The 107,296-nt window shown below is 68.1% G+C and carries 126 protein-coding genes, 2 tRNA genes and 1 pseudogene (2 of these 129 cut by a window edge); 67 read left to right on the top strand and 62 right to left on the bottom strand.

Features of this window, described 5'->3' with window-relative positions:
• The 6 genes in view from LPA44_RS07910 to LPA44_RS07935 are tightly spaced (at most 52 nt apart) and all read right to left on the bottom strand, a layout consistent with a single transcriptional unit that may run on beyond the window.
• Positions 1–567: the 5' portion of a HemK2/MTQ2 family protein methyltransferase gene (locus LPA44_RS07910; protein ID WP_230889041.1), read on the bottom strand. The gene continues 15 nt to the left of window position 1, outside the view; only the first 567 of its 582 coding nucleotides appear in the window; it begins with the start codon at positions 565–567; its stop codon lies off the left edge, out of view.
• Positions 560–1,783 (bottom strand): mechanosensitive ion channel family protein, encoded by a 1,224-nt coding sequence (locus tag LPA44_RS07915; protein WP_230889042.1) that lies wholly within the window; start codon positions 1,781–1,783, stop codon positions 560–562. The genes LPA44_RS07910 and LPA44_RS07915 overlap by 8 nt, the downstream gene beginning before the upstream one ends.
• Positions 1,780–2,619: a 16S ribosomal RNA methyltransferase A gene (locus LPA44_RS07920; RefSeq protein WP_230889043.1), complete on the bottom strand. Its 840-nt coding sequence runs from the start codon at positions 2,617–2,619 to the stop codon at positions 1,780–1,782. The genes LPA44_RS07915 and LPA44_RS07920 overlap by 4 nt, the downstream gene beginning before the upstream one ends.
• 52 nt (positions 2,620–2,671) lie before the next feature.
• Positions 2,672–3,241: a DUF655 domain-containing protein gene (locus LPA44_RS07925; protein ID WP_230889044.1), complete on the bottom strand. Its 570-nt coding sequence runs from the start codon at positions 3,239–3,241 to the stop codon at positions 2,672–2,674.
• Between the two features lie 51 nt (positions 3,242–3,292).
• Complete coding sequence (locus LPA44_RS07930) at positions 3,293–3,652, bottom strand: RNA polymerase Rpb4 family protein (protein ID WP_230889045.1); 360 nt, start codon at positions 3,650–3,652, stop codon at positions 3,293–3,295.
• Position 3,653: 1 nt separating this feature from the next.
• A complete protein-coding gene (locus tag LPA44_RS07935) occupies positions 3,654–3,947 on the bottom strand; it encodes a 50S ribosomal protein L21e (RefSeq protein ID WP_230889046.1) in 294 nt (97 codons plus the stop codon).
• Between the two features lie 213 nt (positions 3,948–4,160).
• Here LPA44_RS07935 and LPA44_RS07940 point away from each other — a divergent pair, with 213 nt between their 5' ends.
• Positions 4,161–4,709, top strand: a complete 549-nt coding sequence (locus tag LPA44_RS07940) for a hypothetical protein (RefSeq protein WP_230889047.1) — start codon at positions 4,161–4,163, stop codon at positions 4,707–4,709.
• On the opposite strand, the gene LPA44_RS07945 is transcribed toward LPA44_RS07940, so the two are convergent.
• From LPA44_RS07945 to LPA44_RS07960, 4 genes are all read right to left on the bottom strand, one after another.
• Positions 4,706–4,858, bottom strand: a complete 153-nt coding sequence (locus LPA44_RS07945; RefSeq protein WP_230889048.1) for a hypothetical protein — start codon at positions 4,856–4,858, stop codon at positions 4,706–4,708. The two genes, LPA44_RS07940 and LPA44_RS07945, sit on opposite strands and share 4 nt — an antisense overlap.
• A gap of 64 nt (positions 4,859–4,922) precedes the next feature.
• Positions 4,923–5,156 (bottom strand): glycine zipper 2TM domain-containing protein, encoded by a 234-nt coding sequence (locus tag LPA44_RS07950; protein WP_230889049.1) that lies wholly within the window; start codon positions 5,154–5,156, stop codon positions 4,923–4,925.
• A 31-nt stretch (positions 5,157–5,187) separates the two neighbouring features.
• The gene (locus LPA44_RS07955; protein ID WP_230889050.1) at positions 5,188–6,159 is read right to left on the bottom strand and encodes a zinc-dependent metalloprotease; all 972 of its coding nucleotides are present in this window, start codon (positions 6,157–6,159) and stop codon (positions 5,188–5,190) included.
• A gap of 47 nt (positions 6,160–6,206) precedes the next feature.
• Positions 6,207–6,491 (bottom strand): hypothetical protein, encoded by a 285-nt coding sequence (locus LPA44_RS07960; RefSeq protein ID WP_230889051.1) that lies wholly within the window; start codon positions 6,489–6,491, stop codon positions 6,207–6,209.
• A gap of 92 nt (positions 6,492–6,583) precedes the next feature.
• Here LPA44_RS07960 and LPA44_RS07965 point away from each other — a divergent pair, with 92 nt between their 5' ends.
• The 5 genes from LPA44_RS07965 to LPA44_RS07985 all read left to right on the top strand — a co-directional run bounded on the left by LPA44_RS07965 (position 6,584) and on the right by LPA44_RS07985 (position 10,591).
• Positions 6,584–7,642, top strand: coding sequence for a M20/M25/M40 family metallo-hydrolase (locus LPA44_RS07965; RefSeq protein WP_230889052.1), 1,059 nt, complete (start codon positions 6,584–6,586; stop codon positions 7,640–7,642).
• Positions 7,643–7,728: 86 nt separating this feature from the next.
• Entirely contained in the window at positions 7,729–7,911 is a 183-nt protein-coding gene (locus LPA44_RS07970) for an LSM domain-containing protein (protein ID WP_058983693.1), read from the top strand.
• Positions 7,908–8,084 (top strand): 50S ribosomal protein L37e, encoded by a 177-nt coding sequence (locus LPA44_RS07975; RefSeq protein WP_058983694.1) that lies wholly within the window; start codon positions 7,908–7,910, stop codon positions 8,082–8,084. Before LPA44_RS07970 ends, LPA44_RS07975 begins: the two co-directional genes overlap by 4 nt.
• A 237-nt stretch (positions 8,085–8,321) precedes the next feature.
• Complete coding sequence (purF, locus tag LPA44_RS07980; protein ID WP_230889053.1) at positions 8,322–9,791, top strand: amidophosphoribosyltransferase; 1,470 nt, start codon at positions 8,322–8,324, stop codon at positions 9,789–9,791.
• A 41-nt stretch (positions 9,792–9,832) separates the two neighbouring features.
• Positions 9,833–10,591 (top strand): hypothetical protein, encoded by a 759-nt coding sequence (locus tag LPA44_RS07985; RefSeq protein WP_230889054.1) that lies wholly within the window; start codon positions 9,833–9,835, stop codon positions 10,589–10,591.
• Here LPA44_RS07985 and LPA44_RS07990 read toward each other — a convergent pair.
• On the bottom strand, positions 10,585–11,148 hold the full coding sequence (locus LPA44_RS07990; protein WP_230889055.1) for a DUF420 domain-containing protein: 564 nt from the start codon (positions 11,146–11,148) through the stop codon (positions 10,585–10,587). The genes LPA44_RS07985 and LPA44_RS07990 overlap by 7 nt on opposite strands.
• Positions 11,149–11,269: 121 nt before the next feature.
• Here LPA44_RS07990 and LPA44_RS07995 point away from each other — a divergent pair.
• A tRNA-Leu gene (locus tag LPA44_RS07995) sits at positions 11,270–11,354 on the top strand.
• Between the two features lie 184 nt (positions 11,355–11,538).
• On the opposite strand, the gene LPA44_RS08000 is transcribed toward LPA44_RS07995, so the two are convergent.
• The 6 genes from LPA44_RS08000 to LPA44_RS08025 all read right to left on the bottom strand — a co-directional run bounded on the left by LPA44_RS08000 (position 11,539) and on the right by LPA44_RS08025 (position 15,069).
• A complete protein-coding gene (locus LPA44_RS08000) occupies positions 11,539–11,745 on the bottom strand; it encodes a hypothetical protein (protein WP_230889056.1) in 207 nt (68 codons plus the stop codon).
• The gene (locus LPA44_RS08005; RefSeq protein ID WP_230889057.1) at positions 11,729–12,151 is read right to left on the bottom strand and encodes a winged helix-turn-helix domain-containing protein; all 423 of its coding nucleotides are present in this window, start codon (positions 12,149–12,151) and stop codon (positions 11,729–11,731) included. The genes LPA44_RS08000 and LPA44_RS08005 overlap by 17 nt, the downstream gene beginning before the upstream one ends.
• 103 nt (positions 12,152–12,254) lie before the next feature.
• The gene (locus LPA44_RS08010) at positions 12,255–12,902 is read right to left on the bottom strand and encodes a helix-turn-helix domain-containing protein (RefSeq protein WP_230889058.1); all 648 of its coding nucleotides are present in this window, start codon (positions 12,900–12,902) and stop codon (positions 12,255–12,257) included.
• Positions 12,903–12,984: 82 nt separating this feature from the next.
• Positions 12,985–13,440 carry a pyridoxamine 5'-phosphate oxidase family protein gene (locus tag LPA44_RS08015; protein WP_230889176.1) on the bottom strand — a complete coding sequence of 152 codons (456 nt, stop codon included), beginning with the start codon at positions 13,438–13,440 and terminating at the stop codon, positions 12,985–12,987.
• A gap of 122 nt (positions 13,441–13,562) precedes the next feature.
• The gene (locus tag LPA44_RS08020) at positions 13,563–13,721 is read right to left on the bottom strand and encodes a DUF7560 family zinc ribbon protein (protein ID WP_230889059.1); all 159 of its coding nucleotides are present in this window, start codon (positions 13,719–13,721) and stop codon (positions 13,563–13,565) included.
• Between the two features lie 85 nt (positions 13,722–13,806).
• Positions 13,807–15,069, bottom strand: coding sequence for a hypothetical protein (locus LPA44_RS08025; RefSeq protein ID WP_230889060.1), 1,263 nt, complete (start codon positions 15,067–15,069; stop codon positions 13,807–13,809).
• Between the two features lie 106 nt (positions 15,070–15,175).
• Here LPA44_RS08025 and LPA44_RS08030 point away from each other — a divergent pair, with 106 nt between their 5' ends.
• The 4 genes from LPA44_RS08030 to LPA44_RS08045 all read left to right on the top strand — a co-directional run bounded on the left by LPA44_RS08030 (position 15,176) and on the right by LPA44_RS08045 (position 17,756).
• Positions 15,176–15,670, top strand: a complete 495-nt coding sequence (locus LPA44_RS08030; RefSeq protein WP_230889061.1) for a helix-turn-helix domain-containing protein — start codon at positions 15,176–15,178, stop codon at positions 15,668–15,670.
• A gap of 73 nt (positions 15,671–15,743) precedes the next feature.
• On the top strand, positions 15,744–16,868 hold the full coding sequence (locus tag LPA44_RS08035) for an acyl-CoA dehydrogenase family protein (RefSeq protein WP_230889062.1): 1,125 nt from the start codon (positions 15,744–15,746) through the stop codon (positions 16,866–16,868).
• Between the two features lie 42 nt (positions 16,869–16,910).
• A complete protein-coding gene (locus LPA44_RS08040) occupies positions 16,911–17,195 on the top strand; it encodes a hypothetical protein (protein WP_230889063.1) in 285 nt (94 codons plus the stop codon).
• Positions 17,196–17,237: 42 nt separating this feature from the next.
• Positions 17,238–17,756, top strand: a complete 519-nt coding sequence (locus LPA44_RS08045; protein WP_230889064.1) for an HAD family hydrolase — start codon at positions 17,238–17,240, stop codon at positions 17,754–17,756.
• On the opposite strand, the gene LPA44_RS08050 is transcribed toward LPA44_RS08045, so the two are convergent.
• On the bottom strand, positions 17,757–17,993 hold the full coding sequence (locus tag LPA44_RS08050; protein ID WP_230889065.1) for a DUF5822 domain-containing protein: 237 nt from the start codon (positions 17,991–17,993) through the stop codon (positions 17,757–17,759). It lies immediately after the preceding gene.
• A gap of 90 nt (positions 17,994–18,083) precedes the next feature.
• Between LPA44_RS08050 and panB the strand changes: the two genes are divergently transcribed.
• Positions 18,084–18,896 (top strand): 3-methyl-2-oxobutanoate hydroxymethyltransferase, encoded by an 813-nt coding sequence (panB, locus tag LPA44_RS08055; RefSeq protein WP_230889066.1) that lies wholly within the window; start codon positions 18,084–18,086, stop codon positions 18,894–18,896.
• A 9-nt stretch (positions 18,897–18,905) separates the two neighbouring features.
• Here the strand turns inward: panB and LPA44_RS08060 are convergent, their stop codons facing one another.
• Both LPA44_RS08060 and LPA44_RS08065 read right to left on the bottom strand, forming a co-directional pair.
• Complete coding sequence (locus LPA44_RS08060; protein ID WP_230889067.1) at positions 18,906–19,394, bottom strand: hypothetical protein; 489 nt, start codon at positions 19,392–19,394, stop codon at positions 18,906–18,908.
• Positions 19,395–19,477: 83 nt separating this feature from the next.
• A complete protein-coding gene (locus LPA44_RS08065; RefSeq protein WP_230889068.1) occupies positions 19,478–20,266 on the bottom strand; it encodes an alpha/beta fold hydrolase in 789 nt (262 codons plus the stop codon).
• 139 nt (positions 20,267–20,405) lie between these two features.
• Between LPA44_RS08065 and LPA44_RS08070 the strand changes: the two genes are divergently transcribed.
• On the top strand, positions 20,406–20,657 hold the full coding sequence (locus tag LPA44_RS08070) for a DUF7127 family protein (protein ID WP_230889069.1): 252 nt from the start codon (positions 20,406–20,408) through the stop codon (positions 20,655–20,657).
• Complete coding sequence (locus tag LPA44_RS08075; RefSeq protein WP_230889070.1) at positions 20,654–22,927, top strand: CDC48 family AAA ATPase; 2,274 nt, start codon at positions 20,654–20,656, stop codon at positions 22,925–22,927. Before LPA44_RS08070 ends, LPA44_RS08075 begins: the two co-directional genes overlap by 4 nt.
• 213 nt (positions 22,928–23,140) lie before the next feature.
• Here LPA44_RS08075 and LPA44_RS08080 read toward each other — a convergent pair whose 3' ends face one another.
• The 3 genes from LPA44_RS08080 to LPA44_RS08090 all read right to left on the bottom strand — a co-directional run bounded on the left by LPA44_RS08080 (position 23,141) and on the right by LPA44_RS08090 (position 25,801).
• Positions 23,141–23,983, bottom strand: coding sequence for a DNA replication complex subunit Gins51 (locus LPA44_RS08080; protein ID WP_230889071.1), 843 nt, complete (start codon positions 23,981–23,983; stop codon positions 23,141–23,143).
• Positions 23,980–25,155: a DNA primase small subunit PriS gene (priS, locus tag LPA44_RS08085; RefSeq protein WP_230889072.1), complete on the bottom strand. Its 1,176-nt coding sequence runs from the start codon at positions 25,153–25,155 to the stop codon at positions 23,980–23,982. Before priS ends, LPA44_RS08080 begins: the two co-directional genes overlap by 4 nt.
• Positions 25,156–25,321: 166 nt before the next feature.
• On the bottom strand, positions 25,322–25,801 hold the full coding sequence (locus tag LPA44_RS08090; RefSeq protein WP_230889073.1) for a GNAT family N-acetyltransferase: 480 nt from the start codon (positions 25,799–25,801) through the stop codon (positions 25,322–25,324).
• Between the two features lie 87 nt (positions 25,802–25,888).
• On the opposite strand from LPA44_RS08090, the gene LPA44_RS08095 reads away from it, so the two are divergent.
• The 4 genes from LPA44_RS08095 to LPA44_RS08110 are packed head-to-tail and all read left to right on the top strand — an operon-like array spanning position 25,889 to position 29,677.
• The gene (locus tag LPA44_RS08095; protein WP_230889074.1) at positions 25,889–26,653 is read left to right on the top strand and encodes a DUF502 domain-containing protein; all 765 of its coding nucleotides are present in this window, start codon (positions 25,889–25,891) and stop codon (positions 26,651–26,653) included.
• Positions 26,650–27,066 carry an archease gene (locus tag LPA44_RS08100; RefSeq protein ID WP_230889075.1) on the top strand — a complete coding sequence of 139 codons (417 nt, stop codon included), beginning with the start codon at positions 26,650–26,652 and terminating at the stop codon, positions 27,064–27,066. The genes LPA44_RS08095 and LPA44_RS08100 overlap by 4 nt, the downstream gene beginning before the upstream one ends.
• Positions 27,067–27,112: 46 nt before the next feature.
• Complete coding sequence (locus LPA44_RS08105; RefSeq protein WP_230889076.1) at positions 27,113–28,132, top strand: DoxX family protein; 1,020 nt, start codon at positions 27,113–27,115, stop codon at positions 28,130–28,132.
• Positions 28,133–28,177: 45 nt separating this feature from the next.
• Complete coding sequence (locus LPA44_RS08110; RefSeq protein WP_230889077.1) at positions 28,178–29,677, top strand: RtcB family protein; 1,500 nt, start codon at positions 28,178–28,180, stop codon at positions 29,675–29,677.
• Here the strand turns inward: LPA44_RS08110 and LPA44_RS08115 are convergent, their stop codons facing one another.
• Complete coding sequence (locus LPA44_RS08115; protein ID WP_230889078.1) at positions 29,678–30,106, bottom strand: hypothetical protein; 429 nt, start codon at positions 30,104–30,106, stop codon at positions 29,678–29,680.
• A 200-nt stretch (positions 30,107–30,306) separates the two neighbouring features.
• Here LPA44_RS08115 and LPA44_RS08120 point away from each other — a divergent pair, with 200 nt between their 5' ends.
• Entirely contained in the window at positions 30,307–31,158 is an 852-nt protein-coding gene (locus LPA44_RS08120; RefSeq protein ID WP_230889079.1) for a translation initiation factor eIF-2B, read from the top strand.
• Between the two features lie 114 nt (positions 31,159–31,272).
• On the top strand, positions 31,273–31,758 hold the full coding sequence (locus LPA44_RS08125; protein ID WP_230889080.1) for a hypothetical protein: 486 nt from the start codon (positions 31,273–31,275) through the stop codon (positions 31,756–31,758).
• Positions 31,759–31,787: 29 nt separating this feature from the next.
• Here LPA44_RS08125 and LPA44_RS08130 read toward each other — a convergent pair whose 3' ends face one another.
• From LPA44_RS08130 to LPA44_RS08145, 4 genes are all read right to left on the bottom strand, one after another.
• Positions 31,788–31,985 carry a hypothetical protein gene (locus LPA44_RS08130; RefSeq protein WP_230889081.1) on the bottom strand — a complete coding sequence of 66 codons (198 nt, stop codon included), beginning with the start codon at positions 31,983–31,985 and terminating at the stop codon, positions 31,788–31,790.
• 60 nt (positions 31,986–32,045) lie between these two features.
• Complete coding sequence (gene trmB, locus LPA44_RS08135) at positions 32,046–33,104, bottom strand: HTH-type sugar sensing transcriptional regulator TrmB (protein ID WP_230889082.1); 1,059 nt, start codon at positions 33,102–33,104, stop codon at positions 32,046–32,048.
• An 80-nt stretch (positions 33,105–33,184) separates the two neighbouring features.
• Positions 33,185–33,946 (bottom strand): proteasome assembly chaperone family protein, encoded by a 762-nt coding sequence (locus LPA44_RS08140; protein ID WP_230889083.1) that lies wholly within the window; start codon positions 33,944–33,946, stop codon positions 33,185–33,187.
• 39 nt (positions 33,947–33,985) lie between these two features.
• Positions 33,986–35,332 (bottom strand): bifunctional metallophosphatase/5'-nucleotidase, encoded by a 1,347-nt coding sequence (locus LPA44_RS08145; RefSeq protein ID WP_230889084.1) that lies wholly within the window; start codon positions 35,330–35,332, stop codon positions 33,986–33,988.
• A 107-nt stretch (positions 35,333–35,439) separates the two neighbouring features.
• Here LPA44_RS08145 and LPA44_RS08150 point away from each other — a divergent pair, with 107 nt between their 5' ends.
• From LPA44_RS08150 to LPA44_RS08160, 3 genes are all read left to right on the top strand, one after another.
• Positions 35,440–35,676 carry a DUF5816 domain-containing protein gene (locus LPA44_RS08150; protein WP_230889177.1) on the top strand — a complete coding sequence of 79 codons (237 nt, stop codon included), beginning with the start codon at positions 35,440–35,442 and terminating at the stop codon, positions 35,674–35,676.
• Between the two features lie 43 nt (positions 35,677–35,719).
• Positions 35,720–37,096, top strand: a complete 1,377-nt coding sequence (locus LPA44_RS08155; protein WP_230889085.1) for a serine hydrolase — start codon at positions 35,720–35,722, stop codon at positions 37,094–37,096.
• An 80-nt stretch (positions 37,097–37,176) separates the two neighbouring features.
• Entirely contained in the window at positions 37,177–37,485 is a 309-nt protein-coding gene (locus LPA44_RS08160; protein ID WP_058983725.1) for a DUF7116 family protein, read from the top strand.
• A 16-nt stretch (positions 37,486–37,501) separates the two neighbouring features.
• Here the strand turns inward: LPA44_RS08160 and LPA44_RS08165 are convergent, their stop codons facing one another.
• Positions 37,502–38,686, bottom strand: a complete 1,185-nt coding sequence (locus LPA44_RS08165) for a pyridoxal-phosphate-dependent aminotransferase family protein (protein ID WP_230889086.1) — start codon at positions 38,684–38,686, stop codon at positions 37,502–37,504.
• Positions 38,687–38,786: 100 nt separating this feature from the next.
• On the opposite strand from LPA44_RS08165, the gene LPA44_RS08170 reads away from it, so the two are divergent.
• The 5 genes from LPA44_RS08170 to LPA44_RS08190 all read left to right on the top strand — a co-directional run bounded on the left by LPA44_RS08170 (position 38,787) and on the right by LPA44_RS08190 (position 41,937).
• Positions 38,787–39,332, top strand: coding sequence for a mechanosensitive ion channel domain-containing protein (locus LPA44_RS08170; protein ID WP_230889087.1), 546 nt, complete (start codon positions 38,787–38,789; stop codon positions 39,330–39,332).
• A 65-nt stretch (positions 39,333–39,397) separates the two neighbouring features.
• Positions 39,398–40,327 carry a metal-dependent hydrolase gene (locus LPA44_RS08175; RefSeq protein WP_230889088.1) on the top strand — a complete coding sequence of 310 codons (930 nt, stop codon included), beginning with the start codon at positions 39,398–39,400 and terminating at the stop codon, positions 40,325–40,327.
• 52 nt (positions 40,328–40,379) lie between these two features.
• A complete protein-coding gene (locus LPA44_RS08180; protein ID WP_230889089.1) occupies positions 40,380–41,024 on the top strand; it encodes a hypothetical protein in 645 nt (214 codons plus the stop codon).
• Positions 41,021–41,686 carry a hypothetical protein gene (locus LPA44_RS08185; protein ID WP_230889090.1) on the top strand — a complete coding sequence of 222 codons (666 nt, stop codon included), beginning with the start codon at positions 41,021–41,023 and terminating at the stop codon, positions 41,684–41,686. The genes LPA44_RS08180 and LPA44_RS08185 overlap by 4 nt, the downstream gene beginning before the upstream one ends.
• A gap of 50 nt (positions 41,687–41,736) precedes the next feature.
• The gene (locus LPA44_RS08190) at positions 41,737–41,937 is read left to right on the top strand and encodes a dodecin (protein ID WP_230889091.1); all 201 of its coding nucleotides are present in this window, start codon (positions 41,737–41,739) and stop codon (positions 41,935–41,937) included.
• On the opposite strand, the gene LPA44_RS08195 is transcribed toward LPA44_RS08190, so the two are convergent.
• The 5 genes from LPA44_RS08195 to LPA44_RS08215 form a co-directional block, all read right to left on the bottom strand.
• A complete protein-coding gene (locus tag LPA44_RS08195; RefSeq protein WP_230889092.1) occupies positions 41,934–42,299 on the bottom strand; it encodes a HesB/IscA family protein in 366 nt (121 codons plus the stop codon). The genes LPA44_RS08190 and LPA44_RS08195 overlap by 4 nt on opposite strands.
• A 64-nt stretch (positions 42,300–42,363) precedes the next feature.
• The gene (gene hisD, locus LPA44_RS08200; protein WP_230889093.1) at positions 42,364–43,644 is read right to left on the bottom strand and encodes a histidinol dehydrogenase; all 1,281 of its coding nucleotides are present in this window, start codon (positions 43,642–43,644) and stop codon (positions 42,364–42,366) included.
• Between the two features lie 348 nt (positions 43,645–43,992).
• Complete coding sequence (locus LPA44_RS08205) at positions 43,993–44,484, bottom strand: DUF3368 domain-containing protein (protein WP_230889094.1); 492 nt, start codon at positions 44,482–44,484, stop codon at positions 43,993–43,995.
• Positions 44,474–44,719, bottom strand: coding sequence for a UPF0175 family protein (locus LPA44_RS08210; protein ID WP_230889095.1), 246 nt, complete (start codon positions 44,717–44,719; stop codon positions 44,474–44,476). The genes LPA44_RS08205 and LPA44_RS08210 overlap by 11 nt, the downstream gene beginning before the upstream one ends.
• Positions 44,720–45,157: 438 nt before the next feature.
• Entirely contained in the window at positions 45,158–45,385 is a 228-nt protein-coding gene (locus LPA44_RS08215) for a hypothetical protein (RefSeq protein WP_230889096.1), read from the bottom strand.
• 101 nt (positions 45,386–45,486) lie between these two features.
• Between LPA44_RS08215 and LPA44_RS08220 the strand changes: the two genes are divergently transcribed.
• Positions 45,487–46,434: a D-2-hydroxyacid dehydrogenase gene (locus LPA44_RS08220; RefSeq protein WP_230889097.1), complete on the top strand. Its 948-nt coding sequence runs from the start codon at positions 45,487–45,489 to the stop codon at positions 46,432–46,434.
• On the opposite strand, the gene LPA44_RS08225 is transcribed toward LPA44_RS08220, so the two are convergent.
• From LPA44_RS08225 to LPA44_RS08270, 10 genes are all read right to left on the bottom strand, one after another.
• Entirely contained in the window at positions 46,431–47,255 is an 825-nt protein-coding gene (locus LPA44_RS08225) for a hypothetical protein (RefSeq protein WP_230889098.1), read from the bottom strand. The genes LPA44_RS08220 and LPA44_RS08225 overlap by 4 nt on opposite strands.
• 45 nt (positions 47,256–47,300) lie before the next feature.
• Positions 47,301–48,332, bottom strand: coding sequence for an aspartate-semialdehyde dehydrogenase (gene asd / locus LPA44_RS08230; RefSeq protein ID WP_230889099.1), 1,032 nt, complete (start codon positions 48,330–48,332; stop codon positions 47,301–47,303).
• An 82-nt stretch (positions 48,333–48,414) separates the two neighbouring features.
• A complete protein-coding gene (locus LPA44_RS08235; RefSeq protein WP_059057270.1) occupies positions 48,415–48,594 on the bottom strand; it encodes a 30S ribosomal protein S17e in 180 nt (59 codons plus the stop codon).
• A 365-nt stretch (positions 48,595–48,959) separates the two neighbouring features.
• The gene (locus tag LPA44_RS08240) at positions 48,960–49,943 is read right to left on the bottom strand and encodes a deoxyhypusine synthase (protein WP_230889100.1); all 984 of its coding nucleotides are present in this window, start codon (positions 49,941–49,943) and stop codon (positions 48,960–48,962) included.
• 51 nt (positions 49,944–49,994) lie between these two features.
• A complete protein-coding gene (locus LPA44_RS08245) occupies positions 49,995–50,861 on the bottom strand; it encodes a hypothetical protein (protein WP_230889101.1) in 867 nt (288 codons plus the stop codon).
• A gap of 60 nt (positions 50,862–50,921) precedes the next feature.
• Positions 50,922–51,551: a DUF447 domain-containing protein gene (locus LPA44_RS08250; RefSeq protein ID WP_230889102.1), complete on the bottom strand. Its 630-nt coding sequence runs from the start codon at positions 51,549–51,551 to the stop codon at positions 50,922–50,924.
• Positions 51,544–52,380 (bottom strand): triphosphoribosyl-dephospho-CoA synthase, encoded by an 837-nt coding sequence (locus tag LPA44_RS08255; RefSeq protein ID WP_230889103.1) that lies wholly within the window; start codon positions 52,378–52,380, stop codon positions 51,544–51,546. Before LPA44_RS08255 ends, LPA44_RS08250 begins: the two co-directional genes overlap by 8 nt.
• A complete protein-coding gene (locus tag LPA44_RS08260) occupies positions 52,377–53,108 on the bottom strand; it encodes a tRNA-dihydrouridine synthase (protein WP_230889104.1) in 732 nt (243 codons plus the stop codon). The genes LPA44_RS08255 and LPA44_RS08260 overlap by 4 nt, the downstream gene beginning before the upstream one ends.
• Positions 53,109–53,172: 64 nt before the next feature.
• Positions 53,173–54,180: a 2-phospho-L-lactate transferase gene (cofD, locus tag LPA44_RS08265; protein WP_230889105.1), complete on the bottom strand. Its 1,008-nt coding sequence runs from the start codon at positions 54,178–54,180 to the stop codon at positions 53,173–53,175.
• Between the two features lie 74 nt (positions 54,181–54,254).
• Positions 54,255–55,025, bottom strand: a complete 771-nt coding sequence (locus LPA44_RS08270; RefSeq protein ID WP_230889106.1) for a DUF7537 family lipoprotein — start codon at positions 55,023–55,025, stop codon at positions 54,255–54,257.
• A 123-nt stretch (positions 55,026–55,148) separates the two neighbouring features.
• On the opposite strand from LPA44_RS08270, the gene LPA44_RS08275 reads away from it, so the two are divergent.
• The 3 genes from LPA44_RS08275 (at position 55,149) to LPA44_RS08285 (ending at position 58,028) form a co-directional block, all read left to right on the top strand.
• Complete coding sequence (locus LPA44_RS08275) at positions 55,149–56,375, top strand: HD domain-containing protein (protein ID WP_230889107.1); 1,227 nt, start codon at positions 55,149–55,151, stop codon at positions 56,373–56,375.
• Positions 56,376–56,491: 116 nt separating this feature from the next.
• Entirely contained in the window at positions 56,492–57,523 is a 1,032-nt protein-coding gene (locus LPA44_RS08280) for an amidohydrolase family protein (RefSeq protein ID WP_230889108.1), read from the top strand.
• A 58-nt stretch (positions 57,524–57,581) separates the two neighbouring features.
• Positions 57,582–58,028 carry a universal stress protein gene (locus LPA44_RS08285; RefSeq protein WP_230889109.1) on the top strand — a complete coding sequence of 149 codons (447 nt, stop codon included), beginning with the start codon at positions 57,582–57,584 and terminating at the stop codon, positions 58,026–58,028.
• Here LPA44_RS08285 and LPA44_RS08290 read toward each other — a convergent pair.
• Positions 58,025–58,975 carry a biotin--[acetyl-CoA-carboxylase] ligase gene (locus tag LPA44_RS08290; protein ID WP_230889110.1) on the bottom strand — a complete coding sequence of 317 codons (951 nt, stop codon included), beginning with the start codon at positions 58,973–58,975 and terminating at the stop codon, positions 58,025–58,027. The two genes, LPA44_RS08285 and LPA44_RS08290, sit on opposite strands and share 4 nt — an antisense overlap.
• Positions 58,976–59,174: 199 nt before the next feature.
• Between LPA44_RS08290 and LPA44_RS18065 the strand changes: the two genes are divergently transcribed.
• The gene (locus LPA44_RS18065) at positions 59,175–59,309 is read left to right on the top strand and encodes a DUF7503 family protein (RefSeq protein WP_269069879.1); all 135 of its coding nucleotides are present in this window, start codon (positions 59,175–59,177) and stop codon (positions 59,307–59,309) included.
• Here the strand turns inward: LPA44_RS18065 and LPA44_RS08295 are convergent.
• From LPA44_RS08295 to LPA44_RS08325, 7 genes are all read right to left on the bottom strand, one after another.
• Positions 59,306–61,387: a hypothetical protein gene (locus LPA44_RS08295; protein WP_230889111.1), complete on the bottom strand. Its 2,082-nt coding sequence runs from the start codon at positions 61,385–61,387 to the stop codon at positions 59,306–59,308. The genes LPA44_RS18065 and LPA44_RS08295 overlap by 4 nt on opposite strands.
• A gap of 344 nt (positions 61,388–61,731) precedes the next feature.
• On the bottom strand, positions 61,732–63,561 hold the full coding sequence (locus tag LPA44_RS08300) for an acetyl-CoA carboxylase biotin carboxylase subunit (protein ID WP_230889112.1): 1,830 nt from the start codon (positions 63,559–63,561) through the stop codon (positions 61,732–61,734).
• 112 nt (positions 63,562–63,673) lie between these two features.
• On the bottom strand, positions 63,674–63,931 hold the full coding sequence (locus LPA44_RS08305; protein WP_230889113.1) for an acc operon protein: 258 nt from the start codon (positions 63,929–63,931) through the stop codon (positions 63,674–63,676).
• A complete protein-coding gene (locus tag LPA44_RS08310) occupies positions 63,931–65,475 on the bottom strand; it encodes an acyl-CoA carboxylase subunit beta (RefSeq protein ID WP_442903374.1) in 1,545 nt (514 codons plus the stop codon). Before LPA44_RS08310 ends, LPA44_RS08305 begins: the two co-directional genes overlap by 1 nt.
• A gap of 81 nt (positions 65,476–65,556) precedes the next feature.
• On the bottom strand, positions 65,557–66,990 hold the full coding sequence (locus LPA44_RS08315) for a sodium-dependent transporter (RefSeq protein ID WP_230889115.1): 1,434 nt from the start codon (positions 66,988–66,990) through the stop codon (positions 65,557–65,559).
• Positions 66,991–67,130: 140 nt separating this feature from the next.
• Positions 67,131–68,474, bottom strand: a complete 1,344-nt coding sequence (locus LPA44_RS08320) for a sodium-dependent transporter (protein WP_230889116.1) — start codon at positions 68,472–68,474, stop codon at positions 67,131–67,133.
• Positions 68,475–68,558: 84 nt separating this feature from the next.
• Positions 68,559–68,936 carry a hypothetical protein gene (locus tag LPA44_RS08325; RefSeq protein WP_230889117.1) on the bottom strand — a complete coding sequence of 126 codons (378 nt, stop codon included), beginning with the start codon at positions 68,934–68,936 and terminating at the stop codon, positions 68,559–68,561.
• 115 nt (positions 68,937–69,051) lie between these two features.
• On the opposite strand from LPA44_RS08325, the gene LPA44_RS08330 reads away from it, so the two are divergent.
• The 5 genes from LPA44_RS08330 to LPA44_RS08350 all read left to right on the top strand — a co-directional run bounded on the left by LPA44_RS08330 (position 69,052) and on the right by LPA44_RS08350 (position 73,398).
• On the top strand, positions 69,052–69,690 hold the full coding sequence (locus LPA44_RS08330; protein ID WP_230889118.1) for an SdpI family protein: 639 nt from the start codon (positions 69,052–69,054) through the stop codon (positions 69,688–69,690).
• 128 nt (positions 69,691–69,818) lie between these two features.
• Positions 69,819–70,967 (top strand): ADP-forming succinate--CoA ligase subunit beta, encoded by a 1,149-nt coding sequence (sucC, locus tag LPA44_RS08335; RefSeq protein WP_230889119.1) that lies wholly within the window; start codon positions 69,819–69,821, stop codon positions 70,965–70,967.
• Complete coding sequence (gene sucD / locus LPA44_RS08340) at positions 70,964–71,833, top strand: succinate--CoA ligase subunit alpha (protein ID WP_230889120.1); 870 nt, start codon at positions 70,964–70,966, stop codon at positions 71,831–71,833. The genes sucC and sucD overlap by 4 nt, the downstream gene beginning before the upstream one ends.
• Before the next feature lie 297 nt (positions 71,834–72,130).
• Complete coding sequence (locus tag LPA44_RS08345) at positions 72,131–72,328, top strand: DUF7835 family putative zinc beta-ribbon protein (RefSeq protein WP_230889121.1); 198 nt, start codon at positions 72,131–72,133, stop codon at positions 72,326–72,328.
• A gap of 44 nt (positions 72,329–72,372) precedes the next feature.
• Positions 72,373–73,398, top strand: coding sequence for a DNA-methyltransferase (locus tag LPA44_RS08350; RefSeq protein WP_230889122.1), 1,026 nt, complete (start codon positions 72,373–72,375; stop codon positions 73,396–73,398).
• Between the two features lie 197 nt (positions 73,399–73,595).
• Here LPA44_RS08350 and LPA44_RS08355 read toward each other — a convergent pair.
• The 3 genes from LPA44_RS08355 to LPA44_RS08365 form a co-directional block, all read right to left on the bottom strand.
• A tRNA-Val gene (locus LPA44_RS08355) sits at positions 73,596–73,670 on the bottom strand.
• Positions 73,671–73,906: 236 nt separating this feature from the next.
• Complete coding sequence (locus tag LPA44_RS08360; RefSeq protein ID WP_230889123.1) at positions 73,907–74,443, bottom strand: cob(I)yrinic acid a,c-diamide adenosyltransferase; 537 nt, start codon at positions 74,441–74,443, stop codon at positions 73,907–73,909.
• Complete coding sequence (locus LPA44_RS08365) at positions 74,440–74,679, bottom strand: glutaredoxin family protein (RefSeq protein WP_230889124.1); 240 nt, start codon at positions 74,677–74,679, stop codon at positions 74,440–74,442. Before LPA44_RS08365 ends, LPA44_RS08360 begins: the two co-directional genes overlap by 4 nt.
• A gap of 74 nt (positions 74,680–74,753) precedes the next feature.
• On the opposite strand from LPA44_RS08365, the gene LPA44_RS08370 reads away from it, so the two are divergent.
• The gene (locus LPA44_RS08370; protein ID WP_230889125.1) at positions 74,754–75,077 is read left to right on the top strand and encodes a tRNA-binding protein; all 324 of its coding nucleotides are present in this window, start codon (positions 74,754–74,756) and stop codon (positions 75,075–75,077) included.
• Between the two features lie 3 nt (positions 75,078–75,080).
• On the opposite strand, the gene LPA44_RS08375 is transcribed toward LPA44_RS08370, so the two are convergent.
• Positions 75,081–75,890, bottom strand: a complete 810-nt coding sequence (locus LPA44_RS08375) for a DUF7839 domain-containing protein (RefSeq protein ID WP_230889126.1) — start codon at positions 75,888–75,890, stop codon at positions 75,081–75,083.
• A gap of 151 nt (positions 75,891–76,041) precedes the next feature.
• Here LPA44_RS08375 and cbiT point away from each other — a divergent pair, with 151 nt between their 5' ends.
• Genes cbiT through LPA44_RS08430 form a run of 11 tightly spaced genes read left to right on the top strand, consistent with a single transcriptional unit; the run spans position 76,042 to position 84,759 of the window.
• A complete protein-coding gene (gene cbiT / locus LPA44_RS08380; RefSeq protein ID WP_230889127.1) occupies positions 76,042–76,608 on the top strand; it encodes a precorrin-6Y C5,15-methyltransferase (decarboxylating) subunit CbiT in 567 nt (188 codons plus the stop codon).
• Positions 76,605–77,333: a cobalt-factor II C(20)-methyltransferase gene (locus LPA44_RS08385; RefSeq protein ID WP_230889128.1), complete on the top strand. Its 729-nt coding sequence runs from the start codon at positions 76,605–76,607 to the stop codon at positions 77,331–77,333. Before cbiT ends, LPA44_RS08385 begins: the two co-directional genes overlap by 4 nt.
• On the top strand, positions 77,311–78,201 hold the full coding sequence (locus LPA44_RS08390; protein ID WP_230889178.1) for a cobalt-precorrin-4/precorrin-4 C(11)-methyltransferase: 891 nt from the start codon (positions 77,311–77,313) through the stop codon (positions 78,199–78,201). The genes LPA44_RS08385 and LPA44_RS08390 overlap by 23 nt, the downstream gene beginning before the upstream one ends.
• A 2-nt stretch (positions 78,202–78,203) precedes the next feature.
• Positions 78,204–79,178: a cobalt-precorrin 5A hydrolase gene (gene cbiG, locus LPA44_RS08395; RefSeq protein WP_230889129.1), complete on the top strand. Its 975-nt coding sequence runs from the start codon at positions 78,204–78,206 to the stop codon at positions 79,176–79,178.
• Positions 79,175–80,035 carry a precorrin-3B C(17)-methyltransferase gene (locus tag LPA44_RS08400; protein WP_230889130.1) on the top strand — a complete coding sequence of 287 codons (861 nt, stop codon included), beginning with the start codon at positions 79,175–79,177 and terminating at the stop codon, positions 80,033–80,035. The genes cbiG and LPA44_RS08400 overlap by 4 nt, the downstream gene beginning before the upstream one ends.
• Positions 80,035–80,997: a precorrin-3B C(17)-methyltransferase gene (gene cobJ / locus LPA44_RS08405; protein ID WP_230889131.1), complete on the top strand. Its 963-nt coding sequence runs from the start codon at positions 80,035–80,037 to the stop codon at positions 80,995–80,997. Before LPA44_RS08400 ends, cobJ begins: the two co-directional genes overlap by 1 nt.
• The gene (locus LPA44_RS08410; RefSeq protein WP_230889132.1) at positions 80,997–81,272 is read left to right on the top strand and encodes a ferredoxin; all 276 of its coding nucleotides are present in this window, start codon (positions 80,997–80,999) and stop codon (positions 81,270–81,272) included. Before cobJ ends, LPA44_RS08410 begins: the two co-directional genes overlap by 1 nt.
• Positions 81,269–81,967 (top strand): cobalamin biosynthesis protein, encoded by a 699-nt coding sequence (locus tag LPA44_RS08415; RefSeq protein ID WP_230889133.1) that lies wholly within the window; start codon positions 81,269–81,271, stop codon positions 81,965–81,967. The genes LPA44_RS08410 and LPA44_RS08415 overlap by 4 nt, the downstream gene beginning before the upstream one ends.
• Complete coding sequence (locus LPA44_RS08420; RefSeq protein WP_230889134.1) at positions 81,964–83,187, top strand: CbiX/SirB N-terminal domain-containing protein; 1,224 nt, start codon at positions 81,964–81,966, stop codon at positions 83,185–83,187. Before LPA44_RS08415 ends, LPA44_RS08420 begins: the two co-directional genes overlap by 4 nt.
• Positions 83,184–83,555 (top strand): DUF3209 family protein, encoded by a 372-nt coding sequence (locus LPA44_RS08425; RefSeq protein ID WP_230889135.1) that lies wholly within the window; start codon positions 83,184–83,186, stop codon positions 83,553–83,555. The genes LPA44_RS08420 and LPA44_RS08425 overlap by 4 nt, the downstream gene beginning before the upstream one ends.
• Positions 83,533–84,759, top strand: a complete 1,227-nt coding sequence (locus tag LPA44_RS08430; RefSeq protein WP_230889136.1) for an outer membrane protein assembly factor BamB family protein — start codon at positions 83,533–83,535, stop codon at positions 84,757–84,759. Before LPA44_RS08425 ends, LPA44_RS08430 begins: the two co-directional genes overlap by 23 nt.
• An 8-nt stretch (positions 84,760–84,767) precedes the next feature.
• On the opposite strand, the gene LPA44_RS08435 is transcribed toward LPA44_RS08430, so the two are convergent.
• Both LPA44_RS08435 and LPA44_RS08440 read right to left on the bottom strand, forming a co-directional pair.
• Positions 84,768–85,484, bottom strand: coding sequence for a HoxN/HupN/NixA family nickel/cobalt transporter (locus LPA44_RS08435; RefSeq protein WP_230889137.1), 717 nt, complete (start codon positions 85,482–85,484; stop codon positions 84,768–84,770).
• 68 nt (positions 85,485–85,552) lie between these two features.
• Positions 85,553–86,992: pseudogene (locus LPA44_RS08440) on the bottom strand (ATP-binding protein); the annotation flags it as partial.
• A gap of 34 nt (positions 86,993–87,026) precedes the next feature.
• Here LPA44_RS08440 and cobN point away from each other — a divergent pair.
• From cobN to LPA44_RS08455, 3 genes are read left to right on the top strand one after another with little or no spacing between them, the layout of a single operon-like run.
• Positions 87,027–90,911, top strand: coding sequence for a cobaltochelatase subunit CobN (cobN, locus tag LPA44_RS08445; protein WP_230889139.1), 3,885 nt, complete (start codon positions 87,027–87,029; stop codon positions 90,909–90,911).
• Entirely contained in the window at positions 90,901–91,596 is a 696-nt protein-coding gene (locus LPA44_RS08450; protein WP_230889140.1) for a precorrin-8X methylmutase, read from the top strand. The genes cobN and LPA44_RS08450 overlap by 11 nt, the downstream gene beginning before the upstream one ends.
• A complete protein-coding gene (locus tag LPA44_RS08455; protein WP_230889141.1) occupies positions 91,593–92,342 on the top strand; it encodes a cobalt-precorrin-7 (C(5))-methyltransferase in 750 nt (249 codons plus the stop codon). Before LPA44_RS08450 ends, LPA44_RS08455 begins: the two co-directional genes overlap by 4 nt.
• Before the next feature lie 3 nt (positions 92,343–92,345).
• Here the strand turns inward: LPA44_RS08455 and LPA44_RS08460 are convergent, their stop codons facing one another.
• Together LPA44_RS08460 and LPA44_RS08465 are read right to left on the bottom strand one after the other, a co-directional pair.
• Complete coding sequence (locus tag LPA44_RS08460; protein ID WP_230889142.1) at positions 92,346–92,543, bottom strand: hypothetical protein; 198 nt, start codon at positions 92,541–92,543, stop codon at positions 92,346–92,348.
• Between the two features lie 89 nt (positions 92,544–92,632).
• Positions 92,633–93,406 (bottom strand): sirohydrochlorin chelatase, encoded by a 774-nt coding sequence (locus LPA44_RS08465; protein WP_230889143.1) that lies wholly within the window; start codon positions 93,404–93,406, stop codon positions 92,633–92,635.
• Between the two features lie 150 nt (positions 93,407–93,556).
• On the opposite strand from LPA44_RS08465, the gene LPA44_RS08470 reads away from it, so the two are divergent.
• From LPA44_RS08470 to LPA44_RS08535, 14 genes are all read left to right on the top strand, one after another.
• Positions 93,557–94,579: a nicotinate-nucleotide--dimethylbenzimidazole phosphoribosyltransferase gene (locus tag LPA44_RS08470; protein ID WP_230889144.1), complete on the top strand. Its 1,023-nt coding sequence runs from the start codon at positions 93,557–93,559 to the stop codon at positions 94,577–94,579.
• Positions 94,576–95,874: a cobyrinic acid a,c-diamide synthase gene (locus LPA44_RS08475; RefSeq protein WP_230889145.1), complete on the top strand. Its 1,299-nt coding sequence runs from the start codon at positions 94,576–94,578 to the stop codon at positions 95,872–95,874. Before LPA44_RS08470 ends, LPA44_RS08475 begins: the two co-directional genes overlap by 4 nt.
• Positions 95,871–96,566 (top strand): cob(I)yrinic acid a,c-diamide adenosyltransferase, encoded by a 696-nt coding sequence (locus LPA44_RS08480; protein ID WP_230889146.1) that lies wholly within the window; start codon positions 95,871–95,873, stop codon positions 96,564–96,566. The genes LPA44_RS08475 and LPA44_RS08480 overlap by 4 nt, the downstream gene beginning before the upstream one ends.
• Positions 96,566–98,068, top strand: a complete 1,503-nt coding sequence (locus LPA44_RS08485) for a cobyric acid synthase (RefSeq protein ID WP_230889147.1) — start codon at positions 96,566–96,568, stop codon at positions 98,066–98,068. Before LPA44_RS08480 ends, LPA44_RS08485 begins: the two co-directional genes overlap by 1 nt.
• Positions 98,069–98,112: 44 nt before the next feature.
• The gene (locus LPA44_RS08490; protein WP_230889148.1) at positions 98,113–98,733 is read left to right on the top strand and encodes an HAD family hydrolase; all 621 of its coding nucleotides are present in this window, start codon (positions 98,113–98,115) and stop codon (positions 98,731–98,733) included.
• Positions 98,724–99,629, top strand: coding sequence for an adenosylcobinamide-phosphate synthase CbiB (gene cbiB / locus LPA44_RS08495; RefSeq protein WP_230889149.1), 906 nt, complete (start codon positions 98,724–98,726; stop codon positions 99,627–99,629). Before LPA44_RS08490 ends, cbiB begins: the two co-directional genes overlap by 10 nt.
• Positions 99,620–100,372, top strand: coding sequence for an adenosylcobinamide-GDP ribazoletransferase (gene cobS / locus LPA44_RS08500; RefSeq protein WP_230889150.1), 753 nt, complete (start codon positions 99,620–99,622; stop codon positions 100,370–100,372). The genes cbiB and cobS overlap by 10 nt, the downstream gene beginning before the upstream one ends.
• A complete protein-coding gene (locus LPA44_RS08505; protein WP_230889179.1) occupies positions 100,372–100,950 on the top strand; it encodes an NTP transferase domain-containing protein in 579 nt (192 codons plus the stop codon). Before cobS ends, LPA44_RS08505 begins: the two co-directional genes overlap by 1 nt.
• On the top strand, positions 100,940–101,950 hold the full coding sequence (cobD, locus tag LPA44_RS08510; protein WP_230889151.1) for a threonine-phosphate decarboxylase CobD: 1,011 nt from the start codon (positions 100,940–100,942) through the stop codon (positions 101,948–101,950). Before LPA44_RS08505 ends, cobD begins: the two co-directional genes overlap by 11 nt.
• The gene (locus tag LPA44_RS08515; RefSeq protein ID WP_230889152.1) at positions 101,943–102,653 is read left to right on the top strand and encodes an adenosylcobinamide amidohydrolase; all 711 of its coding nucleotides are present in this window, start codon (positions 101,943–101,945) and stop codon (positions 102,651–102,653) included. Before cobD ends, LPA44_RS08515 begins: the two co-directional genes overlap by 8 nt.
• 95 nt (positions 102,654–102,748) lie before the next feature.
• Entirely contained in the window at positions 102,749–102,919 is a 171-nt protein-coding gene (locus LPA44_RS08520) for a DUF7838 family putative zinc beta-ribbon protein (protein WP_230889153.1), read from the top strand.
• A gap of 740 nt (positions 102,920–103,659) precedes the next feature.
• The gene (locus LPA44_RS08525) at positions 103,660–104,034 is read left to right on the top strand and encodes a DUF5805 domain-containing protein (protein WP_230889154.1); all 375 of its coding nucleotides are present in this window, start codon (positions 103,660–103,662) and stop codon (positions 104,032–104,034) included.
• 2 nt (positions 104,035–104,036) lie between these two features.
• On the top strand, positions 104,037–105,095 hold the full coding sequence (locus tag LPA44_RS08530) for a tyrosine-type recombinase/integrase (RefSeq protein ID WP_230889155.1): 1,059 nt from the start codon (positions 104,037–104,039) through the stop codon (positions 105,093–105,095).
• Between the two features lie 105 nt (positions 105,096–105,200).
• Positions 105,201–105,464 carry an ArsR family transcriptional regulator gene (locus LPA44_RS08535; protein ID WP_230889156.1) on the top strand — a complete coding sequence of 88 codons (264 nt, stop codon included), beginning with the start codon at positions 105,201–105,203 and terminating at the stop codon, positions 105,462–105,464.
• On the opposite strand, the gene LPA44_RS08540 is transcribed toward LPA44_RS08535, so the two are convergent.
• Both LPA44_RS08540 and gcvPB read right to left on the bottom strand, forming a co-directional pair.
• On the bottom strand, positions 105,461–105,886 hold the full coding sequence (locus LPA44_RS08540) for a CopG family ribbon-helix-helix protein (protein ID WP_230889157.1): 426 nt from the start codon (positions 105,884–105,886) through the stop codon (positions 105,461–105,463). The two genes, LPA44_RS08535 and LPA44_RS08540, sit on opposite strands and share 4 nt — an antisense overlap.
• A 64-nt stretch (positions 105,887–105,950) precedes the next feature.
• On the bottom strand, positions 105,951–107,296 hold the 3' portion of the coding sequence (gcvPB, locus tag LPA44_RS08545) for an aminomethyl-transferring glycine dehydrogenase subunit GcvPB (protein ID WP_230889158.1). It continues 76 nt past the right edge of the window; the window shows 1,346 of its 1,422 coding nt (coding positions 77–1,422); the start codon falls outside the window, past its right edge — the gene reads right to left on this strand; it ends in the stop codon at positions 105,951–105,953.

The raw sequence follows: 107,296 nt of genomic DNA on the forward strand, positions 1-107,296 counted from the left end.
TTTGAGGACGGTCAGCGTCTCGAAGGAGTGGGACTCCTCGCGGACCGCCGCCGCCGAGAATCCGCGGTCGCCAGCGTACTCCACGACCTCCTCGACGCCCGTCAGCGTGCTCACGAGCAACAGAACGAAGCCGTCCGGAGCGAGCACGCGGCCCACGTCGTCGAGGAACGGCTCCACGACCTCGCGGCCCGTCTCCCCGCCCGAGAGCGCAACCTCCATCCAGTCGTCGCGCGCGGCGTCCTCGTCCCGCGGCAGGTACGGCGGGTTGAACAACACCGCGTCGAAGACGTCATCGCGGAACGGAGAGACGAGGTCCGCTCGAACCACCGGCACGCCGCGGTCGTGGGCCTGCGCGCACGCGTACGGGTTCAAATCCGAACCGATCACATTCGCGCCAACCTCGTCCGCGACCGTCGCCGCCACGTACCCCGACCCAGTACCGACTTCAAGCACGCGAGCCCGTGAGTCGACCTCCTCCACGGCCGCCTTCGCGAGCAGCAGCGAGTCCTCCGCTGGCTGGTACACCGTCGTCTCGGTGCCGCGGCGGCTGGCGAGGTCGTCACCCATCCGTCTCTTCATCCTCGTCGGCGTCGCCGGCTTCGTCGAGTTCCTCGTCGGCATCGTCCGCGTCTGCTGCGTCGACGTTCTCGTCCTGCCGGACCGGTGACCCGGGCTGATCTGCTTCCTCGGGCTCGGCCGCTTCCACGGTCGGCTGCTCTTGCACCCGGAAGCCACCGGTCTCGGCGCGCCCGGAGACCTCCCGCTGCGGGAACGGAATCTTCACGCCCGCCTCGTCGAACGCCGACTTCACCGCGGAGATGACGGCGGTCTGTGCGCGCCACATCCGCCGCGCGCTCGGCTTGTCTATCCAGAACCGGAGGTCGAGGACGACTGCCGAGTCCCCGAACTCCTTCAACACGACCTGTGGCCGCGGCACCGTGAGGATGTCGTCGACGTCGTTCATCGCCTCCTTCGCGAGGTCCATCGCCTCGTCGACGTCTGCAGTGTAGTCGATGCCGACCTCCACGTGGATACGCAGCCGGCCCTTCCGCGACCGGTTCACGACCTCGTCTGACCCCACGAGGTCGTTGGGCAACATCACGTACTCGCCGTCGAACGTCTGCAGCCGCGTATTCACAATGGTGATATCGGTGACGATGCCGTCCTTGTCGCCGATTTTCACCCAGTCCCCGATTTCGAACGGCCGCGAGAACATCAACACGAGCCCCGCGATGACCGCGCCCAGCGTCTGCCGGGCGGCCATCCCGAGTACGATGCCGGCGAACCCCGCCCCGATGAGCAGGCCACCGAGCTTGATGCCCCAGAGGTTGAGGACGACGACCAGCGCGATGACGTACACCGAAATCTGGATGATGCGGTACGTGATTTCGGCCTGGTGCTCGCTGACGCCTTCCGTGCGCTTGACGAACCGGCTGACTGCGCGGTGAATGACGCCCGTGCCGGCGTACACGCCGATAAGGAACATCACCGTGAGGAACGCACGGACGAGCATCGTCGCCTGCACTTGGAAGCTCGCGATAGCAGTCCACGCAATCGTCTCCGCGTCCCACGCGACGACCACGACGACGGTCGCCGCGACAACCACGGCGAGCGCGCCGACAGCAGCGACGACCGTCGACAACCGGGACTCCCGGCGTGTGGACTCACGCCGCGAGAACAGAATGGCGGCGACGAGGACGGCCATCGAGACGACGGTCACCACCACACGCTGGGCGGTCGAGAGGTCGTTTATCGCGATATCCACGAAGTCCGGCGCAGTCACGACGGGCCGCCCTCCTGGATGCCGAGCGCGACGTTCGCCAGCGCCGCGAAGGTCTCCGGCGCGAGGTCGCCGGGGCGCTTCGAGAGCACGTCCTCCTCGACGGCGTCCACGACCGCGTCCGGGTCGTCCAGCCCCGAGATGTGGCCGGTGTTCCGGATGGCGTTGCGCACGGTCTTGCGGCGCTGCGTGAACAGCGCCTTCACGAAGTCGAAGAAGAACTGCTCGTCGGCGACCTCGTAGTCGGGCTCGCGGGGCGTCAACCGCACCACCGCGCTCTCAACGCGCGGCTGTGGCTCGAACGCTTCCGGGGGCACGGTCTCGACAACTTCGACGTGCGCGTAGTGCTGGGTAGCGACCGACAGCCGGCCGTAGTCGCTCGTGCCGGGTTCGGCGGCCATCCGCTCGGCGAACTCCAGTTGGTACATCAGGACCGCAGGCTCGTGCTCGGGCAGCAGCCGGAACGTGACCTCGCTAGAGACGCCGTAGGGGAGATTCGAGACGCAGCAGGTGTACTCGGGGAACTCCACGTCGAGGGCGTCGCCCTGCACGACGGTGAGGCGGTCGGCCGCGATTTCCTCGCTGAACTCCTCGCGGAGGAACTGCGCGTACCCGCGGTCGCGCTCGACGGTCGTGACGTGGTCGGCGTGCTCTAGCAGCCTGTCAGTAAGCGCGCCCGTCCCGGCACCGATTTCGAGGACGTGCGACCGGTCGAACGCCTCCGCGTACGTCGGAATCCGGTCGAGGACGCGGTCGTCGACGAGGAAGTGCTGGTCGCGCTCGGGGTCGGGCCGGCCGGCGCGCCGAATCAGCGCGTCCGGGTCCCGCGAATCACTCATTACCCGGAGTATCCCCCGCCGTTCCCTAAAGGCTACCTTCTGTACGTCCTCGTTAGGCCTGCACGAAGTTCTGGTACTTCAGGTCGTCCTCGCGCATCTCGTCGAGGATGCGCTCGACGATAATCTCCTCGGGGTTGTGGAGGCCGTCGACGCGCTCCTCGATGTCCTCGAAGCTCTCGAAGGGGCCGTTGCGCTTGCGCTCGTCGAGGATGTTGTCCCGGAGCTTGTCGCCGATGCCCGGCAGGAGGTTCAACTGGTGGAGGCGCAGGGAGATGGGCTGGGCGTCGTTGTAGAAGTCCACGAACCGCTGTTCGTTGGCTTCGACGACGTCCTCGACGACGTAGTCGAGTTCGGAGCGCGCGCCGTCCGAGAGGTCGTCGTAGTCCACGACGTGCCCGCGCTCGATGCCCTCCTCGAAGTCGGGACGGATACGTACGCGGTCCAGAATCGAGATGTCCGCGTCCGCTTCGAGACTCAGCTCGTAGAGGACGAACCGGTCAGTAGAGACGGCGTACGCGAGCGGGCCGTCGCCGTAGCCGCGGCCGCCGTTCGAACGGCCGTGCGCGAGGAAGTCAAGGACGACAGCGTACTCTTCGTCCTCGGTCGAAGACGAATCACTCATACGAACTGCTACGCCCAGCCGACACTTAAACGGTCGGCCACTCGACCCGAGTTAGGCGTACTTCGCGACGACGTCGAGAATGTCGTCGAGTTCGTCGCCGGAGAGCGCGTAGCGTTCCTGCGCGAACACCGCACGCAGTTCCGTACGGGTTCGCGGGAGCAGGTCGGCGATCTTGTACGCGACGGACTCGTCGCTGACGTGTTCGAGGGCGAGCAGGTCCTCGACGAGTTCGCGGGACTCCTCCGGTTCGAGGATTGCGAACCGGTTGACGTGCTCGACCGCACGAGCCAGCTCGAAGCGGAGTTCGCGGTCCTCCTCGGCGGCGCGCTCGGCTTCCACGTCGGTCAGCAGCTCCTTCGCCTCGGAGACGGTGAGGAACTCCTCGTCGAGCGTTTCCTTGAAGATGGTCATGCTAGTCCTGCTGTGCGCGGAGGTGGGCTGCCGCCGCGATGACGACCTTGTCCTTGCCGTTGTCGTTAATTTCGACCTTGAACGCGTCGCCCTGCTTCCCGATGACCTCGCCGGTGAGACCGTCGAACCGAGCGTGGAAGCGACCGTTCGCCGTGCTCGGGTCGGTCTTCAGGTGGACTTTCTGTCCTTCGTCGTATTCGGCGATGGCGCGCTGGGGCGGGGACGTGCCGCGGTCGCGGGGGTCGTTCGAGAGTTTCTCGCGAGTGCTGTTGAGGGGTCCGTTGGAGCTCGGCATAGTCGTACGCCCGATTACTCCCGTCGCGGTTATAAAACGCACGTTACGTGGTGGCCGAGCGAAGCGAGGCCACGTAAACACGAGCGTCGAACGGAGTGAGCCGCGATCAGCGTGGATGTCACTGTAAAACCGCGAAGCAACGCAAACAGCACGAAACGACGAGCGGGGCCGCTGCCGACGCACTCAAGTCAGCCTGCGCGTTAGTCGCAGGTGATGCGAGTACGGGATTGGGAGGACATCGTCTCGGACGTCGTGGAGTCGAACGCCGACCCCGAGGGGTGGCGCGCGCTCGCCGGCGACCGCGAGTCCGGCGTCGGCGAGGACTTCTACCTCGGCCATCCATCGCGGGGCGTCTACCACTTGAAGACGTACGCGAAGAACCCCTTCGAGGTGCGCGGGGTGGGGACGCGGGTCGCACGGAAAGTCGACGACGGACTGGCGGACTACCTCCCGGACGGGGACAGCGGCCGGTTCGCCGTCCAGCAGCCCGTCGAGGACGAGAACGAAGCCAAGGACCGCGCGAGCAAACTGGAGCAAGTGGTACAGGCGCACGCGGACGCGCCGACGACACCCGGGGATTTCTTCGACGACGTGATGGACGCCCTGGAGAGTCCGGCGTTCGGCCCGATGGAGTACGACCCGTACGGCCGGCCGGACGCGATGGACGACCTCAAGGAGGAGTTCGCGGACGCCGAGGAACTACTCGATTCGGAACTCGACGATCTCGTCGAGGAGGACGACGTCGGCCGCGGCTTCCACTAGTTCTCGAACAGCGGCGCGAGTTCGTCCTCGTAGCACGGCTGACAGACGTAGTAGTCGACGACGCCCGCGTCGGTCTTGGTGTGTATCGTCGCGTGGATGGCGTGCCCGAGTGGCACGTCCTCCTCACAGATGCCACAGGTGGCTGGCATGCCGTCTCCCTCAGCTAATAAATTAGGCTGCCGACACTTATAGCCGGGGGAGCGCAGGAAAGAGTTAGTTGTCGCTGGAGCGCGAGACGACTTCCGTGTCGGGTTTCCGGTCTTTGACGTCGTCGACTATCGTACCGACGTCGACGCGCTTCTCACCGACGATTGCGCCCGCGAGCGCACCGACGCCCGCCGCTGTACTCGCTGCGTTCCGGCTGACGATACCGCCGAGCGCACCGCCGACAGCGGCACCGATGGCTGCGTACTTCGCACGACTGAACACTCGCTTGAGTCGGCTCATAGGGGACAGTTAGCGACGAAGACTGATAAGTCTACTCGGCAGTCTCGTCCGGCGCCTCGGGGACGCGGGCGAGCCACGCGCGGGGCGCGTCGAGTTCCGCGTCCGTCGGGAGGTACTCTGGACTGTCCCAGACGCGGCTCGCACCGGCGAGCCCGCGCTCGGCGGCGACCGCTTCGAAGAACTCGCGGCCGCGCTCGTACTGCTCGCGCTTCAATCGGAGGCCGAGCGCGCGCTTGACGAGCTTCGTCAGCGGGCTGCCGCCACGGCGGCGCGCGTCGAGTTTTGCACGGAGGTCGGCGTACTCGCCGTCGAACGCCTCGTCCATCAATAGTTCCGCGTACCCCTCGACGGCGGTCATCGCGACGTGCAGTTCCTCGAAGGCCTCGCGTTCGACCTCGCCCTCGGCGAGCGCGGCGACCCCGGCTTCGAGGCGGTCTTCGAGGTGGTCGGTGAGCCACGGCGCGGCACCGAACTCCGCGGCGTGGGTGACCTCGTGGAACGCAATCCAGCGCCGGAACCGCGGGAACGCGACGTCGAGACTGTTGGCGGCCTTGACGACGTTCGGGTGGACGAAGTAGAGCGCGTGGTCAGACGTGTCGGCGAGCAGGAGCGGGTCGTACTGTCCGAGGACGTGCCGGGAGACGAACGCGAGCGCGCCCGCGGTGGTCGCCGTGTTCAGTGAGCGCGCGACGCCGGGGAGGTAGCTGGCGCGCTGGTTCAGCGGCTCGAACGCGCGCCGGAACGTCTCGACGTTGGCGTCGATCCAGTGGTGGCGGTTCTGAATCTCGACGGTCTCGGGGACGTCGAAGTCGAGCCCGGAGACCTCGCGGAGCTGCTGGCGGGCGTCCCGGACGTCGGCGGCGTACGCTTCGGCCTCGGACTCGGAGAGGTTGAGGTCACCGGGGTCAGTGGCGGCCTTCGCGGCCTCGGCGACGGCGTCCCAGTCGATAGCGCCGGTCCCGCTAGCGCCCGCGACGGTGCGCGCGCTCTCGAAAAGCGTCATAGGGGAAGTCGGCGACGAACGGCCAAAGCCCTTCTGCTGCTCGCGGCCTACGCTTCGAGTTCGACGTCTTCGTCGTCACTGCTGCGGTGCTTCCAGCCGACGAGCGCCGCGAGCACGACCAGTACGACGAGCGCGACGAGCGCACCCAGCCCAGCAGCGCTACTCGACTCCGCCTCCTCGTCTTTCCAGCCGACGCTCTCGACGTCCTCGTCGGCGGCCTCGTCGCTCTCTTCGACTTCACCGGCTTCGAGAGCCTTCTCGCTAGCGCCCGTGACCATCGACGGGGAGAAGTCGAACTCCGACTCGTGGAAGTGTAACTCGATGAGTCCCATACCAGTCAGTTCGCCGAGAGGCCATAAATCCGTTGTGGGGTTGCCCGCGTCGCTCCCGGAGGATTCTTGCCCGCGGCTTCGACAGCACACGTATGGACGAGACCCGAGACGCCTTCCTGCGCCGCCTGCTCGACGCGCCCAGCCCCTCCGGCTTCGAGACGGCGGGACAGCGTGTGTGGGTCGACTACGTCGAGGAGTTCGCCGACGACGTACGCACGGACGCGTACGGGAACGCGGTCGCCGTCTACGACGGTGGAGATACGGAGATCGCGTTCGCGGGCCACGCCGACGAACTCGGCTTCGTCGTGACCGCCATCACCGTCGATGGCTTCCTGCGCGTGCGGCCGCTGGGCGGCGTCGACCGTTCGGTCACGGAGGGCTCGCAGGTCGCGATTCACACCGACGAGGGTACCGTCAACGGCGTCGTCGGTCAGACCGCGGTTCACCTCCGGGAGGCCGGCGAGGACGAGCCTGCGGATGTCACCGAGCAGCACGTTGATGTCGGTGCCGAGGACGGCGAGCACGCCCGCGAACTCGTGGAGGTCGGCGACCCGGCGACGCTCGCGGCGGGCGTCCACGACCTCGCTGGGACGCGTATTGCGGGCCGCGGTCTCGACAACCGCACGGGGTCGTGGGTCGCCGCGGAAGCACTCCGGCGCGCCGCCGAGCAGGGCGCGGATTGCACGGTGTACGCGGTCAATACGGTCCAGGAGGAACTCGGGACGCGGGGCGCGAGCATGGTTGCGTTCGACCTTGACCCGGACGTCGCGCTCGTCGTGGACGTCACGCACGCCGCGGACAACCCGTCGTACCCGAGCGACCACGCCAGCGAGGTCGAACTAGGCGGCGGGCCGACCGTCACTCGTGGCGGGTCGAGTCACCCCGAAGTGGCGCGCGCAGTTCGAGAAGCGGGCGACGCGGAAGACATCGACGTGCAGGTCGAGGCGATGTCCACGACGACGGGGACGGACGCGGACACGTTCTTCCGGGCGCGCAGCGGCATTCCCACCGTCGCCGTCGGCATCCCGAACCGGTACATGCACACGCCCGCCGAAGTCGTGGATACCGAGGATGTCGAGGACGCCGCGGACCTGCTGGCGGCGTTCGCGGTCCGCGAGGCCGACCGGGAGTCGTTCGCAGTGGACGTCTGAGGACGCCAGCGGTGCCAGCGGGCGTCGAGACCGGGTCGCGGCCGCGGTCCGGTACGCTTATAGACGCGACACGCACCCGTTGGTGTATGAGCGGCCGACCACTCGACGTACTCGAGGAGTCACTAGAGGAGACCGTCACGGTCCGACTCAAGGACGGCGAAGAGTTCACCGGCGTCCTCACGGGCTACGACCAGCACATGAACATCGTGCTGGAGGGCGAAGACACAACGATTATCCGTGGCGACAACGTCGTTACCATCAAACCATGACGGGAGCTGGGACCCCGAGCCAAGGGAAGAAGAACACGACGACGCACACGAAGTGCCGCCGGTGCGGCGAGAAGTCCTACCACACGAAGAAGAAGGTCTGTTCGAGTTGTGGCTTCGGCAAGTCCGCGAAGCGCCGTGGCTACAACTGGCAGGGCAAGACCGGCGACAACTAACGACACCGTTTCTCCTGCGTTTCTCGCGACTCCGTAGCGACGCAGCCGTTCTCCGTTCCGAACATTCGTGACCCAGAGCCTGCGCTCTCGTAGCGGCTAAACAGTCTGGCTCGCCCCTTGGTCCACGATAGCACGCCAACCCACAGTTAGCACGTTCGTGTATACAACGACTGTGTGTCGCGGCGAGTTCGACACGGTTGCGGAAGTTTTACCCTGCCTGCCGGGGTAGGAGCGTCCATGTCACCCGGGCGCGAGGACGGCCCCGAGTTCGACCATCCCACAGAGAAGTGCGGCGTCGTCGGCGTCTCCCTCGCCGAGCGCGACGCCGCCTTCCCGACGTACTACGCGCTGTACGCGCTCCAACACCGCGGCCAGGAGTCCGCTGGCATCGTCACCCACGACGGCTTCCAGCAACACCAGCACGTCGGCATGGGCCTCGTCGGCGAGGCCTTCGACGAGTCCGACATCGAGGGCCTCGTCGGCAGCGCCGGTATCGGCCACGTGCGCTACCCGACCGCGGGCAGCGTCGACAAGTCCTGCGCGCAGCCGTTCTCCGTCTCGTTCAAGGGCGGCGCGCTCGGGCTCAGCCACAACGGTAACCTCGTCAACGCCGACGAAATCCGCGACGACCTCGCCAGCAGCGGGCACGCGTTCACCAGCGACGGCGACACCGAGGTCATCGCTCACGACCTCGCGCGCAACCTCCTCGACGACGACCTCGTCGCCGCCGTCGAGACGACGATGAACCGCGTCCACGGGTCATACTCGCTGACCATCATGCACGACGACACCGTCCTCGGCGTGCGCGACCCGCTCGGAAACCGCCCCCTCGTTCTCGGAGAACTCGACGACGGCTACGTGCTCGCCAGCGAGTCCGCTGCCATCGACACGCTCGGCGGCGAACTAGTTCGGGACGTCCGGCCCGGCGAATTGGTCGTCCTCCACGAGGACGGCGAGGGCTACGACTCCCACCAGCTGGTCGAAGCCGAGAACACCGCGAACTGCTTCTTCGAGTACGTCTACTTCGCGCGCCCGGACTCCGTCATCGACGACGAACTCGTCTACGAGGTGCGACGCGAACTCGGCCGCCAGCTCTGGGCTGAGAACGGCGTCGACACGGACGTCGTGATGCCCGTCCCGGACTCCGGGCGCGCGTTCGCCTCCGGGTACGCCGAAGCCGGACAGAACGACGGTGCGACCGTCGAATTCGCGGAGGGCCTGATGAAGAACCGCTACGTCGGCCGCACGTTCATCATGCCCACGCAGGAGGCCCGCGAGCAGGCCGTCCGCCTCAAACTCAACCCCATCAAATCCACCGTCGAGGGCCGCACGGTCACCGTCATCGACGACTCCATCGTCCGCGGCACCACGAGCAGCCAGCTCGTCGACCTCCTCCGGGAGGCCGGTGCCGAGGAAGTCCACGTACGCATCGGCGCGCCACCCATCAGCGCGCCCTGCTACATGGGCATCGACATGGCGACTCGTGACGAGCTCATCGCCGCCGACAAGACCGCCAGCGAAATCGCCGACCAGATCGGCGCGGACAGCCTCTCGTATCTCTCGCTGGACGCCGTCACGACCGCAATCGGCCGGTCGGAGGCGGACCTCTGCGCGGGCTGCGTGACCGGCGAGTACCCCTACGACATCCCCGGCGAGGCCACCGACCGCGAAATTGACCACCCTGTCGAAGCGCCTGCCGACGACTGAGCGCCACAGCACCTTTTACGCGAGGCGACGACCCGCCGAGTATGCGGTTCGCCCTCCAGGTCGCCGTCGTCCTCGTGTTACTTTTCGCTGGCTGTATCGGTCAGGGCCCGGCTCCCCTCCCCGACGATTCGACCGAAACGACGCCGTACCCGCCTGGCGTGACGGCGGACGGCGTCTCGAACGCGTCCGCGCTTGTCGACGCGCACCGCGACCACGTCACCACGTACGGCGCTGTCGTCACGTCGAACGGCACGACGACGGTGCGAATCGGCGGCGAACCACGGACAGTCGAGACGAACGCGACGGCTCGTTCGACGCCCAATCTGACTCGAATTCACGTTGTCTCGTGGGGCGTTCGCGTCAGTGGGAACGAGACCGCACCGGAGCGCTACGAGGTGTACGCCAACGAGACGACGGTGTTGGAGCGAATCGCGTACGAGAACGAGACCTCGGTCCGCGTTGAGCGCCGGGGCGACGCACCAATCGTCGTCGAGCGCGTGGTTCGCGCGCAGCCGCTCCGGGCTGCGCTCGAATCACTGGACTTCGAGGTCGTCGGGACCGAGCGACGGAACGGCCGGACCGTGACGACGCTGAGCGCTGACGAGACGACGCTAAGCGACGACGACCCCTCGCGGAACGCCGCGACGCTGGAGGTCGCAGCCAGCGGGCGCGTGCTCTCGCTGTCCACGGTTCGCGACCAGAACACGACGACGGCCGTCGGGCGGCGGACGCTCGACGTGACGTGGTCGAACGCGACGACTGTCGAGCCGCCCGCGTGGGTGCGAAACCGGAGTCAGTAGAGCACGTACAACAGGAGGTAGACGACGATGCCGAGCGCGAACGACACCAGCCACAGCGACGCCGCGACGCGACCGACCTTCGCGTGCTTCGTCGCCGGAATCTCGTTCACCGGGCGGTTGCCCGCGAGCAACAGCGCGTAGTAGACCAGCGGAATCGACACCATCGCCAGTCCCATGTGGACAATCAAAATCGGGAGGTAGACGTACGTGTAGATGACGTCCGGGCCCGCGAATCCCGTCGTCCCCTCGACGACGATACGGTAGAGGTAGAACGCGAGGAACAGCACGAACAGCAGCGTCGACGTCAACATCGCGGCCTTGTGGCGCTTCACGTCCCCGTTCTGAATCGCACGCCAGCCGACGGCGATGGTGACGATAGCGGCCGCACTGAGCGCGGCGTTCACGGTCGGGAGCGCGTGCAGAACCGCGTCCGGCGCGTGCGGCACCGCGGACGCGGGGACGAACCCGCGGACGGCGGCGATTACGAGCGCGAGCGACGCCACCGAGAGCACCGCGGTCAGCGAGCGAACGTGCCGCCGCGCGAACCCGTCTGTCATGGTCGGCGGTTCGGACGCGCGCCCCATAGCGGTTTCCGTGTCGGCGACTCGCAGGGGACGGCCAAATCGTAGGGGTTTTAATTGGTCGGCGGGTACGGTGGATTGCAAACGCACGTAGCGAGCGTGGGTAGCCAAGCTAGGCCAAAGGCGCAGCGTTGAGGGCGCTGTCCTGTAGAGGTTCGCCGGTTCAAATCCGGTCCCACGCATCGCTAGGGTGGACAAAGTCCACCGACGCCGAGACGGCTTCGTCGTCGAGGCAACGCGATGCACGGTGATATCCCCTCTGGGACATCACCCACGCAAAATTCTGCTGACCTAACACTCGACAGCAGCGCTGCTGTCGTTGGCGTATACGCGAGTTGGCCAGCGCCGCGGCCGGCAGGAAGAGAGTCAGTTGTCGGTCTCGGGGTCGTCGATGGCGTCGTCAAGGCCGCTCTGCTGGGTGGCGTCGGCGACGTAGTCTGCGACGTCGCGTTCGTCCGCGGCTTCGACGCGCCGGGAGTCGGCGTCGCGCTGGGATTGCGTAATCGTCTCCGTGCCGGTGAGGTCGACGAACAACGACGCGAACCGACTGTGTCGGTCAGTCGTCTGCGACATTCGTCTGGGTGGAGAGGGAGTTGGCGAACGTGGCGCTTGCGTCGGTGTCAACGTGGTCGACGGTGAGGGCGACGCCGCTCGCGTCGACGGAGAGCGTGACGTCCTCGACGCCGCAGTCGTACTCGCTGACGTGCTTGCCGGAGCGGCGCACGCGCAGCGACTCTTCGAGGAGGCCGGCGTCCGCGAGAATGTCGACCTTGCGGTAGGCTGTCGACTGGGGGAGGTCGCACTGTTCGGAGATTTCGCCGACGGTGAGCGTGGCGTCCCGGGTGGCTTCCAGAATCGTCCGGCAGTCGGCGTCGTCAAGCGCGTCGAGAACGTTCTGGACGTCCTCGGTGTCCGTGTGCGTGGTGGGACCGTCGTCGCAGTCGGTGCGGATGCCGGCGGGCAGCTGACTCTGACTCATATTTCGTAGAATGCACTCCGGGGGGAGGAGTGTACGACCCCGGTATCGAGGGGGGTTTAAGTAAGATGGGCGGAGCGGGCCGCTCGCAGCGTAACGAGGCCAGTCAGGAACCCTCTTCGAGCACGTCTGCGAAGAGCTTGCGCTGGGCGGCGGTGAGGTGCTCAGTGAGCGTCGACGGCGTGATGTCGAGTTCGTCGGCGACGTCCGTGGCGTTGGCTTCGCGGGGTTGGGCGAAGTAGCCCATGTCGTAGGCGGTCTGGAGGACTTCGAGTTGGCGTTCGGTGAGCTTTCCGCGGTCGACGAACACCGTATCGCGGGGCGCGCCGCCGGTGGGCGCGCGGACGAGGCGCTGGATGTCGACCTCGGGGTAGCGGTCGCGGAACTCGCCGACGATGGTCTGGAGCTGGTCGAAGCTCTCGGCGTGGAAGACGACTTCGAGGTCGCCCGAGTGCGCAAAAAAGCGGTCGACGGGCGTGTCGAACTCGCCCAAGCAGACGCAGGGGCAGTCGGCGTCGGTGTCGTGGGTGACGCGGTAGAGGTGGCGGTCGGCGTACTCGAAGACTGGGTCGTCGTAGTCCTCCGGGACGGCGTCGGCGTCGATGAGGAACTCCGTGACGCAGTCCGCGGAATCGGCGGCCGCGACGCTCGTGGAGACGTCGCTGATGGTGGTGCTGGCGCGCTCGGAGAGGTCGGCGATGGGGCAGACCGCCGGCGCGGGGAACTCGACGGTGACGCGAATCCCGCCAGACATTAGCAGCCCGTTGGCTGGCTCCGTACTTGAGCGTGCGGGTCTATCGCGGCGGGAAAGCGTGGGTCCAGGAGAAGCAGCGCGGTCAGTCGTGGCGCTCGGAGAGTTCGATGTGGCGGCCGCTGATGGTGTCGGCGCGGAGTTCGTACAGTTTGATGTCGAGGTCGGGCTTGGCTTCGCCCCAGATTTCGAACAGGGGGCGCTTCGCTTCGCCGTACTGTTCGACGTGCTCGACGGTCATCTCGTCGCGGGAAATCTCGGTGAGCGTGCCGGTGACGACGACGCTCTTGTAGGTGGGTTCGTCCTCCTCGTAGACGACGAGGCGGGCGTCGGGGTTCGAGGAAAGGAACTCGCGTTTCTCGCTCTCCGGCGTGGAGACCAAGCGGAGGTAGAACGTGCGGTCGTCGGCGTCGTACCCGTAGGAGATGGGGATCGCGTACGGGTCGTCGTCGCGGGCGAGCGAGAGCACGCCGGTTTCGTGGCGGCCGAGGAGCGCGTCGGTGTCCGACTGCGTCATCTCGGTCTGCTTCTCCAGGGCCATCGTAGACATGTCGTGCTTGTTCGGCAGTATCTTTATACTTGCCTATCTGGAGTGCGGAAAACCCGGACACGCGCCGCGGGCGCGCGTACTGCCAGCGAGGAGCGACCCGTCGAACGGAGTCGTTACTCGGGTGTGTCGACGGGGGAGAACGCCTCGGTGGTGACCGAAGCCCCGCAGACGACGCACCCGTTCTCGACGAGGGCGTCCCGCATCGCGGGGTTGACCTCCATGGACTCCCCGCAACTCGGGCAGACGAAGGTGAACTCCTCACTGGCGGTCATCGCTACCTGAGCGTATGCTCGCTCCGGGTAAATGAACCCCCCTGTTTCCAAACGTCTGAGAACAACTCCTTCGCGACCCAGTTCGTCAGCGGAATCGCCCAGTAAGTCCCGAGACACGGCGCTTCAGGCCGTCCAAGCGCTCTCCGAAGGAGGCTTCAGGACTCGACGGACCACCCCCGGACGCATCCGTCGAGCGCTCCGGGAGCACCGCGCGGACGTGGTGGCGGACGACGACCAGCGCTGCGCTGACGACGAGCACCGGGAAGCCCGCGAGTGCGACGGTCGAGAGGGGTTCGACCGAGGGCGACACCTGCACGCCGAGTCCGTACGCGACGTAGACGCAGCCGACGAGCACGGTGACGGTGGCGGCCGCGACGGCGAACCCGACCCGGCGCGTGCGGGCGGCAAGGTGCGTGCAGAACGCCTCGACTTTCCCCGCGACGTGTGTCGCGGCGTCCCCGTGGGATTCGCTGGTGCCCGCGCGCTGGACGGCCGCGGTCTGCTCGCGCGTGAACGCGGCGAGCCCGGGTCGTGGCGCGACGGCGGCGTGGACGGCCACGCCTGCCGCGATAGCCGTGCCGACGGCGACCGCAGCGACGCCGACGCTGACGGTGCCAGTGAGCACGATTCGGGAGCCGGTTGGCGGGCGGAAGACCGCGACGACCGCAAGCGTCGCGGCGAGCAGGAACGCCGTGAGGCCGAGCACGCGCCACGCGACGGCACGGACGCCGTCGAGTGCGTCGAGGTGGGCGTCGAGCAGCGTCTCGGTTCCGGTGACGGCCGACGTGCTCGCCTCGAACGGTTCGGGGTCGGGCCGGCGGTCCCCGGGCGTCCCGCCGGGCGGGACATCGAACGCAAGCGGGTCGGCGACCGCGTCCTCGACGAGGCGGGCGGGCGTCGTGTACTCCACGCGGAGGTCCGCGGCGACGGCCTCGGGCAGCCGGTAGAGTGAGTCGTCGCGGCGCGCGTCGTCCATCCCCAGCGAGAGCAACGACACGTGGTCGAGGGCGGGCTGGACGTTCGTGAGCGTGACGACGCCCCACTCGCCTGCGGGCTCCTCGATATCAGTATAGCGGGCGACCTCGCTGCTGTCTGCGGTTGTCGCCCACACCTGACCGACGCAGCGCAGGCCGAACTCGTGGTGAAAGAAGACGTAGTCGCCGCGGTCGAGGGCCGTGAGGACGTCCGTGTTGCGGGTCGCCCACGCGTGCGTGTCGGCGAGGCTGCGGAGGAGGTCCGAGACCGCGGGCGGCTCCGCGGCGGTCGCGTACCCCTTCCCGAAGGCGTCGGTGAGGTCCTCGCTGGTCAGCGAGGCGAGGTAGACGCTGTCAGCGAAGTCGGCGGGCATACGGGAGCGCTGACGCCGCGGGTACTTAACTGTCGCCCGCGAGATTTCTGGCGGTTACGGCCGGCAAGCGGGGTATTAAAATGTCGGCACCTCCATACGGCAGGGTATGCCGAAGTATTCGACCGGCGGTGCCAGCGGCGGCGGGGGCGGACAGACCTGCGAGCTCTGCGGGTCGTCCGCCGACTCCCTCCATACCGCGGACGTCGCGGGGGCGGAGCTCACGGTCTGCCCCGACTGCGCGAGCAGCCACGACGAGAGCCCCGACCGGACTCCGGACGAGGACCAGGAACGCAAGAAGCAGGCCGCACAGAACACGGCCCGCGCGCTCGACCAGGCGACCGGCGACTCCAGTCACTGGGAGGAGAACGGCACCGACTACGAGCGCGACCAGCTCCCGTACCTCGTCTCGGACTACGGCGAGCGCGTCGTCCGCGCGCGCCAGGAGGCCGGCCTCCAGCGCGAGGAACTCGCCGAGGAACTCGACATCGACGAGTCAGACCTGCTCGCGGTCGAGCAGGCACGCGCGACGCAGGCGAGCGTCGGCGGGTCGGTCGTCGCGGCGCTCGAAGCGCGCCTAGACGTGGAACTCAGCGACGAGTAAGCCGAACGCGGCCTGGTCGCGGCGGCGGCCGGGAATTAGTCATCTTTTTTCAGGCGAGACGCGTTGGTGGCGTATGGACCTCTCCGCCGAGCAGCGCCAGATTCGGGACGCCGTCCGGGACTTCGCGACCGAAGAGATTCGCCCGACGGCGGCCGACGCCGACCGCGAGCAAGAGTTCACCGAGGACGTCTGGGACGGCCTCGCCGAGATGGGGATGACCGCGATGACCGTTCCGGAGGCGTACGGCGGCCTGGACGTGGACAGCCTCACGTACAGCGTCGTCAACGAGGAGGTCGCGTACGGCGCACTGTCGGTGGCGACTGCGCTCTCCGTGCACTGCCTCGCGACGTCGTGCATCGCGGAGTTTGGCAGCGACGACCTCAAGTCGGAGTGGCTGCCGGAGATGGCCGACGGCCGGCCCGTCGGCGCGTTCGCGCTCTCGGAGCCCGACGCCGGCTCGAACCCCGCGCAGATGACCACCGAAGCCGTCCGCGACGGTGACGAGTACGTGCTGAACGGGAAGAAGCAGTGGATTACGAACGGCCAGCGCGCCGGCGTCGCCATCGTCTTCGCGAAGGTGGACGGCGACGACGACAAGATAACGCAGTTCCTCGTGCCCAAGGACACCGACGGCATCGAGGTCGGGAAGAAGGAGGACAAACTCGGCCTGCGCGCCAGCGACACCACCGCGTTGCTGTTCGACGACTGCCGGATTCCCGCCGAATACCGGCTCACCGAGGAAGGCAAGGGGATGTCCGCGGCGCTGCACATCCTGACTGGTGGCCGCATCGGCATCGCGTCGCAGGCCGTCGGGCTCGCGCAGGCCGGCCTCGACGCTGCGCTCTCGTACGCCGACCAGCGCGAGCAGTTCGACCAGAAGCTCTCGGCGATTCAGACGATTCGACACAAACTCGCGGATATGGAGACGCAGACGCAGGCCGCGCGGCTGCTCGCGCGTGACGCCGCCCGGCGAGCCGACGCGGGCGAGGACCACCGGGACGCCGCGGCGAAGGCGAAGTACTTCGCCAGCGAGGCCGCCGTCGACGTCACCAACGAGGCCATCCAGATTCACGGCGGCTACGGCTACACCACCGACTTCGACGTCGAGCGGTTCTACCGCGACTCCAAAATTACGACCATCTACGAGGGGACCTCCGAGATTCAGAAGGAGGTCATCGCGCGCGGCCTACTGGACTGAGCGGCCGCACCACCTTTGGGCGAGCGCGCCGACGCTCCGGACATGACCGACACCGAGGACTGGCAGCGCGACGTCGTCGAACCCGTGTTGCGGGTGCTCCACCAGGCGGGCGTCGCCATCACCGCGGACGTGGTCTCAACGAACCTCGACGCCGTACTCGACGACGCGCCGACCGCCGTCGAGGTAGACGCCGCACTCGCTGAACTGGACGAGGACAACTTCGTGCGGACGTTCGCTGACACCGACGACTACTACGTGATTACGGACCGCGGCAGCGGCCACGTCAGCAACGAACTCGAAGAAGAGGGGTTCGGCTTCGTCGACTGACCCACCGAAGTTGCTAACCATCGGGACAGCCTACGCGGAGTCGTGACTGACTACGAGGCAGTGGTCTACGACCTCGACGGAACGCTCGTCCGGCTCGCGGTCGACTGGGCGGTCGTCGAACGCGAGGTCGCCGCGCGGCTCCGCGAAGCGGGCGTCGACCCCAGCGCGTACGACATGTGGGAGATGCTGGACGCCGCCGAGGACGCGGGCATCGGGAGCGACGTCCACGACCTCATCGCGAGCCACGAGCGCGACGGCGCGACCCGCGCGGAGCGACTGCCGGGTGCGGACGAGCTCGCGGGCCTCGACGTGCCCGCGGCGGTCTGCTCGCTGAACGCAGAGGACGCGTGCCGCACCGCGCTGGAGCGCCACGACTTGCTGGACTCGTTCCGCGTGGTCGCGGGTCGCGACACGGTTCCCGCGCGAAAACCCGACCCGCGGGCGCTGACGTGGGTGCTGGACGAACTCGGCGTTGCGCCCGAGAACGCGCTGTTCGTCGGTGACTCGGCCTCGGACGAAGTGACTGCCGAGCGCGCAGGCACGTCGTTCCGCTGGGCGTAGCTACTCCTCGACGTTCCGGCGCGCGTACCAGTACGTCGCGAGCGCCGTCAACAGCCAGACGACCGCGCCGACGCGTACCGCGAACGACACTCGCGCGGCCCACGTCGGTAGCGTGTAGAACAGCGACAGGGCGACCACTGTGGGTGCGCCGACCACGATAGTGAGCACGAACGTCGTCTGCATCACCCAGCCGTAGTCGACGCCCTCCGGGTCGGTCTCTTCCTGTAGCTCCGGCACACGCGAGAGCACGGTGGCCCCCGGCATAACTTCCCCGTTGTGCGGCCCGGTTCGCGTACGTTTATCACGACGCCGGCGCGACCACGAAGTATGCCGACCGTCCGAGACGTCCGCCGGAACGCGGGCGACGAGCCGATAACGATGCTGACTGCGTACGACGCGCCGACCGCCAGCGTCGTCGACGACGCGCGCGTCGACGTGATTCTCGTCGGCGACAGTATGGGCAACGCGAAGCTCGGCTACGACACCACGGTGCCCGTGACCGTCGACGAAATCGCGAGCGCGACCGGCGCGGTGTCCCGCGTCACCGAGGACGCCGTGGTCGTCGCGGACATGCCGTTCCTGAGCTTCGGCGCGGACGAAGCCGACAGCATCGAGCACTGCGGCCGCATGCTGAAGGAGGCGAACGCCGACGCGGTGAAACTTGAATCCGGCCCGCACACGGTCGAACTCACGGACCGGCTGACGGACCTCGGGATTCCCGTGATGGCCCACCTCGGGCTGACTCCCCAGCACGTCAACCAACTCGGCGGCTACTTCCGGCAGGGAACCGACCAGAGCGCCGCCGAACGTATTCTCGATCTCGCGCGCGAGCACGAGGATGCGGGCGCGTTCTCGCTCGTGCTCGAACACGTCCCCGCGAACGTCGCCAGCGACGTCACGGACGCCCTCGACATCCCGACCATCGGCATCGGTGCCGGCCCAGGTACAGACGGCCAGGTGCTCGTCGTGGACGACGCAATTGGGCTCTCCGAGCGCAGTCCGCCGTTCGCCGAACGGTTCGGGGACGTCAAAACGGAGATGGAGAATGCCGTCGAGGGCTACGTCGACGCCGTCGAGTCGGGGGAGTTCCCCGCCGAGGAGCACAGTCACGTCGAGGAGGACGTCGACGACCTGTACTGACGCCCGCGGTCACGCTGCCTCGGACGTCCAGCACTGCCTGGAGAGGACGCGGCCGCCGGCGACGCCGCGGCGCTCGCGCACCAGCCGGTTCTCGTACACGAGGTACCTCGCGCGGTACTCTGTGGCGTCCGCGGGGGCCTCCGTCCCCCTCGTCGCCAACTCGATTTCGACGTCGAGCGCGACTTCGTAGCGGCCGTCCGCCTGCTGGACGTCGGACGTCCGCGCGATGGTGGCGTCCTCGTACTCCTCGTTCTCGGCGACAGCGTACGTAGTCTCGAACTGTTCGACGTACGATGCGACGCTGTCGGCGGTCAGCGACTCGGGCCTGGCGGGCAGGCCTTCGACGTCCGGGAGCGGCTGGCAGTCTGGCGGAACCGCGTCCGTCGTCGGCGAGCCCGTGGTCGTTTCGTTCGCGGGGGCCGAGTTTCCGCCGAGACAACCCGCTAACGCGCCCGATCCGAGGACCGCAGCCGTGGCGAGGACCATTCGCCGCTTCATGACGAGGAGTACCGCGACCAGCGTAAAGTGCCTTCAGGGGGACAGACGACACCAACCGCGCGCGGCCGCCGGGACGGCGCCAGTCAAAGCCCTCGCTCGTCGAGGAACGACGTGACTTCGTCGTTGAACGCTTCGGGCGCTTCCAGCATCGCGAGGTGGGCGGCGTCGTCGACGGTCGTCCACGCCCCGTCTTGCACGTGTTCTGCGACGTACTCGTGGTACTGTGGGGGCGTGAGGCGGTCGTACTCGCCCGTGAGCGCGAACACGGGCGTCTCGATTTCGTCGAGGCGGTCGCGGACGTCGAAGGTGTGACAGGACAGGAAGTCGCGTTCGACGACCTCGCGGCCGGCTTCGCGCATCGCGTCCTTCGAGAAGGCGACTTCGCGCTCGCTGGGGTCGTGGAAGAGCATGTCCTCCCGGTGGAGGAATTCGACGGCACGGTCGAAGCCGTCGCCCTCGCCGGCCAGCCAGTCCCGGAGTTCGTCGAGCACCGAGAGTTTCGCGCCGGAGCCCGCGAGCACGACGGCGTCGGCGTCGAACGCCGCGTCGAGGACGGCGGTGAGGGCGACAGCGCCGCCGAGGCTGTTCCCAACGAGCACGCCAGCGTCCACCTCGTCGGCAACCGCACGCACGTCCTCGACGTACGCGGCGAATGTCTCGGGGCCGGGCTCGGTGTCCACGTCGTCGCTCTCGCCGTGGCCGCTGAGGTCAAGGGCGGCGACTGGGCGCTCGCTCGACAGGCGTGCGAGTTGTGCCTTCCAGACTGCGTGCGTGCCGCCGCTGCCGTGGACGCAGAGTAGCGGCGTTCCGCTGCCCCCGCGGTCCTCGATACGGTAGGCGGTCGTACGGCCGTCATGGGTGACCGTCTGCATGATTCCGGCGAGGGCGACCAGCGCCAAAACACCTACGGAGGTGTGAACCGCAATTCTACCTGTAGTACCATCGCCGAACCGTCCCCCACCGATCGCCGGTAAGTTTATAAGTGTGCACGGGTAACTTTACGTTAGTTAGATGAACCCGAAATCCTTCACCGAGCAACTCGACGCGCCGGCACGACGGTTCGACTACGGCGACGAAACCGTCCTCGTCGCGGACCTCGGGGTCGCCGACGATGCGGTCTCGATCGACATCGTCGACGAAACGGTCATCCTCGTCGTCGAAACCGACGACGAGCCGCACCAACACGAATTCGACGTGCCCGCGGGCACGGTCGCGAAAGCGCTTATCAACAACGGCATCGTCACCGTCGAGGTGGAACGATGAAACTCACGGTCAAGCCGCTCAAGCAGAAGGACGCAGGCCGTGGACTGGCCGCCATCGACCGCGCGGCGATGGACGAACTCGACCTCGAGAACGGCGACTACGTCGTCCTCAGCAGCGACCAGGGTCGCGCCGTCGCTCGCGTCTGGCCGGGTTACCCCGAAGACGAAGGCGAGGGCATCGTCCGCATCGACGGTCGCCTCCGCCAGGAGGCCGACGTCGGCATCGACGACAACGTCGCCGTCGAACCCGCCGACATCAAGCCCGCGACCGCCGTCACGGTCGCGCTCCCGCAGAACCTCCGCGTGCGTGGTGACATCACGCCGATGGTGCGCGACCGCCTGAGCGGCCGCCCCGTCACCACCGGACAGACCATCCCCATCTCCTTCGGTTTCGGTGGGATGAGCACGGTCTCCGGGCAACAGATTCCCGTCAAAATCGCTGACACGGACCCCGACGGCACGGTCGTCGTGAGCAACGACACCGAGATTCAGGTCTCCGAGCAGCCCGCCGAGGAAATCGCCGCGGGCGCTCCGGCCGGCGAAGGCGGCGACAGCACCCCGAACGTCGCCTACGAGGACATCGGTGGCCTCGACCGCGAACTCGAACAGGTCCGCGAGATGATCGAACTACCGATGCGCCACCCCGAGCTGTTCCAGCAACTCGGCATCGAGCCGCCGAAAGGCGTGCTCCTCCACGGGCCGCCAGGTACCGGGAAGACGCTCATCGCGAAGGCCGTCGCCAACGAAATCGACGCGCACTTCCAGACCATCTCCGGCCCCGAAATCATGTCGAAGTACTACGGGGAGAGCGAGGAGAAGCTCCGCGAAGTCTTCGACGAGGCCGAGGAGAACGCCCCCGCTATCGTCTTCATCGACGAGATCGACTCCATCGCGCCCAAGCGCGGCGAGACGCAGGGTGACGTCGAGCGCCGCGTCGTCGCCCAGCTGCTGAGCCTCATGGACGGGCTCGAAGAGCGCGGCGACGTCACGGTCATCGCGGCGACCAACCGTGTCGACGCCATCGACCCCGCACTCCGCCGCGGCGGCCGCTTCGACCGCGAAATCGAAATTGGCGTCCCGGACAAGGAGGGCCGCAAGGAGATTCTCCAGGTCCACACGCGCGGCATGCCCCTCGCCGAGGAGATCGACATCGACGCGTTCGCCGAATCCACGCACGGCTTCGTCGGCGCGGACATCGAGAGCCTCGCGAAGGAAGCTGCGATGAACGCGCTCCGGCGCGTCCGTCCGGAAATCGACCTCGAAGCCGACGAAATCGACGCCGAACTCCTCGAATCCATCCAGGTCACCGAGGACGACTTCAAGGCCGCGCTGAAGGGCATCGAACCCTCCGCGCTCCGCGAAGTGTTCGTCGAAGTCCCGGACGTTACCTGGGACCAGGTCGGCGGCCTCGAAGACACCAAAGAACGCCTCCGCGAGACCATCCAGTGGCCGCTCGACTACCCCGAGGTCTTCGAGTCCATGGACCTCCAGTCCGCGAAGGGCGTCCTGCTGTACGGCCCGCCGGGCACCGGGAAGACGCTGCTCGCGAAGGCAGTCGCCAACGAGGCCAACTCGAACTTCATCTCCGTGAAGGGGCCCGAACTCCTCAACAAGTACGTCGGGGAGTCGGAGAAGGGCGTCCGCGAGGTCTTCGAGAAGGCACGCGCGAACGCCCCCACGGTGGTGTTCTTCGACGAGATCGACTCCATCGCCGGCGAACGTGGCTCCAACATGGGCGACTCCGGGGTCGGCGAACGCGTCGTCAGCCAGCTCCTCACGGAACTGGATGGCATCGAGGAACTGGAGGACGTGGTCGTCGTCGCGACGACGAACCGCCCCGACCTCATCGACAGCGCGCTGCTCCGTCCGGGCCGCCTGGACCGCCACGTCCACGTTCCCGTCCCGGACGAGGACGCACGCCGCGCCATCCTCGAAGTCCACACGCGGAACAAGCCGCTGGCCGACGACGTCGACCTCGACTACCTCGCCAGCGAGACCGGGAACTTCGTCGGCGCGGACATCGAAGCGCTCGTCCGCGAAGCCACGATGAACGCCACCCGGGAGTTCATCAACTCCGTCGACCCCGAGGAAGCCATCGAATCCGTCGGTAACGTCCGCATCACCGCCGAGCACTTCGAGGAAGCGCTCTCGGACATCACGCCGAGCGTCGACGAAGACGTCCGCGAGCAGTACGAAGAACTCGAAGGAAAATTCGAGAAGGCAGCCACCCCCGAGGAAGAAGAACCCACGACCCCCGGGGCGTTCCAATAGTACCTTTTTGCAGCGCTCGGCGCGCGAAGCGCGCCACCGCTTGCAAAAATCTACGCTAAAAAAGCCCGCTCGCCGTAGCGAGCGGTGAAACGCGCAGCTCTGCCGCGCGTATGCTGCTGACTTACCCACTCCTTTGCTGTTCACCCCGCTTGAGCAGCCGCGACGCTATTCTCGATAGAATACAGTTTCGGCGCTAAGCCCGGCGAGCCGCTGTTAGTCCAGTTTCTCGGCGGCGTCCTTCTCGACGAGTGGCTTCGCGTTCTCCTCGGGGAGCGTCACGATGTCCTCGGCTTCGAGCGTGTACGGGCGTTCGTCCACGCCGAAAATCTCGCCGACGTCGTCGGTCACGCGCACCTTCGTCCGGGTCACGTCCTCGTCGGACTCCGTGTCCTCGACTGCCTCCTCGTCGTCGGCGACGCGTTGGAGGTTTTCGGCGATGGCTTCGGGTGGCTCCGGTTCGGCAGGCACGCGGTCTGATTCGGGTAAGTCCTCGCCAGCGTCCGGCTCGGGGGCTGGCTCCGCGTCCGCGTCGTCGAGTCCCCCACCCATCGCGGCCGCCGCAGACGAATCCTCGGCGGATTCGGGCGTCCGGTCTGTCGGCGTCTGGTCGGCGGCGTCGCCGAGCGGTCCCGTTTCGGAGCTCTCCGACTCGGTGCTCGTCGGTTCGGCGTCACCGGAGATGACGTCGAGCACGTGATTCTTGTTGGACTCGATACGCTCGACGAGGTCGCCGTACAGGGCGCGCTCCTCGTCGGTAAGCCCTTCTGCGTCGTCGGGCATCCCCGCAGCCGCGAGGCTCGCCTGCTTGACGAGCTTGCCCATGCGGCGCTCGTAGATGGCTTCCGCGACCTGCTCGGCAGTCTCGACCTTGTCCGTGAGCTCCTGGACCTCGGGGTCGCCGAACGGGTCGTCGGCCGCGCTCGCGGCGGCCTCCCGGCGGTCCTTGAGCTCCGCGATGTACTCCGCGACGTCGGCGTAGAACGAGTCCCGAAGCTCCTGGAGGCCGTCGGTCGCGCGCTCCCGAGTCTGGGCCGCCCGTAAGTCTTCGAGGTTCATTGCTTGGCTTTCTCCGCGGTGCCGCGGGCCATCAGGAAGACGCCCGCGTACTCTGGGACCGAGACGACGCCCGGTCGCACCGTAAGCGTTTCCCCGAGCAGTTCCAGCGTGCGCTCCTCCTGGACGTCGACGGTGATATCGTGGCCGACGAACGTCTCCGGGACGGCGTCCACCAGCGGGTCGAAGTCGTCCAGTTGCTCCCGTGTGAGCCGCTGGACCTCCAGGCCGCTCCCACCGTGCAGCGTCCCGGGCAGCCGAATCAGGCGATTCGTGTCCGTCGTCACGGGCTCGTCGATGGGCGCGTTCTCCGCCTCGACGGTCTCCGCGACGTACTTTCGCGCAACCTTCAGGAATGCCGGATGCACGTCGACGTTTCCCGCGCGCACCGCCTCGGTGTTATTCGCGACGGCGTTGTAGATAGCGCGCGCGGACTTCTCGCCGACGCCCTCCATTCCGGAGAGGTACTCGACGGCGTCGTCCTCGCCGCGCTCCAGTAGGTCGTCGGCGAACTCGCCGAGGCGCTCGGTGACCCGACGCCCCCAACCGCCGTCAGCGGGGAGCACGCGCTTGTTCGTCGGATTCTTCAATCCGAGTCCTTCGACGGTCTCCTCGCGCACGAGCGAGTCGAGTTCGAGTTCGTTCCCGCGCACGTAGTCCACGATTTCCCGGCGCTGCTCGCGTTCAAGGTCGTGAACGCCCTCGTCACGAACGTGTACGTGGTATCCCCGGCCGCCGGAAAACGTCACCGTGAGGTCCTCGAAGCCGAAGTCGCGTTCGAGGAAATCCAACAGTCGGTAGAGCGCGTCCTTACACTTCGCGAGCATCTGCGCGTACGTGTCCTCGCCGAGCGTCACGCTCGGCAAGTGGTCGGCGTCCAGGTCGAAGACCAAATCGGACCCCAGCCAGTTCTTCTGCTCCATCGTCGACGCACCCGGCGTCTCGTAGAACCCCGCCGAGAAGTAGACGTGGCGGGGTCGCTCCCGTTCGAGGAACGCCGACGTGTTCCCCAAATCGAGCGTGGACTTGTGCCGAACCATCGTCGTGTCCGGCCCCGACGTCCACGGAATGTACCCCCACTCGCGGTCGTCGGCACGCGGCGGGAGCTGTACCTCCGAGCGGCGATAGAAGTCGCCGAAGCGCCCCCGGAGATACGCGCGGGTCCGTTCCTCCATAGCGGGAAACGCGTACGCCGACCGCGGGTAAATGCGTGTCGTCTCTCTCGTCTGTGTGATGATGCAGGACGTAGAGCGGACGTTATTTTCGACGCCCGAAAAGCCCCGACGTCGCTGTCGAAGCGGTAGCTACGCGAAAAGCGGGCTACACAGTCAGACGCGAGAACTACCGTCCACGCAGCAGTTCAGAAATCCGATCCCGGATGCGGGCGCGGTCGCCGAGGCGGAGGTAGTAGGCACCCTCGCCGTCCTCGTAGTAGTTCGAGATGTCGCGTTCGACGCTGAAGCCGAGGTGTTCGTAGAACGAGACCGCGCTCTCGTTGCTCTGCCGGGCGTGACACGAGGCTTTCCCGGCGTCCTCCGTGACGCGCGCGACGAGTCGTTCGCCGTAGCCTTCGCCGCGGTACTCGGGGGCGACCGCGAGAAACAAGATATAGCCGTCCGAGCGCGCCGCCGCGAAGCCAACCATGTCGTCGCCGTCGAGGAAACAGTAGACCGTCGAGCGACGGTAGGCGTTCGCGAAGAACCCGCGTCGCTGCTTGAGGAGGCCTTCGTCCTCCCGGATGCGCTCTTTGAGGTCCCACGCTTCGTCGAGGTGCTGGTCGCGCCCCGGTGGAACCACGCGCTTGTCGACTGTGACGCTCACTGAGAGGGGGTAGCAGGCCAGCGAATATAATTCCACCGTCGGCGGACGCCGAAACCCTTTCACGCGTCGTCGGCGTCTCCGCGAACGATGCTAGGCGGTAGCCGCCCCGACGGCGAGGCGATGCAGCGCGCCAGCGAGTCCGCGTACGACCGCGTCCGCGAGGCTGCGCTCACGGGCGTCACGGTGGTCGTACCGCTGCTCGTGACGCTGTACGTGCTCTCTATCGCCGTCGGCGTCGTCGACGACCTCCTCGAGCCGCTCGCACAGGTGCTGAACAGCACGAACGTCGCGCCGAACGCCTCCGAGATGATCGTCGACCTCGTCGGTGTGTTCGTGGTGGTCGCAATCACGGTTCTCGTCGGGTTCGCGGCGTCGTTCCGATCCGGAGAGCGCGTGCTCGCGTACTTCGACGCGGCGCTGGAACGCATCCCGGGCGTAGGTGCCGTCTACAAGAGCTTCCGGCAGATGGGCGACGTGATGGTCGACGGCGAAGCGGACAACTTCCAGTCCGTGAAACTCGTGGAGTTCCCCCATCAGGACGCGTACACGCTCGGATTCCTGACGACAGAGACGCCGAGCGCCATCGAGGACGCCGCCGGCCACGAGGAGATGCTGACGCTGTTCCTGCCGCTCGCGCCGAACCCCGTGATGGGCGGCCACCTCACGCACGTCCCGGCCGAGCGCGTGATGGACGTCGACATGAGCGTCGAGGAGGGGATGCGCGCGGTCGTGACGATGGGCGTCGCGGTGTCCTCCGAGGCAGGCGCGACCGAGGGGCTCTCACGGGAGCGCCTCGAACGGCTGACTGGCGAGGAAATCGCGCCGACGCAGACGCCGGAGGACGGCGAATGAGCTACGAGCTCAGAGAACACACCGCCGACGTCGCCGTCGAAGCGACCGCGGACAGCCTCGGTAACGTGTTCGCGGCGGTCGCCGAGGGCATGGCGGCGGCGATGACCGAGGAGACGCCGGACACGGGGAGCCGGTTCACGTTCGAGGAGCGCGCCGAGAACCGTGAGGCGCTGTTGTTCGACTACCTCGACCGCCTCATCTACGAGCGCGACGTGCGCAACGTCCTCCCGGTCGACCACGACGCCACGGTCAGCAAGGAAGGCGGTGAGTGGGTCGTGGAGGCGAGTGCACTCGGCGTCCCGCTGAACGAGGTCCACGCCCGCGACCTCAAAGCCGTCACGTACTCCGAGATGGACCTCTCCGAGCGCGAGGAAGCAGGCGGGTGGCACGCGTACGTCGTCTTCGACGTTTAATCCGGACTGGCCGACCTTTTTGCGTTCGCGACGCGTTGGCGACCGTATGTTCACAGGCACAGGTCTCGGTCACGTCGACTACGTCGTCGAGGGCGCGCCGACGGTTCGCGCGGTGGAGTTCCTCGTGGAGGTGCTCTCGAACCCGTTGAACGCCGTGCTCCTGCTCGGTGGCGCGCTCTCGGTCGTCGCCGGCATGGTCGCGTACATCAAGTACAAGCCGGCAGCGGCGGACGTGCGCGCGCTCCGCAGCACGCTCGAGGACTACCACGCGTTCCTGCCGTGGATGCTCCGACTCGCGGTCGGCCTGCCGCTGGTCGGCGCGGGGTTCGCGGGCTACTTCTTCTCACCGTCGGTCGAAGCGCCGACGCGCATCCTCCAGGTCCTCATCGGCTTCTTCCTCCTGTTCGGGCTGGCAACCCGCGCGGTCGCGCTCGTCGGCCTGCTGGCGTACCTCACGGGGCTCGTGCTCCGCCCCGAGCTCGTGCTCGCCAGCGAGTACATCGGCGGATTCCTCGGCGTGCTCCTGCTGGGCGCCGGCCGCCCCAGCGCCGACCACTTGCTCCAACAGGTCGCCGCCGCGAGAGGGACAATCTACGGTCGCTTCGACCCGCTGCATCCGCTCGTCGAGAAGTTTAACGATATTGTCGGTCCCTACGAGCAGTACGCGCCGACGGTCATCCGGCTCGGTGTCGGCTTCAACTTCGCGCTGCTAGGGTTCTGGGAGAAACTCGCGAACCCCGGGATGGCGCTGGCCGTCGTCGACAAGTACGATCTCACGGCGGTCGTCCCCGTCGACCCCGGTATGTGGGTCGTCGGCGCCGGCCTCACCGAACTCGCCGTCGGCATCTGCCTGTTCGTCGGGCTGTTCACGCGCGCGACTGCCGCGGTCGCGTTCGTCGTGTTGACGACGACGCTGTTCGGGCTGCCGGACGACCCCGTGCTCGCGCACATCACGCTGTTTGGGCTCTCCTCGGCCCTGTTCGTCACCGGCGGCGGCCCGCTCTCGCTGGACGAACGGCTCGCCGCGGTCTCGGAGTACTCGCCGCTGGCCACCTCGACGGAGTAGCGCCCAGACGAAACGTATTCCCGGGCTCCGCGCCCATCGCCGAGTATGAACACGTTCGACGCCGACGGCGTCACGCTCCGAGAAGTCGAGGACGACGTCTGGGAGCTCGAACGCGACGACGAGATGCGGGTACCCGCGCGCATCTTCGCCAACGAGACGCTGCTCGAAGACATCCAGAACGACAAAACCCTCGAGCAACTCCGGAACGTCGCCTGCATGCCTGGCGTGGTCGCGCCCGCGCTCTGCATGCCCGACGGCCACCAGGGTTACGGCTTCCCGGTCGGCGGCGTCGCGGCCTTCGACGCCGAAGACGGCTACATCTCGCCCGGAGCCGTGGGCTTCGACATCAACTGCGGCGTCCGGATGGTGAAGACGAACCTCACCTACGAGGACGTCCGCGGCCGCGAGGAGGAACTCGTGGACGCGCTGTTCGACGCCGTCCCCTGCGGGCTCGGCGGCGGTGGCGTCCACGACGGCACGCACACCGACCTCGAAGCCGCGCTCGAACGCGGCGTCGACTGGTGTCTCGAAGAGGGCTACGCGGTGCGCGAGGACCTCCTGCACTGCGAAGACGAAGGCCGCCGCCCGGACGCGGACCCTTCGGCCATCTCGAAGAAGGCCAAGGACCGCGGCGCGAGCCAGATGGGGTCGCTGGGCTCGGGCAACCATTTCCTTGAAATCCAGCGCGTCACCGACGTCTACGACGACGAGACCGCCGACGCGTTCGGTCTCGACGAGGATCAGGTCGTCGTCCTGATTCACTGTGGCTCGCGCGGGCTCGGCCACCAAGTTTGCTCGGACTACCTCCGGCGCATCGAACAGGAGTATCCGGACTTCACCGACAACCTCCCGGACAAGGACCTCGCGGCGGCACCCGCGGGCTCCGAGCTCGCCGACGACTACTACGGCGCGATGTGCGCCGCCATCAACTTCGCGTGGGTGAACCGCCAACTCATCACGCACGCCGTCCGCGAGACATTCGCGGACGTCTTCGACACCTCTTGGCAGGCCCTGGAGATGGACCTGCTGTACGACGTCGCGCACAACATCGCGAAGAAGGAGTCTCATGACGTGTACGTCACCGAGGACGGCTACAGCCTCAACGGCGACGGCGGCCGCGTCCAGCGCGACCTCTACGTCCACCGGAAGGGCGCGACGCGCGCGTTCCCCGCCGGCCACCCGGACGTGCCGAAGGCGTACCGCGACGTCGGCCAGCCCATCATCATCCCCGGCAGCATGGGCGCGGGCAGCTACATCCTGAAGGGCGGCGCGCAGTCGCTGTCGCGGTCGTTCGGCTCGACGGCACACGGCGCCGGCCGCCTGATGAGCCGGACGCAGGCCAAGCGCGAGTACGGCGGCGGCGAGGTGCAAGCGGACCTCCGCGAGCAGAACGAAATCTACGTGAAAGCCGCCTCCGGCGAGACCATCGCCGAGGAAGCCCCCGGCGTCTACAAGGACGTCGACGAGGTCGTCGGCGTCTCCGACGCCCTCGACATCGGCGACCTCGTCGTTCGCACGTTCCCTATCGCGAACATCAAGGGGTAGTTACCGCGAGAATCCCGGGCCGTTCGGTCCCTGTGGCCCGCTCGGTGCCATGCCTTCCGCCAACTGCACGTACTCGGATTCGGGTTGCCCGCTGACTTCCTCGCCATTCTCGTAGCGCACGAAGTTCAAGTAGAACGGCTCCCCGCAGCCCGGCTCGCCGTCCGCGTCTGACTCGGGTGGATGTGACCACGCCGCAGCGTCCGCCCCACAGACGAACTTCACGCCGTCAGCGTCATCGCTCTCGTACGCTCGCGGTTCGTCACCGCTCGCGGATTCCGCGAAACTACGTTCCGCGCCCTCGTCCGCGGGCGAGACGTACGTCCACCCCTCCAGCGGGAACGGCGTCACGGACTTGTCCGCGAGGTAGGGGTCGCGGTCCAGCTCGGCGACGGCGCCACAGCGAGGACAGTAGTACGACACGTCGACCATACCCTGAGTTGGGCGGCCAGCGGTTTGAGTGTCGCGCCGTCGTGCGACGAGTGCGTTCCGTGGAAATCCACGAATACCGGCCTGGTGGACTGTGAGGGCGACGACGCCGCGAGCGGCGCGCAGCGCCGTTCGCGGGGGAGGAGGGCTTACGAGTGGCTTACTCCGGAAGACATTAGGACGGACCCACGGATGCATCGGGTATGATAGACGAGACTGCCGAGGAGATTCGCGAGATGCGGACCCACTCCTCCTCGGTCGTCGCCGTGAAAGCCGCTCGCGCGCTCCGGGACCTCATCGACAACGACTACCCGACTGTCGAGGAGTACGTGCGGGCGCTGGAGCGAAACAGCAACGCGCTCCGGCGCGCAAACCCCTCGCACGCGTCGCTGGTGACGACCCAGCGAGACATCGTCGAGCGGGTGCGGGACGCGGAGCCGGCGTCGGTCGTGGAAGCGAAGGAACTCACGGCCGCGGCTATCGACGATGTCGTGGAGTCCGTCGAGCAGGCGAAACACGAGGCCGCGGCGACGCTGGCCGAGCGCGTCGAGGACGGCCAGACGCTGCTGACCCACGACTACTCCTCGACGGTGCTGGAGGCGCTGGAGACGGCCGCGCAGGACGGCAAGCACCTCGACGTGTACGTGACGGAGGCCCGACCCCGACACCTCGGCCGGAAGACCGCGCGGACGCTGGCGGCCATCGACCGCATCGAGCCGACGCTCATCGTGGACGGTGCGTCGGGCTACTACCTCCCGGAGTGCGACCGGGTGCTGCTCGGAATGGACTGCATCGTCGACGACACGTACTACAACCGCGTCGGCACGTACCCGCTGGCCGCAGCAGCTAACGATACGGGGACGCCCGTGACGGTCGCGGGGTCGAGCGCGAAGCTCGTCGACGAGGGGTTCCGCTTCGAGAACGACTTCCGGGACGCCAGCGAGGTCATCCGCGAGCCGCCGGAGGGCTTCGACGTGAAGAACCCGGCCTACGACGCGACGCCGACGCGGCTGCTCGACTCGGTCGTGACTGACGAAGGCGTCCGCGAGTTTTAATCGGAGTGGCTGGCCCGTTCCGCCACGCGACCCCGGCCGGGTGCGAGCGCACGAGCGGGCGCAGCGCGTGAGGCTTGCCGGAACGGCTAACGGCGTGGCAGCGAACGAATAGGTATGCGGCATCTCGACGCCGACCGGGTCTGGAACCACCTCGCCGGTGACCGTCACCCCCGGCGACTCGTCGTTCTCTCCGCTATCACCCTCGTCAGCGTCGCGTCCGTCGCGTTTCTGCTCGGACTGAACGTCAGGTTCTACGAGTTCTCGGGTTGGCTCGTCATCGTCCCCGGGATTGCCGTCGCCGGCGGGATTCTCGGTGCCGGTCTCGTGCCGACCATCGGATCGCTGTGGCTCGTCGGCGTCTGGGGGTACGTCTTCCCGCCGCTGATCGGATACGTCGCCGGCGAGTGGACGGGCGGCGGTCGATACACCTCCCCGAGAATGCTGGGGTTCGCGTACGGGTCCGCCCGCGCCGAACTCCTCGGCGGCGTCAAGACAAGCCTCAACTTCGGGCTGGTGCTCGCGGTCCTCCTCGGCGTCCTCGGCTACGCCACGGGCTCCGCCGTCAGTTGGCTGGCGACGCACGTCCGGTCGTCCCAATAATGGGCCTCGTATCGCGAGAAAGCGAGGATTCAGCGGCCGTACAGCGCGTACGAGAGCACGAGAAAGCAGACGACGGCACCGCCGACGAATCCCACGAGCGCGCCGTAGGGCACATCGGCGTTCCCGAGAACTGCTGCGAGAATCCCGCCGGCGAGCGCCGACGCCAGCAGGAAGGCGGCACCTGTCTGCCAGCGCTCAACGAACGAGACGGTGGTCTCGTCTGTCATAGACCAGAGTCTGGCTGACGTTCGCGTAAGTGTACCGACGAATCTACGCGAACGAGAACGCTACTCCCGCGGCGGATTGTCGCGGGCGAGCGTGATTTCGTGGGCTTCAACGTCCTCGTAGGCGGCGACGCGACCGCCGATCTCGACGCGGCCCGCGTCGGTGTCGAGGACGAGCGTTGCAACTTCCTCGGTCTCCTCGAACTTCGTCTCGGCGACGCGGCCGCGGTCCGTGCGCGCGTCGCCGCTGAGCACGTCGCGGCCGTGGACGGTCGCGTACACGTCGCCGTCGAGCGTCCGGATGTCCTTCACGCAGCGCCGGATGGAGGCGTACGTCCGCGGGAGTTCGATGTCGGCGGCGTTGCTCTCGTAGAGGGTGTCGTTGGCGGTCGACCAGATGACGGTGCCGAAGAAGCCCGAGACGAGGAAGCCCAGCGCCGAGCGGTTGAAGATGACGCCGTACTTCTCGGGGTCATCGCGGACCGCGCCCTGTGTCGCGTAGACGGAGTACTGGCCGTCGGCGACGGCGACGACGGGCGTGGTGACACCACGCCGGCCGCGCGCGGTGGTGGCGATCTCACCGTAGTCGAAGTCGTCGGGGTCGGGGGCGTTGCGGACCGGCGTGACGACGAGGTCGACGCTGACGCCGCGGTCGCGGGCGGCCGCGAGGTCGTCCGCGAAGCGGTCGAGCAGCCCCGGCGTCAGCGAGCAGACCAGTTCGAACTCCGCGCTGTCGATGACGTCGCCGAAGTAGCGCAGAATCGTCGACCGGGACTTCACCAGCGACACCGCCTCCGTCTCGCGGGCGGGCGTGGTGTACGCCTCCTCGAGGGAGGCGACCATCTGTGCGAAGTTCGTCTGGAGGTCCGCGAACGCCTCCTCGGGGTCGATGGCGACCACCTTCATCGGCCGGGACTCGCGGAGCTCGACGAGCCCGCGGTCGCCGAGGCTCCGCACCGTGTCGTACACGCGCGGCTGGGGAATTTCGGTGCGGTCGGCGATTTCGCTGGCGGTGAGTTCGCCGTGCTGTAGCACCGTGAGGTACGCCTCGATTTCGTACTCGCCGAGGTCGAACCCCGCGCCGACTCGTTCGACCGTCTCGCGGAGGTCCTCGTCGCTCATACCGCCACCCACGGTGACCCCGCTCTTTTACCCTGCGGTCGGCGGTCGGTGACGCGACACGTTCGACCGGCGGCCCGCGCCTACATGTACATCCGGTCGTCGGGTTGCTCGTCGTCGTCGGCGCGTTGGACGCGCTCGCTCAACTCTTCGTAGTGCTGGGCGACTTCCGCCGCGAACGCTTCGAGGGGGGCGGTGTCCACGTCGAGGTCGTAGACGTCGCTGACGGCGTCCACGAGTCGAATCGCGGCTTCGACGTCCGGCGCTTGCGCGTGGACCGGCGTCGTGTACACGCACGCCCGGCGGTCGCTGTCGATGCCGTGCGCGAGTAGTTCCGCGTTCACGCCGTCGAGGAAGCCGTTGCCCATCGGCGGCACGTCCGCGTCTTCGAGGCGGGCTTCCTGGTAGTCGTCGGTCGCGATGTAGAACGTGCGGTGGCCGTCGGGGCCGTGGGCGACCGGAACGCCCGACAGCACCGCGGTCTCTTGGACGTCGTTGTCGTCCAACCACGTCCCGAGCGCGCTGCTGAACGCGCCCGACACGGAGACTGGCACGAACAGTTCGCCGACGAGCACGGTGACGTCGACGTCGGGCTTCGAGAAGAAGCGCGTGTGGTGGCGCGGCGTCCCGTTCTCGAACGGCGTAATCGCGGGGAGGCCCTCGACGGCGACGTGGCCGGTCTGTTCGAGTTCGAGGTGGTCCACGAGGAAGTCCGCGGCCGTCAGGCCGGCGAGCCCGAATTCGGAGAACCCACAGAGGAGTGCGTCGCTGGGCTTGGTGTCGTGCGTGAACTCGAACTCGGGCTCGCTCCGGGTGGGGGCGGTCCCCGTAGCGTCGTCTGCCATACCGGGACGACGGCAACCAACCCCTTATCCGTTGCCCGGTCAGTCGTCGGCGTGCATCGTGACGCGCCCCTCGATTTCGGGGTCGATGCCGTGTTCGCGGGCGTACTCCGCAAGCACCTGGTGTTGGATGCCGAGGCGGTCGACGCGGTGGGCTTCGTCGAGCGCGGGGAACTCGTCGTCCGTGTAGAAGAGGTAGTCGGTGGTCGCCAACGTGTACGTCGCGCCGGGGTCGACGGGCTCGCCGGCGACCCGGACTTCCAGCAGTTCGTCGGTGGTCTCGTCCCACGTGAGTTCCGCGCCGGAGACGTGAGCGTGCCACCAGTCGGGTTCCGCGAAGCCCAGCGACCCGCCCTTCGCGCCGCGGAACACGTCCAGCAGTTCCGCGCCCGTGAGTTCGGCGACGGAGACCGACTCCTCAAAGGGGACGACGCTGACGAGGTCCGCGACGGTCACGTCGCCCGCGATGGCGGGGCCGTCGCGGACGCCGCCGGAGTTCTGGAGCGCGACGTCCGTGTCGGCGGCCCACCGGTAGGCGTCCGCGACGAAGTTCCCGATGCGGGACTCGCCGCGGAACAGCGTCGACTCGGTGCGCTCCATCGGCTCCGCGACGTGGCCGACGGTGTCGTTCAGGCCAGTCTCGGCCATGCGCTCGCGGAGGCGCTCGGCGAGTGGTTCGTAGACGGGCGCGTCGGCGACGACGTGGCGCGTGACTTCGCCGGCTTCGAGGTCGACTTCGAGAACGACCTCCCCGCCGGAGCCGGGGCGCGTGAGCAGGGTGTCGTCGAGGCGTTCGACGCGCTCGGCGGGGATGTGGCCGCCCAGCACCGCGTCCACGTCCGTCGTAGCGGCGAGTTCCTCGTCGCCGCGGCCGAGGTGCGAGAGAGCGACTACGTAGTCCGCGCCCGCCTCGCGGAGCTGTTCGCTGGCCTCCCGCGTCGCCTCGATTGGGTCGGTGACGGTGAGGTCGCTCGCCATCGGGTTCAGCGACGGCGTGGCGTCGTCGAGCACGCCGAGGAAGCCGACGCGTGCGCCGTCGACCTCGACGATGGTCCACGGGTCGACGCCAGCGACGCGGTCGCCGTCCCGGTAGACGTTCGCGGACACCCACGTTTGCGGGGAGTCGGCGACGATTTCGCCGGTGACGTCGGCGCCGTAGTCGAAGTCGTGGTTGCCGAACGTCTCCACGTCGGGCTCGACGGCGTCGTAGAGGTCCAGTGCCTGCCGGCCCTCGGTCACCAGCGAGAGCACGCCCGGGGCCGTGTTGTCGCCCGAGCCCGCCGCAATCGCACTGCCGCGGTCGCGCAGCACGGACGCGAGCTGGCCGGCCTTCGTGGGCGAGTCGTAGACGTTCTCCAAATCGGAGTAGTGGAAAATCCGGACCGCCATTATCGAATTGAAGGCCCGCAGCGGGGAAGAGCGCTTCGATGAGCGGCACTCCCGCCGCGAGCGCGGGGACGGACAGGGCTAAATGCGGGAGCCGGCTACTGGTGAATATGCTTACGGTGGCGAGCGACGACGACACCCTGTACGTCGCGGAAGACGAGGGGCAGCGCGGTCAGGACGGCCCGTTCTACGTGGTCTACCGGACAGAGGACCGCGAGGGCCGGTACGGCTTCTACTGCTCGAACTGCGAGTCAATCGACGTCGCAATGGACTCGATGCGCCGCATCAAGTGCAACGGCTGCGGGAACTTCACGAAGCCCGAGGAGTGGGACTCCGCCCACGAGTAGCCACAACCCGAGTTTTAACCACTGGGTCGGCGATTGCGCAGCCATGAGCCGTAGCTGCACGCTCGACCCCGAGACCCGGGACGCCGTGGAGTCGTTCGTCGGCGAGTGGCTGATCGACGAGACCGTGCCGAGCGCGGGCGTCGCGCTCGTGGACGGCGATGACGTGGTCTACGTGGACGGGTTCGGGGCGCGCGACCTGGAGTCGAACGCGCCCGCGACGCCGGACACGCTGTACGGGATCGCGTCCATCACGAAGTCCGTGGCGGCGACGAGCGTCCTCCAACTCGTCGACGACGGCCACCTCTCGCTATCGGACCCAGTGACCGAACACCTCCCCTACTTCGAGGAATTAGCGGAGTCGCCGACGGTCCACGAACTGCTCTCGCACACGTCCGGGATGCCCAGCGACGGCGCGAGCGTCACCCTCATCGCCCGGCTACTCGGCGAGGGGACCGAGACTGCGCCGTTGAGTTCGGACGCGGACTTCCGCCGCCACGTCCGGGAGTCGACGGACGAGCGCGCGGCCGGCGAGCGGTTCTTCTACTACAACACGGGCTACACGGTGCTCGGGAAACTCGTCGAAGCAATCGACGGGCGCTCGTTCCCCGAGTACGCCCGCGAGGAGGTGCTGGCACCGCTCGGGATGGACCGCTCGGTCGTGCGCGGGGACCCAGAGGACTACGACGACGCGATGACGCCGTACCGCATCGAAGACGGCGAAGTGACGTGCGCCGACTACCCCGTGAAGGGCGTGGGTGCAGCGGGCGGCATGCTCAGCACGGCACGTGACTTCGCGACGTACCTCCAGTTTGCGATGCACGGCGACGAGTCCGTACTCCCGGACGCGCAGCGCGAACTGGCGCAGGCGGCGCAGGCGACGCGCACGGAGCGCCTCGACGGTCCGGACGAGCGATACGGCTACGGTTGGATGCGGCGACCGTTCCTTGACGACGACCTCGTCGGCCACTCGGGGACGCTGACCGTGACCTCGGCCTACCTCGGCTTCCTCGAGGACCGCGAAGTCGGCGTCGCGGTCGCGTGCAACACGGCGCCGGACGTCCACCCGATGTACGTCGGGCCCGCGCTGCTCGCGCTCGTGGAGGGCGAGGACCCCGAGGACGTGGTGTCGTTCTACGCGCTCCGCGCGAAGTGCCGGCGTGTCGCGGGCACCTACAAGTCGTTCCGGAGCGCCGCGACCGCCGACGTCGAGCCGGCGGCTGGGAGCCTCGACGTGACGCTGTCGACGGCGCTCGGCGAGGAGACGCTGACCGCGTTCCCGGAGACGACCGCCCGCGACGACTACCAGTTCTACACCGTCTCGGCGGGCGGCGACCGCGTGCCACTGACGTTCGAACCGACCGATAACGGTGGGTTGGACTGCTACTACCAGCGGTGGCGGCTCCACGAAACTAGCGACTGAGACGCGCTGGCCTCGGCAATTCTGAACTGTTACCATGCGGCAGGAAAACTTATTACCTAGTCCCCCAACGGTACGAGTGCATGGGGACTGTTACCACCCCTCCCGACGAGCAGGCCCGGTCGATATTCGACGACCTCGGGTACAGCCTCGCTGGAGACGGCGCGGAGTTCTCCGCCACGCGCGACTGGAAAGAGATACGCGTGACAGCCGTCACAGACCGAGTCGAGGCCGACCACGACAGCGGTTATCGCTGTTTCGTGACGTGGGCCGAGAACACCGACGCGCTCGAACGACAGCTGCGTCGGCTCGACCCGCCCTACGAGTGGGCGGTGATGGGTGTCGAGGAGGACGGTGACTACGAAGTAGCGCGCGCCCCGCCGGTCAGTTAGGGGCGCGTCGGTTTTTCTATCGGAGCGCTTCCCGCGTAGCGGCGAGCCCGGCAGCCGCGTCCACGTCCGCGCCCAGCGCGTCGAAGGCGTCCGCGAGCGCGGCGACGACGAGTGTGACGTTCTCCGGGCGCGCGCCGTGGCCCATACAGCCGATGCGGAACACGTCGCCCTCCAAGGCGCCGAGGCCGGACGCGATTTCGAGGTCGTAGTGGTCGAGCACGTAGTCGATGACCTCGCCGTCGTCGACGCCCTCCGGGACGCGCACGGCGTTCAGGCTCGGCAGCCAGTAGTCGTCCTCGGGGTTGAGGCCGAGGCCCATGGCTTCGACGCCGGCCTTCAGCGCGCCCGCGATTCGCTCGTGGCGCGCCCAGCGCTGTTCGATGCCCTCCTCGGCGACCAGTCGCAGCGCCTCGCGGAGCGCGTACACGTTCGAGACGGGCGCCGTGTGGTGGTACGCGCGCTCGTCGCCCCAGTACCCTTCCAGCAGCGAGAGGTCCAGATACCACGACCGCGGGTCCGCCTCGCGGGAGAGCACCTTGTCCATGGCGTCGTCGTTCAGCGTCAGTGGGCTCGCGCCCGGCGGACAGGACAGGCACTTCTGCGGGCCGGAGTACGCCGCGTCGATGCCCCACTCGTCGACGCGGAGTTCGACGCCGCCGAGGCTCGTCACGGTGTCCGCAATAACGAGCGCGTCGTGCTCGTGAGCGATGTCCGTGAGTTCGGGGACGTTCGTCTGCTTCGCGCCGGTAGACGTCTCCGCGTGCACGAACCCGAAGACGTCTGGCTGGTGCTCGGCGAACGCGTCCGCGACGTCCGTGGGCTGGAGCGGCTCGCCCCACGGCGCGTCCACGCGCACGACCTCGCCGCCCGCGCGACGCGCCATTTCGGCCATGCGGTCGCCGAAGTAGCCGTTTGTCGGCGCGAGGAACGTGTCCCCGGGCTCGGTGAGGTTGCCGATGGCGGCTTCCATCGCGGCGGAACCGGTCCCCGAAACGGGAATCGTCCACTCGTTGTCCGTGCGGAACGTGTACCGCAGCAGTTCCTGGGTCTCGTCCATGATGTCCACGAACGACGGGTCGAGGTGGCCCACCAGCGGCGTACTCATCGCTTTCAGTACGCGCGGGTGGACCGGGCTCGGCCCCGGCCCCATCAGCGTTCGCTGCGGCGGCGACAACTCTCCGACGTCTGGCGCGTCAGTCATGTCCGAACCCCAGACGGGCGTTAGCAAGAAGGTTCGGGAATCGGCACCACGAGTCCCGTCCAGCGGCAGGAGTTACGTGCCCGGGCCGCGATGGGCCGGTATGCAGCCAGAGTCGCCGTCGTCGCTGACCGACCTCCTGAACAACACCGTCGACGAGTTCGTCGGCAACGTCGCTAGCGCGCTCCCGCGAGTTCTCACGGGGCTGGTCTTCCTCGTGCTCGCGGCGATTCTCATCCGCGTCATCGCGACCGCTGTGCGCGTCGTCCTGCGACAGGTCTACCCGGACCAGCCGATTTACGTCCAACTCGGCGGCACGCTCGCCTCGGTCGTGCTGTGGTTCGGCGCGCTGCTCGGGTTCCTGTCGGCGGTCGGCCTCCCCGAAATCGCCGCGGCACTCGGCACCGCCTCCGGCTTCCTCGCGCTCGGTGTCTCGTACGCGCTCTCGGGGATGCTCGCGGACGCTGTCGCCGGCATCTACCTCCTGCGCGACCCCGACTTCAACCCCGGCGACACGGTCGTCGCCGGCGACGTGACCGGCGTCGTCACCGCCATCGAACTGCGGAAGACCCGCTTCCGGGTCGACGACGACACGGTCGTGCGTGCGAACGCCGACGTCGAGAAGAAGTGGACGAAGAAGGCGGAGTGAGGCGCGAACGCGGCGTGCTAGCGGGGCACCCGCGAGTTTATCCCGCTTCGTAGAGTACTTCGGGTATGTTCGTAGGGCACGCGATGTTCGCGTTCGGCGTCGTCGCGCTCGCTGCCACCCGATTCGGGGCGTCCCGCGAGCGCGCGCTCGCCCTCGGCGTCGCCGCCGGCCTGTTCGCCGCCGTCCCCGATGTCGACATGGCCTACGCCCTCGTCGGCCTCGTCGCCGTCGACCCGACGAGCCCCATGGCCGTCGCGCAGTCGTTCTGGGGCGCGTCGACGGTCGTCCATCGCGCAGTCACGCACTCGCTAGTCGTCGCCGTGCCCGCGGCCGCAGCGTTCGCGCTCGCGCCAACCCACCGCCGGATTGCCGCGGCCGCCCTCGCCGCGCTCGTCGGCGTCGTCGCCGCGTTCTCCGGCCCGCTCCCCGCGGTCATCGTCGGCCTGTTCGCGGCCGGCGGCTGGCTCGTCACGCGCGCCGCCCACGCCTACCGCGTCCGCGGTACCAGTCTGTTCGCGGTCGCACTCGTTGGTCTCCTCAGCCACCCGTTCGGCGACCTGTTCACCGGGGAACCGCCGGAGCTGCTCTACCCGCTCGACGTCACCGTCTTCGACGGCCGCGTCGCGCTGTCCGCCGACCCGACAGTCCACCTGCTGGGTGCGTTCGGCGTCGAACTGTTCGCCATCTGGCTGGGCGTCGCCGCGGCGCTCTGGCTCACCGGCCACCGCTTCACCGATCACGTGAACTCGCGGGCGGCGTTCGGCGCCGCGTACGCCCTCGCTGTACTCGTGCTGCCACCGCCGACGATGGACACTTCCTACCACTTCGTGTTCAGCGTTGTCGCCGTGGGATTCGTCGGCGTCGTCCCCGCACCGAAACTCCGCCAGCGCTCGCTGACGCTGCCGTCGCTGCCCACCGCGATAGTGACCGGGCTGGCAGCGGTCACGCTCGCCGCGCTCGCGTATGGCGTCGCGTACACCACGGGCCTCGCGTAACTGTTCTCCAGCGGCCTCAGCACTTGTTAGGCGGGCGCCGAGATAGGTAATCGTGGCCCGCAACTCACGCCTCGCCGCGCTCGTCAGAGCCGAGCGCGCGAACGCCGCGCTCTCGTGGCTGCTCGTCACGGTCGTCGCCGCGTCAGTCGTCGCGAGCGTGCCCAACGACCCCGTCTGGGTCGTGTTCGCGCTCGTCACCGCCACGGTCGCCGTCCTCCCACCAATGGCGTTCGAGGACGCCCGCGCGATGCTCCCGTGGGAAGTGCTCGCGCTCGCTGCACTCCCCACTGTCGGCCGGGCGCTCGCGGCCCCCGGGCTGACCAGCGACCTGTCGACCTACGTCGGGGTGGCCGCGCTTGCGCTCGTCGTCGCCGTCGAACTCGATGTCTTCACGCACGTCCGCCTCGCGAACTGGTTCTCGGTCGTCTTCGTCGTCGTCGCGACGATGGCGACGGCGGGCTTCCTCGCCGTGCTCGGCTGGCTCTCGGACCTCGCCGTCGGCACCGCGTTCGTCCTCCCTGCGGAGCCGCCGCTGACCGTCGCACAGGAACACGCCGCCGTGACCGCGCTCGTGAAGGATTTCATCGCGGCGACGGTCGCGGGCGTGCTCGCCGCGGTGGTGTTCGTCTGGTACTTCCGGCGGCGCGCGGACGCCAGCCTCCGGCTCCCCGCGGAACTGGAGGTGGTCGTTGAGTGAAACTCCGCGACCGCCTCGGCATCTCCGAGCGCCGCCAGCGACAGGCCACGCGCGGGATGCAACTCGCGCTCGCGGCGTTCACGGCCGTCGGCGTCCTCACGTGGAACGTCGCCGTCACCGTCAACGCGGCCGCCGCGCTCGCGGTCACACACCTCCCGGCGGTGCTCGAACGCGACTACAGCATCCCGATGGACGCCGGCCTCACGCTGTGGATTACGACCGCGGTGTTCCTACACGTGCTCGGCACGCTCGGCGTCCCCGGCGTCACCGACCAGTTCTACGGCCCGAACCCGCCGCTCTGGTGGGACCACCTCACGCACTTCCTCTCCTCGACGGTGGTCGCTGCGGCCGGCTACGCCACCGTGCGCGCGATCGATGAACACCACGACGACGTCGCGTTCCCACCGAACTTTACGTTCGTCTTCGTTGTCCTGTTCGTGATGGCGCTGGGCGTGCTCTGGGAGATACTGGAGTACGCTGCGTGGACGCTCGGCGATGCCGTCGGCGCGACCGTGCTCACCATCTACGGCGTCGACGACGTCACGCTCGACCTCGCGTTCAACACCATCGGCGCGGTCGTCGTCGGCGTCTGGGGGACCGCGTACCTCGGCGACGTCACCGACGCCATCCGCGCCAACATCGAGGACGCCGCCAGCGAGTGACCTGTATCTAGCGAGTAACTTTATCCGGTTCGCTGGAAAACTGTCGGGCGATGGTATTCAAGAAGATTCGACTCATCGGGACCAGCGAGGAGAGCTTCGACGCCGCCGCGGAGGACGCAATCGACCGCGCGGAGGACACCCTGGACAACGTGAAGTGGGCGGAAGTCGTCGAACAGGGCGTCGAAATCGCCAGCGTCGAGAACCGACAGTACCAGGTCGAAGTGGAAATCGCCTTCGAGTTGGAGAACTAGGTTCGGAAGGACTCGCCGCAGCCGCACTCACTCTCGACGTTCGGGTTCTGGACGTGGAAGCCAGCCCCCTGCAGGCCGCCCTCGAAGGCGAGTTGGCTGCCACCGACGTAGTTCAGGCTGGATTGGTCGACGAACAGTCGGATGCCGTTGCTCTCGAAAATCTGGTCCTCGGGCTCGGGCTCGGGTTCGAAGCGCATCCCGTAGGAGAGCCCCGCGCAGCCGCCCTGCTGGACGTACAGCCGCAGGCCGGCCTCCGAGACGTCCATGTCTTCGCCCTCCATGAGCTCGCGGGCCTGCTCGGCCGCGGGCTCCGTGGCGGTGACCACCGTGTCTCCGTCCCCGTTCTCGACGGTCGCGCTCATGTCGAATACATTCGGGGGCCGCAGTCATAAGCGTGGTGCCACCCCACAGGGCCGCCGCGACCAGTTACTCGTCGTCCTCGAAGCGCGCGTCCACGCTGGCCGCGTGCGCATCGAGGCCTTCCGCCTCCGCGAGCGTCGTCACGGTCCCCCGGAGGTCCGCGAGCGCGCTCTCGTCGAGGCGCTGAACGGTCGTCGACCGGAGGAACGTGTCCACGGAGAGCCCGCCGGCGACCTTCGCCTTCCCATTCGTCGGGAGCACGTGATTTGTCCCGGTAGCGTAGTCGCCCGCCGCGACGGGCGCGTACGGCCCGAGGAACACCGAGCCCGCGGAGTCGATGCGGTCCAGGAGTTCCTCGTCGTTCGCCGCTTGAATCGAGAGGTGTTCGGCGGCGTACTCCTCGGCGAACAGCACGCCCTCGCTCATCGAGCGCGCGACGAACACGCCGCTGGCGTCGTTGTCGAGGGCGTCCCGAATCGTTTCCGTGCGCTCGCGGTCGTCGATGCGCGCCTCGATTTCCTCGCAGACCGCGTCGGCGGTCGCCTCGTCGTCGGTGACGACGACGACGCTGGAGTCGGGGTCGTGCTCGGCCTGCGCGAGCACGTCAGCGGCGACGTAGCCGGGGTCGGCGGTTTCGTCGGCGACCACCAGTAGTTCCGAGGGACCGGCGAGGAAGTCGATGTCCACGTCGCCCCGGACTTTGGCTTTCGCTGCGGTGACGAATTTGTTGCCCGGCCCGACGATTTTCTGCACGCGGTCCACGGTCTCGGTCCCGTACGCCAGCGCCGCGACGGCCTGCGCGCCACCGGAGGCGTACACGCGATCCGCGCCTGCGACGTGCATCGCCGCCATTGTCACCGGGTTCAGTTCCTCGGCGGGCGGCGTCGCGACCGCGACCTGTTCGACGCCCGCGACCTTCGCGGGAATCACGCCCATCAACACTGAGGAGGGGTACGCCGCGGTGCCGCCGGGCGCGTACACGCCGACGCGCTCGATGGGGCGGAACCGCCGCCCGAGTTCGCGGCCCTCGGAGAACTCGCGCCGCCAGTCCTCGGGCGTCTGTGCCTCGTGGAACTCCCGAACGTTCGCGGCGGCCGCCTCGATGGCCTCGCGGGTCTCGTCATCGAGTTCCTCGTACGCGCGCTCGGCTTCGTCCGTGACGTCGACGTTCCCCAGTTCCACGTCGTCGAACTCGCTGGCGTACTGGCGCAGCGCCACGTCGCCTTCCTCGCGGACGCGCTCAACGATGTCCCGGACCGTCGACCGGACCGACTCAACGCCGGCCATGCGCTCGAACAGCGCGCGGCGGCGGTCCGGCCCGAGGTCCGCAACGGCTTCGTAGTCCATACGCGCCGTAGGGGCGGCCGGCGAAAAGGCGTTTCCATCCCGTGAGTCCACGTGGCCGGGTGAATCACCGGAAGAGCGCGATACACCTTCGGGTTCGCTGGCCTCCGCGGGACGCACGAGAACGTCATCTATCGGTTGACGACGGGCTTCAAGTCCGCTTAAAACGACTGAGAGCGTACGCCGACCTGTTCACCCTCGAACAAAGTTCAGAGTCGTCTAATCACGTGAGTACGCAATCGGAAAATGTGCGCCCGCGACACTACCGGGCAACAATCTACTAGTAGGCACAGTGAAGGTGGAGCAGGCCGCTTAACACGCGGAAGCTCCCGCTCGTAAGAGATGCGGCGACTACTCGTCGGCCTCGGAGAGCACTTGTGCGTACAAATCGTCGGAGATCCAGAACCCGGCTTCGCGGAGAGCGTCAAGTTCACTCTTCAAATCAACCTCACCGGTCTTCGATCCCCGGAGTAGGACTCCAATAACGCCAGTGATGTCCAAATCGTGTCTGCGGGCGACACGTCGACCGTCACGCTCGTCGAGCAAAACGAGGTCGGTATCGTGTTCGACCGCATAGCAGATTGCCGCTGTCTCCCCCAGATCGAGTTCGTGAAAAATCTCAACGAACAGATCTGAACGCTCCACTTCGACGATGCGCAGAACTCCGTCGTCTCGCAAACCTCGGAGGGCTTCCAAGCCGTCATCCCCTTCAGTGAGTTCACTCCAGACCTGCCGTGGAACCGTAACGCCGGAGAACTGCACTTCGAGGAGATCGAGCCGGTCGATGAGCGCGAGATTCAGGAGTGGGGAGGTATCCGAGACGACCAGCCCACTATTCGGCATAGTCGAGGTCTTCGCTGAGCTCTCGTTCGCCGTAGTGGCGCGGAATCTCGCGTTCCCCGAGAATCTCGTGGAACTCCTGTTTTGACAGCTCCGCTAGCGCACGCGCTTTCCCGAAAGAGAGGACACCACGGGCGTACAGCGAGACCGCCAACTCCCGCTTCATCGCGGACGGCCGCTCCCCCTCCGGAAGTTGCAACGCCTCGTAGACGTCATCATCGATCTCTATCGTCGCCATACGTGAAATAGGCGTACGCGAGTCTTGAGTGTTTGGCCAAGTTCCCGGGAGGACACAGCGCGCGCTACAGAAGGTCGAAATGTACGCCCGCGACACTAACGACCGACCTCATCCGTGGGCGGCGTGCCCCGTTGGCCGGGAAACCCTCGTGGCGGGCGGGCGGCTTCTACGAAGCCGCCAATTGCCGAAGCGGCGATAGCCGCTGAGGCGGGAGTGCTCTACGAGCACTCCGAGTGTCGTGACGGCGTAAGCCGTCGATTGCTGAGCCGGCGTCAACCGGCTCGCTACGTGGTGTGTGACGCCACCAACCGGGCAGCCGTCGGGCTGCCGGAGTGTCGCACGCCGGGGTTCTCCGAGCGGTCATCGCGTCCGCATGGACAGACTCGGCTGGGGACAAACGGCGCGCACAGAGTCGTAGGCGGCCGCGTAGAAAGAGGGTTACGCCTCTGCCGTCTCGGTGAGTGCGTACACCTGTTCTTTGGTCTCGCAGAGCCCGCAGACGCATTCGGCGAGGCCGGCGGCGTCGAGTTCCGCGAGCGCGTCCGCAGCGTCGGCTTCCGAGAGGCGTGCCTCCTCGGCCACTTCGGCCGGGGAGAGCGGGCCGCAGTTGTCGAGCACGACGCGCGCGAGTTTCGCCGCGCACGACAGTGCCTCGGACTCACTCATCACTTCCGCGTAGTTGACACGAGCCAAAAACCCTTCGTAAAGCGGCGAGTAGGGTCCCCGTCGCACAACGCTTAGGGTGGTCGCCGCCGACGAGCGAGGCGATGCCAGACATCACAGTACTGCGGACGGGTGCCCATGGCACCCCGATGTCGGAGTACGCCGCCGCGTTGCGCGACCGCCTTCCCGAGCAGGACATCGCGCTCGCACGGACGCCGGCCGACGAGCGCGAACTCGTCGCGGACGCTCGCGTGGTGACGGGCTGCGACATCGACGAGGACCTGCTCGCGCGAGCCCAGGAACTGGAGTTGTTCGCTGGCGCGTACGCAGGCTACGAGCACCTGCCGCTGGACGCGTTCCAGTCCCGAGACATCGCCGTGACGAACGCCGCGGGCGTGCACGCGCCGAGCGCCGCCGAGCAAGTGCTCGGGTACGTGTTGACGTTCGCGCGCAGCCTCCACGAGGGGTGGCGACGCCAGCAGAACCGCGAGTTCCGCCACTATCAGGCGTACGAACTGAAGGATTCAACGGTGACCGTCGTCGGCCTCGGCGCCATCGGGCAGGGTATCGTCAAGCGCCTTCAGGGGTTCGACGTGGACACCATCGGCGTGCGATACACGCCCGAGAAGGGCGGACCCACGGATGAGGTCATCGGCTTCGACGACAAGGCTCTCCACGACGCGTTCGCGCGCACCGACTACCTCGTGCTGGCGTGCCCGCTCACAGACACCACACGAAACCTCGTCGACCGGGAAGCACTCGACACGCTACCGCCGGAGAGCGTGCTCGTGAACGTCGCGCGCGGCGGCGTCGCCGACACGGACGACCTCGTCTCTGCGCTTCGTTCGGAGGATATCCGCGGCGCCGCGCTCGACGTCACCGACCCCGAGCCGCTGCCTGAAGACCACCCGCTGTGGTCGCTCGAAAACGTCGTCGTGACGCCCCACACGGCCGGCCAGACCCCCCAGTACTGGGACCGACTCGCGGACATTCTTGCGACGAACGTTCCGCGCCTCGGCACCGACGAGGAACTGCGCAACCGCGTCGCCTAACCCTCGACGTAGCCCAGCCAGACGAACAGCAGGCCGAAGAACCCCGCGAACACCGCGACATAGCCGCCGATTATCGTCGCGTCGCCGGATGCGGTGAGCGCGAAGTACGCGAACGCCGCGGCGAGCGCGAACGACCCCACGCCGAACGCGTACAGCGTCCGCGTAATCGTCGGGTTCCGGGAGTTCGTCGGCGGTTCCGCCTCGCTCGACTCGATGGCGGTCCGGATACGGTCGGCGTCCTCGCGGGGAACCGTGACGATTCGTGGGTCGGACGCGCTCGTGGCGCCGTCGTGATAGCGAACGCGCAGCACCGAAACCGGCCCGATGTCGTACTGGCGGACGCCGTCGACAACTGCCAGTGACACCTCGCGGTCGTTCGCTTCGAAGACGCCCTCGGCTGTGTCCACGTAGCCATCGCTCCGGAGCGCCGCGGCGACTGGGAGACAGACGAAGACGGCGACGAGGATGCAGGCGTAGACGACCTGCGACGGGACATTGAGTGCGAGGAGGGCGCCGAGGAACGCGGCCCACCCGACGCTCGCAACGAGCAGTTCGCGTGCTGAGAAGAAGTCGTGGAGGCCACCATTCTCGCTGTGCGCGAGCGCGGTGTGGGTCGCCAGCCGGCGCGCGCCGAGCAGGCCGAACGCCAACAAGAGCGCGAGGATGGCGAACTCGCCCGCGAGCAGAGAACTTCCGACGACGAACACTGCGAGCGCGGCCACGAGCACGAACAGCCCGCCGATAGCACCGAACGCGGCGAGAGCGAGCGTGCGCAGCAGCCGGCTCGTCTCCGCGGTGTACGTCCACTCGACGTGCGTCACGACCGAGGGTTCGCGCGAAGGGGAGTTAAAACGAGAGGTGGCGTCTCAGACCCAGCCTTCGCTGGCGAGCAGTTCGCCGTTGAGGAGGCTGGCGCCCGCAGCGCCACGGATCGTGTTGTGTGCGAGGCAGTTGTACTGGATGCCTGTGTCGGTCTCCTGGATGCCGCCGGCTGCGACCGCCATCCCGCCGCCGAGCATGCGGTCGAGGCGCGGCTGCGGGCGGTCGGGCTCCTCGAAGACGTGCACGAGCTGGTCGGGCGCGCTCGGCAGGTCCAGCGTTGGCGCGTTCTCGAACGCGTCGGCGACTTCCGCGGGCGTCGGCTCATCCCGGGTCTCCACGAAGACGTTCTCCAGGTGGCCGTCCAGCGTCGGGATGCGGTTGCAAGAGGCTGAGACGCTGGCGTCGTGCCAGGAGACCTCGGTGTCCGTGAATTCGCCGAGGAGTTTGCGGGACTCAGTCTCCATCTTCGCTTCCTCGCCGCCGATGTGCGGGACCGCGTTGTCGATGATTTCCATCGACGTCACGCCCGAGTAGCCCGCGCCCGACACCGCCTGCAGCGTCGAGACGTGGACGCGTTCGAGGCCGAACTGGCGCAGCGCGGCGAGCGTCGGCACCATCGTAATCGTCGAACAGTTCGGGTTCTTCACGAGCGCGCCGTCCCACCCACGTTCGTCGCGCTGCACGTCGATGAGGTCGAGGTGGTCGGCGTTCACTTCCGGAATCACGAGCGGCACGTCGTCGGCCGCCCGGTCGTTACTGGAGTTCGAGGAGACGACAAAGCCGGCCTCGCAGAGCGCGGGTTCGACGCGCTCGCCGACGCTGGAGGGCAGCGCGGAGAACAGGAGGTCGGTGTCGTCGGGAATCTCCTCGGGGTCGGTGTCGTGGACCTCGACGTCCGCCACGTCCTCGGGAATCGGCGTGTCGAGTCGCCACTTCGCTGCTTCGCGGTATCGTTTCCCTGCGCTCTCCGGGCTCGCGGTGAGTACTGAGAGTTCGAACTCCGGGTGGCCGTCCAGCAACTGAATAAATCGCTGGCCGACCGCGCCAGTCGCTCCGAGTACGCCGACAGATGTCATACCCTACTCTCAGAACCGGGTAGTGAAACCCCTTCGGGTCGTGGAAAATTCGGCACGTTCCCCGGCGCACGCCGCAGGAAAACTACTCGCGCTTGTGCGTGATGTAGCCCGCGATGCGGTTGCGGACCGGCTTCGACTCGACGTTCGTGAGCTCGGTGACGGCTTCCTTGTTGTGCTCGAAGTCTTCGCGGCTGAACGCGTCGGGGTATCGCTCCATGAGGATGTTCCCCGTCTTCTTGACGTAGTCGGGCTTGATGGCCATACGGTCTGGTTCATTCGCCGTGCGTTAAAAGGATTCGTTTCACGAGCACGACTCGGCTTCTGGAGGTGTGCCCTGAGTAAGGGATGTTACCGTCTTCGGCACCTCGAAAGCCCCCGTGCTGTCGACTCCCAGGACTCGCTGTGCTCCTCGGCCTACGGCCTGCGGTGCTTGGGTTCGTCAGCAGCATGGTCCCTTTCAGCCCACCAGTTACCGGCTGCCCAACCGGATACGGGCGGACTGAAAGGGATGGGTCGCTGAACCCGGTCCCGACGACGCAAGCACGGACTGGAGCTCATCGAGTCGCGGACGGTTCAGTGAGCCGGGGCTTTCGAGGAGAACGAGCCGAAGAAATCAGTTATGGCGCGCTACTCCGAATCGTGCTCGAACGCACCGGCGACGAGCAGCGGGAAGACGAGCGTCGCTTCCGCCTCGATCTGGGTATAGTTGGTCTCGGTTTCGTCCTTGATTTTCCCCCAGGAAACGGCTTCCTCGGGCGGGGCGCCCGACAACGAGCCGTCGCCCTCCATACCGGTGGAGATATAGACGGCGTACTCGGCGCCGCCGCGGAAGAGGTTCGTCATGATGGCGTGGTGTTTCGGGACGCCGTCGCCGACCGCGATGAGTCCCGTGGTGTCCGCGAGCAGCCCCTCCTCGATGAGGGAGTCGTAGTCGTCGACGATTTCGATGCCGACGTCGGAGTCGTACCCCTGCCGGTAGTAGTAGAGGAAGTTCCCGATTTCGGCGTCCGTGAGTGCCGGACAGAACACGGGGACGTCCTGGTCGGCTGCGTTCTTCAGGACGGAATCCTCGTCGTCTAAGGTCTCGCCGAGTTCCTTCGCGAATTCGGTGGGCGTGCGGACCTTCTCCTCGGCGAAGAAGTCCTCGAAGAAGTCGTAGAGGTACTCCTCGAGCCAAACGTAGCGGTCCGAGGGGACGAAGATATTGCCGAGGCGGTTGATGCCCTCCTCGCGGAGCGCGGCCTCATCGGCGTCCCACTCGCCCATCTTGAACGGCTTCGCGGTCTTGATGACGTCCTCGGTCAGCGATCCGGAGGTGGTGATGATGACGTCGACGTGACCCTCGCGGACGAGGTGCGCGACGACTTCCCGGAGCCCCGAGGAAATGATGTTCGACGTGAACGTCAGGTAGACGGTGGCGTCATCGTCCTGCATGTCCCGCACGATGTCGACGCCCTCAGCGAGATGTGTCGCCTGGAAGCCCGTTGTCGCGTACGCGTCCAGCATGTCGAAGAAGTCGAAGTCCCCGCGGAAGTCGTACCCGCGGACATCCTCGGTGTCCAGCTCGCCGTCCGAGCCCGGGAGGACGTTGTCGCGTGTCTCGTCGGTCATGCCACCGGCTAGTGGCCGCGCGAATTTGAACGTCCCGACATCGAATCAGGACTACTCGGGCGCCACGAACCGGACCGTCTGTACGCGCTCGCCCTGCGTCCAGTCGAGGCGGTACTCGCCGTCGGATTCGCCGTCGCCGACGCTCTCCTCACCCGGCTCTCGGCCGTTGTCGTGTGTTATCTCCCAGGTGACCGTCTCGGTGGCGGGAATCTCGCGATTCTCGACGGCGACCGGCGCGTATGCCACCCGAATGTCGACGGCGTTGACGCCACCGACGAACCGCGTGTCGCGGTCACCGTCGTTCGTCACCTCGAACCCGATGGTGGACGTCCCAGCGGGCTGTTCCTCGGGAACCTGCCAGTCGAGGGAGAGTTCCGGCGCAGGGTTCTCGAGGCGGTCGCGGACGCGGTCCGCGACCGGCCACTCCTGGCTGCCCAGCGTCAGGCCGGTGTGCTCGGCGGCTATCTCGGCCGGCAACTCGAAGACCAGCCAGCCGGCGCCCCGGTCGGCGGTGTACCGGTCGCTGGACTCGCTGGCGCGCCAGAGGGTCGCTCCCGACCCCGTCTCGACGCCCGGCGACACTACCCGTCCGCCGTACCGGAACCCGAACGCCGACCGCTCCGGCGGGTCGCCGTCGGTGACCTCGACCTTGTAGAACACGTACTGATTGCCGTCGCCGACGATGCCGACGGAGTCGATGCCCATGAACGCGACGCCGGGCTGGATACGGTCGACGCTCGCGTCGACGGTGGCGTCGAAGACGGACGTCTGCTCGGTCGTCGATTCGTCGGTGGTCGGGTCAGTGGTCGTCTGGATAGGCGCGGAGCCAGTTCCAGCGTCGTCAGTGTCGCCGAGACAGCCGGCGAATCCCGCCGACAGGAGTCCAGCACCCGACGCGAGGAGGGCACGTCGTCGCATACCCACAACTTTCGACGGCCCGGGTAAGTGCTTTGTCGACGTCGAACTGGGCCACCCGCATCACCACTCGCCGTCGACATGCTCGCGCACTCGCTGAATGGCCTCGCGTTCGCGCTCGCCGCCGCACTTGCGCGCGACGTCAGCGAAGAACCGCAGGCGCTCGCGCAGCGTCTCGGTGTCGTAAGCGGGCACGTCCAGCCGCGAGGCCGCCACCGTCGCCTCCACAACCGCGTTGAATCCGCGGTTTATCGTGGCCGGCGACGCCCGCACGACTTCGCTCTCGACGGGGCGGAGTTCCCAGTACTCGCGCTGCGTGCCGTCGTCCTCGTCCGTCCCGACGTGTTCGACTTCCACCTCGACCCACGCGTCCGCCGCGTCGAGCACGCGCTCGCGCTCCTCACGAATCGAGAGCGCAGCGTCCACGAACATGACGGGGTCGGAAACGAACTGGACGTAGCCGCCACCCTCGCGGTGGAAGTTACGGCGCGTGCGCGTGTTCCCCCACGTCGTTGCCGTCGCCGCACCTCCGTCCTCGGGCGCTGCTCGCGACTCACGAGCGTCGCCGCTCGCTCGTTCGGCGCCTGCGGACGCCTGCACCCCCAGCGCGGCGACGTTCCACAGGTCGTTGGGCCCGCGCGTCGTCACGACCGTCTCCGTCGTTCCGCGCAGCGCGACGGGCCACTCAGCCATGGACGGATACCCCACGTTCGAGCGCGACGAACACCGCGGCGGCGGTGAGGTCCGCGGTCGTCCCGGGGTTGATACCTCGCTCCACGAGGTCGTCGGCGAACTCCCGGACTTCCTCGGTGTCGGCGCGCTGCAGGGAGAGCGCGCGCTCTTGGACCTCGCGAGCGACGCCCTCGTCGTGCTCGGTGACGACGAGCGTGTCGAGTTCCTCGGCCAGCAGCGTGAGGAATGCCGAGGCGGCGCGGTCGGTGAGCGGCCCGCGCTCGGCCTCGATGCGGGCGGCCGCGCGGAAGACGCGCGGGAAGCCCTGCAGCCACTCGCGTGCGTTGGCGTCGTGGTCGGTGCTGAGTTCCATCACGTCCTCGAGCGTGAGGTCGCGTTCACGGAGCGCGGGAATCGCGGCCGCGCCGCGGCGCGCGTCCAGCACGTCGATACCCTTGGGCGGGTCCGGTACCGCGACCTCGGCGTGCTCGAACGCGCGGTAGAACGCTTCGGCGTCCGCGACGGTCGTCGCCTCGACGACCTCGGTGACGCCGTCGGGCGAGAGGTCGTCGCGGCTCGCGGCGCGCACGAGCGGCGTCAACAACAGCAGGCAGCCGAACTGCGTGTTCGTGCTGCTGCCGTCGGCCATCCCAGCGACCGCCGTCTCGAACGCGTCGCCGACTGGGCCGTCCTCCGCGGCTTCGAGACCGTCGCGCGCGCCGACCGCGCCGGCGAGGAACTGCTCGAAGTGGAGGTCCGCGAGGTCACGCTCGCGGTCGACGTTCCCGGGTTTCGGCGTGCCCGCGACCTCCACGAGCAACGCGAGTTCGCCGTGCTCGGCTGGCGTCACAGGAACCACTCCTTGACCGCAGCGTACACAGATTTGACTTTCTCGGGGTCGCGGCTCGGCCGGCCGACGCTGACCGCGTCCGCGCCGTACGCGAGGTACTCGAAGACGTCCTCCCGGTCGCGGACGCCGTTGTTCGCGACGACGAAGCAGTCCGTGGCCTCGGCGACGTCGCGGACGACGCGCCGCGAGTCCATCGCGTCCACGTGAATCGCGTCGGCGCCCGCGCGCTCGATGGCTTTCGCGAGCGTCGGCAAGTGGACGCCGTCGACTTCCGCGCGGACTTTCACGGACACCGCCGCGCCCGCGTCGCTTGCAGCCTCGACCTGCTCGCAGAGCCGGTTGGTGTCCCGGAGCAGCGCTTCGCCAGCGCCGACGTTGCACATCTCGTCCTGCCGGCAGTGCGCGTTCACTTCGAGTATCGCGTCGTGGTTAGCGCAGACCGTCGCAGCCTCGCGCAGCGGGTTGAGTTCGACCGCGCGAACGTTCATGCCAGCGCGCAGGAACGTGTCGTCGAGTTCGGCGAGCTGGTCGTCGACGAACGCGATTGGGTCCGCGGGGAGGAACTCCTCGCGGTCGCGTTCGACCATTTCGCGAGCGGCGTCGCGGGTCGGTTCGTCGATGGCGATGCCGCCGAGGAAGGCTGCGCCCGCGGGACGCGCGCAGGCTTCCGCCCACTCGGCGTCGGACTCGCCGCTCAGACTGGCGAGCGCGACGCGCGGCGCGAACATCAGGCCACCTCCCCGTTCGCGCGCTCGCCGCTCAGACTGGCGAGCGCGACGCGCGGCGCGAACATCAGGCCACCTCCCCGTTCGCGCGCTCGACGGCCCGCTGGCACGCGCGAGCGACGCGCTCGGCGTCCGCTTCGTCATTCATCTCGGTGTCGGTGCGCACGACCGTCCGGTCGAGGCTCGTGCTGTCGGCGTCGTCGAGCACGAACGCGTCCGCGAACGGGTAGGCGTCCGCGACGCCTGCTGTCGACGGCTCGTAGCCGACTGCGTCCATCAGTTTCGCCGCGGGCCCGGAGAACACCTCGTCCTCGACGAACGGCGAGACGGCGACCACTGTGGACTCCCGGAGCGCCTCGCGCACGCCGTCGAGGACGAGCATCGGTCCGATGCTCGTGACGGGATTCGAGGGGCCGATAATCACGGGGCCGTCGCGGAGCGCGTCGAGGGCGGCGTCCGCGGGTGCGGCGTCCTCCGCGCCCCGGAACTCCACGTCCTCGACTGCGGGGTCACCGTTCTCCGCGACCCAGAACGCCTGGAAGTGCAGTTCGCGGTCGGGCGTGTGGACGATGGTCGCGACGGGGTCGTCGCTCATCGGCACGACGTCGGCCGTGAGGTCGAACGCGTCCGCGAGCGTCCGCGTGACCTCGGTGAGAGAGTCGCCTTCGTCGAGGAGGCTGGTGCGGAGGACGTGGACTGCGCGGTCGCGGTCGCCGATGAACATGAACTCCGAGGCCCCCGAAAAGCGCCGCCAGCGCGCGAGGTCGCGGCCCGCCGTCTGTCGGTCGTCGGGAAGGTAGCGCGGGCCGGGTTCGATGCCGGCGTTCCGCGAGATGTCCGTGAGGTAGTCGTGCGTCGTCGCGTCGTCGCCTTCAATGCCCCACCACGTCTCGCGGTCTAGTACGTCGCCGCCTTCGAAGAGCACGGTGTCGACGTCGGGGCAGACGAGCAGGCCGCCGAGTTCCACGTCGTCGCCGGTGTTCGCGACGACCGTGAGTTCGGCGGGGTCGAAGACCTCGCGGCCGCCCGCGAGGAGTTTGGGGGTGCCCGTCCCCCCGGCGAGGAACGTCGTCATGGCTCGTCGTCGGAGCGCAGTCCGGTAAACCCTTGCGTCACCGGAGTACGAACGCAGAAGTAGACCGGAGCGAATCAGGCGGAGGTGTTCGCGCGCGCCTCGTCGAGCCACACGGGCTCGGAGACGGTCGTCGAGCCGACGTCGACGTACTGCTGCTCGGTGGCGACGCTGGCCTCGCCGTTGCTCGTGGACACCGTCAGCGAGTAGCCGAACTGCTTCACGAGGCCGTCGTCGGTGACGTAGACCTGCGCGCTCATGCTCGTAACGTTCTCCGTGTCGAGGCTGGAGAAGCCGGGCGCGGACTGGTTGAGGTCCTCGACGCCGCTGGCCTCGTAGACGTAGGTCTCGGTGCCGTCGATAGTCTCAGTGCCCGTGTGGGAGAACGAGAACGCCCCGACGAACGAGGCGAGTTGGCTACCGGCCAACTGGGACGTGTTCGGGCTCTGCTGGGGGACCGTGTACTGGGTCTGGCCGGACGCCATCGAGATGCGCTGGTACGCCGTGCCGTTCCCGAAGCCGTACTGCTCGATGGTCTGCCCGCTGGCTTCCTGTCGGGAGAAGTACGCGGCCGTGGCGAGGTCGACCGCGGTCGAGGACTCGACGCCGAACGACTGGTTGCCCTGCGTCTGGTTCGACGTCGAGACGAGCGTGAACGAGCCGGCGTCGCGGACGACCGACTCGTGGGCCTGTGCGACCGTCTGGGCGTCCAGCGGCGAGTCGTACACTGGGTCGCCGCCGGCTGCTGTCGTCTCGGGCGCGGTCGTCGCGCCGCCGTTCCCGCCGGCGCTACAGCCGGCGAACACGAGGAGGGCTGCGACGGCGACAGCCGCAATCTGTTTTCGCATGCCACCGGATTCGGCGGGCGAGCGGAAAACCCCTCCGAACGCGGCCACAGTAGCGGACGCAACCGTCAGCCCGCAGACGGCCGGGCCACGGGTTTTTAGGCGAGAACGTCGAACGCCCGCGTAATGATGACCATCAAGGACAGCGTCCACGACCACATCGAGGTCGAGGGCGTCGCCGCGGACCTCCTCGACACGCCGCCGGTCCAGCGGCTCCGCCGCATCAAGCAGTTGGGCACTGTCGCGCTCGTCTATCCCTCCGCGAACCACACGCGCTTCGAGCACTCCCTGGGCGTCTTCCACCTCGCCGACCGCGCGCTCGACCACCTCGACATCGCCGGCCAGCGCGCGGACCGCGTGCGCGCCGCCGCCATTCTCCACGACGTCGGCCACAGCCCGTACAGCCACAACATCGAGGGCGTCGTCGCCCGTCGTACCGGGAAAGAACACGACGACGTCGACGAACTCGTCACCGAGGGTCGCGTCGCCGCCGTCCTCGACAACCACGACGTCGACCCCGAGGAGGTCACGGCGCTGATTCGCGGCGACGGCGAACTCGCCCAACTCGTCGCGGGAGAGTTGGACGTCGACCGGATGGACTACCTCGTGCGGGACGCCCACCATACCGGCGTCCCCTACGGCACTATCGACCACGGCCGCCTCGTCCGCGAGTTGACGTTCATCGACGGTGACCTTGTACTCGACGAGGGCAACGTCCAGAGTGCCGAATCCCTGCTGTTGGCGCGCGCGCTGATGAATCCGACCGTCTACAGCCACCACGTCGCCCGCATCAGCAAGTCGATGCTACGGCGCGGCACCGAAGCCCTCCTCGGCACCGCGGAAATCGACGCCGAGCAGCTCCGGCGCATGGACGACCACGAGCTCTCCGTCGCGCTGCGCAGCCACGAGCAGAGCCAACAGTTCGGCCGCCGGCTCGTCGAGCGCGACCTGTACAAGCGCGCCGTCTGGGCGGAGATGGGCGACGTTAGCGACGCCCTCCTCGACGCCGACCACGACGAAGTCCGCAACTTCGAGGAACAGGTCGCGGCGGACGCCAACGTCGATCCTGACGCCGTCGTCCTCGACGTGCCGGGAAGGCCGTCGATGCGCGAATCTACGACAGGCGTGCTCGTCGGCGGCGAAGTCCGGCGGCTGGACGAACAGTCCACGCTCGTCCGCGCGCTCCAGGTGGCCCAGCGCGAACAGTGGCGTCTTGGCGTCTACGCTCCCGAATCGCACGTCGAAGCCGTCGGGCAGGCCGCCGAGCGCGTGCTCGGCCTCGAAACCGACGGCGCGCTCATCAGCGACGTGAACACGCCCGGGCGGTACGCGTCGCTGGCAGAGTTCGAGTAGCGTGGCGAGCGAAGCGAGCCACGTTAACGCGAGCGGGGAGCGTAGCGACCCGCGAGCAGCGTGCCCGACCCGCCGCGTCGAGTAACCTTCACGGTACCAGAGGTGTACCTCCCGGTATGGAACTCTCCGGTACCGTCCTCTGGGGCGAGGACTACGAGCCCGTAGAGGGAACGCTCGTCGTCGAGGACGGCGAAGTCGTCCGACTGGACGAGGAGTTGACGGACTCCGAGGACATCGTGTTGCCGGCGTTCGTGAACGCACACACGCACCTCGGCGACTCCATCGCGAAGGAGGCGGGGCGCGGGCTCACGCTCGAAGAACTCGTCGCGCCGCCGGACGGCCTGAAGCACCAGTTGCTCCGCGAAGCGAGCCACGAGGAACTTGTCGCAGGGATGCGCCGCAGCCTCCAATTCATGCACCAGACGGGCACGACGCGCACGCTCGAATTCCGGGAGGGTGGCGTCGAGGGCGTGCACGCGCTCCGCGAGGCCGCCGAAGGGACTGGCGTCGACCCGTTCATCTTCGGCCGGGAAACCCCTGAAGTCCTCGACGTCGCGGACGGGTTCGGCGCGAGCGGCGCGGCGGACGGCGAGTTCGGGCGCGAGCGCAATGCCGCCCGGGACGCCGGGAAGCCGTTCGCCATCCACGCCGGCGAGGTGGACTCGCGGGACATCAACCCCGCTATCGACCTCGACCCGGACCTGCTTGTGCACATGGTGCACGCCGAGGAGCTGCACCTCGACCGCGTGGAGGACAACCAGATTCCGGTCGCGGTGTGCCCGCGCTCGAATCTCGTGACGGACGTCGGCCTGCCGCCCGTCAGCGACCTGCTCGACCGCACGACGGTCGCGCTCGGCACGGACAACGTGATGACGAACAGCCCATCGATGTTCCGCGAGATGGCGTTCGCGTCGAAGCTCTTCGACGTCTCCGCCCCCGACGTGCTACGGATGGCAACCCGCGCGGGCGCCGAAGCAATCGGGGAGAACCACGGCGTCCTCGAAGCCGGCCGCGAAGCCCGACTACTCGTGCTCGACGGCGATTCGGACAACCTCACGGGCGTCCGCGACCCGGTCCGTGCGGTCGTGCGCCGCGCCGGCGCTAGCGACGTGAAGCGGGTCGTCACGCCCGAATCGCTAGCGGAGTAGCCGCAAGTCGGGAATCCGCCCCGAAAGTTAAGCCACTCCCCGACAATCGCTAACACACATGGGCCGCTACGAGCGCATCCTCGTCCCGACCGATGGTAGCGAGGAGACACGGGAGGCGGTCGAGCACGCCATCGACCTCGCCGCCGAACACGACGCGACCATCCACGCGTTGTACGTCGTCAATTCCGCGAGCTTCTCCGGACTCCCGATGGAGTCCTCGTGGGAGAGCGTCGCCGCGATGATGAACGAAGAGGGGCTAGCCGCGCTCGACGAAGTCGAGGACATCGCCACCGACCGCGGCATCCCCGTCGAGCGCGCGCTCGTCGACGGCAACCCCAGCCGGGAAATCGTCCGGTACGCCGAGGACAAGGACTGCGATCTCGTCGTGATGGGGACGCACGGCCGCGGTGGCATCGACCGGCTGCTACTCGGAAGCGTCACGGAGAAAGTCGTCCGGTCGTCATCGGTGCCGGTGTTGACGGTGCGCGTCGACAGCGAGGACTAACCGCCGTCCGCGGGCCGGAGATGCTGGCAGTCCCCGGCGTGGACGACTTTTCTTCCATCCGCTGTTTCGACGACGAGTGCACCGTGCTCGGTCACGTCCACGGCGTCGCCGACGACGTCGCCATTCGCGGTTTCGACGCGCACGCGCTGCCCGAGCGTCGCTGCGCGGTCCCGCCACGCATCGAGGACCGCGTCAGGGTCGTCGCGGACTTCGTGGAACCGTTCGAGGACGCGCTGGACGAACACGCGACGCTCCACGTCGCCTGCTTCGGCGCGCACGCTCGTCGCATCTGGTCCTAGTTCCTCGGGGTCGACGTTGACGTTCACGCCGACGCCGACGACCACCCACGAGACGCGACTGGCTTCGCCCTTCATCTCCGTAAGCACGCCAGCAAGCTTGTCACCGCCCCGTTCCGCATCCTCGCGTGGCACGATGCAGTCGTTTGGCCACTTGATAGCGGCGTCCACGCCAGCTTCGAGGGCGGCGTCGGTGACTGCAACTGCGGCCGCGAGCGTCACCAGCGGAGCGCGCGCAGGTGGGACGTCCGGCCGGAGCACGAGACTCATCCAGACGCCGCCTGAGGGCGACGACCACTCGCGGCCGCGCCGCCCGCGCCCGCCGGTTTGCTGGTCCGCGAGCACCACGACGTCGCTGGCGCCCTCAATGGCGAGTTCCCGCGCGCGGTCGTTCGTGCTCGGGAGGTCGTCGTAGTACTCCACATCGAACGGCGCGTCCAGTCCGAATTCGACGGCTTCCGCGCCGTACTCGGGGACACCTGCAAGCGTGTACCCCTCGGATGCGCTCTCGACCTCGAAGCCAGCCTCGCGGAGCGCTTCGACATGCTTCCAGACTGCGGTCCGCGAGATGCCGTGGTCCTCGGCAAGCGCGGGACCCGTAACCGGACCGTCAGCGAGCGCGTCCAGAACCGCACGGCGCGTCTCATTCATCGCGGTGAGTTACCCGCTACGCCAGCAAAAGTCCCACCATTTGCGGGAAAGACTGAAGAAACGGGCTTAGGGTGCTGAAACGGGTGTTCCGAGGAGGTTGTTGTCACCACTGAATTTACTACGAGTAATTTTCCTATATTTTATTTCTGTTATCTTCAAATAAATTGAATATAACCCGGGAGTATGGTGTAGGTAGACGATGACAGACAGTAAGTTCACGCAGTTCCTCAAGGACAACCCGCGAATGATCGGCGTGCTGTTCAGCCTGATGGTGTTCCTGTCAAGCACGGGGGCGGCCGCCGCGGCCCACGGAACCACGACGAGCGGCCCCTAATCGAGTTCGTTCTGCAGCAGTTCGTCACTCCATGTGAGTTCACCGTCGAACAGCACTGGGACCACGCCACGGTTGAAGAACTCCCGCAGGTCACTCACCGTCACGTCGAATGTATCGATGACACCGGAGTTCAGGTACTGCTTTGTGTTCTTCTTGATGTGAGGGAGGTACAGCGACCCGATGGACGACCGGGGGGTTGGATAGCCCCGTATCGTGAACTCGTAGCCCTCCGCGGTCCTCGTGAGTTCGGTCGAAACCGGCGTCCCATCCTTGCTCTGCACGAGCTGGAGGGTGCCGTCGCCGATGGTGATGTACTTGCTCCCGAACAGCGTCACGTTTCGTGCGACTGACAGCCCCGCTTGCAGTGTGAAGCCGTTGTTTAGTAAGCGGGCGAGAGCACGTCCGATACGAACCGCGGGGTCGTTGCTGATGTTCGCGAGCGTGACGATGCCGCCGTAGCTCCCACGTTCGACGAGTGCGTCACCCTGCTCGTAGGACTTGCAGGCGTTCAGCAGGAACGCGTCAACGTTGACCGCTTCTAAAGTCCGCGCGTCGAACATCCCATCCGTGCACTGGAAGCCGCCCTTGTCGACGTGACCGATATAGTGTAGGAAATCCGTGTTTTTTCGGAGGACATCCGCGAACTGCTCGCCGGTGAGGTCGTAGTGGACGGTGATGTCAAACTCGAAGATGTCCCTTGTACCATAGAACTTCTCGACGATGTCCTCCTCGTCCATCTCGTCCTCGTTGCAGACGATGTCAATACTGATGGAATCCTGCTCGCGGGCAGGCCGGTCGAGCCGGCGGAGGTATGATTCCACTCGCGTCTTACTCGCGCCGAGCGGGAACTCCTCCGCAATCCACGCGTGCTCAATAGCGCCCGTCTCGTCGGGCTTGACAACGTTCGACCAGTCGGTCGCGGACTCCGTCTCCGAGGTACTCCGCACCGTCGCGCCGTCCGTGCGGTAGAACTCGGTCAGTTCCTCGGGTTCGTCGTGGACTTCCGGCTCCTCATCGTCCTCGGGGATGCGGACTGTCGCGAGTTCGTTCGCGACGAACGGCAGTGTCTCGACGTGGTCCGGGTCGGGATCGATGTCTGCGGTCAGCTTCCACTGGGGGATGTTGGGGTCGGTGACGTCGTAGGGAACGTCGAGGTACGTGCGGATCCGCTCCGCAGAAGTCGCCTCGTAAACGGCCGCGAGGTCGATCGGGAGGTCGTCTTCGACCGCCGCGCGCTCGTGGAGGTCGACCTCGTAGAACCCCTCAGTTCGGGTGACACAGTCGAGGAAAAAGACGTGCTTGAGCAGCTTCGAGACTTCGGCCTCGAAGCCGCGCTCCGTGTCGAGGTCGTAGCGTTCGCCACCGGCGTCGAGGACGCGCTCGTCTCCAGGAACAACGTCGGCACCGAGGTAGTACGCTAGTGAACTTACGCGGAAGAGGTCGCCGTAGTCGCGTGGAATCTCGATGGTGACACCGGTCTCGGGGCGCTCGAATACGTCCGGCGCATCAAAGCCGTCGCCGCGCTCGATGAGCGGCGGGTGGCCGCGGAGCGTCGGGAAGGACCGCTCCGGCGACGTAGTCTTGAGCGCCGAACTGCTGAGCGCAACCGCGCGCATCGCATCCTCGACGTCGTCGCCGATCGTAATCGACCCGGCGGGTGATTCGTGGAGTGAACGTACACCCAACTGGAACGTGGCCGCTTCGTCGAAGTCGACGTGCGTCGTGTTCTCCGACCAGTGGACAGAGAATCCGCTCTCGACCACGATTTGGAGTTTCATCGGCCCGAGCGGCAAGTCCAGCGAGTACCAGCCCGGGGGTCGTTCGGTGTCTCGCTGGTTCACGGACTCACTGACCATCGTCCCCGTGTCGTCCCACAGATAAACGTTCACCAGCCGCGGAATCTCCAGTTCTCCGGCTGTGACGGTGACGGCGTTGTCCACCGGGAGGACGAACTGTTCGGTGTCCGTCTCGACGGGGTCGACCACCCGGTCAGTGTACAGCTCGAACTGCGCGTTCTCGATTGGGTCGCGCACGAGGAGGCCGTCCGGGTTGACCAGCGGCTCGAACTCCGGTCTCATCGCTGCACCTGCTCGGGGCGTGGCCGACGTGGTTCGGTCAGGCGCTCGCTACACGAGCGCGCAGTCCGGGGCGTCGACCGAATCGGTTCGCGGCTGGGGGTGTCGTCTGCCATGGCACTGGTGTCGCGTCGCAGTACCGGACTGTCGCAGGCGCGACGATTAGTCTGACCGGTGGCGAGAACCGTCGCCGCCGCGACGAACGATAGCGTGGCTCGCCGGCTTCGCCAACGATAGGCTGCTGACAAATCAACGAGCGTCCACGGCTCGTCGCACGACGACGCCGCCACCCTCGGCATTATGTCACAGAGGGATAGAACAGGTAATAAAAATTCGGGCGTCGGTAGTTAGTCGATGACGACGAGCACGTCGCCCATGTCGACACTGTCGCCCTCCTCGACCGCCACCCGCGTGACGGTCCCCCCGTGGGAGGCCACCACGTCGTTCTCCATCTTCATCGCTTCCAGCACCACGAGCACGTCCCCTGGTTCGATCTCGTCGCCCTCCTCGACGTCCACTGAGAGAATCGTCCCCTGCATCTCGGACTCGACGGTTTCGCCGCCGCCCTCGACGACCGTCTCGGACTCCTCGCCGCCACCCGCGGGCTCTGGTGGTCCGCCGGCACCGCTCTCGGCCCCGCCGACGGCGAGTTGGGCTGCGCCGCGCTCCTCGAGTTCGACCTCGAAGCGCTTGCCGTTGACCTCGATGGTGAAGTCGCGCTCGACGACGTCCTCCTCGCGCTCGGCCCCCACTGGCTCCGTGCCCCACTGCTGTTGGGCCTCGTCGATGCGCTCGGGGTCGAGGTGCTCGTCGAGGTACTTCGTCGTGTGCGTGCCGCCGACGAACGCGTTGTCGGTGAGCATTAGCCGGTGGAACGGCACGATGGTCGGGATGCCCTCGATGTCGTACTCGGCGAGCGCGCGCTGTGAGCGCGCGATACACTCCTCCCGGTCGCTCCCCGCTACGATGAGTTTCGCGACCATCGAGTCGTAGTCGGTGACCAACTCGTCACCCTGCCGGAGCGCGTCATCAACCCGCACGCCGATGCCGCCCGGCGGGTCGTACGTCTCTAGGCTCCCGCCGGTCGCGGGCGCGAAGTCGTCCGCGGCGTTCTCGGCGTTGATGCGGTACTCAACGGCGTGCCCCTCGAGTTCGACGTCGGACTGCGCGAAGTCCAGTTCCTCGCCGGCCGCGACCCGGAGCTGGTACTTCACGATATCGATGCCCGTCAACGCTTCCGTGACGGTGTGTTCGACCTGAATCCGGGTGTTCACTTCCAGAAAGTAGAACTCCGCATCCGCGTCGAGCAACTCGCCCGCCTCCCGCTCGGGGTCGTCCTCCACGAGGAACTCGAACGTCCCCGCGTTCGTGTAGCCCGCGGCGTCCGCGCCGCGGCGCGCGGCCTCCCCGATTTCCTCGCGGAGGTCGTCCGTGAGCGCGGGACTCGGGCCCTCCTCGATGACCTTCTGGTGGCGGCGTTGCAGCGAGCAGTCCCGCTCCCCGAGGTGGCGGACGTTGCCCTGCTCGTCGGCGACGATTTGGACCTCGATGTGGCGCGGGTTCTGCAGGTAGCGTTCGAGATAGACGTTGTCGTTGTCGAAGTACGCCTCACCCTCGCGCTTCGCGGACTCGAACTGCTCGTCGGCCTCGTCGGCGCTGTGGACGATTTTCATGCCACGGCCGCCGCCGCCGCCCTCCGCCTTGATGGCGACGGGATAGCCGTGCTCGTCACCGAACGCCTCGACCTCCGCGGCGGACTCGGCAGGCTCGGTCGTACCGGGAACGATGGGAACGTCGGCCGCACGCATCGTCTGTCGGGCCTTCGTCTTCTCGCCGAGTTGTTCCATCGAGTCGGCCGACGGGCCGACCCACGTCACACCCTCCGTCGCTTCGACCTTCCCGGCGAAATCGGCGTTCTCCGCGAGGAAGCCGTAGCCGGGGTGGATCGCGTCCGCGTCGGCCTGCTGGGCGGCGTCGATGATGGCCTCGTGGTCGAGGTACGAGTCCGCCGCGCGGGCGGGGCCGACGTTGTAGGCTTCGTCCGCGTACCGGACGTGACCCGAGTGCTTGTCGGCGTCGCTGTAGACGGCGACCGTCTCGATACCGAGTTCCTCGCACGCCCGCATCACGCGGACGGCGATTTCGCCGCGGTTCGCGACGAGAACCTTCTCGAACATTCTTGGGAGACCGTTCTGCGGACGCCCTACTGATACTGTCGGTTCTAAACCGTCCACTACGTGGCACAGTCCGGTTTACAAACGGTCGCACTCGGAGAACGAGAACCTTGCCTCAGAACCGGTCCCTGCGGCCCGCTGCCGTCCACGGGTCCGTCGGCGCGCCGTCGGGCACGCGGTCGGCGTGCCCGTCGACGGCTTCGAGGCGGCCCGCGAACGTCCACTTCTCGCCGTCCCACGACTCCTCGCCGCCTTCAGCGGCCGCGGCTTCGGCTTCGAGGCGCGCGAGGTGCGCGCTCACAGCGGCCGCGATGGCGGCGGCCTCCGCCTCGGTCGCGTCGTCGGGGACGGAGATGTCGTAGTCAGCGGCCATTACAGCGGGATGTTGCCGTGTTTCTTGTCGGGCGACTCCTCGCGCTTGCTCGCCAGCATCTCCAAGTCCTGAATCAACCGCGGCCGCGTCTCCGTCGGCTCGATGACGGCGTCGAGGTAGCCGCGGTCCGCGGCCGTGTACGGGTTGGCGAACTCCTCGCGGTACTCGTCGATGAGCTGGTCGCGGAGCTCGTCCGGATTCTCCGCGTCGTCGAGCTCCTCCCGGTAGAGGACGTTCACCGCACCCTTCGGCCCCATCACCGCGATTTCGGCGGTCGGCCACGCATAGTTGACGTCCGCGCCGAGGTGCTTGGACGCCATCACGTCGTACGCGCCCCCGTAGGCCTTCCGCGTGATCACCGTCAAGAGGGGGACGCTGGCCTCCGAGTACGCGTAGAGGAGTTTCGCGCCGTGGCGGATGATGCCGTTGTGCTCCTGGTCGGTGCCCGGCATGAACCCGGGGACGTCGACGAACGTGACGATGGGGATGTTGAACGAGTCGCAGAATCGGACGAACCGGCTGGCCTTCTCGGAGGCCTGGATGTCGAGGGTGCCCGCGCTCACGCGGGGCTGGTTAGCGACCACGCCGACCGACCGGCCGTCCAGGCGCGCGAACCCGACGACCATGTTCTTCGCGTAGTTCTCCTGCACCTCGAAGAAGGAGTTCTCGTCCACGACGCTGCCCACCACGTCGGTCATGTCGTAGGGCTTGCGGGGTTCGTCCGGGACGATCGTTTCGAGGGCGTCGTCGCGGCGCTCGGGGTCGTCGTAGGGTTCGACCCTAGGCGGGTCCTCGACGTTGTTCTGGGGGAGATAGGAGAGTAGGCGCTTGATGTTGTCGAGGGCTTCCTCCTCGCTGTCGCAGGCGAAGTGCGCGACGCCGGACTCCGAGGAGTGGGTGGTCGCGCCGCCGAGTTCCTCGAAGCCGACCTGTTCGCCGGTGACCGTCTCGATGACGTCGGGGCCGGTGATGAACATGTGGCTGGTGTCTTTCACCATGAAGATGAAGTCCGTAATCGCGGGACTGTAGACCGCGCCGCCCGCGCACGGCCCCATAATGGCCGAAATCTGGGGGACGACACCACTTGCTTTCTCGTTTCGCGTGAAGATTTCCGCGAACCCGCCGAGGGCGTCGACGCCCTCCTGGATGCGGGCGCCGGCGGAGTCGTTGAGCCCGATGACGGGCGCGCCGACCTCCACGGCCTTGTCCATGACCTTCGTCACTTTCTCGGCGAACACCTCGCCGAGGCTGCCGCCGAAGACGGTGAAGTCGTGGGCGAACACGAAGACGGTGCGGCCGTTCACCTCGCCGTAGCCCGTGACCACGCCGTCCCCGGGGAGCTGTTTCTCCTCCATGCCGAAGTTGTGGCTGCGGTGGGTGCGCAGCTGGTCGAACTCGTTGAACGTGTCGTCGTCGAGGAAGTAGTCGATGCGCTCCCGGGCGGTCATCTTCCCCTTGTCGTGTTGGGACTCGATTCGGTCCTCGCCGCCGCCGAGGAGTGCGCGTTCGGTCTTCTCGCGCAGTTCCTCGATGCGCTCTTCCATCGTCATCTGATTGTGCCTTCGTTTCCCCACCGGCGGCAAAAGGATTCCGAGACGACCGCAACCCGCAGCGGCGGCGCTTGTTTACAGGACCGAGCGCGAGCGCCGCAGTCCGAGGAACGACGCGACGGCGACCGCCGCGGTGATTACGAGGAACACGCGCGTCTGGTCGAAGGTGACCCCGAGCAGCGAGAGCGGGCCGACAGCGACGCCCAGCGCGCCCGCGAGCCCGGAGACGAACGTGAAGATGAGGAACACGGGGATGACGACGCCGACCGCGTACAGCCACGGCGTCGCCAGCGACCGCGCGAGCGAGCCAGCGCCGCGCTGGAGTTCGTCGACTGCGTCCGTGCCGAGCACCCAGCCCGCGAACAGCAGGAAGCCGACGAGTCCACCGGCCAATAGGAGGTCGACGACCGGGCCGGCGACGACGCCGAATATCTCGGCGTCGAGCGCGCAGACGCTCCCGGTGACGGCGAACAGGCCGGTGAGCGCGCCGACGGCGCGACGCCGCGAGACGCCGTACTCGTCGACGAGGAACGAGACCGGAATCTCCAGCATCGAAATCGACGAGGAGAGCGCGGCCAGCAACACGACGCCGAAGAACACGACGCCCACGACCTGTCCGTAGGGGAGCGCGCCGAACGCGCCCGCGAGGCTGATGAACAGCGCGCCCGGACCGCCGCCGCCCGCACCAGCGCCCAGCGCGAACAGGATGGGGAAGACGACGACGCCCGCGAGCACGCCGACGACCGTGTTGAGCACGGCGATGGCGGTGCCGTCAGTGACCAGCGAGCGGTCCTCGCCGAGGTAGGAGGCGTACGTCAGCATCGTGCCCGCGCCCAGCGAGAGCGTGAACAGCGCCTGGCCGGCGGCCTGCGGGAGGATGTCGAAGAAGTTCGCGCGCAGGAAGCCGATGTCCGGGGAGAGGAAGAACGCGACGCCCTCGGCTGCGCCGTCGAGTGTGACGCCCCACGCCGCGAGCGCGACGAGCAACACGACGATGGCCGGCATCATCAGTTTCGTCGCTCGCTCGATGCCACGTCGGACGCCACGGAGCACGACGAGCGCGGTGATGCCGAGGAAGAGGAGGTGGAACGCGACGGCGTCGAACCCGTAGCTGATTGCGCCGAAGTGTGCGCCGGGGTCGGCGAAGTACGCGCCCGTGAAGCTCTCCGCGAAGTAGCGCAGAATCCACCCGCCGACGACGCTGTAGAAGGAGAGGAGGACGATACCAGTGACGACGAAGACGTGGCCGAACCCCGACCAGTACTTCGAGTCGGAGAGGTCGGAGAGCGCGCCGACGGGGTTGCGTCGGGAGCGGCGGCCAATGACGAACTCCGCGAGCAACCCGGGGACGCCGACGAGCAGGACGATGCCGAGGTAGACGAGGAGGAACGCCGCGCCGCCGTTCTCGCTGGTCATCCACGGGAACCGCCAGAGGTTCCCGAGCCCCACGGCCGAGCCGACGGCCGCGAGGATGAAGCCGATTCGTGTCTGCCAGGACTCGCGTGTCATTAGGTACGCCGTAGCAACCCCCCGCATTTGAGGGTTGCGACTGACGAACCGTCAAACCGTAGAAAACACCACGGAACGACGCTAAAAGACCGTTATAGAACTGTGGGTCCGCGCCATAATCGCCACGGCGGTGACGGTTCCTAGAGTCCCGGAATCGGCGGCGCAGCGTAGATGTCCGTGACGCCGAGGTAGAGGGTCACGAACACGCCCACGAGCACGTACGTCCGAATCGACCAGAGCCACGCGGTGGCGAACGTCTCACCGCCGCTGGTGCCCTTCTTGATTTCGTCGACGGCCTCGGGGCCGTACACCCAGCCGACGAAGATGACGCCGAGCAGCACCGACAGCGGGAGCAACACGCTGTACGCGAGCGTGTCGAACCAGCCGAGCCACGCGGTGTTCCACGCGGAGAGCGTGCCGAGGACGAACAGGCCGCCGGCGAACGCGAACGCGGTGCCGGGGCGGCTGTAGCTGTAGTTGTCCACGACGTAGGAGGTGACGACCTCCAGCAGGCTGATTGCCGAGGAGAGCGCGGCGATGAGCACGACGAGGAAGAACACCGCGCCGAGCGCCTGCCCCGCGGCGCCGAGGTCGGCGAACACCTGCGCGACGGCGACGAACAGCGCACCGGGGCCGCCGCCCGCTGCGGCGTCCGGCACGCCGCCGAACTGCACGAACAGCAGCGGGATGACGACGAGGCCGGCGAGCAGGCCGACCGCGGTGTTCAGCACGACGACGAGGCTACCGTCCGCGGGGAGACTGTCGTCGTCACCGAGATAGGACGCGTACGTAATCATCGCGCCCATCCCCAGGGACAGCGAGAAGAACGCCTGGCTCACCGCGAACGGGACGATGCTGCCGAGGTTGTTCGCGAGGTAGCCGAAGTCCGGGGAGAGGTAGTAGCTGTACGCGGCCGCGGAGCCGTCGAGGGTGAACGCGTAGACGGCGAGCGCGACGAGCATGACGACGATGGACGGCACCATCAGCTTCGTCGCCTTCTCGATGCCTTCCTCGACGCCGAACGCGACGATGCCCGCGGTGATGGCCATGAAGACGGCGTGGAAGGCGATGGCCTCCCAGCCTGCGGAGACGGACGCGAAGTAGCCGGCGGCGTCACCGAAGTACGCGCCGGTCGCGCTCCCGAAGACGTACCGGATGACCCAGCCGCCGACGACGCTGTAGTAGGAGAGAATCCACAGACCCGTGAGCAGGCCGATGGCGCCCACGACCGTCCACGCGGGGTGTTTCAGTCGGTCGAACGCTTCGACGGCGTTGATGTTCGCGCGCCGCCCGACGACGAACTCCCCGAGGATGGCGGGGAGCCCGATGAGCAGGGCGGCGAGCAGGTAGACGAAGACGAACGCCGCACCGCCGTTCGTCCCGGTCTTGAACGGGAACTGCCAGATGTTTCCGAGGCCGACCGCCGACCCGACGGCCGCGAGGATGAAGCCGAGTCTCGTGGCCCAGGTTTCTCGTTCTGTCATGTTGTACCACGCCGTACCCGCGCCGTCAGTTAAAAAGCGTACGGTTTGCGAGCGAAGCCCACGCCACAGCCCCGCGAACGAGCGTCAGCCCTCGTGGGTGGCCGCGCGGTACGTCAAGTCGGCCATCGCGAGGAAGAGGAGCGTGCCCGCGACGAACGCCAGCAAGTGCAGCGGCGGCATCGAGAGCCCTTCCGCGGCGACGACGCTCCCGGGGACAACCCACTGCCCGACGACGTAGAACCACTGGACGAGCGAGCGCTCCCGGCCCTGCAGGTCGTAGTGGTCGACGGCGAAGCCGACGACGACCGCGAGAATCGAGAGCACGCCGAGGTGAGCGTGCGCGCCGACCATCCATCCCGGGAGGTTCGGCCCGCCGGGCATGACGAGGTAGGCGTTCTGCATCCCGTACAGCATCTGGACCGCGAGGCCGAGGAACCCCGACGTCTTCAGCACGCGTGTCATGGTTGTCGCATTTCAGGTAAGACAGATTAACCTTATTATCCGTTGTCATCACGTACACAAAACCACCGTGCGAGCGCCGCCCGCGTTTAAGTGGGAGAGCAGTCAACACCCGCTCATGCCCTCCGACAGACGCCTGGTCGCGGGCGGCGTAGCGCTGGTCGCTCTCACCGCCGTCGTCAGCGCGCTCGCGTACCCCGAGATGCCCGCGGAGATGGCGACCCACTGGAACGCCAGCGGCGACGTCAACGACACGATGCCGCGGGCGCTCGGACTCGTGCTGTTCCCAGTGCTGAACGCCGGCCTGTTCGCGCTGTTCGTCGCGCTCCCGCGCGTGGATCCACGAACCGACTACGAGTCGTTCCGGCCCGCGTACGACGCGCTCGCGCTCACGACGCTCGGCTTGTTCGCGTACCTCGACGTCGTGGTCGTGCTCGCGAACCTCGGCTACGCATTCGAACTCCTCCAAGCGCTGGCACCCGCAATCGGCGCGGTCTACGTCGTCGCCGGCACCGTCACCCGCCACGCCGAACAGAACTGGTTCGTCGGCGTGCGCACGCCGTGGACGCTCGAAGACGAAGCCGTCTGGGAGCAGACCAACCGCGTCGTCGGCCGCCTCTTTCAGGTGGGTGGCGTCGTCGCGGCGCTCGGGGTCTTCGTTCCCGCGTACGCGCTCGCGTTCATCCTCGCTCCCGCGCTCGTCGTCGCGGTCGTCTCGTTCGGCTACTCGTACTATCTGTACCGCCAGGGCGACTGAACAGACCAGCAAAATCGCGGGGCAGCGTCCGTCCCGAACTGTGTCCACGACCCGACCGCCGGAAAGCGGCAGGGGTGAGTGAGAAGGGTTGGCTTTATGCGAACCCGCGACAGCCTTCCGAGTGCAAAATGAAGCTCCACGAGTATCAGGCGAAGCAGGTCTTCGCCGAGGCGGGCATCCCGACCCCCGGGTCGACGCTCGCCACGTCCGTCGACGAGGTCGTTGAGGCCGCGAGTGACCTCGGCTACCCCGTCGCGGTGAAGGCCCAGGTACACGTCGGCGGCCGCGGGAAGGCCGGCGGCATCAAACTCGCCGAGAACGAAACCGAAGCCCGCGAGGCCGCCGAGTCCATCCTCGGCATGGACCTCAAGGGGTACACGGTCGACAAGGTTCTCGTCGAGGAAGCAGTCGACTTCACGAACGAACTGTACGTCGGCGTCACCATGGATCGCGGCGAGGGCAAACCCGTCGTGATGGTCTCCGAGAAAGGTGGCGTCAACATCGAGGAAGTCGCGGAGGAAGACCCCGAGGCCATCGCCCGGGAGCACGTCGACCCCGCGTTCGGCCTCCACCCCTTCCAGGCGCGGAAGGTCGTCTACGACGCCGGCATCCCCCGCGAGGTCGCGGGCGACGTCGCATCCATCCTGACGACCCTCTACGAACTCTACGAGGACCGCGACGGCAGCGACGTCGAGGTCAACCCGCTGATGGTCACCAGCGACGACGAAGTCATCGCGGCCGACGCCGTGATGAACATCGACGAGGACGCGCTGTTCCGTCAGCCGGAACTCGCGGAGATGGAAGACGAGGCCGCCGAGGACGAACTCGAAGCCAAGGCCAACGAGTACGGCTTCGACTACGTGCGCCTCGACGGCAACGTCGGCATCATCGGCAACGGCGCCGGACTCGTGATGACGACGCTGGACCTCGTGGACTACTACGGCGGCAAGCCCGCGAATTTCCTGGACATCGGTGGCGGCGCGAAAGCCGAACGCGTCGCGAACGCCCTCGACATGGTGTTCAGCGACGAGAACGTCGACAGCGTCGTGTTCAACATCTTCGGCGGCATCACGCGCGGCGACGAGGTCGCAAAGGGCATCAACAGCGCGCTCGAACAGTTCGACGAGATTCCCAAGCGCGTCGTGGTGCGCCTCGCCGGCACGAACGCCGAGGAGGGCCGCGAGATTCTCAACGACGAGCTGGTGACCGTCGAGGAAACGCTCGAAGGCGCCGTGCAGCGCGCCGTCGAATACGCTGACACGGAGGCAGAACAATGAGCATTCTAGTCGACGACGACACTCGCGTCGTGGTACAGGGTATCACCGGCGGGGAAGGAAAGTTCCACGCCGAACAGATGATCGATTACGGCACGAACGTCGTCGCGGGCGCGGTGCCGGGCAAGGGCGGCCAGGAGGTCGCCGGCGTCCCGGTGTACGACACCGTCCACGACGCCGTCGACGAGGAGGACGCCGACGCCTCGGTCATCTTCGTGCCGCCGGCGTTCGCCGCGGACGCAATCTTCGAGGCCCTCGACACGGACCTCGACCTCGCCGTCGCCATCACCGAGGGCATCCCCACCCAGGACATGGCGAAGGTGAACAAGCGCCTGCAGGAGACCGACACGCGCCTGCAGGGGCCGAACTGCCCGGGTATCATCACGCCTGGCGAGGCGAAACTCGGCATCCTCCCCGGGAACATCTTCTCGGAGGGGAAGGTCGGGCTCGTCTCCCGCTCCGGCACGCTGACCTACCAGGTCGTGGACTCGCTCACCCAGCGCGGCATCGGCCAGACCACCGCCATCGGCATCGGGGGCGACCCCATCATCGGGACGGACTTCATCGACGCCCTCGAACTGTTCGAGGCCGATGAGGAGACCGAGGCCGTCGTGATGTGCGGCGAAATCGGCGGCGAGGACGAGGAGGAGGCCGCCGAGTACATCGCGCAGAACATGGACACGCCGGTTGCCGGCTTCATCGCGGGCCGCACCGCGCCGCCGGGCAAGCGCATGGGCCACGCGGGTGCCATCGTCTCCGGCAGCGGCACCGGTACTGCCGAGTCCAAAATCAACGCGCTCAACGAGGCAGGCGTCCCCGTCGGCGACACCCCAGAGGAAGTCGCGGACGACATCGAAGACCTGCTGTAGCCGGCACGCGCCGCTTTTCTTTCGGAAACGAGCAGCCGGGAGCCGTGGCTGTGCGGTGAGAAACGTGAGGACGGAGCGCAGGTCGCTGCGGGCTCGGACACCCCTGGCCGAGCCACGCGACCGGCGTGTGAATACACACCACGCTGGTAGTTAGGTCCAACGGCCGCGGCCAGCAGTTCTGGTTCTCCCCTCGTGCCGCAGCAGCCCGTAAATCGTCGTTAATTCGGCTTAACCGTCCCAAAACGGCGGCCACTGTATCCCCGGTTTATACTCTAGCCGATTGACCAATCGGACACGATGACTACTACCGCCCCCGACTCGAACCTCCGGGAGTTCTGCCAGGACTGCGACCGAGCGACCCGCCACGCGGTCCGCATCGAGCTCCGCGTGGAGAACCACGCCGTGGACAACCCCGGCTGCTCGCGGGAGCCCTACCGCGTGAGCCGGTGTCTGGTCTGTGACGCCACTGACGCGCGCCGCATGAGCGACGCCTGACGCCAGCGAAACGCCTACGTGTGGGCGTGCGGACGACTGAGTGAATGGAGACCACCCACCGCGTCCACGTCGGCGACGCCCGCGACCTCCCACTCGCCGACGACTCCGTGGACCTCGTGGTCACGTCGCCGCCGTACCCGATGATCGAGATGTGGGACGACGTCTTCGCCGCCCTCGACTCCGCCGTCGGCGACGCGCTCGACGCCGGCGACGGCGACCGCGCCCACGACCTGATGCTCTCCGTGCTTGACGACGCGTGGGCGGAACTCGCGCGCGTGCTCGCCCCGGGTGGCATCGCCGTCGTCAACGTCGGTGACGCCACCCGCAACCTCGGCCGGTTCCGCGTCTACGACAACCACGCGCGCGTCACCGACGCCTTCCAGTCGCTGGGCTTCGACCCGCTCCCGGGCGTGCTCTGGCGCAAACCCACCAACTCCGCCGCGAAGTTCATGGGCAGCGGGATGGTGCCGCCGAACGCGTACGTCACGCTCGAACGCGAGCACGTCCTCGTCTTCCGGAACGGCCAGCGCCGCGAGTTCGAGCCGCGCGCCGACCGCCGCTACGAGGCCGCGTACTTCTGGGAGGAGCGCAACCGCTGGTTCTCGGACGTCTGGGACGACCTCAACGGTGAGCACCAGACGCTCGCCGACCCCGAGTTGCGGGAGCGCTCGGCGGCGTTCCCGCTGGAACTCCCCTACCGCCTCGTGAACATGTACTCCGTCTACGGCGACACCGTCCTCGACCCGTTCTGGGGGACCGGCACCACGAGCCTCGCCGCCGCAATCGCCGGCCGCCACTCCGTCGGCGTCGAACGCGACGACGGCCTCGCCGACGCCTTCGACGACCGCATCCGCGACGCCCCCGCGCTCTCTCGGGAGTTCGCCACCAGCCGCCTCGACGACCACCGCGCGTTCGTCGACGACTCTGGAGACGACTTCGAGTATGCCGCCGACCACTACGACACGCGCGTCCGAACGAAACAAGAACAGGCGATTCGCTTCCACGAAGTCACGGACGTCGAACCGACACTGGACGGCTGGGAAGCGACGCACGAACCGTACGAGGAGTAGGTGGATTCAAACCGGAAGAAGTCAGTCGAGGCGAATGGAAGCGGAGCGAGACGGCCGGGGCGGAGTTGAACCAGAGCAAGCCGTGCCCGCCCCGCTGCGCGCGACTTGCAGGGTTCAACCCCTTCCGACGCCATTCACGCAGTCACGACGCAGCCAGGGACACACGCGTCGCTGGCTGGCGTCGGTTCAAGGAGAAGTGGGTCGGGGCGGAGTTGAACCGCCGACCTGCTCCGTGTGAAGGAGCCGTCATAACCGGACTAGACCACCGACCCGCGCACCAGATAGTACCCGCAGGCCGCCATTAAGGCTTGCGTTTAGTCGACGCGCGGAGTGATGCACCGAACCACGCCCCGATGCCCGCCACCGATAGATTTTAGTCGTTTTGGGCAAACCTAAAACTCGTGCGGCGGACGCCGCCGGCCGTCCGTCCGCGTCTGTCCCAGCCTGTCACCCGTCGGCACCAACCGCGTCCCACACGGGACGAAGGCATCATCTCGTCCGCGCGCCGTCAGTACGACGGCGACTCCTCGCGGACACCTGCTTCCAGATTCGCCAGCCGCGCGAACACGAACAGCGCGTCGGAGAGCCGGTTCAGGTATGCGATTGCGGTCTCGTTGACTTCGTCCTCGTGGTCGGCGAGCGCGACCGCGCGACGCTCGGCGCGCCGGCAGACCGCTCGCGCGTGGTGGAGGCTCGCGCCGGCCTCGTCGCCGCCCGGCAGGATGAACGACTCCAGCGGTTCCAACTGTTCCTCGCAGGCGTCTATCCACGCCTCGACCTGGTTGACGTGCTCCTCGGTGACGACTGGGTCGTCCTCCTCGGGTTCGGGGTTGGCGAGATCCGCCTGCACGACGTGGAGGTGATTCTGCGCGGCCTCGAGGTACTCGTCGAGTTCCTCGACGCCAGTCGGCCGCACCGTCCCGATGAGCGCGTTCACCTCGTCGACGGTGCCGTACGCTTCGATGCGCGGGCTGGTCTTCGATACCCGCGTCATGTCCCGGAGGTCCGTCTTCCCGGTGTCGCCGCGGCGCGTGTAGATTTTCATGCGAAAGTGCGTTCGACGTACGTCAGGATGTTCTCGCTCTCGGCCATCGTCACGCCGTGGTCGTCGTCCACGAGCACGGGGACGCCGCGCTGGCCGCTCACGCGCTTGACCTCGTTGCGTTCGGAGTGCATCGCGTCCACCCAGACCGTCTCGTAGTCGACGCCCGCGTCGTCAAGCGCGTTCGCGGCCTTCTCGCAGTACGGGCAGCCGTCCAGTTCGTAGAGTATCAGACCCATACCGTCCCTTGGCGGGGCGGCGGCAAAGTAGTTGGTCCCGAACCGTTTTGCCCCCGCACTCCGTCGCCTCGTGCGTGCCATCGAACCTCTTCGAGACGACGTTCGCCGTCGGCGAAGTCGTCGCCGCAGAACCGTTCCCGGAAGCCCGCAAGCCCGAACTCGTGAAACTTGACGTCGACCTCGGCGAGGAGGTCGTCCAGTCGGCCGCGCAGACCGGCTACAACTACGACCCCGACGACCTCGTCGGCCGGCAGGTGTTGTGCGCGACGAACCTCGGCACGGTCAACATCGCGGGCTACGAGTCGGAAGTGCTCACCGTCGGCGTCCCGGACGAAAATGGCAACCCCATGCTCGTTGGCCCGGACGAGGACGTACCGCTGGGCGGCGAACTCTACTAGTTACTAGTCGCCGGCTTCGACGACCTCGTAGCCGACGTTGCGCTCGCGCAGCGGGTCGGTGTGCTCGGAGAGCCGGTCAGTCGTCGCCACGAGCAACACGGACAGTCCCTTGCTCGCGGCTTCCGGGACGGCTTCGGCGGTCCCGAAGCGGATGTCAGGCTCGACGCCAGCGTCCCGCACGGCGACGAGTGCTTCGACGCCCGCAGCAGCCACGCGGTCGTGTTCCGCAAGCCGGTCTTCGACGACGTCCTTGGCGAGCGCGCGACTCCCGCCCTCTCGAACAGTCGGAACCGAGAGCACGGTAACTTCGCCGGGCTGGTAGTCGAGCATTCCCTCGAACTCCGCGGCACCAACGTCCTGGCCGGGTTCGGCCGACGTGACTGCGACGGCGGTGGCGCTGCCGACGTCGCCGGGCGTGGCGTGCATCACGCCGTCCTGCATCGCGAGCGTGACGCGCTGGCCCTCCTGGATTTCCGCGGTGGCGATGGCGGTGTCGACCTCGACCTCTTCGATGACGTTCTCGGAGACGTACTCCACGAACGACCGGAGGTCGTCGGTCTGGGAGATGAGCCAGTCGACGCCCTCCTTGGTGACCTCGTAGCGGCCGCGGCCGTGCTTGCGCACGTGGCCGTCCTCGACGAGGTCGCCGAGGTAGTCGCTGACCGCTTGCGCGGTGACGCCGATGGCTTCCGCGATTTCGCGCTGGCTGACCGCGGGCTGGCGTTCGGCGATTTCGACGAGTATCTGGTAGCGTGTGGCGTTGCGCTTGCTCCGGAGAACCCCCAGCTCCCCAACGGTGCTCGAATCGCTCATTCACCACGACCTGACGCGTCCCTAATTCAAGTATCTTTGTACAAACTCCGTCCTCGGTTGCGCTACTGGCCGTTTCGCCAGCCATAACAAAACCACACTTTCTCTAATACAACCAAAATTGTTTTAGGCGCTACTGCTGTTGTGTTCGGTGATGGCTCAGACCCGACTCCCCCACGACGCCAAAGCCGGACCGACCAAATCGGAGGTGCGAGCAGTCCTCCGGGCCAAGCTCGCGCTCGGGCCCGACGACCACTTCGCCGAAGTCGGCTCCTGCACGGGCGCAGTCACAGCCGACGCAGCCCGCGACGCTGGCCGCGTCACCGCCGTCGAGCGCAAGCGCGAGCGCGTCGAGACCACCGAACGCAACCTCGCAGCGAACGGCCTCGCGGACGCCGTCGACGTCCGCCACGCCGAAGCCCCCAATGGCCTCCCCGAGGACGCCGACGCGCTGTTCCTCGGCGGCAGCCGGAACTACGAGGCCGTCCTCGACTACGCCGTCGACGCGAGCGTCGAGACGGTCGTGATGAATGTCTCCCGCCTGGAAGTCGCGGGCGCTGCCACCGAGGCGTTCCGCGAACGCGACCTCCTGGAGGAGGTCGTCCAGTTCCAGGTGAGCCACGGCTACGAGCTCGCGGGCGCGACCTCCTTCGACTCCCAGAACCCCGTCTACATGCTCGTCGGGAGCGCCACCGAGGACGCCGCGGAGGGCGACCGATGACCCTCTACGGTGTCGGCCTCGGTCCTGGCGAAGCCGACCTCGTGACCGTACGCGGGAAGCGCGTCCTCGAAACCGTGGACGTCGTCTACTCGCCTGGCCGGCTCTCGCGGACGGTCGCCACCGAACACGTCCTCGAGTCGCGCATCGGCGACCTCGACTTCCCGATGACGCGGGACCCACAGGAACTCCGCGACGCGTGGCGGGACGCCGCCGCGGAAGTCGCACCGCGTGCCAGCGACGGGGACGCCGCGTTCGTGACGCTCGGCGACCCGAACGTCTACTCGACGTTCGGCCACCTCCGCCGCACGCTCGACGCTTTCCACCCCGACGTGGACGTGGAGGTCGTCCCGGGCGTCAGCGCGGTCACCGCGTTCGCCACCGCGCTCGGCGTGGAAATCGACGCTGGTGCAGGGCTCGCGCTCCGCGAGGCCGCCCAGGGGAAATCCCCGACTGGCCCGGACCGCATGGTCCTGTTCAAGGTCACGGACGCGCCCGCGACCCACGACGGCCTCGTGGACGCCGGCTACGACGTCACGTACGGCCGTCGGCTGTTCATGGAGCAGGGCGACGAGCGCGTGACGAGCGACCCCACCGAAATCGCCGAGCGGGACTACTACACGCTCGCGTACGCCGAACGCGCGGACTTACAGAAGGACCGCCCGACGGCCTTCGAGGACGCCCGCGACGGTGCAGACAGTCCTAATGGAGTGGTCGGCGGTGACTGACGCGACGGACCCGCAGGCCGCCATCGACGCCGCCAGCGAGCAGCGCGAACGCGGCCGCGACCCCCGCGTCTACGAGCACACCGCCGGCGACGTCCAAGAGGGCATCCCGTTCATCGGCGCTGGCCCGGGTGACCCCGGCCTGCTCACGGTGACCGGAAAGGAACTCGTCGAGGATACAGACCTCGTCGTACACGCCGGCTCGCTCGTGAACAGCGAACTCCTGGACGAGTACTGTGCGGACGCCGAGACCGTCTCCTCCGTGGGGAAGGACCTCGAAGAACTGATACCGCTGATGCGGGACGCCCACGAGGACGGCCGCACCGTCGTCCGCCTGCACAGCGGCGACCCCGCAATCTACGGCGCGGCCCTGGAGCAGATGGACGCCCTCGAACAAGAAGGCGTCCCGACGTACATCGTTCCCGGCGTCACGTCGGCGTTCGCGGCGTCGGCGACGCTACGCACGCAACTCACGCTGAACGGCACCGCGAACCACGTCGCATTCACACGCCCGCAAGGACGCACACTTGACCCGGAGGACGACCACGTCTCCGACTTCGTCGAGATGGGCGACGTGACGACCTGCATCTACCTCGGCACGCACGCCATCCCGGACGTGATGGACCGACTCCGCGACGACGGCCACGACCCCGACACCCCCGTTACCGTCGTCTACCACGCGTCGTGGCCCGACGAGGACGTCATCGAGGGCACCGTCGAAACCATCGGCGAGAAAGTCGAGAACGCGGGGTACCGAGCCTCCGCGCTCGTCGTTATCGGCGACGCCGGGGCGGGCGCGAACTACGACCGCTCGTACCTCTACGGCGACTGGGCGAACCGTAGCGGCAGCGAGAGCGAGGCGGACGACTAACCATGAGCACCGACAGCAACGACAGCGACGGTTCTGGAGCGCACTGTTCGACGCCCGACTCCGACGGCGAGGTCGCCGAAGACATCGCCATCGTGGCGTTTGAGCGGAAGATGAGCACCGCCGAGGACATCGTGGCGGGCATCGGCGACCGCTACGACTCCATCGAGATTCTGGAGTACCACGGCGACGTCTTCGAGGAGCACTGGGGCGAGTACGACTGCTTCGTCGGACTGATGGCCTCCGGCATCGCGATGCGCAAGACCGCGGGCCTGCTCGACGACAAGTGGGACGACCCCGCGGTCGTCGTGGTCGACGAGGAACTCACGTGGGCGATTCCACTCACCGGCGGCCACCACGGCGCGAACCAGGTCGCCGACGACCTCGCGTCGATGGGTGCGGTACCGGCCGTGACCACGGCCAGCGAGGCCGCGGGCAAGCAGGGCGTCGAGGAGCGCGCGCGAGCCCTCGACGCGCACGTCGTCAACGGCGACTCCACAGTCGCGACGAATCTCGCGGTCCTCGACGAGAATCTCGGCCCGGTCGCGCGCCTCGACGGCCCCGCGGCCGTGCTCGCCGACGACGACGTCACCGTCCTCAAGCGCAACGGCGACGACGGCGTCGTCCTCGGAACGGGCAGCGTCTCCGGCGCGAAGAAACAGCAGTTCCTCGACGCGTGGGCGGCCAGCCTCGAACCCACGGACTACAACCTCGACGACGTGGAGTTCATCGCGACGGGCACCCGGAAAGCGGACGAAGACGGACTGCTCGCCGCTGCCGAGGAACTCGATTTGGGCGTCGTCTCCTTCGAGAAGGAGACCCTCGAAGACCACGAGGGCCCGACGCCCTCGCGCTCGAAGGAACTCATCGGCTGGCCCGGCATCGCGGAGGCGTCCGCAATCGCGGGCGGCCACGACCACGACCTGCTCGTTGAGAAGGAGCGCTACGACGAGGCCGTGACAGTGGCGGTGGGACGATGAGCGCTGATACATCTACCGACAGCGATGCCGCCACTGCTACCGACACCAGCGACTACGGTACGCTGTACGTCGTCGGCATCGGCCCCGGCCTCCCGGGCGGGATGACTCAGCGCGCGAAGGACGTGGTGCGAACGGCGGACTGCGTGGTCGCGTCGAACCTCTACCAGGAGTTCCTGCGACGCGACGGCACGCTCCCGCCCGAGGACGCCGGCGAGCGTCCCGACCAGGAAATCGTGCGTTCGACGATGGGGCGGCAGGTCGAACTCGCGCGTGAGGCGTTCGAGCGCGTCCGCGACGGCGAGGACGTCGCGCACGTCTCCGGCGGCGACCCGAATGTCTACGGCAAGTCCGACTTGGTCTACCTGATGGCCGAGGAGGACGAGGCGTACGACGTCCCCATCGAAATCGTGCCAGGCGTGACGGCGGCGCTGGGCGGCGCGGCGAACCTCGGTGCGCCGCTGTCGAACGACTTCTGCACCATCTCGCTGTCGGAGAAGTGGCGCGGCTGGGAGGAAATCGAGGAGAAACTCCGCGCGGCCGCCATCAGCGGGTTCGTCGTCGTCCTCTACAACTGCTGGCGGGACTACGAGCGCGCCGTCCAGGTGCTCCGCGAGGAGCGCGCGGACGACGTGCCCGTCGCCATCGTCAACGACGCGGGACGGGGCGACGCCGGCCGGAACACCGAGGGCGAGACGCACACCGTGACGACGCTCGGAGAGGTCGCCGACCACGACGAGAAGGTCGGCGGCATGGGCACCTCGATTCTCGTCGGGAACCACGAGACGGAGGTATGGACCAACGACCACCGCGAACACCTCGTCACCCCGCGCGGCGGGCGTGACGTCGAGGACTTCTGATGAGCACTGACGACACCACCACCGAGACCGACGCATCGACTTCCAACTGTGGCGCAGCGAGCACGACGGACTCGTCCAGCGAGTCGAAGTGCGGCGCGTCCAGCAGCACCGACTCGTCGTCTTCGTCGTGTGGCGCGTCCGAGAGCACCGAGGAGAAGGTTGGCTCGACCGCCGATGACTTCGACGCCGACCCCGGCAAACTCACCGCAGTGGGCCTCGGCCCCGGTCAGCCCAAGGGGATGACTGAGCGGGCGAAGGGCGCGCTCGCGGACGCCGAACACATTGTCGGGTACACGACGTACATCGACCTCATCCCCGACGACATCACCGACGACGCGGAGGCCATCTACGACACGCCGATGTGCGGCGAGGTCTCCCGCACGGAGGAGGCCATCGACCGCGCGCTCGCGGGCAACGACGTCGCCATCGTCGGGAGCGGCGACCCGAACGTCTACGCGCTGGCGGGGCTCGCACTCGAAATCGTGGAGTCGAAGGGTGCGACCGCGTCCGCACTGGACTTCGAGGTCGTGCCGGGCGTCCCCGCAGCCCAGTCTTGTGGGGCGCGGCTCGGCGCACCGCTCGTGAACGACTCCGTGAGCGTCTCGCTGTCGGACCACCTCACGCCGATGCCGGAAATCGAGTCGCGGCTGCACGCCGTCGCCGGCGAGGGGTTCACCATCTCTATCTACAACCCGTGGAGCCGCAAGCGTCGCGAGAACTTCCAGAAGGCCTGCGAGATTCTGCTCGCGCACCGCGACGCGGACACCCCCGTGGGTATCGTCCACGGCGCGGGCCGCGAGGACGAGGAAGTCGAACTCACGACGCTGGGCGAGCTGGAGTCGTACGGCGAGACCGACCTCGTGGACATGACCACGACCGTTGTCGTCGGCAACGAGGACACGTACGTCTTCGACGACCGGATGGTCACCCCGCGCGGCTACGAGACGAAGTACGACTACTGATGTACCGAGTGACAATCGACCGCGACGCCTGCGACGGCGTGTTCGCGTGCCTGACGCGCGACCCGCGGTTCGTCGAGGACGACGACGGCATCGCCACGCTCGACCCGGACGCGGACCCCGCGCCGCCCGAGGATAGCGACGAGGGTACCATCGAGCGAGACGACGAAACGGTGGTCGGAACGTTCGACGACGAGCGCGTCGCGGACGCCGAGGACGCCGCAGCAGCGTGCCCGTTCGACGCCATCACCGTCGAAGCCGTGGAGGGCGAGCCGTGAGTACCGACGAGTCCGACGTGGCCGTGCCGGCGTCCGCGCTCGCCGCGCACCCTGAGACCGCGTACTTCTGGGGGTACGTCGCGGGCGCGGGGGAACTCGGCGACGCCTGCGTGACCGTCGAGACGAGCGACGAGGCCGTCGCCGACAAACTCGCAGCCATCGCCGGCGGCGAGCGCACCGGCCACCACGTCGAGGAACGCGAGTACGCCCACGACACGTCGATTACGCGCCGCGAGGACGAGTACACCGTGCAGGTGTTCGGCGGGCTCGCGGCCCGCGCGGCGGCCGCGTTCGGCCTGCCCATTTCGGGCGACGCGGGCGGCTACCGGCTGGACGCGCTCGCCGACCACGACCGCCAACTCCTCCGCGGACTCGTCGAAGCCTGCGGCACGGTCTGCTTCAAGTCCTCGTCGGGCACCGTGGGGCTCTCGTTCGTCCACGACGACCGCGCGCTCCTCGACACGATTCAGTCGCTCCTCGACGACGCGCCCGTGGACGCGCCGTACGGCGAATTGGCCGACGCCTCCTCGGGCTACTACTTCAGCGTCGAGGACGACGCCGTCCCGGAAGTCGGCGCGTGGCTCTACGAGGGCAGCGAGGCGTCTGGGCTGTTCGCGCCGTCGCGCCGCCGGAAGCTCCGGCGGAGCCTCGAACAGGCTGAAGACGTCGACGTCTCGCTGGAGGTGGGGCCGTGAGCCGCACCGACGAGGCGACGGCCAGCCTGAACGACGAAGCCGTCCTGCTGGTCGGCCACGGCTCGCGCCGTGAAGAGTCCAACGAGCAAGTGCGCACGCTCGCTGCGGACCTCGAAGCGCGGCTGGGCGTACCCGTGGACGCGGGGTTCCTCGAACTCGCGGAGCCGTCGATTGCGGACGCCATCGACGCGCTCGCGCCCGCTGTCTCCAGCATCTCCGTGGTCCACCTGTCGCTGTTCGCCGCCAGCCACGTCAAGAACGACGTGCCCGCGGCGCTCCGGCAGGCGCGCGCCGACCACCCCGACGTGGCCTTCGACAACGGCTCGCATCTCGGCGTCCACCCGGCCATCGTCGACCTGCTGGACGACCGCGCCGCGAGCGTCGAGGCCGACCTCGGCGTCGACCGCGCGAGCGACGACGTGGCGGTCGTGCTGTGCGCTCGCGGGTCCAGCGATCCGGATGCGAACGCCGACGTCCACAAACTCGCTCGCCTGCTCTACGAAGGCCGCGAGTTCTCCCGCGTGGACGCGACGTTTATCGGCGTCACGGAGCCGACACTCGCGGACACGCTCCACGACGTCGCCAAACACCGCCCGGACGCCGTGGTCGTCCTGCCGTACATGCTCGGCGACGGCGTGCTCACGGGCCGCATCCGGGACGGAGCCGCCGACTTTGACGCTGAATACCCCTACGTGGAAGCGGCCTGTGGCGACCCGCTGGGCACGGACCCCCGGCTGCTGGACGTGCTCGGCGACCGCTGGCAAGAAGCCCGCACGGGCAGCGTCGAGATGTCCTGTGACACCTGCAAGTACAAGGTCGAATTGGACGGCTACGAGGAGGACGTCGGCGGCGCGAAGGCGATGCTGCGCGCGCTCGACCACCGCGAAGCCCACGCCGACCGCGAGAACGTCGCCGACGCCCCCCACGCCCACGACGCGCCCGACAAGCACGTCGCCGTCTGCACGAACCAGACGTGCGCGACGGACGGCGCGCCCGCAGTCCTCGAACGCCTCCGGCAAGCCGCCCGGGACGCCGACGGCGGGAACGTGCGCGTCACGCGCTCGTCGTGCCTCGGCCAGTGCGGCGACGGCCCGAACGTCGCCGTCTACCCGGACGGCGTCTGGTACCAGCGCGTCGCCCCCGACGACGCCGACCGCATCGTCGCCTCACACCTCGACCGCGAGCGCATCGTCGCCGACCTCGACTCACAGCTACTATGACCTGCCACGAACTCGAAGCCCTACGACTCGGCCTGATGAACGTCCTCGGCACTACCGACCGGAGCGCCCGCGAGCACGCCGAGAAAGAACTAGAGGGACACCTCGACGGCCCCATCGAAGGGCTGGCGAACGCCGACTCCCTCTCGGAACTCCAGCGCCACCTCGATGCCGCGCTCGTCGACCTCGAAGAGGAGGTCGCCGCGACCGACGAGAGCGACCCCGAGTACGACTACCTCCGTGGCCGCCTCATCGCGGTGCGAGACGCCGAGCGCTCGCTGGCCCGCCTCGCGGACCACGGCGACTCGTTCCTCGACGACCTCGGTGAGACCCACCATTCGCTGCACGATGCCTTCCCGGCAGACGAGTAGCCGCGCGGTCGAGTTAGGGGGCGTCCAACCGAACGGTTCCCGGCAACTCGGCCGCCGGTCGAGCGTCTGTCTCACCGACGACGGCGCCGTCGCCGGCCTCGCTGACGGGACGGTCGCGGCGTTCGACGGCGACCCGACCGAACGGTGGCGAAACGAGGCCGACCACCGAGGGAGCGTCGTCGCGCTCGCACCCTTCGCGGACGGCGTGCTCGCCGGTGAGCGCGGCGTGGACGGCGAGATACGCCTCCACGACGCCGACACTGGCGACGTGCGCTGGCGGTACCGGACCGCAGACGACATCGGCGACCCGGAACGCGAGACGCGGTTCTACCTGCCGTTCGTCGCCGACGCGGTAGTGAGCGACGGCGGGAAGCGCGCGTTCGTCGCTGCGCGCCGCTACGAGCGCGGCCCGGACGGCGGCCGGAACTTCCGGAGCGCAGTCTACGCGTTCGAGGCGGACGGGAGCGTCGCGTGGCGGTTCGCGGCCGACGCGTCGCCGATTAGCCTCGCCGCGGACGGCGACCGCGTGGCCGTCGCGTACAACCGCTGTCCCGGCGACCACGGCGCCGGGCTGGTCGTTCTGGACGCCGACACGGGCGAGGAGCGGCGGCGCTGGGACCCGCCGGGAGGCGGCGACCGGCGCGTCGGCGACGTCGCGCTCGCCCCGGGCGGGTTCGTCGCCGCGAGCCACGCGGACTACCGCGGCTACCGCATCGACGGCGACGGCGTCCGGTGGGCCGTCGACCTCGGGCGGCCGGTCGAGCGCGGCGACGAGACAGTGTACGCGTATCCGAACCACGTCCACGCGACCGGTGCGGGAGCCGTATTCGTCACCGGGAATACCTACCCCGAGGCGGGCCGCGAGACGGACGCCCGCCACCCGAGCGAGCACACCGCGGTCGGGGTGACACCGGACGGCGACGTCGCGTTCGCGGACGAAGTCGGCGGCTTCTCTCACGAGACGGCGATTCACGGTGACCGGCTCGCAGTGCCAGTCGCACAGCACTTCCGCGAGCGCGATGCGTCGAGACACGGCGTCCGCGTCTACGACGTCGAGGGAGGACGCACGGAGTCGTGGAGCGCACCGGGCGTCGTCACGGCCGCAGCAATCGACGCTGACCGCGTCACGGGCGTCGAAGAACCAGTCACGTACCACGACGACGGCGAACAGCGGGGCGCGTACCGGCTCCGGCTGTTCGACTGACCCTGTTTTCAGGCGAGTAACTGCACCGCGAACGCGAGCACGACGACGCTCGCGCAGAGTTCGACCGCGGCGTGGGCGTGCTGGCCGCGCTCGCGCGCTGCCGTGAACACGCCGCCGAGTCCGGTGCCGACGCCGACCATCGTGACGGTCAGCGCGACGCCGTACACCCCGACGCTTGCAGCCGTCGCATCGAGGCCGGCGGTCGGCAGGACGGCGGAGACGAGCGCGAGCATGCTCACCGGCGGCGACAGCGCGAACAGCGAACCGACGACACCGGTGCGGAGGTAGTCGCGGCGCGTCTCGTGGCTGTGACTGTGGAGGTGGGCGTGCGCCCGCGACAGGACGCGCCCGACCAGATTCGAGGCGTCCTCGGGCGACGGCCGCGCGGACCGCCCGCGGAGTCGGCGCGCCCCGGTAATGGCGAGCAGCGCGGCGACGGCGACGAGAATCCCACCGGCCACCAGCGTCCCGCACTCGTCGACGACCGCGGGCACGGTGCTGGCGGCGGTGCCGAGCAGCGTGAGCACGGCGACCCACGCGACCACGACCAGGACGTGCCCGACGGCGAAACTCCCGCCGACGAACGCGGCGTGCGTCCACCGGTCGGTGGCGCTGGTGAGCGCGGAGATGCCGGCTGCGTGGTCGGGTTCGAGCGCGTGCGTCACGCCCAGCACGGCCGCCGCACCGAGCACGCCGAGGCCGGCACCAGCGCCGAGGCCAGCCATCAGTGCTCACCCCCCGCAGTGCGGACGGCGCCGTCGATTCGCTCGGGCGTCAGCGCGTCCAAGGGAACGCGCTCGCCGCCAGCAGCGCGTACCACGTCGTCCACGAGGCTCGCGCGACCGCCGTCCCCGGCGTCCACGACGAGCACTTCCGCGCCGCGGTCGGCCAGCGCGCTCGCGGCGGCCGTCTCCGGCGCGGCACCCGCACCCGGCTCGACCGTCTCCGAGCGCGACTGCCCGGGAACGAGCGGAGCTGCGTCCTCGGCGTCGTCGCCCTCGTCGCTCGATTCGTTCTCGGACTGCTCGGCCTCCGCGGCGTTCCCGCCGCCTCCATGTTCTTCCTCCGAACCACTGGAATCGGGATTTGTCGGTAACTCGTTACTGTGCTCGTCGTCCGGCTCGTAGTCCGCTCCCGAGTCGACCGACTCGTCGTCCGTTTCGGCGTCTGATTCGCCGCTCTCTCCGTCGTGCTCCGCGTCGTCCGTTCCGCCCTCGAAGTGGTCGTCGACGACGTCCTCGGGGTCGGGCGCGTCCTCAAACGGTCGGGACTGGAGGCGGTGCGGGAGCGCGAACTCGGCGGCGCGCTGGACGTCGGCCTCCGTGACAGTAGGGCGGCCGTCGAGCGCGGCGAACGTGCGCGCGGCGCGAGCGGTGGCGACGTCGGCGCGGTGGCCGTCGACGCCCGCGTCCCGGCAGAGTTCGGTAATCTCGCGGACGAGCGACTCCGGAAGGTCCACTTCGGAGAGCAAGTCGCGCGCGCCGAGCAGTCGCTCGCGGACTTCCTCGGTCGCCTCACCGTAGTCGCCGTCGAAGCCGTCGAGCGCGCGCGAGACGATTGCCGCGCGGTCGTCGAGGTCGTCGCTGCCCGCGACGCGCACCTGGAGCGCGAAGCGGTCGCGGAACTGCGGGCGTAGCTCGCCCTCCTCGGGGTTCATCGTCCCAATCAGGGTGAACTCAGCGGGGTGGGTGACGCTGACGCCGTCACGCTCGACGCGATTGACCCCGGAGGCGGCGGCGTCGAGGAGGACGTCGACGAGGTGGTCGTCGAGGAGGTTCACTTCGTCGACGTAGAGGACGCCGCGGTTCGCCCGCGCGAGTAAACCAGGGTTGAACTCGGCGTCGCCGTCGAGCGCGTCCGGGACGGACAGCGACCCGACGACGCGGTCGCGGGACGCACCGAGCGGGAGCGTGACGAACGGAACTGGTCGCGTCTCGACGGGCGGGTCGTCTCGGGTCCGGCAGTCCACGCACTGGCGCTTCGGGTCGTCGGGCGGGCAGCCGTAGGGACAGTCGGCGACGGCGCGCTGGTCGGGGAGGAGGTCGGTAAGCGCTCGCGCCGTCGTGGACTTCGCGGTGCCCTTCTCGCCGGTCGCGAGGAGGCCGTCGAGGGCGTCGTTGGCGGCGACCGCGAGGAGCGCGTCCTTGAGGTCGCGCTGGCCGACGACGGCCGGGAACGGCACACCGGCGCGGCTCGCCTGCGACAGCTTTTTGCCGCTTCCTAATTCAACCATAGTTGTAATACCACAACGTGGGTTTAACATACTTATGCCTGAGATTGCACTCTACACCGCGACCGAGAACGAACTCGGCTCCATCCAGGCGGCCGCCGAGCGCGTCGAGGCGGACCTCCTCGCGCGCTCGGAGAGCGACCTCGACGACGACACCGACGTCGAGGCGTTCGTCGACGCCGCCGCGGACGCCGACGCCGCCGTGTTCTGGCTACACGGTGCCGAGGACAGCATGCCCGGTTACGACCGCGCGACCCGACGACTCGCCGACGAGGGCGTCCCGCTCGTCGTCAAGTCTACGGGCGACGCCTACGCCGTCGAGGACACCACCGTCGCCGCGGAGGACCGCGACGCCGTCTACGAGTACCTCGACCGAGGTGGCACGGCGAACGTCGCCAACTGCGTGCGCTTCCTCGTCGACCGCTACTCGCCGGCCGACCGCCCGCACGACGACCCCGTCGCGCTCCCGACGGAGGGCGTCTACCACCCCGACCACCCGGGCGTCGCGTACGACGAACTCCGCGCGACCTTCGACCCCGACGCGCCGACCGTCGCGGTCTGGTTCTACGAGTCCCACTGGACCCACGAGAACACCCGCTACGTCGACAGCGTCGTCCGGGCCTTAGAGGCGCAGGGCGCGAACGCCCTCCCGATTTTCTGCAATCCCGCGACCGACACGGACGAGCAGGAGGACGCCGAGTGGGTGACCGACGAGTGGCTCCTGGAGAATGGCGAGCCCGTCGTCGACGCCGTGCTCTCCTCGTTCATGTTCTCGCTGTCGATGGACGAGCGCGGCCGCTCGGCCTCCGACGAGGGCGATTCGGCCGAGGACGTGTTCCTCGACCGCCTCGGCGTCCCAGTGCTCCAGACCGTGACGACGATGCGCTCGCGCTCCCGGTACGAGTCCGCGGACACGGGCGTGATGGGGTTCGAACTCGCGCTCTCCGTGGCGCTCCCGGAGTTCGACGGGAACGTCATCACGCACCCGATTTCGGGGAAGGAACGCACCGACGACGACGCGGGCATCGGCACCGCGCCCAAGCAGCACTTCCCCATCGAAGACCGCGTCGACCACGCCGCCAGCCTCGCGGTGAACTGGGCGCGACTGCGCCACCTCGACAACGACGAGAAGCACGTCGCCGTCGTGCTCCACGACTACCCGCCCAGCGACGACGGCATCGGCACCGCGTTCGGCCTCGACACGCCCGAGAGCACGGTCAATCTGCTCGACGAACTGGACGCACGCGGGTACAATCTCGGCGGAAAGACGCCCCCCGAGGGACAGGCGCTCATCGAGCAGTTGACGAGCCAGCTTACGCTGGACGACCGCTGGGTCGCCCCCGAGGACGTCCGTGAACACAGCGTCGACGTGGTTTCGACCGAGGAGTACGCAGACTGGTGGGCGGACGCCGACCCGGAGTTCCGCGAGAACGTGGTCGCGGAGTGGGGCGACCCGCCCGAGCGCCCGTTCGCGATTCCGGGCGTCGAGTACGGGAACGTGCTCGTGACCGTCCAGCCGCCGCGCGGGTTCGGGATGGACCCACAGAAGGTCTACCACGACAGCGACCTCCAGCCGCCCCACGACTACTACGCGTTCTACGCGTGGCTCCGCGAGGACTTCGACGCGGACGCGGTCGTCCACCTCGGCACGCACGGGAGTTTGGAGTGGCTGCCCGGGAAGACCGTCGGTCTCGATTCGGCGAGCGCGCCGGACGCGCTGCTCGGCGACCTGCCGAACGTCTACCCGTACATCGTCAACAACCCCGGCGAGGGCACGCAGGCCAAGCGCCGGTCGTACGCCGCGGTCGTGGACTACCTCACGCCCGTGATGAGCAACGCGGGCACGTACGACGAACTCGCCGAACTCGAAGAACTGGCGTCGCGCTACCGAGAAGCCGGCACTGGCTCGGGCGCCGACAGCGAGGCCCACCTCGCCGAGCGCATCCGCGAGCACGTCGACGACCTCGACCTCGCGGTCGAACTCGGGATCGCGGGCGAAATCTCGGAGAAGGCGGACGTGAGAGGTCCCGAGGAAGCCGGGACGTCGCTGGCAGAAGGCGACGTATCGGGTGACGACGTGGATATCGAGGAACTGGTCGAGCGCGTCCACGAGTACGTGACGGACGTGAAGACCACCCAGATTCGGCTGGGGCTCCACACGATGGGCGAACCCCCGGAAGACGACCGCCTAGTGGAGTATCTCGTCGCGCTCACGCGCCTCGAAAACCCCGGCGCGCCGTCGCTGCGCGAGTCGGTCGCGGGCGTGCTCGGCGTCGACTACGAGACGATGCTCGACTCCCCGGGCGCGTACAACGAGGAACTGGGAATGACGTACGCCGAGGCAGCCGACGCGGTGCACGAGACGAGCGTCGACCTCGTGGAGACGCTGGCCGCAGAAAACTTCGACGTGCCCGCGTCGAACGTCGAAGGCGAAGCCGACGACGAGGTGAACATGAATCTGCTCGTGGTCGACATCGACACGCTCGGCGACGCGCGGGCGAAGTCGGGCGCGCACGACGACCTCCGCGACGTGCTGGAGTTCATCTGCGAGGAGGCCGCGCCGCGGGTGTTCGGCGCGGAGACCGAGATTCCCCAGACGGCGGACGCACTGAACGGCGAGTACGTGGAACCGGGCGGGAGCGGCGCGCCGACGCGCGGCGGCGTCGACCTGCTGCCGACGGGTCGGAACTTCTACACGCTGGACCCGCGGAAGGTGCCCGCGAAGACCGCGTGGGACGTGGGGAAGGAGGTCGCGGACGGCATCGCGGAACGCCACCGCGACGAAGAGAACGAGTACCCCGAGGAGGTCGGCGTGGTCGCGTGGGGGACGCCGACCGTGCGAACGCGCGGGGAGACCATCGCGCAGGTGCTCGGTCTGATGGGCGTCCGCCCGGTGTGGACGGACGCCGGCCGCGTGGACAGCGTGGAGCCGATACCCCTGGAGGAACTCGGCCGCCCCAGAATCGACGTGACGACGCGCGTCTCCGGGCTGTTCCGGGACGCGTTCCCACAGGCTGCGGGCGTGATTCACGACGCCGTCGAGGCGGTCGTCGACCTCGACGAGTCCCACGACCAGAACTACGTGAAGAAGCACGTCGAGGCGGACGCCGCGGAACTCGAAGCGGAGGGCGTCGAGAACCCCGAGCAAGCGGCCAAGCACCGCGTGTTCACGACCCGGCCGGGCGGCTACGGTGCGGGGACGAACAAGGCCGTCGACGAGGGCGAGTGGGAAGACCGCTCGGACCTCGCGGACGTGTACGTCCAGTGGGGCGGCTACGCGATGGGGTCGCGGGGCCGCGTCTCGGAAGCCCACGACGCCTTCGAGCGCCGCCTCGGGAACGTCGACGCCACCGCGAAAATCGAGGATACGATGGAGCAAGACGAGTTCGACTCCTCGGACTGGTACGCGTTCCACGGCGGGTTCATCACTGCCGTCGCGGAGGAGTCCGGCGAGGAGCCCGCCTCCTACGTGGGGGACTCCAGCGACCCCGACAACGTGGACGTCTACACGAACGAGGAGAAGGTCCGGAAGGCGATGCGCGCTCGCGTGCTCAATCCCGAGTGGCTGGACTCGATGGAGGAGCACGGCTACAAGGGCGCAGGCGACCTCTCGTCGACGGTCGACGTGACACTCGGGTGGGACGCCACGACGGGCGTCGTCTCCGACCGTCTCTGGGAAGACGTCGCCGAGCAGTACGCCCTCAACGAGGACCGACAGGAGTGGCTGCGGGACGTGAACCCGTGGGCGCTAGACTCCATCACGGACACGCTCCTGGAGGCCATCGAGCGCGGGCTCTGGGACGCCGACGACGAGACCGCCGAGCGCCTGCGCGACCTGAACCTCCAGGTGGAGGGCGACCTCGAAGCCAAAGCCAGCGAGTCCCCTGCTGCGAGCGCGGAGGTGTCCTCGGATGACGACTGACGGCGACTTCGAGTCGTACGCGGACCTCGGCGCGACGACGGAGAACGCGATGGACATCGCGGAGACGAGCATGGATCGCGTACGCGAACTCGTGCCCGACGAGACGCTCGCGGACCGCGTGCGCCAGAAGTCCGTGCACGCGACCGGCGACCCCGAGTTCCAGCACCTCGTGCGGTTCACGGGGAGCGACGACTCCGAGCCGGTCCGCGCCGGAGCGCGCGCGGTGCTCGACGAGGCCCCCATCGTGACGGACATCACGATGGTGAAGGCGGGAATCACGGGCCGCGGCCACGACTGCGCGGTGCGGAAGGCAATCGGGAACGGCGCCGAGTTGGCGGCCGAGACGGGGATGACCCGCACCGCCGCATCCGTACTCGAACTCGACAAGGAGGGCGTCTACGACGGCGCGATAGCCGTGGTCGGGAACGCGCCGACGGCGGCGCTCGCGCTTGCGGACTGCATCGAGGATGGCACCCGGCCAGCGGTCGTCGTCGCGACGCCCGTCGGCTTCGTGAAGGCCGCGGAGAGCCGACAGCGCCTCCGCGAGGTCGCCGGCGAGCACAGCGTGCCCGCGATTACGAACGTCGGGCGGCGCGGCGGCAGCGGGCTCGCCGCCGGCCTGACGAACGAACTGGTGCACGTCGCCAGCGACGCCCGCGACGGAGACCTCGACCTCGAACAGTGAGCGACGACTACGACCTCGACGCGGGGCCGGACCCGGCGGCGTTCGCGGCCAGCGACCCGGAACCGGCCCGCGAGAACGGCGCCGTCGTGCACGCGGTCGGCGTCGGTCCCGGGAACCCCGAGTTCCTGACGCCGCGCGGCGAGCGTGCGATACGCGAAGTCGACGTCGTCGTCGGGTTCGAGACGGTCGTGGACTTCGTCGCGGACCACACGGACGCCGACCTGTTGACGTGTGGCTACCGCAACGAAGAGGAAACGCTGGCGGCGTTCGCGGAGCGCGTCGCGGCCGGCGAGCGCGGGACGGCGGTGCTGATGGGCGACCCGAACCACTCGGGCTACCAGTTCCTCGGGAAGGTCGAGCGCGCGGTAAAGGTGCCTGTGCGAGTGATTCCGGGCATCTCGTCGCTCCAGGTGGCAGCGAGCCGTGCACGTACGCCGATGGAGGACACCGAGTTCGTCACGCTGCACAAGAGCGGTGACCTCGCGTCCGACCTCGCACGACTCCGCGAGGCCGTGGGCGAGCGCCACCTGCTCGTGCTGCCGAGGCCGTTCGATCTTATGCCTGGGGACGTCGCCGCAGACTTGCTGGACGCGGGCGCGGCTCCCGACTTGCGGGCGCTCGTGCTCGAGCGGCTCACGCACGACGACGAAGAAATCACGCGAACGACACTCGGCGACCTCGCCGAGCACGCCGGCGAGGAGACGCCGTTCTCGGATTTGTCGGTGCTGGCCGTCCGACGGGCGTAGCCGTTAGTCTCGGCCGGCAATCGCTTCGAGCGCGGCGAGCAGCCGCCACGCGAAGTAGCCGACACCGGCCACGAACGCGGGGAGCAAGCCGAGCAGCGGCTGGTGAGCAATCAGCACCGAGTACGCGAACACGGCTACGAGGAGGGCAACGATGGCGACGGTCCACGAGCGTGGGAGGGACGGGGGCGAGTAGTCGGACACACGCCGAGTACCGGGAGAAGAGACATAATAGTTACCGCAGGGGCGCAAACGAAACCCGAATAGTACGTATTTCGAGCGGAAGCCGCTTGCTACCGGCCGTCGCCGTCGGCGGCGAACGCGGCGGCGTCGGCGGTCAGAGACGCCTCGAACGTCGTGCCGGCGTCGTGGCTGGCGAGCACGCGCTGCTGAGCGAGTTGGGCTTCGATCGCGTCCGTCAAGCGCGGGTGAGCACCGAGCGGGTCGGCGTACGCGAGGCCGCCGCGGTCGAGTTCGAGGCGCTCTGGGATGTCGCGGTCGGTGGCGTCGCCGCCGGTGACGAATAGCGGGACGGCGACCGCGTCGTCGGCGTCGAGGTTGTAGCGCAGGCACTCCGCGGCGGGGTTCTGGACGAGGTAGCTGGTGGCGACGTCGTCGTAGTCGCCGTTCGCGCGCAGGCGGGCAGCGTGATACTCCGCGACCTGCCGGTGGTAGGGCCGGGAGCTCGCGCCGAGCGCGACGAGGCCAAGCGCGTCCGGGGTGCCGTCGGCGGCGTCGACGGCGCGGTCGCGGAGCGCGTCGGTAACCACGGGACTACGACAGACCGGTTCGCAGTAGTGGACGGCCGCGTCGAGCCGGTCGAGCGCGGCGGGGACGCCGACGGTCGTTTCGCGGCCGTGCGCGGCTGTCATCGGGACGGCGAACGCGCGGTCGGCGTCGACGGCCCCGAGCTGGTCGCGGAGGTCCCGCCGCGGCTCGTGGCGGAAGTAGCAAGCGTGGACCGCGTCCGCGACGCCGCGGTCGCGCAGGCGGCTGGCGTGGGTGGCGAGCGTTTCGCGGGCGTGGGGCGTGTCCCGGCCGAGCAGGACGAGAGCGTCGCGTGTCATGGTGGTAAAGTTGGATTGTTCTAATCCAACTGGGATTGCATAACATCGCGGGCGCGCTCCCCTAATAGTTTGCGCTGGCCGTCCCCAACGAAGCCATCGCTGACGAACCCGACCGCTGAATTAAAGTTCGCTTGTGTTCTCTCGGGGAACGTGACTGACACGCCCGAGACGCTGTTTGCGCTCGTGGCCGGTGCCACCGAGACGGCGGCCATCGACGGCATCAGCGCTGCCGGCGCGGACCCCGCGCTGATGGCGCACACGCCCAGCGCGGACGCCGAAATCCTCGCGTACGGCCGGCCCGTGCGCGCGCCGGTCGTCCCCGTCAGCCCCTCCGGCTGCCCGACGCCCGCAGTCGTCACGCGCGCCGTCCACGAGCGCGTCGACTTCGAGAGCGTGGTCGTCGACGCCGGCCTCGCGGAGCCCACGGGCGCACCCACCGTCGATGTGCGCGCGGCGCGCGGCGGCGACGTGCGCGACCCCGAACCCGTCCCCGACGCCGGCTCGATATTCGCGGACGCGCGGCGCTTCGGTGCCGACCTCCCCACGGAGCGCCTCGTGCTCGCGGAGACGATTCCCGGCGGCACCACCACCGCGATGGGCGTCCTCGCTGCGCTCGGTGAGCGCCGCACGGTCTCCTCGTCGCTCCCCGAGAACCCCCTCGACCTCAAACGCGAGGTCGTCGACGCGGGCCTCGACGCCAGCGACCTCGCCCGCGGCGACCTCGCCGGCCAACCCACGGACACCATCCGGCAGATGGGCGACCCCGTGCTCGCCGCCGTCGCCGGCCTCGCGGTCGGTGCGCTCGAAGCCGACACCGAAGTCGTGCTCGCGGGCGGCACCCAACTCGCCACCGCGGGCGCGCTCGTCCGCCACGCGGGGCTCACGGACGACCTCGAACTCGCGACCACGTCGTTCGTCGCGGCCGACGACTCCGCGAACGTGCGCGCGCTCGCCGCCGACAACGACCTCGCGCTCACCGTCACCGACCCCGGCTTCGAGCAACGGGACGACCACCCCGCGATGGCCGCGTATCTCGCCGGCGAAGCCAAGGAGGGCGTCGGGATGGGCGGCGCACTCGCACTCGCCGACGAGGCGGGCGTCGGCATGGACTCGATTCGGAACGCAATCGAGACGGTCTACGACCGCGTGACCGAGCGGGAGGCCGCGCCGTGAGGGGCGTCATCCTCGGCGGCACGGCCTCCGGCGTCGGCAAGACCGTCGCGACGCTGGCGACCCTGCGCGCCTTCGAAACCGCGGGCTACGATCCCCAGCCGGCGAAGGCCGGCCCGGACTTCATCGACCCGAGCCACCACGAGCCAGTCGCAGGCAAGCCCTCGCGCTCGCTGGACCCGTGGCTCTCCGGCGACGAGGGCGTGCGCCGGAACTACTACCGCGGCGACGGCGACGTCTGCGTCGTCGAGGGAATGATGGGACTGTACGACGGCAGCGTCGCCAGCACCGCCAACGTCGCCGAAGTCCTCAACCTCCCGGTCGTGCTCGTCGTGGACGCGAGCGCGGGGATGCAGAGCGTCGGCGCGACCGCGCTCGGCTTCCGCGAGTACGCCGCCGAAGCCGGCTACGACGTGGACGTGGTCGGCGTACTCGCCCAGCGCGCGCACGGCGGCCGCCACGCCCAGGGCATCAAGGACGCCCTCCCCGAAGGCATCGCGTACCTCGGCCGCATCCCGCCGACGGAGAACCTCGACATCCCGGACCGCCACCTCGGCCTCCACATGGGCGACGAAGCGCCAGTCGACCCCGACGCGGTCGACGCGGCAGCCGAGCACGTCGACGCCGAACAGATAGTCGAATTCGCGCGCGAACCACCGCGACCCGAACCCGTGGAATCGAGGCCCACGACCGGCAAGCGCGTCGCCGTCGCTTCGGACGCGGCGTTCTGCTTCGAGTATCCGGCGACCCGGGAGCGTCTCTGCGAGCGTGCCGAGGTGGTGCCGTTCTCGCCGGTCGCGGGCGACGACCTGCCCGAGTGCGACGGCGTCTACCTTCCGGGCGGGTATCCCGAACTCCACGCCGAGGCGCTCGCCAAGTCTCCTGTGCTCGATTCGCTCTCGGAACGAGCGGCGGACGGCCTCCCCGTGTTCGGCGAGTGTGGCGGCCTGATGGCGCTCGCGGAGTCGCTGACGACCACGGACGGCGAGACGTACGAGATGGCGGGCGTGCTCCCCGCAGACGTGACGATGTGCGAGCGCTACCAGGCACTCGACCACGTGGAACTCCAGGCACGCGACGACACCCTTACCGCGAGCGCGAGCGAGACGCTACGCGGTCACGAGTTCCACTACTCTGAAGCAGCGGTTGCGAGCGACGCGCGGTTCGCGTTCGACGTCGAGCGCGGGACGGGCATCACGGACGAGCACGACGGACTGACTGAGTACCAGACGCTAGGGACGTACGCGCATGTGCACGCCGACAGCGGCGCGTTCGACGCATTCATCGAGAACCTATGACCGACGAACCAGACGCGACCGACGAGCAGGCCGACCAGCACGCACGAACACCCGGCAAGGGACGAACGCCGACCGCGCGCGAAATCACGCCGACCGCGCCCGAGGAGTTCGGCCTCGTGCAGGTCTGGTGGGGGGACGGCAAGGGCAAGACGACCGCGGCGCTCGGGATGGGCTTCCGGGCGGCCGGCCACGGCCACCGCGTCCACCTCCTCCAATTCATGAAGGGCGGCACCGCGAGCGTCGAGGACGTGCGCGGCGAGTACAACGCCATCGCGGAGGTTCCGGGGTTCACGTACGAGAACTCCGGACACTACGGCTGGCACGGCTTCCTCGACGGCAGCGACGACGACGAGCATCGAGCACGCGCGCAGGGCGGCCTCGCCCGCGCCCACGACCTCGTCGACGCCGCCCGCGACGCCGACGGCGAACTCCCGCTCGACCGGCCGGCCGACGACGGCGTCCACATGCTGATTCTGGACGAGCTCCTGTACGCCGCGAACCGCGGGCTCGTCGACCCCGAGGACGTGGTTTCGCTAATCGAGGACAAGCCCGAGAACCTCGAACTCGTGCTCACGGGTGGCCACGACGAACCCGCCTACGCTACCGAGCGCGCGGACCTCGTGACCGAAGTCCGCAAGCAGACGCACCCAATCGACGCGGGCCAGCGCGCCCGCAAGGGAACCGAGTACTGATGGCCGACGCCCGGACGCTGCTCGTCGCGGGGACGGCCTCCCACGTCGGGAAGAGCACCGTCGCCGCCGGGCTCTGCCGTCACCTCGCCGACGCGGGCGTGTCGGTCGCGCCGTTCAAGGGCCAGAACATGAGCAACAACGCGCGCGCCGTCCCTGCATCAGACGCCGCACCCGAGGCCTCGTGGGGCGAAATCGGCGTCTCCCAGTACGTGCAGGCACGAGCAGCGCGCGTCCCCGCGACCACGGACCACAACCCCGTCCTCCTGAAGCCGCGCGGGGACGCCGAGAGCCAACTCGTCCTCGACGGGCAGGCGGTCGGCCACTACGCCGCCGGCGACTACTACGACGAGCACTGGGACGAGGCTCGTGAGACCGCCGAAGCGGCTCACGCACGTCTCGCTGCCGAACACGACGTCGTCGTCGCGGAAGGCGCGGGCAGCATCGCGGAGGTCAACCTCCACGACCGCGACCTCGCGAACGTCGAAACGGCGAGATTCGCCGACGCGGACGTGCTCGTCGTCGTGGACATCGAACGTGGCGGCGCGTTCGCCAGCCTCTACGGCACGCTCGAACTGCTCCCCATGGACGTCCGCGAGCGCGTGGTTGGCGCGATAATCACGAAGTTCCGCGGCGACCCCACGCTCCTCGACGCCGGCATCGAAGAAATCGAGGAGCGAACTGGCGTCCCGATTCTGGGTGTACTCCCGTACGACGACCCCGGACTCCCCGCAGAGGACAGCCTCTCGCTCCCCGACGGCGACGAGCGCGTACTGTTGGGCGACGACGAGGTGCCCGCCGAACACGCCGTCACGGTCGCGGTCCCGCGCCTGCCGCGCATCTCGAACTTCACGGACCTCGAACCACTCGCGCGCGTCCCCGGCGTCCGCGTCGCGTACGTGCCGCCCGAAACCGGGCTCGACGACGCGGACGCGGTCGTGCTCCCGGGGACGAAGAACACCGTCGACGACCTCCGCGACCTCCGTGCGGCCGGGTTCGGCAACGCGCTCGCGGGCTTCGACGGCCCGGTCGTCGGGCTCTGTGGCGGCTACCAGCTGCTCGGCGAGCGCATCGCGAACGCGGGCGTCGAGTCCACCGACGACCTCGATACTGTCGAAGGCTTCGGGCTGCTCCCCGTCGAGACGACGTTCCGCGAGGACAAACGCGTCGAAGCGGTCACTCGAACGCTGGCCGGCGCGGGTCCGCTCGCGGGCGTGACGGGTAAGGTGTCGGGCTACGAGATTCACATGGGCCGGACCGAGGCCCCCGAGTCGCTGCCGAACCCGGTCGGGCCGACGAGCGCCGCGACCGAGCGCGTACTCGGCACGTACCTCCACGGACTCTTCGAGAACGAGCACGCGCGGGCGGCGTTCGTCGACGCCGTGTACGAGCACGCGGGCCGAGAGCGGCCGAGTGCGGCCAGCGACCAGCAGTCACCGTACGACGCGGCCGCCGCCCTCGTGCGCGAGCACGTCGACCTCGCGGTGCTGGACCTCCCGCCGTAGCGCCCACCGAGCGATTCAAGTTCACTTGCAGTAAGTAAAGCACAGTGCCAACGACGTTCGACCTCTTCGGGACGCTAGTCGGCGCCGAGCGTCCCGAGCGCCCCGCGAACGCCGTCGCTGACGCGCTCGCAGCGCACGGCGTTTCCGCCCCCGAGGACTGGACAGACGCCTACCGGGAGCCCCACGAGTCGGTGCGCGAGGGTGCCGAACAGCCGCTCCCGGACCACGTCGCGGCCGCCCTAGAGAGCCGTGGCGTCGACGCCGATACAGACACCGTCCGCGCAGCGACGCTCGCCGCGTTCGACCGACCCGTCGAAGTGCGTGAGGGCGCGCGAGAAGCCCTCGACGCCGCCCGCGAGCACGGACCGGTCGCCGTGCTCTCGAACTGCAGCGTCCCCGGCCTCGTCGAATGCGCGCTCGACCGCGCCGACCTAGACGTCGAAACTGTCGTGACGAGCGTCGGCTGCGGCTGGCGGAAGCCCGACCCGCGAGCGTTCGCGGCGGTCGCGGACGTCCTCGGTGTGGAACCCGAGTCGCTCGTCCACGTCGGCGACGACCCCGCGACGGACGGCGGCGTCGAAGCCGTCGGTGGGCGGGCGATTCTCCTCGTCGAGACGACGCTCCGTGCGGTTCCGGCGGAACTGGAGGCGATAGCGTGTCGCTGACCGCGGTCGCCGCCGTCGCGCTCGCGTTCGCGCTCGAAGTCGTGCTCGCGGAACCACCCACGAGCGTCCACCCCGTTGCGTGGCTCGGACGCGCTATCGCACCGTTCGACCGCGAGTGGGCGCATCCCAACGTCGTCGGCGCGCTCGTCGCCCTCGTCATCCCACTGGCGGCTGCCGCTCTCGTCGCCTCGTTGGTCGCGTTTGCGGGTCGCGTCGACTGGCTGCTCGCTGCCGTCGTCGCCGGGCTCGTCCTGTTCACGACGACCAGCCTGCGGATGCTGCTGGGGGAAGCCCGTGCGATCGTCGCGGCGACTGAGCGCGACCTGGATGCCGCGCGCGAACGTCTCGAGTCGCTCGCTGGGCGTGATGCGAGCGACCTCTCGGCCGGCGAACTTCGGAGCGCAGCCGTCGAGAGCGCCGCGGAGAATCTCGCAGACGGCCTCGTCGCACCGCTGCTCGCGTTCGCATTAGGCGCGCTCGTCTCGCTGCCGGTCGCGGCGGGCGCGGCGGCCTGGGTGAAAGGCGTGAACACGCTCGACTCGATGCTCGGCTACCACTCGAAGCCGGTCGGAACCGTGAGTGCGCGCCTCGACGACGTCGTGATGTGGCTGCCTGCGCGCCTGAGCGCGGTGCTCGTCGCGCTCGCCGGGCGGGACCTTGGTTCGCTGACTCGCGCCAGCGAGCACGCCGATGCGCCGCCGTCCCCGAACTCCGGGTGGCCGATGGCAACGCTCGCCGCGGTGCTCGGGGTCCGCCTCGCGAAGCCGGGCGTCTACGACCTGCCGCTCGGCGAGGAGTTCCCGACCGTCTCGGAGAGCGAGCGCAGCGTCCGCGTCGTCGGCGTCGCTGGCGTGCTCTCGTACGCGCTCGCCGCGGGGGTGGTCGCGTGGTCGTGACCGCGCTCCGTGGTGCGCTCGGGTTTCTGACGCGGCTCCGCGTCGGCCACAGCGAGCGTGCGTGGGCGGCGTTCCGCGGGTCGCCGTGGGCGTTTCCGCTGGCGGGCTACGTCGTCGGCGCGCTGCTGGCGGTCCCGTTCGTCTTCGTCGACGCGCTCCCCGCTGGAACCGTCGCGCTCGCGTACCTCGCGGCCATCTTCGTTGTCATGGGCATCAACCACCTCGACGGCGTCGCGGACGTCGGCGACGCGCTCGTCGTCCACGGCGACAGCGAGGAGCGCACACGCGTGCTCAAGGACACGACAGCCGGAGTCGGAGCGATTGCAGCTATCGCAGTCGCAATTGTCGGACTCGCGCTCGGCGCGCTCGGCGTCGCAGGGCTCCCGACCCGCCCCGGGATTGCAGTCGTGGTCGCTGCGGAAGTCGGCGCGAAAGTCGGAATGGCGACCGTGGCCTGTCTCGGAACCGCCGCGCACGAGGGGCTGGGCTCGCAATTCACGGAACGTGCGACTGGTCGCGACTTGCTCCCCGCCGTCCTCGTCGCTGTTCCTGCGGCGGCGCTCTCGTGGCCGACGCCGGCAGCTGCGGTCGCGTTCGTCGGTGCGTCCCTCGCCGGATTGCTCGTCCTCTGGCGGCTCGAATCGCTGCTCGACGGGGTGAACGGCGACGTCTTCGGCGCGGTCAACGAGGTCGGTCGCGTCGTCGGCCTCCATTTGGGGGTGGTCGCGTGGACGCTCTCCTGATGTGCGGTGGCCGCGGGACGCGCCTCGACAGCGATGTCGAGAAGCCGCGGTTCGAGATTTCGCGCAGGCCGATGGTCGACTACGTGCGCGACGCACTCGCCGAGAGCCGCGTCGACGCCACGTACGCCGTCGTCTCCCCCAACGCTCCCGAGACACACGCGCATCTCCGGGGAGAAATGGCAGTTATCGAGACGGCAGGCGAGGGCTACGTCGCGGACTTGACGACCGCGCTCGACGCCGTGGAGACGCCCGTTCTGACCGTCGCCGCGGACCTCCCGCTGCTCGACGGCGACGTCGTGAACACCGTACTGGACGCGGCCGAGGGCTCCACGAGCGTGCGCGTCCCGGCCGCGCTGAAGGACGCGCTCGGCGCGAGCACGGACGAGGAAGGCGAGTGGGTTCCGACGGGCGTGAACGTCGTCGCGGACGACGAGGACTCGGTGTTCCGGAGCTACGACGTGCGGCTCGCGGTGAACGTCAACCACCGGTCGGACGTCGCGCTCGCCGAACGTCTGCTCGCGCCACGGACCGACGCATCGAAACCCGGCGGGAACGTGGAGGGAAACGATGGATCCTGACGCCGTCCACGACGCCGGCCGCGTGCCCCACGGCGGCAGCGACGACCCCGACGTGCTCGACTTCTCCGCGAACGTCAACCCCCGGACGCCGCCCGGCGTGCGCGAGGTGTACGAGGCCGCGCTCGACGACGCCGCCCGCTACCCGAACGACGGCTATCCGGAGTTCCGGGCGGCTGCGGCGGAGTACGTCGACTGCGCGCCCGACCGCGTCGTCCCGACGCCGGGCGGACTCGCCGGGATTCGGCTCGCCATCGAGACGCGCGTCGAACCCGGCGACAGCGTGCTCGTCCCGTACCCGAGTTTCGGCGAGTACGCGCGCGAGGTCGACCTCCAGGGCGCTGACTCCGCGTTCGTTCCGCACGACGAAGTCCTCGACGCGGACCCCAGCGAGCACGCGATGGCCGTCGCCTGCAATCCGAACAATCCCACGGGTGACCGCTACGACACCGACGCGCTCCGCGAGTTCGCACGGCGATGTCGTGCGTCCGACACGGAACTGCTCGTCGACGAGGCGTTCCTCGGCTTCACCGAGGCCGAATCGCTGGCTGGGACGCCCGGCGTCGTCGTCGCGCGCTCGCTCACGAAGCTGTTCGGGATGCCCGGGCTCCGCGCGGGCTTCCTCGTCGCGACCGGCGACCGGCTGGACGACCTGCGGACGGCGCGACGCGCGTGGAACCTCGGCACGCCCGCCGCAGCCGTCGGCGCGCACGCGATGCGCCAGCACGAGTTCGTGGCCGAAACCCGCGAGCGCGTCGCCAGCGAGCGCGGACGAATGTCGCGCGAACTCGCCGACGACTTCACCGTCCACGATTCGGACGCGCCGTTTCTGTTGCTGGAGGTCGGCGACCGCGACGTGGACACCGTCCTGACTGAGACTGAAGCGCGCGGCGTCGCAATCCGGGGCGCGACGACGTTCCGCGGGCTCGACAACCACGTGCGCGTCGCCGTCCGCACGCCAGAGGAGAACGACCGGCTACTGGCGGTGCTCGGGGATGTTTGACGCGTCGAAGCGGGACGGCGTGCTCGCGCTCGAACGCGAGCGAACGCGCTGGCTCTCGACCGGCTGGGACGGCGGCCTCGTCGACGCAAACCGCGCGTTCAACGTCACCGTCCCCGAGGGCTGGAATCCCGACGACCTCAGCGCGTACGTCGATGGCCGGCTCGCGGACGCGGGATTCTCTCGGACCAGCGACGACCCGGTGTTGCTCACTGGCGTCGCCCAGCGCCACGCCCGCGGCGCGCGCTGTGGCCCGGTCGAAGCCGTCGCGACTGTCGGCGTCTCGAACCCGGCGGCGCTCCCGATGGAGCCCACGGGCGGGACGCTCCCCGAAGAACCCGAAGTTGTCGCGGGGACGGTGAACGTGTTCGTCGGGACGACGCGCGCGCTCGACGACGCTGCGCTCGCGAACCTCATTGCCGTCGCCGCGGAAGCGAAGACCGCGACGCTGCTCGATACAGTCGGCTTCCCGGGGACGACGACGGACGCGGTCGTCGCGGCCTGTGACCCAACGGGCGACAGCGCGGCGTTCTCCGGGAGCGCCACGCGCGTCGGTGCTGCGGCGCGCGCTTGCGTCCGGGACGCGGTGCGCGCGAGCTACACTAGCCGGTACGGTGACGACGAGCCACCAGACTCCGTCGCTGACGCCAGACACGGCGTGCAGACGGACGTTCGGGGCGACGTGTTCGTTCCCGACGACGGATAGTTTCGTATCTCAGCATAGAGTTTACGAGTTCGATTCGTGGCGTCTCGGTCCCGGAAACCAGTACGTTGAATGGGGTGGCTCGCCGAACGCCGAGTATGGCTCGCGAACTCGACCACGAGTGTCCGAAGTGCGGCGAGGAACAGACGTTCTACCGCGCCGCGGCGACCCAGATTCACCTCGGGCAGAAGACGAAGTGGAACTGCCCCGAGTGCGGGTACGGGTTCATCCGCATCGACGGTGACATCGACTCCTCCGCCAGCGCCTGACGAGCACCGCTGCTTCTAGAGCCGGCTTCTCGACCCGCGAACCGAGGGTATCACCCGGAGATACCGGTTCGATTCTCCCGCCGTTCACGTTCCGCATCGCCCTCTTCACGCGCAGGCAGGTGTGACCGGATTCGATGAGTGAAGCGAGCGCTGCCAATCACCGTCCGGCTCGGACTGCTGCGGCGGTCGGATTCACATCGAGACAGGGTTTACAGTAGGCGATTGAACAGTAACCCGGTACCACCGCGAAGTGCTATTTTCCCGATGTGGCGGCCACACACGTGCGCCAGAGCGGACGAGAAGCGTTGGAGGGTAGTCGGGAACTCGAGCTGGCCGTCGTAGTGCCTGCACTCGAGATCGACTTCGCCCTCCTCGATGTGAACCACTTTACGTCCTCGTTCTCCGAGGCACGCTGTGCCGTGATGGAGAAGAGTGACGTGTGCGACGGGAATTCCGGTCGGGGAGAAACACTGAGGCCTGCTCCGACGAGGGCGTCCTGGAGAGGTAGCCGTAGCACCGAGAAAGTCGCCCGTGGCGTCTCGATTTGACAGCGAAAATCCGGTCGTGACAGGGCCGGATTTCGTGGTGCTTGTAGACTGCTTACCGCAGTAACCCTGCTACAAACACCAAAACAGGGTGGAGCGTGGGCACTCTCCTGGTATCTATGGCGGGCTTATCTCCCTAATCCGCCTATAGACACCAAAACCGTTAACCCCCCATCGCGAGACGGTCAGCACAACATGAACGAGGACGTGAAACTCAACGTCGCCGTCCCCGAGCACCAGCGCGACGTCTACGACGAGGAGGCCGAACAGATGGGGTTCGCCAGCCGGTCCGCCTACGTCCGCGCGATGGTGAATTCTGGACGGCGGGATTTCGGCCTCGACCCCCAGGGTCCAGGCGGCGAAGACACCACTCTAGAGGACGTCATCGAACAGCGCATCGTCGACATCATCGACGACGCCGACGGCGCCAGTCGCGACGCAGTCGTCCAGGAAATCACTGGCGACATCGAGCAGACCATCACCGACTGCCTCTCCCGGCTCGACGATACCGGGAAGATCGACTACGACATCCAACAGGACGGCCTCGTCGTCCGCACGGAGGGGGACTGACCGTGGCGCAGCGCGACACCGCGACCGACTACGACGACGGCCCCGTGCAGACGTTCCTGGACGAGATGGAGCTGTACGGCCGGTCTATTAGCACCATCGGGGACTACCGGACGACGCTCCGGCAGCTCCGTGCGTTCCTTGCCGCCCACGACACGCCCATCGAGGACGCGACTCGGGGGGACTGCCTCCAGTGGATTCAGTCCCTGCGCGAGGACGGCTACGCACCGGGGTCGATACGGACGAAGGCTGTCCACGTCAACCGCTTCTACGGGTACATGGTACAGACGGGCAAATTCGACGAGAATCCGATGGTCGTCGTGATGGAGGAGATGAGCGAACGCGGCGACTCGTCACCGACTCGGCGGCGCATCGCCGTCGAAGAGATGCGGGAGTTCGTCGGAACGATTCGCAATCCGCTCCACCGCGCCATCGTACTGGTGCTGGCGAAGACCGGCATCCGCGTCGGCGAGCTGTGCAACCTCGATTTGCGGGACGTCAATCTCGGGAATCGGGAGATAGCGGAGTATTACGACAGCCAGCCGCGGGCGGCCATCAGCGACCGTGAGAACACGCTGTTCGTGACTAGTGACATCGACGTCGGCGACACTGTGAACGGCGAGGAGCGAACGGAGGGGAACAAACGCCACCGCGACACGCGCATTCCCGTCGACGCCGAAGTGGAGCGCGCGCTCGTGGAGTGGCTGGCAATTCGTCCGGACGTAACGTCGTCGGCAGAGCCGCTGTTCGTGAACGTTTCAGAGAGCTACGGCGAGCGACTGACGAGCGAGATGGTGCGGACGTACGTCACCGACTTGGCACGGGAGAACGGGTGGTACGCGACGGGTGCAGGCGTCGAAGAGAACGTCACGCCCCACTACTTCCGGCACTTTTTCACCACGGAGATGCGCCAACGGACCGAGGACGGCTACCTCGTGAAGTACTTGCGCGGCGACGTCGGCGACGTGATGGACCGGTACACCCACAACTGGCAGGAATTGGTCGCCGAGCCCTACAGTCAGTCCGTGTACCACCTGACCACTCGTCCGAGACAGAACTCGTAAACTGTATATCGCTATATCAAAATACGTCGGTCGCCGGCCGTTTCTGGGAGGAGCCAAACACCTAACTATCCGCCCGTCGTCGGCTGACGTGTATGGCAGAGACCAGTGGTCGTTTTTGCCGACGGTAACGACGCACCGACGCCTGACCGGGACAGCTTAGCCGACCTGCCGCCGAGCGCGAAACTCGTGTTCAAGGTTCTGGAGTACGATTCGCCGCTCACGCAGGCCGAACTGCGCGACCGGACGCGGCTCTCGAAGCGCACGACGCGCCACGGGCTCTCGCTTTTGAAAGAGGCCGACCTCGTCCAGGAGCGCGTCTACATCCCGGACGCGAGAAAACGCATCTACGAGCCACGGGTGGTCGACTAGCGCTCCGAGAGCGGCGTGAAGCCGTCGACGGGAATCACCGAGTAGTCCACCGTAATTGTGTCCTTCGTGGCGCGCACGCGCCCGACGAACTCCGAGATTTCGTCGAGTTTGCCTTCGAGGATGAACAGCTCCATGCAGTAGTGGTCGCCAACGTGGTTGTGCACGTTGCTCGTCACGAGCCCCTCGTACTCGTGGCGGAGGTTCATCATGCGCTCCTCGACGGTGGAGTTCTCGTAACTGAACAGGACAGTGACGACGCCGATGAGCGGGCGGTCTTCCAGTTGTTTGTCCTCGAACTCGCCGAGGAGGTTGCGCGCGGCCTCCCGGACGACCTCGCTGCGGCCGGTGTAGCCGTGGTCCTCGGAGAACTCGTCAAGTCGTTCGAGGAGTTCGTCGGGCATCGAGACGCTGACGACGGTCATGTATTAATCGAGGCGGGTTCGAGTAATAAGGATTGGCTAACTACGCGCGCTCAGCGACGCCAAGTTAATCGAGGTCGTACCACGAGAGGCGGGGATTCCGGGCCGCGCTCGTCTGGTCGATTCGCCGGGCCGTCGTCCGGTTCGGCGCGTTCTCGATCGTCTCCGTGTCGTCGGCGGCGACAGCGTTGAACGCGTCCGCGAGGTCGTCGAGGTTGTCCTTCGTCTCAACCTCCGTGGGTTCGGTCATCAGCGCTTCGTCGACGAGTTCGGGCCACTTCGTCGTCGGCGGGTGGACGCCGTAGTCGAGCATGCGCTTGGCGACGTCGGCGGCGTCCTGGTCGCCCGCGCTCGCGACGAACTCGTGGTGGAACGGCCCCAGGGGAACGTTGTAGTCCACCTGTTCGGCGAGGTAGTTCGCGTTCAGGACGGCCTTCGCGGAGGCGTCGCTGAGGCCGTCGTCGCCGAGGCGGTCGATGTACGCGAACGCCTTCACGAGGACGAGCCAGTTCCCCGAGAAGCCATGGACCTTCCCGACGGAGTGCTCGGGCGTGTAGCGCTCGTACTTCTCAGTCTCAGTCTGCCTGACGTGGGGTTCGGGAAGGAACTCCGCGAGGGCCTCGGTGACGCCGACCGGGCCTGCGCCCGGGCCACCGCCACCGTGGGGCGTCGCGAACGTCTTGTGGACGTTGAAGTGCATGATGTCGAAGCCCATGTCGCCGGGGCGCGCGCGGCCGAGCAGCGCGTTGAGATTCGCGCCGTCGTAGTACAGCAGGCCGCCCGCGTCGTGGACCATGTCCGCGATTCGCTCGATGTCGCGCTCGAAGAGCCCGAGCGTGTTCGGGTTCGTGAGCATGAGCGCGGCCGTGTTCTCGCCGAGCGCGGCGTCGAGGGCGTCGAGGTCGACGCGGCCGTCGTCGCCCGAGGGGAGTTCGACGACGTCGTAGCCGCCGAGTGCAGCAGAGGCGAAGTTCGTGCCGTGCGCGGAGTCCGGGATGAGCACTTCGTCGCGGTGGCCCTCGTCGTTGGCCTCGTGGTACGCGTCCGCGAGCAGGATGCCCGCGAACTCGCCCGCAGCGCCCGCGGGCGGCTGAAGCGTGACGGCGTCCATGCCGCCGATGCGCCCGAGGTAGTCCTGGAGGTCGTGCTGGAGTTCGAGCGTTCCCTGGACGCTCTCGGCGGAGCGGTCCGGGTGGACGCTCGCGGCGTTGAGCGCGGCGACGTCCTCCGTGAACCGGGGGTTGTACTTCATCGTGCACGAGCCCAGCGGGTACGGGCCGGAGTCGACGCCGTAGTTCTGCTGGCTGAGCCGGACGTAGTGGCGCGCGAGTTCGGGCTCGGCGAGGCTCGGCAGTTCGAGTTCGTCCCGCGTCAATTCGTCGGGGAGCGGCGACTCGACCTCGGTGGTCGTCT

The sequence above is a fragment of the Halobacterium sp. KA-4 genome, assembly GCF_021028995.1.
Classification (GTDB): domain Archaea; phylum Halobacteriota; class Halobacteria; order Halobacteriales; family Halobacteriaceae; genus Halobacterium.

Excerpts from the sequence above, each read along its gene's own strand:
- LPA44_RS08385 (WP_230889128.1), top strand. The coding sequence starts at position 76,605 with ATGACCCTCTACGGTGTCGGCCTCGGTCCTGGCGAAGCCGACCTCGTG.
- LPA44_RS07925 (WP_230889044.1), bottom strand. The coding sequence starts at position 3,241 with ATGAGTGATTCGTCTTCGACCGAGGACGAAGAGTACGCTGTCGTCCTT.
- LPA44_RS08245 (WP_230889101.1), bottom strand. The coding sequence starts at position 50,861 with ATGCGACGACGTGCCCTCCTCGCGTCGGGTGCTGGACTCCTGTCGGCG.
- LPA44_RS08465 (WP_230889143.1), bottom strand. The coding sequence starts at position 93,406 with ATGACACGCGACGCTCTCGTCCTGCTCGGCCGGGACACGCCCCACGCC.
- LPA44_RS08020 (WP_230889059.1), bottom strand. The coding sequence starts at position 13,721 with ATGACCGCCAGTGAGGAGTTCACCTTCGTCTGCCCGAGTTGCGGGGAG.
- LPA44_RS08175 (WP_230889088.1), top strand. The coding sequence starts at position 39,398 with ATGTTCGTAGGGCACGCGATGTTCGCGTTCGGCGTCGTCGCGCTCGCT.
- LPA44_RS08300 (WP_230889112.1), bottom strand. The coding sequence starts at position 63,561 with ATGTTCGAGAAGGTTCTCGTCGCGAACCGCGGCGAAATCGCCGTCCGC.
- LPA44_RS08295 (WP_230889111.1), bottom strand. The coding sequence starts at position 61,387 with ATGAGACCGGAGTTCGAGCCGCTGGTCAACCCGGACGGCCTCCTCGTG.
- cofD (WP_230889105.1), bottom strand. The coding sequence starts at position 54,180 with ATGACGACGTTCCTCGCCGGGGGGACGGGCACCCCCAAACTCCTCGCG.
- LPA44_RS08215 (WP_230889096.1), bottom strand. The coding sequence starts at position 45,385 with ATGAGTGAGTCCGAGGCACTGTCGTGCGCGGCGAAACTCGCGCGCGTC.
- LPA44_RS08310 (WP_442903374.1), bottom strand. The coding sequence starts at position 65,475 with ATGGAAGAGCGCATCGAGGAACTGCGCGAGAAGACCGAACGCGCACTC.
- LPA44_RS08400 (WP_230889130.1), top strand. The coding sequence starts at position 79,175 with ATGAGCGCTGATACATCTACCGACAGCGATGCCGCCACTGCTACCGAC.
- cobD (WP_230889151.1), top strand. The coding sequence starts at position 100,940 with ATGGATCCTGACGCCGTCCACGACGCCGGCCGCGTGCCCCACGGCGGC.
- LPA44_RS08005 (WP_230889057.1), bottom strand. The coding sequence starts at position 12,151 with ATGAGTCAGAGTCAGCTGCCCGCCGGCATCCGCACCGACTGCGACGAC.
- cobN (WP_230889139.1), top strand. The coding sequence starts at position 87,027 with ATGCCTGAGATTGCACTCTACACCGCGACCGAGAACGAACTCGGCTCC.
- LPA44_RS08280 (WP_230889108.1), top strand. The coding sequence starts at position 56,492 with ATGGAACTCTCCGGTACCGTCCTCTGGGGCGAGGACTACGAGCCCGTA.
- LPA44_RS08010 (WP_230889058.1), bottom strand. The coding sequence starts at position 12,902 with ATGTCTGGCGGGATTCGCGTCACCGTCGAGTTCCCCGCGCCGGCGGTC.
- LPA44_RS08100 (WP_230889075.1), top strand. The coding sequence starts at position 26,650 with ATGAGCTACGAGCTCAGAGAACACACCGCCGACGTCGCCGTCGAAGCG.
- LPA44_RS08130 (WP_230889081.1), bottom strand. The coding sequence starts at position 31,985 with ATGACAGACGAGACCACCGTCTCGTTCGTTGAGCGCTGGCAGACAGGT.
- panB (WP_230889066.1), top strand. The coding sequence starts at position 18,084 with ATGCCGACCGTCCGAGACGTCCGCCGGAACGCGGGCGACGAGCCGATA.
- LPA44_RS08250 (WP_230889102.1), bottom strand. The coding sequence starts at position 51,551 with ATGGCTGAGTGGCCCGTCGCGCTGCGCGGAACGACGGAGACGGTCGTG.
- LPA44_RS08220 (WP_230889097.1), top strand. The coding sequence starts at position 45,487 with ATGCCAGACATCACAGTACTGCGGACGGGTGCCCATGGCACCCCGATG.
- hisD (WP_230889093.1), bottom strand. The coding sequence starts at position 43,644 with ATGGACTACGAAGCCGTTGCGGACCTCGGGCCGGACCGCCGCCGCGCG.
- LPA44_RS07960 (WP_230889051.1), bottom strand. The coding sequence starts at position 6,491 with ATGGGACTCATCGAGTTACACTTCCACGAGTCGGAGTTCGACTTCTCC.
- LPA44_RS07990 (WP_230889055.1), bottom strand. The coding sequence starts at position 11,148 with ATGACAGACGGGTTCGCGCGGCGGCACGTTCGCTCGCTGACCGCGGTG.
- LPA44_RS08110 (WP_230889077.1), top strand. The coding sequence starts at position 28,178 with ATGAACACGTTCGACGCCGACGGCGTCACGCTCCGAGAAGTCGAGGAC.
- priS (WP_230889072.1), bottom strand. The coding sequence starts at position 25,155 with ATGGAGGAACGGACCCGCGCGTATCTCCGGGGGCGCTTCGGCGACTTC.
- LPA44_RS08150 (WP_230889177.1), top strand. The coding sequence starts at position 35,440 with ATGCTTACGGTGGCGAGCGACGACGACACCCTGTACGTCGCGGAAGAC.
- LPA44_RS07985 (WP_230889054.1), top strand. The coding sequence starts at position 9,833 with ATGCGGTTCGCCCTCCAGGTCGCCGTCGTCCTCGTGTTACTTTTCGCT.
- LPA44_RS08015 (WP_230889176.1), bottom strand. The coding sequence starts at position 13,440 with ATGGCCCTGGAGAAGCAGACCGAGATGACGCAGTCGGACACCGACGCG.
- LPA44_RS08515 (WP_230889152.1), top strand. The coding sequence starts at position 101,943 with ATGTTTGACGCGTCGAAGCGGGACGGCGTGCTCGCGCTCGAACGCGAG.
- LPA44_RS07970 (WP_058983693.1), top strand. The coding sequence starts at position 7,729 with ATGAGCGGCCGACCACTCGACGTACTCGAGGAGTCACTAGAGGAGACC.
- LPA44_RS08345 (WP_230889121.1), top strand. The coding sequence starts at position 72,131 with ATGACTACTACCGCCCCCGACTCGAACCTCCGGGAGTTCTGCCAGGAC.
- LPA44_RS08450 (WP_230889140.1), top strand. The coding sequence starts at position 90,901 with ATGACGACTGACGGCGACTTCGAGTCGTACGCGGACCTCGGCGCGACG.
- LPA44_RS08145 (WP_230889084.1), bottom strand. The coding sequence starts at position 35,332 with ATGGCGGTCCGGATTTTCCACTACTCCGATTTGGAGAACGTCTACGAC.
- LPA44_RS08305 (WP_230889113.1), bottom strand. The coding sequence starts at position 63,931 with ATGGCCGCTGACTACGACATCTCCGTCCCCGACGACGCGACCGAGGCG.
- LPA44_RS08390 (WP_230889178.1), top strand. The coding sequence starts at position 77,311 with ATGGAGTGGTCGGCGGTGACTGACGCGACGGACCCGCAGGCCGCCATC.
- sucD (WP_230889120.1), top strand. The coding sequence starts at position 70,964 with ATGAGCATTCTAGTCGACGACGACACTCGCGTCGTGGTACAGGGTATC.
- LPA44_RS08070 (WP_230889069.1), top strand. The coding sequence starts at position 20,406 with ATGAACCCGAAATCCTTCACCGAGCAACTCGACGCGCCGGCACGACGG.
- trmB (WP_230889082.1), bottom strand. The coding sequence starts at position 33,104 with ATGAGCGACGAGGACCTCCGCGAGACGGTCGAACGAGTCGGCGCGGGG.
- asd (WP_230889099.1), bottom strand. The coding sequence starts at position 48,332 with ATGACATCTGTCGGCGTACTCGGAGCGACTGGCGCGGTCGGCCAGCGA.
- LPA44_RS08430 (WP_230889136.1), top strand. The coding sequence starts at position 83,533 with ATGCCTTCCCGGCAGACGAGTAGCCGCGCGGTCGAGTTAGGGGGCGTC.
- purF (WP_230889053.1), top strand. The coding sequence starts at position 8,322 with ATGTCACCCGGGCGCGAGGACGGCCCCGAGTTCGACCATCCCACAGAG.
- LPA44_RS08365 (WP_230889124.1), bottom strand. The coding sequence starts at position 74,679 with ATGGGTCTGATACTCTACGAACTGGACGGCTGCCCGTACTGCGAGAAG.
- LPA44_RS08505 (WP_230889179.1), top strand. The coding sequence starts at position 100,372 with ATGTGCGGTGGCCGCGGGACGCGCCTCGACAGCGATGTCGAGAAGCCG.
- LPA44_RS08095 (WP_230889074.1), top strand. The coding sequence starts at position 25,889 with ATGCTAGGCGGTAGCCGCCCCGACGGCGAGGCGATGCAGCGCGCCAGC.
- LPA44_RS07955 (WP_230889050.1), bottom strand. The coding sequence starts at position 6,159 with ATGACGCTTTTCGAGAGCGCGCGCACCGTCGCGGGCGCTAGCGGGACC.
- LPA44_RS08275 (WP_230889107.1), top strand. The coding sequence starts at position 55,149 with ATGATGACCATCAAGGACAGCGTCCACGACCACATCGAGGTCGAGGGC.
- LPA44_RS08375 (WP_230889126.1), bottom strand. The coding sequence starts at position 75,890 with ATGAGCGATTCGAGCACCGTTGGGGAGCTGGGGGTTCTCCGGAGCAAG.
- LPA44_RS08320 (WP_230889116.1), bottom strand. The coding sequence starts at position 68,474 with ATGACAGAACGAGAAACCTGGGCCACGAGACTCGGCTTCATCCTCGCG.
- LPA44_RS08270 (WP_230889106.1), bottom strand. The coding sequence starts at position 55,025 with ATGCGAAAACAGATTGCGGCTGTCGCCGTCGCAGCCCTCCTCGTGTTC.
- LPA44_RS18065 (WP_269069879.1), top strand. The coding sequence starts at position 59,175 with ATGACAGACAGTAAGTTCACGCAGTTCCTCAAGGACAACCCGCGAATG.
- LPA44_RS08480 (WP_230889146.1), top strand. The coding sequence starts at position 95,871 with ATGACCGACGAACCAGACGCGACCGACGAGCAGGCCGACCAGCACGCA.
- LPA44_RS08155 (WP_230889085.1), top strand. The coding sequence starts at position 35,720 with ATGAGCCGTAGCTGCACGCTCGACCCCGAGACCCGGGACGCCGTGGAG.
- LPA44_RS08060 (WP_230889067.1), bottom strand. The coding sequence starts at position 19,394 with ATGAAGCGGCGAATGGTCCTCGCCACGGCTGCGGTCCTCGGATCGGGC.
- LPA44_RS08140 (WP_230889083.1), bottom strand. The coding sequence starts at position 33,946 with ATGGCAGACGACGCTACGGGGACCGCCCCCACCCGGAGCGAGCCCGAG.
- LPA44_RS08040 (WP_230889063.1), top strand. The coding sequence starts at position 16,911 with ATGACCGACACCGAGGACTGGCAGCGCGACGTCGTCGAACCCGTGTTG.
- LPA44_RS08540 (WP_230889157.1), bottom strand. The coding sequence starts at position 105,886 with ATGACCGTCGTCAGCGTCTCGATGCCCGACGAACTCCTCGAACGACTT.
- LPA44_RS08485 (WP_230889147.1), top strand. The coding sequence starts at position 96,566 with ATGGCCGACGCCCGGACGCTGCTCGTCGCGGGGACGGCCTCCCACGTC.
- LPA44_RS07930 (WP_230889045.1), bottom strand. The coding sequence starts at position 3,652 with ATGACCATCTTCAAGGAAACGCTCGACGAGGAGTTCCTCACCGTCTCC.
- LPA44_RS08025 (WP_230889060.1), bottom strand. The coding sequence starts at position 15,069 with ATGCCCGCCGACTTCGCTGACAGCGTCTACCTCGCCTCGCTGACCAGC.
- LPA44_RS08360 (WP_230889123.1), bottom strand. The coding sequence starts at position 74,443 with ATGAAAATCTACACGCGCCGCGGCGACACCGGGAAGACGGACCTCCGG.
- LPA44_RS08285 (WP_230889109.1), top strand. The coding sequence starts at position 57,582 with ATGGGCCGCTACGAGCGCATCCTCGTCCCGACCGATGGTAGCGAGGAG.
- LPA44_RS07975 (WP_058983694.1), top strand. The coding sequence starts at position 7,908 with ATGACGGGAGCTGGGACCCCGAGCCAAGGGAAGAAGAACACGACGACG.
- LPA44_RS08105 (WP_230889076.1), top strand. The coding sequence starts at position 27,113 with ATGTTCACAGGCACAGGTCTCGGTCACGTCGACTACGTCGTCGAGGGC.
- LPA44_RS08520 (WP_230889153.1), top strand. The coding sequence starts at position 102,749 with ATGGCTCGCGAACTCGACCACGAGTGTCCGAAGTGCGGCGAGGAACAG.
- LPA44_RS08075 (WP_230889070.1), top strand. The coding sequence starts at position 20,654 with ATGAAACTCACGGTCAAGCCGCTCAAGCAGAAGGACGCAGGCCGTGGA.
- LPA44_RS07920 (WP_230889043.1), bottom strand. The coding sequence starts at position 2,619 with ATGAGTGATTCGCGGGACCCGGACGCGCTGATTCGGCGCGCCGGCCGG.
- LPA44_RS08525 (WP_230889154.1), top strand. The coding sequence starts at position 103,660 with ATGAACGAGGACGTGAAACTCAACGTCGCCGTCCCCGAGCACCAGCGC.
- LPA44_RS07950 (WP_230889049.1), bottom strand. The coding sequence starts at position 5,156 with ATGAGCCGACTCAAGCGAGTGTTCAGTCGTGCGAAGTACGCAGCCATC.
- sucC (WP_230889119.1), top strand. The coding sequence starts at position 69,819 with ATGAAGCTCCACGAGTATCAGGCGAAGCAGGTCTTCGCCGAGGCGGGC.
- LPA44_RS08120 (WP_230889079.1), top strand. The coding sequence starts at position 30,307 with ATGATAGACGAGACTGCCGAGGAGATTCGCGAGATGCGGACCCACTCC.
- LPA44_RS08190 (WP_230889091.1), top strand. The coding sequence starts at position 41,737 with ATGGTATTCAAGAAGATTCGACTCATCGGGACCAGCGAGGAGAGCTTC.
- LPA44_RS08240 (WP_230889100.1), bottom strand. The coding sequence starts at position 49,943 with ATGACCGACGAGACACGCGACAACGTCCTCCCGGGCTCGGACGGCGAG.
- LPA44_RS08125 (WP_230889080.1), top strand. The coding sequence starts at position 31,273 with ATGCGGCATCTCGACGCCGACCGGGTCTGGAACCACCTCGCCGGTGAC.
- cbiT (WP_230889127.1), top strand. The coding sequence starts at position 76,042 with ATGGCTCAGACCCGACTCCCCCACGACGCCAAAGCCGGACCGACCAAA.
- LPA44_RS07965 (WP_230889052.1), top strand. The coding sequence starts at position 6,584 with ATGGACGAGACCCGAGACGCCTTCCTGCGCCGCCTGCTCGACGCGCCC.
- LPA44_RS08000 (WP_230889056.1), bottom strand. The coding sequence starts at position 11,745 with ATGTCGCAGACGACTGACCGACACAGTCGGTTCGCGTCGTTGTTCGTC.
- LPA44_RS08260 (WP_230889104.1), bottom strand. The coding sequence starts at position 53,108 with ATGTTCGCGCCGCGCGTCGCGCTCGCCAGTCTGAGCGGCGAGTCCGAC.
- LPA44_RS08210 (WP_230889095.1), bottom strand. The coding sequence starts at position 44,719 with ATGGCGACGATAGAGATCGATGATGACGTCTACGAGGCGTTGCAACTT.
- LPA44_RS08160 (WP_058983725.1), top strand. The coding sequence starts at position 37,177 with ATGGGGACTGTTACCACCCCTCCCGACGAGCAGGCCCGGTCGATATTC.
- LPA44_RS08330 (WP_230889118.1), top strand. The coding sequence starts at position 69,052 with ATGCCCTCCGACAGACGCCTGGTCGCGGGCGGCGTAGCGCTGGTCGCT.
- LPA44_RS08315 (WP_230889115.1), bottom strand. The coding sequence starts at position 66,990 with ATGACACGCGAGTCCTGGCAGACACGAATCGGCTTCATCCTCGCGGCC.
- LPA44_RS08410 (WP_230889132.1), top strand. The coding sequence starts at position 80,997 with ATGTACCGAGTGACAATCGACCGCGACGCCTGCGACGGCGTGTTCGCG.
- LPA44_RS08290 (WP_230889110.1), bottom strand. The coding sequence starts at position 58,975 with ATGAATGAGACGCGCCGTGCGGTTCTGGACGCGCTCGCTGACGGTCCG.
- LPA44_RS08435 (WP_230889137.1), bottom strand. The coding sequence starts at position 85,484 with ATGGCTGGCCTCGGCGCTGGTGCCGGCCTCGGCGTGCTCGGTGCGGCG.
- LPA44_RS08170 (WP_230889087.1), top strand. The coding sequence starts at position 38,787 with ATGCAGCCAGAGTCGCCGTCGTCGCTGACCGACCTCCTGAACAACACC.
- LPA44_RS07935 (WP_230889046.1), bottom strand. The coding sequence starts at position 3,947 with ATGCCGAGCTCCAACGGACCCCTCAACAGCACTCGCGAGAAACTCTCG.
- LPA44_RS08035 (WP_230889062.1), top strand. The coding sequence starts at position 15,744 with ATGGACCTCTCCGCCGAGCAGCGCCAGATTCGGGACGCCGTCCGGGAC.
- LPA44_RS08195 (WP_230889092.1), bottom strand. The coding sequence starts at position 42,299 with ATGAGCGCGACCGTCGAGAACGGGGACGGAGACACGGTGGTCACCGCC.
- LPA44_RS08165 (WP_230889086.1), bottom strand. The coding sequence starts at position 38,686 with ATGACTGACGCGCCAGACGTCGGAGAGTTGTCGCCGCCGCAGCGAACG.
- LPA44_RS08235 (WP_059057270.1), bottom strand. The coding sequence starts at position 48,594 with ATGGCCATCAAGCCCGACTACGTCAAGAAGACGGGGAACATCCTCATG.
- LPA44_RS08205 (WP_230889094.1), bottom strand. The coding sequence starts at position 44,484 with ATGCCGAATAGTGGGCTGGTCGTCTCGGATACCTCCCCACTCCTGAAT.
- LPA44_RS07940 (WP_230889047.1), top strand. The coding sequence starts at position 4,161 with ATGCGAGTACGGGATTGGGAGGACATCGTCTCGGACGTCGTGGAGTCG.
- LPA44_RS08115 (WP_230889078.1), bottom strand. The coding sequence starts at position 30,106 with ATGGTCGACGTGTCGTACTACTGTCCTCGCTGTGGCGCCGTCGCCGAG.
- LPA44_RS08325 (WP_230889117.1), bottom strand. The coding sequence starts at position 68,936 with ATGACACGCGTGCTGAAGACGTCGGGGTTCCTCGGCCTCGCGGTCCAG.
- LPA44_RS08350 (WP_230889122.1), top strand. The coding sequence starts at position 72,373 with ATGGAGACCACCCACCGCGTCCACGTCGGCGACGCCCGCGACCTCCCA.
- cobJ (WP_230889131.1), top strand. The coding sequence starts at position 80,035 with ATGAGCACTGACGACACCACCACCGAGACCGACGCATCGACTTCCAAC.
- LPA44_RS08030 (WP_230889061.1), top strand. The coding sequence starts at position 15,176 with ATGCCGAAGTATTCGACCGGCGGTGCCAGCGGCGGCGGGGGCGGACAG.
- LPA44_RS08065 (WP_230889068.1), bottom strand. The coding sequence starts at position 20,266 with ATGCAGACGGTCACCCATGACGGCCGTACGACCGCCTACCGTATCGAG.
- LPA44_RS07945 (WP_230889048.1), bottom strand. The coding sequence starts at position 4,858 with ATGCCAGCCACCTGTGGCATCTGTGAGGAGGACGTGCCACTCGGGCAC.
- cbiG (WP_230889129.1), top strand. The coding sequence starts at position 78,204 with ATGAGCACCGACAGCAACGACAGCGACGGTTCTGGAGCGCACTGTTCG.
- LPA44_RS08425 (WP_230889135.1), top strand. The coding sequence starts at position 83,184 with ATGACCTGCCACGAACTCGAAGCCCTACGACTCGGCCTGATGAACGTC.
- LPA44_RS08080 (WP_230889071.1), bottom strand. The coding sequence starts at position 23,983 with ATGAACCTCGAAGACTTACGGGCGGCCCAGACTCGGGAGCGCGCGACC.